Origin of the sequence: Maribacter sp. MMG018, assembly GCF_018100785.1 — a bacterium.
Classification (GTDB): domain Bacteria; phylum Bacteroidota; class Bacteroidia; order Flavobacteriales; family Flavobacteriaceae; genus Maribacter.
Genome location: NZ_JAGJEC010000001.1, coordinates 288,358 through 403,700 on the forward strand (window position 1 = coordinate 288,358; position 115,343 = coordinate 403,700).

Annotated in this window: 104 protein-coding genes (2 of these 104 only partly in view); 43 read left to right on the forward strand and 61 right to left on the reverse strand. The window is 38.2% G+C overall.

Going from position 1 to position 115,343, the window contains the following annotated elements; all coding sequences use genetic code 11:
- Positions 1–441, forward strand: partial view of an NAD-dependent epimerase/dehydratase family protein gene (locus J8L85_RS01255; protein WP_211013890.1) — the end only. 576 nt of this gene lie to the left of the window's left edge; only the last 441 of its 1,017 coding nucleotides appear in the window; its start codon lies off the left edge, out of view; its stop codon occupies positions 439–441.
- On the opposite strand, the gene J8L85_RS01260 is transcribed toward J8L85_RS01255, so the two are convergent.
- The 3 genes from J8L85_RS01260 to J8L85_RS01270 are packed head-to-tail and all read right to left on the reverse strand — an operon-like array spanning position 413 to position 2,918.
- Positions 413–856 carry a DUF4296 domain-containing protein gene (locus J8L85_RS01260; protein ID WP_211013891.1) on the reverse strand — a complete coding sequence of 148 codons (444 nt, stop codon included), beginning with the start codon at positions 854–856 and terminating at the stop codon, positions 413–415. The two genes, J8L85_RS01255 and J8L85_RS01260, sit on opposite strands and share 29 nt — an antisense overlap.
- Entirely contained in the window at positions 853–2,187 is a 1,335-nt protein-coding gene (locus J8L85_RS01265) for a dihydroorotase (RefSeq protein ID WP_211013892.1), read from the reverse strand. The genes J8L85_RS01260 and J8L85_RS01265 overlap by 4 nt, the downstream gene beginning before the upstream one ends.
- 2 nt (positions 2,188–2,189) lie before the next feature.
- Positions 2,190–2,918, reverse strand: a complete 729-nt coding sequence (locus tag J8L85_RS01270) for a polyprenol monophosphomannose synthase (protein ID WP_211013893.1) — start codon at positions 2,916–2,918, stop codon at positions 2,190–2,192.
- Positions 2,919–3,049: 131 nt separating this feature from the next.
- Here J8L85_RS01270 and J8L85_RS01275 point away from each other — a divergent pair, with 131 nt between their 5' ends.
- From J8L85_RS01275 to J8L85_RS01285, 3 genes are read left to right on the forward strand one after another with little or no spacing between them, the layout of a single operon-like run.
- Positions 3,050–4,720 carry a glycosyltransferase family 39 protein gene (locus J8L85_RS01275; RefSeq protein ID WP_211013894.1) on the forward strand — a complete coding sequence of 557 codons (1,671 nt, stop codon included), beginning with the start codon at positions 3,050–3,052 and terminating at the stop codon, positions 4,718–4,720.
- The gene (locus J8L85_RS01280; protein ID WP_211013895.1) at positions 4,720–5,373 is read left to right on the forward strand and encodes a DUF4271 domain-containing protein; all 654 of its coding nucleotides are present in this window, start codon (positions 4,720–4,722) and stop codon (positions 5,371–5,373) included. Before J8L85_RS01275 ends, J8L85_RS01280 begins: the two co-directional genes overlap by 1 nt.
- 8 nt (positions 5,374–5,381) lie before the next feature.
- Positions 5,382–6,128 carry a uroporphyrinogen-III synthase gene (locus J8L85_RS01285; RefSeq protein WP_211013896.1) on the forward strand — a complete coding sequence of 249 codons (747 nt, stop codon included), beginning with the start codon at positions 5,382–5,384 and terminating at the stop codon, positions 6,126–6,128.
- 54 nt (positions 6,129–6,182) lie between these two features.
- Here the strand turns inward: J8L85_RS01285 and pckA are convergent, their stop codons facing one another.
- The 3 genes from pckA to J8L85_RS01300 form a co-directional block, all read right to left on the reverse strand.
- On the reverse strand, positions 6,183–7,799 hold the full coding sequence (gene pckA / locus J8L85_RS01290; protein ID WP_211013897.1) for a phosphoenolpyruvate carboxykinase (ATP): 1,617 nt from the start codon (positions 7,797–7,799) through the stop codon (positions 6,183–6,185).
- A 395-nt stretch (positions 7,800–8,194) separates the two neighbouring features.
- A complete protein-coding gene (locus tag J8L85_RS01295) occupies positions 8,195–9,664 on the reverse strand; it encodes an SLC13 family permease (protein WP_211013898.1) in 1,470 nt (489 codons plus the stop codon).
- Between the two features lie 3 nt (positions 9,665–9,667).
- Positions 9,668–10,051: a DUF423 domain-containing protein gene (locus tag J8L85_RS01300; RefSeq protein ID WP_211013899.1), complete on the reverse strand. Its 384-nt coding sequence runs from the start codon at positions 10,049–10,051 to the stop codon at positions 9,668–9,670.
- 81 nt (positions 10,052–10,132) lie between these two features.
- On the opposite strand from J8L85_RS01300, the gene J8L85_RS01305 reads away from it, so the two are divergent.
- Positions 10,133–11,506 (forward strand): saccharopine dehydrogenase family protein, encoded by a 1,374-nt coding sequence (locus J8L85_RS01305; RefSeq protein ID WP_211013900.1) that lies wholly within the window; start codon positions 10,133–10,135, stop codon positions 11,504–11,506.
- Between the two features lie 54 nt (positions 11,507–11,560).
- Complete coding sequence (locus J8L85_RS01310; protein ID WP_211013901.1) at positions 11,561–12,031, forward strand: Lrp/AsnC ligand binding domain-containing protein; 471 nt, start codon at positions 11,561–11,563, stop codon at positions 12,029–12,031.
- A gap of 54 nt (positions 12,032–12,085) precedes the next feature.
- Here the strand turns inward: J8L85_RS01310 and J8L85_RS01315 are convergent, their stop codons facing one another.
- The 3 genes from J8L85_RS01315 to J8L85_RS01325 form a co-directional block, all read right to left on the reverse strand.
- Positions 12,086–12,781 (reverse strand): zinc metallopeptidase, encoded by a 696-nt coding sequence (locus J8L85_RS01315; protein WP_211013902.1) that lies wholly within the window; start codon positions 12,779–12,781, stop codon positions 12,086–12,088.
- 133 nt (positions 12,782–12,914) lie between these two features.
- On the reverse strand, positions 12,915–14,015 hold the full coding sequence (gene ald / locus J8L85_RS01320; RefSeq protein ID WP_211013903.1) for an alanine dehydrogenase: 1,101 nt from the start codon (positions 14,013–14,015) through the stop codon (positions 12,915–12,917).
- A gap of 163 nt (positions 14,016–14,178) precedes the next feature.
- A complete protein-coding gene (locus tag J8L85_RS01325; RefSeq protein WP_211013904.1) occupies positions 14,179–17,139 on the reverse strand; it encodes a class I tRNA ligase family protein in 2,961 nt (986 codons plus the stop codon).
- Positions 17,140–17,404: 265 nt separating this feature from the next.
- On the opposite strand from J8L85_RS01325, the gene J8L85_RS01330 reads away from it, so the two are divergent.
- The 5 genes from J8L85_RS01330 (at position 17,405) to J8L85_RS01350 (ending at position 20,889) form a co-directional block, all read left to right on the forward strand.
- Positions 17,405–18,283 carry a permease-like cell division protein FtsX gene (locus J8L85_RS01330; RefSeq protein ID WP_211013905.1) on the forward strand — a complete coding sequence of 293 codons (879 nt, stop codon included), beginning with the start codon at positions 17,405–17,407 and terminating at the stop codon, positions 18,281–18,283.
- Positions 18,284–18,293: 10 nt separating this feature from the next.
- Positions 18,294–18,554: a DUF3098 domain-containing protein gene (locus tag J8L85_RS01335; RefSeq protein ID WP_211013906.1), complete on the forward strand. Its 261-nt coding sequence runs from the start codon at positions 18,294–18,296 to the stop codon at positions 18,552–18,554.
- Positions 18,555–19,352, forward strand: a complete 798-nt coding sequence (locus tag J8L85_RS01340; RefSeq protein WP_211013907.1) for an undecaprenyl-diphosphate phosphatase — start codon at positions 18,555–18,557, stop codon at positions 19,350–19,352.
- Positions 19,353–19,378: 26 nt separating this feature from the next.
- Positions 19,379–20,080 carry a tRNA pseudouridine(55) synthase TruB gene (truB, locus tag J8L85_RS01345; RefSeq protein WP_211013908.1) on the forward strand — a complete coding sequence of 234 codons (702 nt, stop codon included), beginning with the start codon at positions 19,379–19,381 and terminating at the stop codon, positions 20,078–20,080.
- Positions 20,081–20,157: 77 nt separating this feature from the next.
- Entirely contained in the window at positions 20,158–20,889 is a 732-nt protein-coding gene (locus tag J8L85_RS01350) for a hypothetical protein (protein ID WP_211013909.1), read from the forward strand.
- Here J8L85_RS01350 and J8L85_RS01355 read toward each other — a convergent pair.
- Positions 20,872–21,492 carry a thioredoxin family protein gene (locus J8L85_RS01355; RefSeq protein ID WP_211013910.1) on the reverse strand — a complete coding sequence of 207 codons (621 nt, stop codon included), beginning with the start codon at positions 21,490–21,492 and terminating at the stop codon, positions 20,872–20,874. The two genes, J8L85_RS01350 and J8L85_RS01355, sit on opposite strands and share 18 nt — an antisense overlap.
- Positions 21,493–21,693: 201 nt before the next feature.
- On the opposite strand from J8L85_RS01355, the gene J8L85_RS01360 reads away from it, so the two are divergent.
- Entirely contained in the window at positions 21,694–22,257 is a 564-nt protein-coding gene (locus J8L85_RS01360; RefSeq protein ID WP_211013911.1) for a DNA-3-methyladenine glycosylase I, read from the forward strand.
- Positions 22,244–22,828, forward strand: coding sequence for a hypothetical protein (locus tag J8L85_RS01365; protein ID WP_247656527.1), 585 nt, complete (start codon positions 22,244–22,246; stop codon positions 22,826–22,828). The genes J8L85_RS01360 and J8L85_RS01365 overlap by 14 nt, the downstream gene beginning before the upstream one ends.
- A 72-nt stretch (positions 22,829–22,900) precedes the next feature.
- Here the strand turns inward: J8L85_RS01365 and aat are convergent, their stop codons facing one another.
- Both aat and J8L85_RS01375 read right to left on the reverse strand, forming a co-directional pair.
- Positions 22,901–23,578 (reverse strand): leucyl/phenylalanyl-tRNA--protein transferase, encoded by a 678-nt coding sequence (gene aat, locus J8L85_RS01370; protein ID WP_247656528.1) that lies wholly within the window; start codon positions 23,576–23,578, stop codon positions 22,901–22,903.
- 121 nt (positions 23,579–23,699) lie between these two features.
- Positions 23,700–24,077, reverse strand: coding sequence for a DUF3127 domain-containing protein (locus J8L85_RS01375; RefSeq protein WP_047247169.1), 378 nt, complete (start codon positions 24,075–24,077; stop codon positions 23,700–23,702).
- 127 nt (positions 24,078–24,204) lie between these two features.
- On the opposite strand from J8L85_RS01375, the gene J8L85_RS01380 reads away from it, so the two are divergent.
- On the forward strand, positions 24,205–25,353 hold the full coding sequence (locus tag J8L85_RS01380; RefSeq protein WP_211013912.1) for a HAMP domain-containing sensor histidine kinase: 1,149 nt from the start codon (positions 24,205–24,207) through the stop codon (positions 25,351–25,353).
- A 2-nt stretch (positions 25,354–25,355) separates the two neighbouring features.
- Entirely contained in the window at positions 25,356–25,712 is a 357-nt protein-coding gene (locus J8L85_RS01385) for a hypothetical protein (RefSeq protein ID WP_211013913.1), read from the forward strand.
- Here J8L85_RS01385 and J8L85_RS01390 read toward each other — a convergent pair.
- Together J8L85_RS01390 and greA are read right to left on the reverse strand one after the other, a co-directional pair.
- Positions 25,702–26,091, reverse strand: a complete 390-nt coding sequence (locus tag J8L85_RS01390; RefSeq protein ID WP_211013914.1) for an HIT family protein — start codon at positions 26,089–26,091, stop codon at positions 25,702–25,704. The genes J8L85_RS01385 and J8L85_RS01390 overlap by 11 nt on opposite strands.
- Positions 26,092–26,165: 74 nt before the next feature.
- Positions 26,166–26,642 carry a transcription elongation factor GreA gene (gene greA / locus J8L85_RS01395; protein WP_047247165.1) on the reverse strand — a complete coding sequence of 159 codons (477 nt, stop codon included), beginning with the start codon at positions 26,640–26,642 and terminating at the stop codon, positions 26,166–26,168.
- Between the two features lie 135 nt (positions 26,643–26,777).
- Here greA and J8L85_RS01400 point away from each other — a divergent pair, with 135 nt between their 5' ends.
- On the forward strand, positions 26,778–27,221 hold the full coding sequence (locus tag J8L85_RS01400) for a hypothetical protein (RefSeq protein ID WP_211013915.1): 444 nt from the start codon (positions 26,778–26,780) through the stop codon (positions 27,219–27,221).
- A gap of 160 nt (positions 27,222–27,381) precedes the next feature.
- On the opposite strand, the gene J8L85_RS01405 is transcribed toward J8L85_RS01400, so the two are convergent.
- On the reverse strand, positions 27,382–29,592 hold the full coding sequence (locus J8L85_RS01405; protein WP_211013916.1) for a TonB-dependent receptor: 2,211 nt from the start codon (positions 29,590–29,592) through the stop codon (positions 27,382–27,384).
- A 311-nt stretch (positions 29,593–29,903) separates the two neighbouring features.
- Between J8L85_RS01405 and J8L85_RS01410 the strand changes: the two genes are divergently transcribed.
- A complete protein-coding gene (locus J8L85_RS01410; protein WP_211013917.1) occupies positions 29,904–32,360 on the forward strand; it encodes an ATP-binding protein in 2,457 nt (818 codons plus the stop codon).
- Here the strand turns inward: J8L85_RS01410 and J8L85_RS01415 are convergent.
- From J8L85_RS01415 to J8L85_RS01450, 8 genes are all read right to left on the reverse strand, one after another.
- Positions 32,357–33,712 (reverse strand): sigma-54 dependent transcriptional regulator, encoded by a 1,356-nt coding sequence (locus J8L85_RS01415; protein ID WP_211013918.1) that lies wholly within the window; start codon positions 33,710–33,712, stop codon positions 32,357–32,359. The two genes, J8L85_RS01410 and J8L85_RS01415, sit on opposite strands and share 4 nt — an antisense overlap.
- Before the next feature lie 180 nt (positions 33,713–33,892).
- Positions 33,893–34,192, reverse strand: a complete 300-nt coding sequence (locus J8L85_RS01420) for a hypothetical protein (RefSeq protein WP_211013919.1) — start codon at positions 34,190–34,192, stop codon at positions 33,893–33,895.
- Between the two features lie 693 nt (positions 34,193–34,885).
- Positions 34,886–35,188 (reverse strand): hypothetical protein, encoded by a 303-nt coding sequence (locus tag J8L85_RS01425; RefSeq protein WP_211013920.1) that lies wholly within the window; start codon positions 35,186–35,188, stop codon positions 34,886–34,888.
- 158 nt (positions 35,189–35,346) lie between these two features.
- The gene (locus J8L85_RS01430) at positions 35,347–35,649 is read right to left on the reverse strand and encodes a hypothetical protein (RefSeq protein WP_211013921.1); all 303 of its coding nucleotides are present in this window, start codon (positions 35,647–35,649) and stop codon (positions 35,347–35,349) included.
- 207 nt (positions 35,650–35,856) lie between these two features.
- On the reverse strand, positions 35,857–37,395 hold the full coding sequence (locus J8L85_RS01435; protein ID WP_211013922.1) for a DUF4301 family protein: 1,539 nt from the start codon (positions 37,393–37,395) through the stop codon (positions 35,857–35,859).
- Positions 37,392–37,955, reverse strand: a complete 564-nt coding sequence (locus tag J8L85_RS01440) for an ATP-binding protein (protein WP_211013923.1) — start codon at positions 37,953–37,955, stop codon at positions 37,392–37,394. Before J8L85_RS01440 ends, J8L85_RS01435 begins: the two co-directional genes overlap by 4 nt.
- Entirely contained in the window at positions 37,916–38,548 is a 633-nt protein-coding gene (gene pnuC, locus J8L85_RS01445) for a nicotinamide riboside transporter PnuC (protein WP_211013924.1), read from the reverse strand. The genes J8L85_RS01440 and pnuC overlap by 40 nt, the downstream gene beginning before the upstream one ends.
- A gap of 244 nt (positions 38,549–38,792) precedes the next feature.
- The gene (locus J8L85_RS01450) at positions 38,793–39,434 is read right to left on the reverse strand and encodes a 4'-phosphopantetheinyl transferase superfamily protein (RefSeq protein WP_211013925.1); all 642 of its coding nucleotides are present in this window, start codon (positions 39,432–39,434) and stop codon (positions 38,793–38,795) included.
- Positions 39,435–39,515: 81 nt separating this feature from the next.
- Here J8L85_RS01450 and ahcY point away from each other — a divergent pair, with 81 nt between their 5' ends.
- The 3 genes from ahcY (at position 39,516) to J8L85_RS01465 (ending at position 42,985) form a co-directional block, all read left to right on the forward strand.
- On the forward strand, positions 39,516–40,832 hold the full coding sequence (gene ahcY, locus J8L85_RS01455; protein ID WP_211013926.1) for an adenosylhomocysteinase: 1,317 nt from the start codon (positions 39,516–39,518) through the stop codon (positions 40,830–40,832).
- Between the two features lie 164 nt (positions 40,833–40,996).
- Complete coding sequence (locus tag J8L85_RS01460; RefSeq protein ID WP_211013927.1) at positions 40,997–42,295, forward strand: M20/M25/M40 family metallo-hydrolase; 1,299 nt, start codon at positions 40,997–40,999, stop codon at positions 42,293–42,295.
- Between the two features lie 168 nt (positions 42,296–42,463).
- A complete protein-coding gene (locus tag J8L85_RS01465) occupies positions 42,464–42,985 on the forward strand; it encodes a 5'(3')-deoxyribonucleotidase (protein ID WP_211013928.1) in 522 nt (173 codons plus the stop codon).
- On the opposite strand, the gene J8L85_RS01470 is transcribed toward J8L85_RS01465, so the two are convergent.
- The 5 genes from J8L85_RS01470 to J8L85_RS01490 all read right to left on the reverse strand — a co-directional run bounded on the left by J8L85_RS01470 (position 42,977) and on the right by J8L85_RS01490 (position 48,648).
- Complete coding sequence (locus J8L85_RS01470; protein WP_211013929.1) at positions 42,977–43,990, reverse strand: phytase; 1,014 nt, start codon at positions 43,988–43,990, stop codon at positions 42,977–42,979. The two genes, J8L85_RS01465 and J8L85_RS01470, sit on opposite strands and share 9 nt — an antisense overlap.
- Positions 43,991–44,058: 68 nt before the next feature.
- A complete protein-coding gene (locus tag J8L85_RS01475; RefSeq protein WP_211013930.1) occupies positions 44,059–46,941 on the reverse strand; it encodes a TonB-dependent receptor in 2,883 nt (960 codons plus the stop codon).
- A gap of 192 nt (positions 46,942–47,133) precedes the next feature.
- On the reverse strand, positions 47,134–47,394 hold the full coding sequence (gene rpmA / locus J8L85_RS01480; protein WP_211013931.1) for a 50S ribosomal protein L27: 261 nt from the start codon (positions 47,392–47,394) through the stop codon (positions 47,134–47,136).
- Positions 47,395–47,436: 42 nt separating this feature from the next.
- Positions 47,437–48,096, reverse strand: coding sequence for a 50S ribosomal protein L21 (gene rplU, locus J8L85_RS01485; protein WP_211013932.1), 660 nt, complete (start codon positions 48,094–48,096; stop codon positions 47,437–47,439).
- Between the two features lie 99 nt (positions 48,097–48,195).
- Positions 48,196–48,648, reverse strand: coding sequence for a DUF4199 domain-containing protein (locus J8L85_RS01490; protein ID WP_211013933.1), 453 nt, complete (start codon positions 48,646–48,648; stop codon positions 48,196–48,198).
- 170 nt (positions 48,649–48,818) lie between these two features.
- Between J8L85_RS01490 and J8L85_RS01495 the strand changes: the two genes are divergently transcribed.
- The 3 genes from J8L85_RS01495 to J8L85_RS01505 all read left to right on the forward strand — a co-directional run bounded on the left by J8L85_RS01495 (position 48,819) and on the right by J8L85_RS01505 (position 52,861).
- The gene (locus J8L85_RS01495) at positions 48,819–50,141 is read left to right on the forward strand and encodes a pitrilysin family protein (RefSeq protein ID WP_211013934.1); all 1,323 of its coding nucleotides are present in this window, start codon (positions 48,819–48,821) and stop codon (positions 50,139–50,141) included.
- Positions 50,142–50,149: 8 nt separating this feature from the next.
- Positions 50,150–52,222, forward strand: coding sequence for a pitrilysin family protein (locus J8L85_RS01500; RefSeq protein ID WP_211013935.1), 2,073 nt, complete (start codon positions 50,150–50,152; stop codon positions 52,220–52,222).
- 198 nt (positions 52,223–52,420) lie between these two features.
- Complete coding sequence (locus J8L85_RS01505) at positions 52,421–52,861, forward strand: hypothetical protein (RefSeq protein WP_211013936.1); 441 nt, start codon at positions 52,421–52,423, stop codon at positions 52,859–52,861.
- Here the strand turns inward: J8L85_RS01505 and J8L85_RS01510 are convergent.
- Genes J8L85_RS01510 through mutY form a run of 6 tightly spaced genes read right to left on the reverse strand, consistent with a single transcriptional unit; the run spans position 52,854 to position 58,381 of the window.
- A complete protein-coding gene (locus tag J8L85_RS01510) occupies positions 52,854–53,993 on the reverse strand; it encodes an MBL fold metallo-hydrolase (RefSeq protein ID WP_211013937.1) in 1,140 nt (379 codons plus the stop codon). The two genes, J8L85_RS01505 and J8L85_RS01510, sit on opposite strands and share 8 nt — an antisense overlap.
- Positions 53,994–54,941, reverse strand: coding sequence for a pyridoxal-phosphate dependent enzyme (locus J8L85_RS01515; RefSeq protein ID WP_211013938.1), 948 nt, complete (start codon positions 54,939–54,941; stop codon positions 53,994–53,996).
- A gap of 13 nt (positions 54,942–54,954) precedes the next feature.
- On the reverse strand, positions 54,955–55,509 hold the full coding sequence (gldD, locus tag J8L85_RS01520) for a gliding motility lipoprotein GldD (RefSeq protein WP_211013939.1): 555 nt from the start codon (positions 55,507–55,509) through the stop codon (positions 54,955–54,957).
- Positions 55,499–56,791, reverse strand: coding sequence for a gliding motility-associated protein GldE (locus J8L85_RS01525; protein ID WP_211016246.1), 1,293 nt, complete (start codon positions 56,789–56,791; stop codon positions 55,499–55,501). The genes gldD and J8L85_RS01525 overlap by 11 nt, the downstream gene beginning before the upstream one ends.
- 56 nt (positions 56,792–56,847) lie before the next feature.
- Positions 56,848–57,306, reverse strand: a complete 459-nt coding sequence (gene ssb, locus J8L85_RS01530) for a single-stranded DNA-binding protein (protein ID WP_211013940.1) — start codon at positions 57,304–57,306, stop codon at positions 56,848–56,850.
- Between the two features lie 25 nt (positions 57,307–57,331).
- Positions 57,332–58,381, reverse strand: coding sequence for an A/G-specific adenine glycosylase (mutY, locus tag J8L85_RS01535; RefSeq protein ID WP_211013941.1), 1,050 nt, complete (start codon positions 58,379–58,381; stop codon positions 57,332–57,334).
- Between the two features lie 126 nt (positions 58,382–58,507).
- Here mutY and J8L85_RS01540 point away from each other — a divergent pair, with 126 nt between their 5' ends.
- From J8L85_RS01540 to J8L85_RS01555, 4 genes are all read left to right on the forward strand, one after another.
- Positions 58,508–58,798, forward strand: coding sequence for an HU family DNA-binding protein (locus tag J8L85_RS01540; RefSeq protein ID WP_013306152.1), 291 nt, complete (start codon positions 58,508–58,510; stop codon positions 58,796–58,798).
- Positions 58,799–59,057: 259 nt separating this feature from the next.
- On the forward strand, positions 59,058–60,605 hold the full coding sequence (locus J8L85_RS01545) for an Rne/Rng family ribonuclease (RefSeq protein WP_211013942.1): 1,548 nt from the start codon (positions 59,058–59,060) through the stop codon (positions 60,603–60,605).
- A 170-nt stretch (positions 60,606–60,775) separates the two neighbouring features.
- A complete protein-coding gene (locus tag J8L85_RS01550) occupies positions 60,776–61,387 on the forward strand; it encodes a PepSY-associated TM helix domain-containing protein (protein ID WP_348771738.1) in 612 nt (203 codons plus the stop codon).
- A complete protein-coding gene (locus J8L85_RS01555; protein WP_211013944.1) occupies positions 61,384–61,860 on the forward strand; it encodes a regulatory protein RecX in 477 nt (158 codons plus the stop codon). The genes J8L85_RS01550 and J8L85_RS01555 overlap by 4 nt, the downstream gene beginning before the upstream one ends.
- Before the next feature lie 14 nt (positions 61,861–61,874).
- On the opposite strand, the gene J8L85_RS01560 is transcribed toward J8L85_RS01555, so the two are convergent.
- The 4 genes from J8L85_RS01560 to bioA all read right to left on the reverse strand — a co-directional run bounded on the left by J8L85_RS01560 (position 61,875) and on the right by bioA (position 66,508).
- On the reverse strand, positions 61,875–62,732 hold the full coding sequence (locus J8L85_RS01560) for a cupin-like domain-containing protein (protein ID WP_211013945.1): 858 nt from the start codon (positions 62,730–62,732) through the stop codon (positions 61,875–61,877).
- Positions 62,733–62,809: 77 nt separating this feature from the next.
- Positions 62,810–63,904, reverse strand: a complete 1,095-nt coding sequence (gene bioB / locus J8L85_RS01565; protein WP_211013946.1) for a biotin synthase BioB — start codon at positions 63,902–63,904, stop codon at positions 62,810–62,812.
- Between the two features lie 145 nt (positions 63,905–64,049).
- Positions 64,050–65,225 (reverse strand): beta-ketoacyl synthase N-terminal-like domain-containing protein, encoded by a 1,176-nt coding sequence (locus tag J8L85_RS01570; RefSeq protein ID WP_211016248.1) that lies wholly within the window; start codon positions 65,223–65,225, stop codon positions 64,050–64,052.
- Positions 65,226–65,233: 8 nt separating this feature from the next.
- Positions 65,234–66,508: an adenosylmethionine--8-amino-7-oxononanoate transaminase gene (bioA, locus tag J8L85_RS01575; RefSeq protein ID WP_211013947.1), complete on the reverse strand. Its 1,275-nt coding sequence runs from the start codon at positions 66,506–66,508 to the stop codon at positions 65,234–65,236.
- A 62-nt stretch (positions 66,509–66,570) separates the two neighbouring features.
- Here bioA and J8L85_RS01580 point away from each other — a divergent pair, with 62 nt between their 5' ends.
- The gene (locus J8L85_RS01580; RefSeq protein WP_211013948.1) at positions 66,571–68,052 is read left to right on the forward strand and encodes a glycosyltransferase family 39 protein; all 1,482 of its coding nucleotides are present in this window, start codon (positions 66,571–66,573) and stop codon (positions 68,050–68,052) included.
- Here J8L85_RS01580 and bioD read toward each other — a convergent pair.
- The 3 genes from bioD to J8L85_RS01595 are packed head-to-tail and all read right to left on the reverse strand — an operon-like array spanning position 68,047 to position 70,215.
- The gene (gene bioD, locus J8L85_RS01585; RefSeq protein WP_211013949.1) at positions 68,047–68,664 is read right to left on the reverse strand and encodes a dethiobiotin synthase; all 618 of its coding nucleotides are present in this window, start codon (positions 68,662–68,664) and stop codon (positions 68,047–68,049) included. The two genes, J8L85_RS01580 and bioD, sit on opposite strands and share 6 nt — an antisense overlap.
- Entirely contained in the window at positions 68,664–69,050 is a 387-nt protein-coding gene (locus J8L85_RS01590) for a DUF2007 domain-containing protein (protein WP_211013950.1), read from the reverse strand. The genes bioD and J8L85_RS01590 overlap by 1 nt, the downstream gene beginning before the upstream one ends.
- Positions 69,051–69,054: 4 nt before the next feature.
- The gene (locus J8L85_RS01595) at positions 69,055–70,215 is read right to left on the reverse strand and encodes an aminotransferase class I/II-fold pyridoxal phosphate-dependent enzyme (RefSeq protein ID WP_211013951.1); all 1,161 of its coding nucleotides are present in this window, start codon (positions 70,213–70,215) and stop codon (positions 69,055–69,057) included.
- A gap of 194 nt (positions 70,216–70,409) precedes the next feature.
- On the opposite strand from J8L85_RS01595, the gene J8L85_RS01600 reads away from it, so the two are divergent.
- A complete protein-coding gene (locus J8L85_RS01600; protein WP_211013952.1) occupies positions 70,410–72,209 on the forward strand; it encodes a PDZ domain-containing protein in 1,800 nt (599 codons plus the stop codon).
- A gap of 14 nt (positions 72,210–72,223) precedes the next feature.
- Here J8L85_RS01600 and J8L85_RS01605 read toward each other — a convergent pair whose 3' ends face one another.
- The 8 genes from J8L85_RS01605 to J8L85_RS01640 all read right to left on the reverse strand — a co-directional run bounded on the left by J8L85_RS01605 (position 72,224) and on the right by J8L85_RS01640 (position 84,539).
- A complete protein-coding gene (locus J8L85_RS01605; RefSeq protein ID WP_211013953.1) occupies positions 72,224–72,919 on the reverse strand; it encodes a hypothetical protein in 696 nt (231 codons plus the stop codon).
- A gap of 264 nt (positions 72,920–73,183) precedes the next feature.
- Positions 73,184–73,462, reverse strand: coding sequence for a F0F1 ATP synthase subunit epsilon (locus J8L85_RS01610; protein ID WP_047247129.1), 279 nt, complete (start codon positions 73,460–73,462; stop codon positions 73,184–73,186).
- A gap of 51 nt (positions 73,463–73,513) precedes the next feature.
- Positions 73,514–75,022, reverse strand: coding sequence for a F0F1 ATP synthase subunit beta (atpD, locus tag J8L85_RS01615; RefSeq protein WP_211013954.1), 1,509 nt, complete (start codon positions 75,020–75,022; stop codon positions 73,514–73,516).
- 168 nt (positions 75,023–75,190) lie between these two features.
- A complete protein-coding gene (locus J8L85_RS01620; protein ID WP_211013955.1) occupies positions 75,191–76,831 on the reverse strand; it encodes an SGNH/GDSL hydrolase family protein in 1,641 nt (546 codons plus the stop codon).
- 24 nt (positions 76,832–76,855) lie between these two features.
- On the reverse strand, positions 76,856–79,639 hold the full coding sequence (locus J8L85_RS01625) for a TonB-dependent receptor (RefSeq protein WP_211013956.1): 2,784 nt from the start codon (positions 79,637–79,639) through the stop codon (positions 76,856–76,858).
- A gap of 202 nt (positions 79,640–79,841) precedes the next feature.
- On the reverse strand, positions 79,842–81,686 hold the full coding sequence (glmS, locus tag J8L85_RS01630) for a glutamine--fructose-6-phosphate transaminase (isomerizing) (RefSeq protein ID WP_211013957.1): 1,845 nt from the start codon (positions 81,684–81,686) through the stop codon (positions 79,842–79,844).
- A gap of 148 nt (positions 81,687–81,834) precedes the next feature.
- Positions 81,835–83,724 (reverse strand): DUF4270 family protein, encoded by a 1,890-nt coding sequence (locus J8L85_RS01635; RefSeq protein WP_211013958.1) that lies wholly within the window; start codon positions 83,722–83,724, stop codon positions 81,835–81,837.
- A gap of 5 nt (positions 83,725–83,729) precedes the next feature.
- Positions 83,730–84,539 (reverse strand): glycogen/starch synthase, encoded by an 810-nt coding sequence (locus tag J8L85_RS01640; RefSeq protein ID WP_211013959.1) that lies wholly within the window; start codon positions 84,537–84,539, stop codon positions 83,730–83,732.
- 103 nt (positions 84,540–84,642) lie between these two features.
- On the opposite strand from J8L85_RS01640, the gene panC reads away from it, so the two are divergent.
- The 6 genes from panC to radA all read left to right on the forward strand — a co-directional run bounded on the left by panC (position 84,643) and on the right by radA (position 89,728).
- Positions 84,643–85,488 carry a pantoate--beta-alanine ligase gene (panC, locus tag J8L85_RS01645; RefSeq protein ID WP_211013960.1) on the forward strand — a complete coding sequence of 282 codons (846 nt, stop codon included), beginning with the start codon at positions 84,643–84,645 and terminating at the stop codon, positions 85,486–85,488.
- A gap of 13 nt (positions 85,489–85,501) precedes the next feature.
- The gene (gene panD, locus J8L85_RS01650; protein WP_047247121.1) at positions 85,502–85,852 is read left to right on the forward strand and encodes an aspartate 1-decarboxylase; all 351 of its coding nucleotides are present in this window, start codon (positions 85,502–85,504) and stop codon (positions 85,850–85,852) included.
- A gap of 90 nt (positions 85,853–85,942) precedes the next feature.
- Positions 85,943–86,908, forward strand: coding sequence for a lysylphosphatidylglycerol synthase transmembrane domain-containing protein (locus J8L85_RS01655; RefSeq protein ID WP_211013961.1), 966 nt, complete (start codon positions 85,943–85,945; stop codon positions 86,906–86,908).
- A 26-nt stretch (positions 86,909–86,934) separates the two neighbouring features.
- Positions 86,935–88,077: an alpha/beta hydrolase-fold protein gene (locus J8L85_RS01660; RefSeq protein ID WP_211013962.1), complete on the forward strand. Its 1,143-nt coding sequence runs from the start codon at positions 86,935–86,937 to the stop codon at positions 88,075–88,077.
- A 50-nt stretch (positions 88,078–88,127) separates the two neighbouring features.
- Positions 88,128–88,292 carry a hypothetical protein gene (locus J8L85_RS01665; protein WP_211013963.1) on the forward strand — a complete coding sequence of 55 codons (165 nt, stop codon included), beginning with the start codon at positions 88,128–88,130 and terminating at the stop codon, positions 88,290–88,292.
- Between the two features lie 74 nt (positions 88,293–88,366).
- Positions 88,367–89,728, forward strand: a complete 1,362-nt coding sequence (gene radA / locus J8L85_RS01670) for a DNA repair protein RadA (RefSeq protein ID WP_211013964.1) — start codon at positions 88,367–88,369, stop codon at positions 89,726–89,728.
- 106 nt (positions 89,729–89,834) lie between these two features.
- Here radA and J8L85_RS01675 read toward each other — a convergent pair whose 3' ends face one another.
- Together J8L85_RS01675 and J8L85_RS01680 are read right to left on the reverse strand one after the other, a co-directional pair.
- Positions 89,835–90,875 (reverse strand): NADP(H)-dependent aldo-keto reductase, encoded by a 1,041-nt coding sequence (locus J8L85_RS01675; protein WP_211013965.1) that lies wholly within the window; start codon positions 90,873–90,875, stop codon positions 89,835–89,837.
- 57 nt (positions 90,876–90,932) lie between these two features.
- Positions 90,933–91,697 (reverse strand): exodeoxyribonuclease III, encoded by a 765-nt coding sequence (locus J8L85_RS01680; RefSeq protein WP_211013966.1) that lies wholly within the window; start codon positions 91,695–91,697, stop codon positions 90,933–90,935.
- A gap of 127 nt (positions 91,698–91,824) precedes the next feature.
- On the opposite strand from J8L85_RS01680, the gene J8L85_RS01685 reads away from it, so the two are divergent.
- Both J8L85_RS01685 and J8L85_RS01690 read left to right on the forward strand, forming a co-directional pair.
- Positions 91,825–92,346, forward strand: coding sequence for a hypothetical protein (locus J8L85_RS01685; RefSeq protein WP_211013967.1), 522 nt, complete (start codon positions 91,825–91,827; stop codon positions 92,344–92,346).
- A 30-nt stretch (positions 92,347–92,376) separates the two neighbouring features.
- Positions 92,377–94,455, forward strand: a complete 2,079-nt coding sequence (locus tag J8L85_RS01690) for a TonB-dependent receptor (protein ID WP_211013968.1) — start codon at positions 92,377–92,379, stop codon at positions 94,453–94,455.
- 10 nt (positions 94,456–94,465) lie between these two features.
- Here J8L85_RS01690 and J8L85_RS01695 read toward each other — a convergent pair whose 3' ends face one another.
- Complete coding sequence (locus tag J8L85_RS01695) at positions 94,466–96,007, reverse strand: glycine--tRNA ligase (RefSeq protein ID WP_211013969.1); 1,542 nt, start codon at positions 96,005–96,007, stop codon at positions 94,466–94,468.
- Between the two features lie 37 nt (positions 96,008–96,044).
- Entirely contained in the window at positions 96,045–96,941 is an 897-nt protein-coding gene (locus tag J8L85_RS01700; protein ID WP_211013970.1) for a hypothetical protein, read from the reverse strand.
- A gap of 173 nt (positions 96,942–97,114) precedes the next feature.
- On the opposite strand from J8L85_RS01700, the gene J8L85_RS01705 reads away from it, so the two are divergent.
- Together J8L85_RS01705 and J8L85_RS01710 are read left to right on the forward strand one after the other, a co-directional pair.
- Entirely contained in the window at positions 97,115–97,699 is a 585-nt protein-coding gene (locus J8L85_RS01705; protein WP_247656531.1) for a phosphoribosyltransferase family protein, read from the forward strand.
- A gap of 34 nt (positions 97,700–97,733) precedes the next feature.
- Positions 97,734–99,350 carry an Ig-like domain-containing protein gene (locus tag J8L85_RS01710; RefSeq protein WP_211013972.1) on the forward strand — a complete coding sequence of 539 codons (1,617 nt, stop codon included), beginning with the start codon at positions 97,734–97,736 and terminating at the stop codon, positions 99,348–99,350.
- Here J8L85_RS01710 and J8L85_RS01715 read toward each other — a convergent pair.
- Both J8L85_RS01715 and J8L85_RS01720 read right to left on the reverse strand, forming a co-directional pair.
- Complete coding sequence (locus tag J8L85_RS01715) at positions 99,334–100,110, reverse strand: amidohydrolase (RefSeq protein ID WP_211013973.1); 777 nt, start codon at positions 100,108–100,110, stop codon at positions 99,334–99,336. The genes J8L85_RS01710 and J8L85_RS01715 overlap by 17 nt on opposite strands.
- A 35-nt stretch (positions 100,111–100,145) precedes the next feature.
- Positions 100,146–100,613 (reverse strand): ankyrin repeat domain-containing protein, encoded by a 468-nt coding sequence (locus J8L85_RS01720; RefSeq protein ID WP_211013974.1) that lies wholly within the window; start codon positions 100,611–100,613, stop codon positions 100,146–100,148.
- Positions 100,614–100,745: 132 nt separating this feature from the next.
- On the opposite strand from J8L85_RS01720, the gene J8L85_RS01725 reads away from it, so the two are divergent.
- From J8L85_RS01725 to J8L85_RS01735, 3 genes are all read left to right on the forward strand, one after another.
- Entirely contained in the window at positions 100,746–103,688 is a 2,943-nt protein-coding gene (locus J8L85_RS01725; protein WP_211013975.1) for a PAS domain S-box protein, read from the forward strand.
- 2 nt (positions 103,689–103,690) lie between these two features.
- Entirely contained in the window at positions 103,691–104,101 is a 411-nt protein-coding gene (locus J8L85_RS01730) for a response regulator (protein ID WP_211013976.1), read from the forward strand.
- A 225-nt stretch (positions 104,102–104,326) separates the two neighbouring features.
- Positions 104,327–104,734 (forward strand): response regulator, encoded by a 408-nt coding sequence (locus J8L85_RS01735; protein ID WP_211013977.1) that lies wholly within the window; start codon positions 104,327–104,329, stop codon positions 104,732–104,734.
- Positions 104,735–104,737: 3 nt separating this feature from the next.
- On the opposite strand, the gene J8L85_RS01740 is transcribed toward J8L85_RS01735, so the two are convergent.
- Both J8L85_RS01740 and J8L85_RS01745 read right to left on the reverse strand, forming a co-directional pair.
- Complete coding sequence (locus J8L85_RS01740; protein WP_211013978.1) at positions 104,738–106,114, reverse strand: DUF5689 domain-containing protein; 1,377 nt, start codon at positions 106,112–106,114, stop codon at positions 104,738–104,740.
- 12 nt (positions 106,115–106,126) lie between these two features.
- A complete protein-coding gene (locus J8L85_RS01745; protein ID WP_211013979.1) occupies positions 106,127–108,868 on the reverse strand; it encodes a carboxypeptidase-like regulatory domain-containing protein in 2,742 nt (913 codons plus the stop codon).
- A gap of 95 nt (positions 108,869–108,963) precedes the next feature.
- On the opposite strand from J8L85_RS01745, the gene J8L85_RS01750 reads away from it, so the two are divergent.
- Positions 108,964–110,007 (forward strand): endonuclease/exonuclease/phosphatase family protein, encoded by a 1,044-nt coding sequence (locus tag J8L85_RS01750; protein ID WP_211013980.1) that lies wholly within the window; start codon positions 108,964–108,966, stop codon positions 110,005–110,007.
- A gap of 9 nt (positions 110,008–110,016) precedes the next feature.
- Here J8L85_RS01750 and J8L85_RS01755 read toward each other — a convergent pair whose 3' ends face one another.
- The 4 genes from J8L85_RS01755 to pgi all read right to left on the reverse strand — a co-directional run.
- Entirely contained in the window at positions 110,017–110,643 is a 627-nt protein-coding gene (locus J8L85_RS01755) for a DUF1080 domain-containing protein (protein ID WP_348771717.1), read from the reverse strand.
- Positions 110,625–111,062, reverse strand: a complete 438-nt coding sequence (locus J8L85_RS01760; RefSeq protein WP_211013981.1) for a hypothetical protein — start codon at positions 111,060–111,062, stop codon at positions 110,625–110,627. The genes J8L85_RS01755 and J8L85_RS01760 overlap by 19 nt, the downstream gene beginning before the upstream one ends.
- A gap of 96 nt (positions 111,063–111,158) precedes the next feature.
- The gene (locus tag J8L85_RS01765; protein WP_211013982.1) at positions 111,159–113,756 is read right to left on the reverse strand and encodes a TonB-dependent receptor; all 2,598 of its coding nucleotides are present in this window, start codon (positions 113,754–113,756) and stop codon (positions 111,159–111,161) included.
- A gap of 172 nt (positions 113,757–113,928) precedes the next feature.
- Positions 113,929–115,343, reverse strand: the 3' portion of a protein-coding gene (gene pgi, locus J8L85_RS01770; protein ID WP_211013983.1) for a glucose-6-phosphate isomerase. Its footprint extends 223 nt past the window's final position; the window shows 1,415 of its 1,638 coding nt (coding positions 224–1,638); its start codon lies off the right edge, out of view; the stop codon is at positions 113,929–113,931.

The following is a 115,343-nucleotide window of genomic DNA, read 5'->3' on the forward strand; positions in this document are numbered from 1 at the left end:
AAACTTTTTGGTACGGCAAACAAAGGCTACTCTTTTTACCCTCCGGGCGGTACCGGTTTTGTGGCCGTAGCGGATGTGGTGAACATTATGATAAAACTGATGGAATCTACGGTAACCAACGAACGATTTATCTTAGTGGCAGAAAATCTTACCTACCAACAGATTTTAGAAAAAATAGCACACCATATAGGAAAAAAACCTCCTACCAAAGAACTTAAAATATGGCAATTGCACATAGGAAGGTACTTCGATTTTATTAAAAGTTTATTTACGGGCAATCCACGAACGATTACAAAAAACGCTATTTACTCTCTTCAACACCCAGAAATTTATAATAGCGATAAAATAAAGAACACCTTACATTTTGAGTTTGAACCACTTCAAAATATAATAAAGTTCAGTTCTGAAAAATTTATTGACGAGTGTCTTTCTTCAAATTAGGGGAAGATTTTATACTATCGTTCTTTGGAAGATTGTTCTTTTTCCCTACCAGATCCAAACTATCCTTTATTTTTTTCTTTTCTTCCATTATGGTTTTCTGCTCATCTAAAAGAGATTCGACCTCAGTGTATATAGACTCATACTCCACCGGCAAGGAAGCATAATAACGGTCACTTTCTACAAATTGGATACTGTCTATTTTGTATTTTTCAAAAATATAGGCGGTCGGTTCTATTTCGTGATCCTTTAAAATACCCATATTGGTGCTTTTTGCGGCATTTAGAATGGCCATATCCTTTAAAATAAGCACCATTTCATTTTTAGGAATCAGATTTTCAGGTTTGTCCATCAATTTTTCTCCGCAAGAATAGAAGACAACCAATAGTACCGATAACAAGGTTACGAACTTTTTCATCTATTAAAAGTTAGTCTTTTTGCATTTTTCTTTTCTGAATAAGTTCCATTTTCATACGCCAAGTGCCCATTTACAAAAGTATGGCTTACGCCTGCCCTAAAACGAGTGCCCTCAAACGGCGACCAGCCACATTTATATGCGATATTATCTTTAGAAACTTTCCAAGAGGCCTCTAGGTCCACTACCGTCAAATCTGCAAAATACCCCTCTCTTATATAGCCTCGTTTTTCAATTTGAAACAATATGGCCGGGTTATGGCACATCTTTTCAACTATCTTCTCCAGACTTAGTACACCTTCCAAATGTTTTTCCAACATTGCGGGCAAGGCATGTTGCACCAAGGGCCCACCACTAGGTGCCTTGGTATATACATTTTCTTTCTCTGATAGCAAATGTGGGGCGTGATCGGTAGCTATTACATCTATTCTATCATCTAACAACGCCTGCCAAAGAGTTTCTCTGTCATTAGATGTTTTAACCGCCGGGTTCCATTTTATCAAAGTACCCTTCTCTTTATAATCGGCATCGGAAAACCATAAATGATGAATACAGGCCTCTGCCGTTATTTTCTTTTCCTTCAACGGAATATCGTTCCTGAACAAACTGGTTTCCTTTCCGGTAGAAAGATGAAACACATGTAACCTGGCACCTGTCTTTTTAGCCAACTCAATAGCCCTGGACGAGGACAGGTAACATGCTTCTTCGCTCCTGATCAACGGGTGATACTCCACAGGAATATCTTCGCCATATTTTGATCTATATTCTTCTAGGTTCTCGCGAATCGTGGTCTCGTCCTCACAATGCGCCGAAATCACCATTTCGGTACTCTTAAAAATATTTTCTATAACGACCTCGTCGTCCACCAACATATTTCCGGTCGACGACCCTAAAAAGAGTTTTATTCCCGAACAAGCATTCTTGTCCAAACGCTTTAATTCTTCCAGATTATCATTGGTACCACCAAACAAGAAAGAATAATTGGCAAAAGACGATTCTTTGGCAATTGAAAATTTCGCTTCCAATTTTTCGATGGTCGTAGTTTGCGGATTGGTATTGGGCTGTTCCATAAACGTGGTTATGCCACCGGCCACTGCCGCCCTACTCTCAGATGCAATATTGCCCTTATGTGTTAAACCTGGTTCCCTAAAATGAACCTGATCGTCGATTACACCGGGTAAAATATATTTTCCTTCGATATCTATGACCGTCGCCGAAGCATCGGAAATATCTTTATCGATCTTTAAAATATGATCGCCCTCTAAAAGAATATCGGTCTCTACAATAGTTCCTTCGTTGACAGCTTTTCCGTTTTTTAGTAGAATTCTACCCATGGCTAAAATTTGTTTTTTTGAAAAAGACTGCGCAGCTTCATTGCCAAGACACCCCAAATGGCCTCACTGATAATGCTGGAACTCATTTTTGATTTACCCTTGACCCTATCTCTAAATATAATGGAGACTTCTTCTATTTTATATTTTTTTAAATACGCCCTAAATTTCATTTCTATTTGAAACGCATAACCAACAAAGCGTACCGAATCTAAATTTATATTCTCTAGAACATGCCTTCTATAGCACACAAAACCGGCCGTAGGATCATGAACACGCATACCGGTAATCATTTTTACGTAAAAAGACGCCCCGTATGACAACAACACCCTATGCAATGGCCAGTCTACAACATTCACTCCCTTTTTATATCTGGACCCTACTGAAACATCCGCTCCGTTCTCACAGGCTTTCAACAACCTCAGAAGGTCGGTTGGGTTATGGGAAAAATCCGCATCCATTTCAAAAATATAATCATATTTTTTATCAATGGCCCATTTAAATCCATGAATATAAGCGGTTCCCAGTCCCGATTTCTCTTTCCTTACTTCTAAAAAAAGTTGTCCGGGGAATTCTTCTTGTAATTTCTTTACAATGTCACCGGTACCATCCGGAGAATTGTCATCTACGACCAATATGTGAAAACTCTTTGGTAATTGAAAAACTGCTCTAATAATCGAATCAATATTCTCAATTTCATTGTAAGTAGGAATAATCACAACACTGTTGGACATAGAAGAAAGCTAAATTTCCACAAAAGTAATGTTTTAAAAATGGTGAAAAAACTGTCGTTACAGGCTTTATGATTTTTTTTAAAAATAGATAATGCCTATAATTCGTAATTTTGCCCGAATAAATAACAAGAATGTTTAAAAAATTTCCCAAGCAATTTTATTATTTTCTTGCTGCTTTTTTTATTCTAAACCTAATTCAGTCTTCGTTTACGGAGCTAATTTTTGACGAAGCCTACTATTGGTACTATAGCCAGAACATGGCTTGGGGTTATTTTGACCATCCCCCAATGGTTGCATTGCTCATAAAGATCAGCAGTTTATTTTTTAATGGGGAATTGGGCGTACGGTTTATGAGCTGTGTACTTTCTTCAGCCAACCTAATTGTACTATGGTCGCTAATAGACAACCCTAAAAAGAACCAGTACATACCTCATTTTTTCTTATTGGTGTTTTCCATGACATTGTTAAATGCCTATGGTTTTTTTACTTTGCCCGACACTCCTTTGTTATTCTTCACTTCTTGTTTTTTGTTGGCCTACAAGCGTTTTTTGAAAAAATCGGATTGGAGTACCACTATTGTCTTGGGAGTTTTAATGGCCTGTTTAATGTACAGTAAATACCATGCCGTATTGGTAATTTTATTTGTTCTACTCTCCAATTTAAAGCTAGTTAAGAACAAATATGCATGGGCATCGGTACTAATTGCACTGTTATGCTACGCTCCTCATTTTTATTGGTTGTACGCAAACGATTACGTAAGTATAAAATACCACCTGTACGAACGCCCCAACGATGCATATCAATTTGAAAAATATACGTTAGGGTTCTTCGTAAACCTTATATCAATTTTCGGATTTACCTTTCCGTTTATATACTATGCCCTGTTTAAGACCAGGTCTACCGACCTTTTTAAAAGAGCTCTTTTGTTCTTAACGTACGGCGTTATCATATTCTTTTTCATTTCTAGTTTCAACAGAAGGGTACAGACTCAATGGATCATTATTATATGCATTCCGTTGGTAGTAATCGTCTACAACTTTATGTTGCAGAACAAAAAGACCTTAAAATGGATTATAAGACTTGGGCTTGTAAATGCCGTTTTAATACTCTATTTACGAGCCGGACTCGTGTACCAACCTTTACTTTTCAATTTTTATTACGAAAGTCATGGAAATAAAGAATGGGTAAATAAAATTCGCGAAGAAGTGGGTGACATTCCCGTTGTGTTTGAAAACTCATATCGTAACGCGCCCATGTACGCATTTTATTCCAACGGCATCCCTACATTTTCCTTGAACAACATAATGTACCGGAAAAATCAATATTCCATTGATGATTCAGAAGAACGGATGAGAGGCAAAAAGGTAGCTTACATATCTAAATATACTAATAAAGGAACTTTTTCTTTTACGAAAGCCAATGGCCAAGCCTATAAGGGCAAGTATATTTCAAATTTTAATTCGTATCGAAAACTAGAGTGTGTTCTTGATGTAGACAAAATTTCATCGAACAAAGAAGACTATTCGCTAAAGGTCATAAACCCATATGATTTTGATATTGAACTATCTAGACTAAAGTTCTCTGTTGCCTATTTGGACCATTATAAGAACACCATGAATCTAAAACCGGTACAACCCCTCACCTCTGAACCAAATGTAACCGTGCTCAAGGCAAAGGACACTACGAAATTTAACATAAAAGTACCTATGCCAAAAAATGAGAATGTTGGCTACATCAGGATTGTAATCTCTGAAAATAATCTATATTCCGGACTCAATGGAAAACCCATACCAGTAGAATAATGGAACCTATTACCAGAATAACGGAAAACGCCGATTGGATTACCCTGATAATTTTTGGTAGCCTATTACTACTTATCGCCGCTAAAACCCTATTCTATTCGCGTTTTTTGAACTTTATGATCTTACCTTTCAACAACAAGTACATTCTCATGTACAACAAAAAAGAAAAGTTGTTCAACTGGTTTCATATTCTTCTAACGATATTTCAAATAATAAATACTTCTATGTTCATCTTTCTTTCGTGGAAGGCATACATAAAACCAGAAACGAAAGACCCTGAATTTATATTTCTGATTATACTGGCGGCAATTTTTCTTTTTTTGGTTTTAAAGATTTCGCTACAGTTAATAAATGGCTTTATTTTTGACGCCTATAACCTGACCAACGAGTTTGTTTTTAAAAAAATTTCGTACCTAAACTACGGTAGCCTAGTACTGTTTATCGCCAATATTTTATTGAGTTTTGTTTTTAAAGATTCCCTCATATTGGTCTATATAGCCGCAACTCTATTTTTAATTATAAACATTATTGGCTGGATCACAGTTATTAAAGTTCACCAAAAATTCATAGCCTCTTACTTTTTCTATTTTATTTTGTACCTTTGCACTCTCGAAATTGCACCCCTTATTATAATGGGAAGCTTTCTAAAATAGAGTACCATATGAAAGTAAAAACTATTTTGGTCTCTCAACCTGAGCCAAAAATGGAAAATTCTCCCTATTCCAGGCTTATTGACAAAGAAAAAGTAAAGGTTGATTTTAGACCTTTTATTCATGTTGAAGGCGTTGATGCGAAAAGTGTTCGCCAACAAAAGATCGATTTAAAAGAACACACTGCAATTATCCTCACAAGTCGTAATGCAGTTGACCATTTTTTCAGACTGGCCGAAGAAATGCGATTTAAGGTTCCGGACAGCATGAAGTATTTTTGCCAGTCAGAGGCAGTTGCATACTATCTTCAGAAATATGTAGTTTATAGAAAACGTAAAATCTACGTTGGCAAAAGACTCTTTTCTGATTTAGTTCCGTTGATCAAGAAATATAAGGACGAAAAGTTTCTACTTCCTTCTTCAGATGTTTTAAAACCAGAAGTTCCTAAAACTTTGGACGAATTGGACATTAACTGGAAACGAGGTATTTTCTACAAAACCGTAATCAGCGACCTGTCGGATTTACGCGATGTTTATTACGACATACTTGTGTTTTTTAGTCCATCGGGCATAGAATCGCTACTGCACAATTTTCCTGATTTCGAACAAAATGACACTAGGATAGCTGTTTTCGGAAATTCAACGGTCAAAGCCGCTACGGGAGCAGGCCTAAGAATAGACATTAAGGCCCCAACACCAGAAACGCCATCTATGACAATGGCATTGCAAAAGTATATTACCAGTGTAAACAAACAATAACATCTGGTTGTAAAACAAAAAAAGGCCTTGCTTGCAGCAAGGCCTTTTTATTATCTAAAATCCATATCGCTGTGGTCCTCCACGCCTTATCTCCTCATTTGCATAACTTTCGAACTGCTTAAAGTTCTCACGGAAGGCATTTGCCAATTTAAAGGCTGTTGTATAGTAGTTTTCATCATTGTTCCAAGTAGCTCTCGGACTTAATACACTAGTGGGCACACCAGGACATTCCCTTGGTTGCGCCACTCCAAAAACGGAGTGTATATGGTAATTATCGTAAGAATATAACCCTAGATCCCCTCTTAATGCGGCATTGATCATAGCTCTGGTATACTTAAGTTTCATTCTAGTACCAACACCGTAAGGACCTCCTGTCCAACCGGTATTAACCAACCATACATTTACCCCGGCCTCCTTCATTTTCTTACTTAACATATCGGCATATTTAGTAGGGTGCAACGGCATAAAAGGCGCCCCAAAACAAGCAGAAAAAGAAGGTTGTGGCTCTACAACCCCTGCTTCGGTACCCGCGACTTTTGCCGTGTAACCCGATATAAAGTGATATGCCGCTTGGCTAGGTGTTAATTTCGATATTGGAGGCAACACCCCAAAGGCATCCGCCGTTAAAAAGAATATATTCTTTACGTTTTTACCAATCGATGGTTGCTGAATATTCTCTATGTGGTATATAGGATAACTAACCCTGGTATTCTGCGTTATGGAAGTATCGGAATAATCTACGTTGCCATCTTTGTCCAATACCACGTTTTCTAATATCGCCCCTGGCTTTATAGCTCCATAAATTTCTGGTTCCTGCTCCTCTGAAAGATTGATCACCTTGGCATAACATCCTCCTTCAAAATTAAAAACGGTGTTTCGGCTCGTCCATCCATGCTCATCATCTCCTATCAATTTTCTATTCGGGTCTGTTGACAAGGTTGTTTTTCCGGTTCCCGAAAGCCCAAAGAAAATAGCGGTATCTCCTTCTTTACCAACATTGGCGGAACAATGCATAGGTAAAGTTTCTTTATATACGGGTAAAATAAAGTTCAACGCAGAAAATATTCCTTTCTTTATCTCTCCGGTATAACCTGTACCGCCGATCAAGACCACTTTTTCGGTAAAATTAAGAATGGCAAAATTATGCTGTCTGGTACCATCTGCCTTGGCATCTGCCATAAAACCAGGAGCATTGACAACCGTCCATTCCGGAGTAAAATCGGCCAACTCTTCCTCCGTAGGTCTTAAGAACATATTGTAAGCAAACATATTGGACCAAGGATATTCTGTAATAACCCTTAAATTAAGTTTATATTCCGGGTCGGCACAAGCATAACTATCACGTACATAAATTTCCTTTTTGTTAAGATAGGCAATCACCTTGTCGTACAGTGCCTTAAATTTATCCTGCTCAAAAGGAATATTAACAGGACCCCACCAAACTTTATCCTTGGTTATTTCATCTTTTACAATAAACCGGTCCAAAGGTGATCTACCGGTAAACTCTCCAGTATTGACCGCAATGGTACCATTACTTGTTTCTACACCCATCCCTAAATCTAGAGTGGCCTTTTGAAGTTCTTCCGGACTCTCTTGATAATGAAAATTATCATGATCAATACCGTAATTTTTTAATGAAATCATTTTTTCTTTTGAAGATGAATTATTCATAAGACTAATTATTTGTACTCCAAAGCTATAAAAATTACGGCTCAAGCCCTGAAAATCAACACTTAATTAAGCTTTCTACCTGCAGAAATATCAAATTGACGAAATAATATCCATATTACAGAAGATATGAAACGTACCAAGGTCTATTTATTAGTCAATATTTACTATATTAACTATATAAATAAATTATTGATAATTTTATATCGTTTTTTTATCAAATTGACAAAAATCATACCTGCTTACACATTAAATTCACTAATTTTGTAGTCTTTGTTATAATGTAGCGAAGCATTTTTTATACAACCCGATGGCATATATACCTACTCGTTAAAAAGCATATCTACCTCTTTTTAAATCACTTTCGGCTCTATAGAACTTATAGAAATAGTTACGCCCTACTTTTTTAGATTTTCGGGAAATCCATTAATTACAATACCCCATAATTCTGGCAGAACAAAATACACAAATAAGGTAAGCACCAGAATAGATACTACATTCATTAACAATCCTTTTTTTACCATATCCGGTATTCGAAGATAACCAGAACCGAACACCACCGCATTGGGCGGGGTCGCGACCGGAAGCATAAATGCACAAGATGCGGCCACGGCTGCACCGACCATTAATACGAACGGATGCACATCTATAGACAAAGCCATTGGGGCCAATACCGGCAATAGCATAGCAGTAGTCGCTAAGTTTGACGTGATCTCGGTTAAAAAATTTACCGAAGCTATCAATATCAGCACTAAAAAAAGAATTGGCAATCCGGAAAGGGAAGTCATTTGACTACCGACCCAAACCGCAAGACCGCTCACATCAAACCCTTTTGCCAGGGCCATACCACCACCAAAAAGCAAAATAATGCCCCATGGTAGTTTTACCGCCTCATTCCATTTCAATAATGGCTCTCTTTTATTTTTCGAGGGAATTAAAAACATCAAAATGGCAAAAAATATGGCAATAATGGTATCATCCAGACCAGGTAATATTTTTTGCAACAAAAAAGACCTAGTAATCCAGCAAAAGGCAGTAGCCCCGAACACCACTCCTATTAACTTTTCTTCATATGAAATTTTACCCAATTGATTCTTTAACCTTGATATTTCCGCTTTACCTCCCGGAAACTCCGCCTGCTTAAAAGTGAAGGCATATCGGGTCAAATATTTCCAACAAATAAAAATAAGGATTATAGATATGGGCAACCCGAACATAAACCATTGCATAAAGGTGATCTCATAACCATAGGTATCTAAGATCACCCCGGCCAAAACCAAGTTCGGAGGGGTACCTATAAGGGTCGCCATACCACCGATAGACGCACTATAAGCAATTGAAAGCATTAAAGATTTTCCAAAAAGAAGATTCTCGTCCGCTATGGTTTCAGGGTTGTCCTTTAACTGTTTAACAATCGCCAAACCTATTGGCAACATCATTACAGAAGTTGCGGTATTTGAAATCCACATAGACAAGAAAGCGGTAGCGACCATAAAGCCCAAAATAATTTTGCGAATATCAGCCCCTATAAAGTGAATAATATTCAAGGCGATCCTTTTGTGTAAATTCCATTTTTCTATAGTGATGGCAATAATAAAACCACCCATATACAAGAAGACGTATTTATGGCCAAAAGAGCTAGAGGTCGTCGAAAGATCCAATCCTCCAGATAACGGAAAAAGTACCAATGGCAAAAGCGCGGTAACGGCAATGGGTATAGCCTCTGTAATCCACCAAATGGCAATCCAAACAGTGGATGCCAATACAGCGTTCGCCTCTTTTGACAAACCTTCGGGGTGAAAAAAAAGAAGTATCAAAATAAATGAAAAAGGCCCTAAAAACAACCCCAACCGCTTTGTTTTGCTCATAGTCTATATCTCCTTAAACACTCGATAGCCCAAATACCCCCAAGACATCAATAAAAAGACACCTCCTATAGGGGTAATTATTCCAATGGTCCTAAAATCGAATGTAGTAATATCGTTTAGAGCCAAAAGATAAATAGAAAATGAGAACAAGACTATTCCTATAACTACCAAGGTATATACAATTTGTCTCGTTTTTTTAGAAAGACCCGGCAATAACCCAACTACAAACAGAAAAAACGCGTGATACATTTGGTAACGTACACCCGTTTCAAAGGTAGCAACAGCGTCTGTGTTCACCATTTTTTCCAATCCGTGAGCGCCGAACGCCCCCAGCATTACCGCCAACAGCCCAAAGACACTAGCCGTGACAAAAATTGTTTTTTTCATAACTTTATGACCTTATATTTTTATAAATGTAACAATTTGATACCTTAGTACTCCGTTATCTAACAAAAGTAAGTAATAAGCATGGTGCGAAAAATTTTGGTTGTAGGCGCTGGTAAATCTACCGCATATTTATTGGATTATTTATTGGAAAAGTCTTCAAAAGAAAGGCTACATATCACCATAGGAGATGTAAATACGGCCGCCGTCGCCGACCACATTAAAAGTCACGAAAATTGCACCGTTGTTACACTCGATATTTTTAAGGACAACCAAAGAAAAAAAGCCGTTGAAGCCTCTGACCTAGTTATTTCTATGTTACCTGCACGGTTTCACATAAAAATAGCAGAAGATTGCCTTGCCTATAAAAAACATCTGGTTACGGCTTCCTATGTCAGTTCTGAAATTAAGGCTTTAAACGATGAAGTAAAGAAAAATAATCTCATATTCATGAACGAGATCGGTCTAGACCCAGGTATAGACCATATGAGCGCCATGCAGGTCATAGATAGAATACGGGACCAAGGAGGCAAAATATTGCTGTTCGAGTCGTTTTGCGGAGGCTTGGTAGCACCAGAACACGACAACAATCTATGGAATTACAAGTTTACCTGGAACCCCAGAAACGTAGTACTTGCCGGACAAGGAGGAACCGCAAAATTTATACAGGAAGGAACCTACAAATATATTCCATACCATAGGCTATTTAGACGTACCGAATTTTTCGAAGTTGAAGGGTACGGTAAATTTGAAGGATATGCCAATAGGGATTCGTTAAATTATAGAGATGCTTACGGTCTACAAGATGCCCTAACCATATACCGGGGAACCATGAGACGTGTCGGGTTTTCAAAAGCTTGGAACATTTTCGTACAACTGGGGGCCACCGATGACACCTATACCATAGAAAACTCCGAAGATATGAGTTATAGAGAATTCATCAATCTTTTTCTCCCCTATTCACCTACCGATTCCGTAGAACTAAAACTACGCCATTACCTAAAAATAGACCAAGACGACAACGTATGGGAAAAACTATTGGAACTGAACCTATTCGACGATTCTAAATACATCGGTATCCCGAACGCCACTCCGGCCCAAGCATTGCAGAAAATATTGGAAGACAAATGGACCCTGGGGACGAATGAAAAAGACATGATAGTCATGTACCATAAATTTGGTTATGAACTTAACGGACAAAAGAAGCAAACAGACTCTAAACTGGTGGTAATCGGTGAAAACCGCACACATACTGCAATGTCTAAAACCGTTGGACTACCTGTCGCCATAGCGGCCCTTCAAATTTTAAATAACAAAATATCGACACCTGGCGTACAGATTCCGATTTCAAAAGAAGTCTATGAACCTATTTTGACCGAACTACAAACATTGCGCATTAATTTTAAGGAATATGAGGTGCCATATGTGGGTTACAATGAAAATTCCACCACAAGCTAAATCTCCATTTGCAAACAAAATTGTTATTTTTACTTTCATATTGAAACATTAAATATGAAATCGGATAACAATAATATCAAAATTGACGGCATTGATAAGAAAATTCTAAGATTCTTAATGGAAGATGCTCGAAAACCAGTACTGGAAATTGCCAGAAGCATAGGTATATCGGGTGCTGCCATACATCAACGTTTACGAAAACTAGAAGCTTCGGGCCTATTGGCAGGCTCTAAATTCATTATAAACCCACGGGCCATGGGCTACACGACCATGGCCTACATCGGTATTTATCTAGACAAGGCAATGAGCAATCCAAAAGCGGTAAAGCAACTGGAAAAAATTCCCGAAGTATTGGAATGCCACTACACCACCGGAAACTGGAGCATCTTGATCAAGATTTTATGTAAGGACAACGAACATTTAATGCATGTTCTAAATAAAGAAATACAACAAATAGAAGGCGTTTCCAGAACGGAGACCTTCATTTCACTGGCCCAACAGATAGACAGGCAGATTACCATATAAAAAAAGCCTTCCCGTTTACAGGAAGGCTTTGAACACTAATATTTTTCAAAGAAACTAATCTCTACTTCCAAGAACTTGAAGTCCCCAATAAACCAAGGTTGCCAAAGAACCTATGGCCGCGACCAAATAAGTTCTTGCCGCCCATTTCAAAGCATCTTCAGAACCTTTATATTCGGCTTGTGTAACCACATTTTTAGCCTTTAACCAAGCCAATGCCCTATTACTGGCATCGTACTCTACAGGCAATGTAATAAAACTGAACAAAGTTGCCATACCCATCATTATCAATCCGGCGACAGCAACCCAATAGCCGAAACCGACACCTGCAGCGGCACCCAAGGCCAAGCCCCCGAATACCACCCATGTAGACATACTTGAGGTTACGCTTACTATAGGCACCAATTTAGAACGCATGGTCAGCCATTGATAAGCCTGTGCATGCTGTACGGCATGCCCACATTCGTGAGCCGCGACTGCCGCCGCCGCCGCATTTCTTTGACTATATACACCCTCACTTAGATTTACCGTTTTATTTGCCGGGTTGTAATGATCGGTAAGCATACCAGGAGTAGAAACCACTTTTACATCACGGATACCATGATCCGCCAACATCTTTTCCGCAATTTCGGCACCGCTCATTCCATTTTGCAAATGTACTTTTGAGTAATGCTTAAACTTACTTTTTAACCTGCTACTAACCAACCAACTTACCAAGGCAATAGCACCGATCAATATATAATATCCCATCATAACTTTTCAATTTTTAAATTCAATAAATATAGTAAAGATTCTATTTGTTACCAGAACCATTAATTGAAAAGCAAAAACCCCGCCAAATTCCTTTCGGACATGACGAGGTCTATACTACTGACAAATTGTACTTTTAAGCGAAGGCTTCTTCCCAGCCAAAGGCTTCTATTATTTCATTGTAAACCACTTTTCCGGATACGATATTCAGTCCCTTTTCAAGTGCGGCATCTTTTTTACAAGCGTCTTCCCAACCCAAATTTGCCAACTTAAGAACATAGGGCAATGTAACATTGGTAAGCGCCATAGTAGAGGTATAAGGCACGGCACCTGGCATATTGGCCACAGAATAATGCACCACATCATCTATAATATATATGGGGTCTTCATGCGTGGTAGGCCTGGTCGTTTCTACACATCCGCCTTGATCTACCGCTACATCCACTATCACCGTTCCCGGTCTCATTTCTTTCAACATATCCCTTGTAATAAGGTTCGGCGCCTTGGCACCTTTTAAAAGAACTCCCCCAATAATTAGGTCATGGGTCTTTATATGTTTTCTAATATTAAATTCATTGGAAAATTCCGTAACCACATGCGGGGGCATTACATCGTTTACATATCTCAAACGTTTCATGTTTATGTCCAGTATGGTTACATGCGCACCTAAGCCTGCTGCCATTTTTGCAGCCTGAATACCCACTACACCGGCCCCTAAGACCAATACCCTACCCGGGGCCACACCAGGAACACCCCCTAAAAGTACCCCACGGCCTTTTACAGGTTTCTCTAAATATTTAGCTCCTTGTTGAATGGCCATTCTACCGGCGACCTCAGACATTGGGGTCAATAATGGCAATGTGCCTTCTTCATCTTCTACCGTCTCATAAGCAATACAAATCGCCTTTTTCTTGATCATGGCCTTTGTCAGCTCTTCACTGGAAGCAAAATGAAAATAGGTGAACAAAATTTGTCCCTCTTGTATCAGCTCATATTCTTCCTCAATAGGTTCCTTCACCTTAACGATCATTTGGCTCATGGAATATACCTGCCCAATGGTATCTAAAATTATGGCTCCCGCCTGTTGATAATCACCATTATAAAAACCGCTCCCTTCACCTGCTCCAGACTGCACGTATACGGTATGGTTGTTCTTTACCAATTCAAAAACTCCGGCTGGCGTCATACCAACCCGACTTTCGTTGTTCTTAATTTCTGTGGGAATACCAACAATCATGATTATTTATTTAAAATTATGCCGCTAAGTTCCGACAATTTATACTTTAAATAAACAAATAATCGATAAAATGAGGGGTTAATCACTCTAAAAAGTGATTTTTAAAATATATACCCCCTATTTTTTAGGGGGTGTATATGATTTTTTTTATCAAAATAAATTTTTACCCTACAACATTCACAATCTTACCAGGCACCACGATTACCTTTTTAGGGGTTCTACCCTGTAATTGTTGTTGGGTCTTTTCATGGGCCATTACCGCCGCCTCTATCTCTTCTTTACTAAGATCTAAGGGAAGCTCTAGCTTAAAGCGCATTTTACCATTAAAGGATATAGGGTATTCCTTAGCACTTTCCACCAGATACTTTTCTTCGAATTCTGGAAAAGGTGCCGCAGCGATAGACTCTGAATGACCTAGTTTTTCCCATAGCTCTTCGGCAATATGTGGCGCATAAGGAGACACCAAAATAGCCAACGGCTCTAACACGGCCCTACTGTTACATTTTTGCGAGCTTAGCTCGTTTACACAGATCATAAAAGTGGAAACAGATGTATTAAAACTAAAGTTCTCTATATCTTCCGCCACCTTTTTAATGGTTTTGTGCAGGGTCTTCCAAGAATCTTTGGACGGCTCGTCCTCCGAAACTTCAAAAGTTCCATTGGCACCGGAATGGTACAAACGCCACATTTTTTTCAAAAAACCATGCGCCCCGGTAATACCTGCGGTATTCCAAGGTTTGGATTGCTCTAAGGGCCCCAAGAACATTTCGTACAAACGCAAACTATCTGCCCCGTACTCTTCGCAAATAGCATCGGGATTTACCACATTGTATTTGGACTTGGACATTTTTTCAACTTCGCGGCCTACTTTAAACGTTCCATCTTCTTCGGTTATAAATACCGCCTCAGCGTATTCCGACCTCCATTCTTTAAAACCCTCAACATCCAATTCATCAGAAGCATTTACAAGAGAGACATCAACATGAATCGGATTAAAATGTTCCCAAGATGTTTCGCCTTGCGTCACACCCTCTCCCTTCGACCTTAAATCGGAAAACATAGAATCCAATTCTTTAGAATAATCAAAAAGAAATCCATTATTCGATATGGCCTTTTCTATTATTGATTTAGAAACAACAACCGGTTTATCCTGATATTTTTGTGACCATACATAAACAAAAGCACTCGTCCCGGTAATCATCCCTTGGTTGATCAGCTTCTTCGCAAACTCATCTTTGGGCACCAAGCCTTTATCGAACATAAACTTCTGCCAAAAACGACTGTACAGCAAATGCCCGGTAGCATGTTCGCTACCACCAATATATAGGTCCACATCTTGCCAATAGTTGATGGCCTCTTGCGAGAATATCTCATCCTCGTTGTGCGGATCCATATAGCGATTAAAGTACTGCGAGCTTCCTGCCCAACCCGGCATGGTATTCAATTCTAACGGAAAAACCGTAGTGTTGTTTATTTTATCATTGGCCACAACCTCGTTCTTTTCGGTATCCCAAGCCCATACAGTGGCATTGCCCAAAGGCGGCTCACCGGTTTCTGTAGGCAAGTACTTATCTACCTCCGGTAGTTTTATCGGCAAATGTTCTTCCGATATCATCTGTGGCATTCCGTCCGCATCATAATACACAGGAAAAGGTTCGCCCCAGTAACGCTGTCTGCTAAAAACGGCATCCCGTAAACGATAATTTACTTTTCCTTCTCCCTGTCCTAGCTTTTCCAATTCAAAAATGGCACGCTTTACGGCCTTTTTATAAGGTAGCCCGTTCAAGAAATCAGAATTGGCTATTATTGTTTTCTCCTTATCGGCAAAAGCTTCTTCTGTAATATCCACTCCCTCGAAAATATTAGGAATAGGAATATTGAAATGTTTCGCAAAATCGTAATCGCGCTGATCACCACATGGTACGGACATGACCGCTCCGGTTCCATAACCGGCCAGCACATAATCGCCGATCCAGATCGGAACGGGTTCTTTGGTAAACGGATGCTCTGCATACGCCCCCGTAAAGGCTCCCGAAATAGTTTTTACATCAGCCATTCTATCCCTCTCCGACCGTTTTGCCGTAGCCTCTATATAGGCTTCTACCGTCGCCTTTTGTTCTGGCGTGGTAATTTTTGAAACCAGTTCGTGCTCGGGTGCCAAAGTCATAAAACTGACACCGAAAATAGTATCGGGGCGTGTGGTAAAGACCTCTATCGGATATGTTTTTTCGCCCGGTGCTGAGGGTACCGTATAAAACGTTACCGCAGCTCCCTCTGACCTACCGATCCAGTTGGTCTGCGAATCTTTAAGGGGTTGTGGCCAATCTACCTTTTCAAGACCATCCAACAAACGCTGGGCATATGCGGTAATTCGCATGCTCCATTGCGTCATCTTTTTTCGGATAACAGGATGCCCTCCACGTTCAGATACTCCGTTTACAATCTCATCATTCGCCAAAACGGTTCCCAATGCCGGACACCAGTTAACCTCGCTCTCGGCCAAATAGGTCAACCTATATTTTAATAATATCTCTTGTTGCTCTTTGTTGCTGTACGCTTTCCATTCTTCCGCAGAAAAAACGGCTATATCATCATCACAAACAGCATCTACCCCCGCATTGCCCTCTTTTTCGAATACGGATATCAGACTTTTAATGTCTTCTGCCTTATCGGTAGTTTTATTGTACCACGAATTGAACAGCTGAATAAATATCCACTGTGTCCATTTGTAATATTTAGGATCGGATGTACGTACCTCTCTACTCCAATCAAAAGAAAAGCCCAATTGATCGAGCTGCCTTCTATAGGTCTTAATATTCTCTTCTGTAGTAATGGCCGGATGTTGCCCGGTCTGTATTGCATATTGCTCCGCAGGTAACCCAAAAGAATCGTATCCCTGTGGATGCAACACATTATATCCTTTGTGCCGTTTGTAACGGGCATAAATATCGCTGGCAATATACCCTAACGGATGCCCCACATGGAGACCTGCCCCCGAAGGATAAGGAAACATATCCAACACATAAAATTTTTCTTTGTCACTATTGTTCTCGGCCTTGAAAGTCTGTTTGTCCGCCCAATATTTTTGCCACTTGGCTTCAATTTCGTTGAAATTGTATTGCATGATATTTGCTTCTTTGCTGTAAGCGACAAAAATAGGTCGAATCGATGAAAGTTAAAAAGATATTGACGATTAACGGTTCTTGATCGGGTCGACCCTAAAAATGATACACTTCGGCCTAAAAATTCATACAGGTACAGAAAACTTCAAAAAATCACTTTCAATACATTTCCCCAACCTTTTTTACACCTAAAAATAGGCGGCGTTTTATTTTTTTTAAGATTCATTTCACATTACTTTCCTATTTTTACAATTACTATATATTTATATGAGTAACTCTTTTGAAAATTATCAAAGACGGAAACTGATTTCCTCCTATTTTTCCGTAGTACTGAGCATTGCCTTGGTACTATTTCTATTGGGTATTCTAGGACTTTTGGTATTGAATACCAAGAAGATGGCGGATCGCTCTAAAGAGCAGATCACCATTTCTATCTTTTTAAAGGAAAATGCAAAAGAGATAGAAGTAGAGCAGTTACAAAAAACCTTGGCCATGTCGGAGTACACCAAATCTGCCACTTATGTATCAAAAGAGGAGGCGGCGGAACAGCACAGCAAGGAAATCGGGGAAGACTTTGTAGATTACTTAGGATATAATCCTTTAAAAAATTCGATTGACGTAAAACTCAATGCCGATTTTGTAACAGCGGAAAAAGTAGGTGAGATCGCAGCCGATCTAGAAGAAAGAAGTTTTGTGGACGAGGTTAGCTACGACAAGGTATTGGTAAGCATGGTGGCCAAAAGTGTAGAAAAAATCGGTTTCTGGATTTTAGTGGCCAGTGCCATTTTCACCTTTATAGCGGTACTTTTGATCAACAGTTCGATCAGACTGTCCATTTACTCGAAAAGATTCATCATAAAGACCATGCAAATGGTGGGTGCCACCAAGACTTTTATACGCAAGCCTTTTATTTGGCAGAACATAAAATTGGGTATGCTAGGGGCGTTATTGGCCCTTGCGGCCATTGCCGGTGTAATCTATTATGTAAACACCAATTTTCAGGATCTGGGGTTATTAGAAGAACCGTCCATAATTATCATCCTATTCGTAGGCGTGTTTCTTTTGGGCATCCTGATCTCTTTTTTAAGCACTTACTTTGCCACACAACGTTTCCTTAACTTAAGAACAGACGAATTATATTATTAAATTTGCCCCTATGAGCAAAAAAACTAAAGTGGAACAATCTCCAAAACAGGAGTTCATTTTTCAAAAGAAAAATTACCTATTCATGTTCATAGGGTTGGCTTTTATTGCCTTGGGCTTTATTTTGATGAGCGGTGGCGGTAGTGATGACCCTAACGTTTTTAATCCTGAAATCTACAATTTCAGAAGAATACGATTGGCTCCTACCTTGGTTCTTATAGGACTCGGAATAGAGGTCTACGCTATTTTATTAAACCCACACAAAAAGAAATAATTGGAGACTATAGACGCTATTATACTCGGCATTATTCAAGGATTAACCGAGTTTCTTCCCGTTTCTTCCAGTGGCCATCTGGAATTGGGAAAGGCAATTTTAGGAGACCACTCCGTTCCCGAAGAAAGCTTACTATTTACCGTAGTCTTGCACTTTGCTACGGCCCTAAGTACCATTGTTGTTTTCAGAAAAGATATTTGGGAAATTATAAGCGGGCTGTTACAATTTAAATGGAACGAAGAAAGTCAGTTTTCGCTAAAGATTATTATATCAATGTTGCCCGCCGTATTCATAGGGCTTTTCTTTGAAGAACAGTTAGAAGCATTTTTTGGTGGCAACATAAGATTCGTTGGCTTCATGTTATTGATTACTGCCGTACTTCTATATTTCGCCGACAAGGCAAAAGACACGGATAAAAAGGTAAGTTTTGGAAGTGCTTTTATTGTGGGAATCTCACAAGCTATCGCTATGCTACCGGGTATTTCCCGCAGTGGGGCCACTATTTCTACCTCTGTACTTTTAGGAGTGGACAAATCGAAAGCCGCAAGATTCTCTTTTTTAATGGTAGTCCCCTTAATTTTCGGCAAAATAGCCAAAGACCTTATGAGTGGCGAATTAAGTTTTAACGGAGAGAACAATTTTGCCATGGCAGCAGGATTTATCGCTGCTTTTGTTGCCGGTTTGGCAGCCTGTACATGGATGATCCAATTGGTACGAAAGAGCAAACTTTCCTATTTTGCCATATATTGTCTTATTGTAGGGCTCATCGCCATCATTTATGGGTTTACAAACCCTTAGAACGCCCTTAACGCAACCCAAAATCTATGGAAAATTTGACCAAAGATGATTTTTTGAACGGTCAGTTATTATTGATCGACAAACCATTGGGGTGGTCATCTTTTCAGGCAGTGAACAAACTTAAATGGGCCATTCGAAAAAAATTCGACCTTAAAAAAATAAAAATAGGACATGCCGGTACACTTGACCCTTTGGCAACCGGACTTCTTATTATCTGTACAGGAAAGTTCACCAAGAAAATTCCAGAATATCAAGGACAAGCCAAAGAATATACGGGCACCATCACTTTGGGCAGCACTACCCCTTCGTACGACCTGGAGACCGAGATAGACCAAACCTTTTCAACGGCACACATAACCGATGAGCTTATTTATGAAACTACGTCGCAGTTTATTGGTGAAATACAACAGGCACCCCCTGTTTTTTCGGCCTTAAAAAAAGACGGAAAGCGTTTATATGAATATGCAAGGGAAGGAAAGGACGTTGAAATAAAAAAGCGCAATGTTCATATTTTAGAATTTGAAATCACCAAAATAACAATGCCCGAGGTGGCGTTTAGAATCAAATGTAGCAAAGGAACCTACATACGTTCCATCGCCCATGATTTCGGAAAGACATTGGGCTCTGGAGGGCACTTGACGAGCCTTAGAAGAACCAAAATAGGTAAATTTAACGTAGATAATGCCATAGACCCATTGGTCTTTACCGAAGGGTTATTGCAGAAATAATTACACCGAATCGCATTTATTATGATTCCATTTGTCGATTTACTGTAATATTTTCTAAAAATAAATGTTATATATCAATGAACCTGAACAGACAGCAACTATCTCTGATAATCACCATTTTTTCAATGGCGATCGTTGTCTTGGTTCTATATAACATTCAATTAGGTGCGCAGACCGAAGATGAAGAGGACTATGTAGTTGAAATGGTACTGGAAGACGAACCAGAAGAAGAACTTACTCAAGAAGAGGAAGAACTGCTCGAAAAACTCTCAAAATCCGACCCCGTTAAAAGCCATATGGCCTATAACGAAACGGCAAAACCCAGTTTTGGCAATCCAGAACCCCTAAAAACACTGGAAGAAATTATGGAAGAAAAAGCCGCTATGACCGGTGAAGAAACTTCCGATAATCTTATCGCCGATTCCGAATATGCCGCACGTGTAAAGGAACTTGCCAAAAAACGTGAGCAAATGAAGCAAATGCTTGGTGAAAAAGAAGCTCAAAAAGAAGAGTTCACCAACCATCTTGCCGCAAAAAGAACATCCATCTCCTACTCATTGGTAAACCGTAATAGTTACCATTTACCCCCACCAATATACACCTGTATAGAGGGCGGAAAAGTAGTGATCAACATAGAGGTAGACGAAACAGGAAATGTTATCGAAGCCAACTTTAACGAAAAAAGTTCAGGTACCTCTAACGGGTGCTTAGTGGACAACGCTATTGCGTATGCCTACAAAGCAAGGTTCAGCAGTTCGGACAAAGCGCTCCAAAAAGGAACAATTACCTACTTATTTCAAGGAAAGTAACCCTAGTAAATCCTCTACGATACTTTGCCCTTTATCTTTATTGTACCAAACCTGTAGGTCTTGTTTAAATTCTTTGCTCAACGAACCATGCGCCGCTTTATAACTATCCACCAAGTCGGTAGCATTTTTTGATCTTGGGCCCCAATCCCCAATTACCTCATTGTTTTGGGCATCTATCATTATAAGTTTGGGTATAGACATACTGCCACGGGTCAAAAATTGGTTCATCAGCTCCAAGTTCTCGTCCCTTAAAACAATTTTGAGCGTAATGTTCGCATTCAGCTCACTTATTTTGTTCATGACGGGCAATGCAGGTGAGGCATCGCCACACCAACTCTCTGTAAGTACCAGCCAAACTATTTTCTTGTCTACCGACCCTATTTTTTCAATTACCGTTTCGTTAAATTTCAACGTTTTGTCCCAACGTTTCATTCTTCGATCGTTCAATTGGGTATAATCAGCAAGTGCATCGGTCTGTTCCGGACCGGTAGATTTACCCTCAACAGCCAACTTTTGTACCAGATCACGATACTCTTGGTACGACATAGCCTTGTCTAAACTTTGTTTTATCAAACTATCGGAATGTGTTTCTTGTAAACTCATCGTTCTGCATTAGTATTAATATATTTCCACTTAGTTGAGCTCTTGTTAAAAACCTTACAGACGCTCCACAACCACAACGTTTATAAATCATATTTAGCCTAATGCAACCTCATTTACTACATCGAACGGCATTGATATAATACCGAACAATTAACTCTACAAATCATATTCCCGATCTGCATTAGTTCTTTATATTTGATTATGGAAAAACATAGATGTGGTTGGTGCAAGGGCGATGCGCTTTACGAAAAGTATCATGATGAGGAATGGGGCGTTCCGGTAAAGGACGATAAAACCTTATTCGAATTCTTGACCTTGGAAACCTTTCAAGCAGGCCTTAGTTGGATTACCATTCTACGCAAACGTGAAAATTTCAGAAAGGCATTTGATAATTTTGACTATCAAAAAATAGCTCTTTACAATCAAGAGAAAATAGATGCTTTACTGCAGGATCCGGGTATCATTAGAAATAAACTAAAAATCAACTCTACGGTTTCCAATGCCGTTTCCTTTATGAAAATCCAAGAGGAATTCGGTAGTTTTAGCAACTATATATGGAAATTTGTAGACCATAAGCCTATCAAAAATTCAATCACCGATTACAAGAAAGCACCGGGCAACACCACCCTTTCAGACAAAATCAGCAAAGACCTAAAAAAGAGAGGTTTTAAATTTGTGGGCAGTACGGTCGTATATGCACATATGCAGGCCACAGGCATGGTAAATGATCACGAGGTAAATTGTTTCAGATATGATGAAGTATAAAATTGTTTTAGTCTCCCTATTGTTTTTTGGAGGGTTCGCCAATGCTCAATACAAATATGAACGCGAACATAGAATTAAAAAAAGTCAATTTCCCCCAGCAGCATTGCAGTTTATAAATAAAGACCTAACAGATGTAAAACGTCTTAAATACTATAAAGAAACGGACAGCACCAAGATCAGCTATGAAGCCAAACTAAAGAAGGATAAGTTGTGGTATGGCATGGGGTTCGACGAAAATGGTGTTCTAAACGATATTAAAATCGTAATTAAACCGGTAGATATACCCTCTGAGACCCTAGAACGTATAAATGCCTATTTAGAAAAATCTTTTTCTAAGTACAAGATCAAAAAATTGCAGCAACAATACCCGTCTTCTGACAGCGAAACACTCGAAACAACCATAAGAAATGCTTTTCAAAACTTATTGTTGCCTTCGATCAATTACGAATATACCGTTAAGGGCAAAAAAGAAAAAGGGTATTTGGATTACGAAATATTATTTGACGCCAAAGGCAACTTTATAAACCTTAGAAAAACGCCTCCCCCAAATTACGACCATGTTCTTTACTAACAGAATGCGGTTACACAAGCCAAGAGCATTGAACATGCTCACAGCTTTCTTTAAAACCACTGTTTACAACCCTTACAAACCGCTCTGCCCTTTTAATTTAGATATAAATTCTTGTCTTGCTATTTCTTCGGCACCGAGGCTGGCCAAATGATCGGTATACATTTGACAATCTATGAACAGATAGTTTTTTTGCTGTAGCTCTTTCGCTAATTCTATAAATGCAAATTTTGATGCGTTCGACCTAAGGCTAAACATACTTTCGCCACAAAAGACATGGCCCAGATCCACACCGTACAATCCTCCGACCAATTCGTCACCTTCCCATACCTCATATGACTTTGCATACCCTTTTTTATGAAGATCAAGATATGCCCATTGCATGGCCTCTGTGATCCATGTACCCTCTTGTCCCTCGCGTTTTACCGTTGAACAATGTTCAACAACCTTCTGAAAACACTGATTTTTGGTTAGCCTAAATTTCTTGTCCCTTATAACCTTACGCATACTCTTCGATATTTTTATCTTCTCTGGATACAAGATCATGCGAGGATCGGGACTCCACCATAAAATAATGGAATCATCATCGTTATACCACGGAAAAATACCGTTTCTATAGGCAAGTAAAAGTCTTTCGGCCGACAAATCGCCCCCCACCGCCAAAAGGCCCTCTGAAGTAGCGTTTTCTACCGGAGGAAAGTAAAGTTCGTCGGTAAGAAAATAAATAGGGGTTCGCTGATTTGACTCTTTCAATACTTTTTGTTTTTAAGTTAACCAAATACACCTAAAACAAAAAACTTGTTCAACACTATGGTCGAACAAGTTTTTTACCTCTTCTAAAAGAAGATATTATGTTACTACTTGATTATAAGTATTAAAACGGAAGATCGTCATGATCTTCTTCGTTTAAATTGTCCGCTGGCTCAAAAGCCTCCATTGGAGGTACTGGCGGCATACCTTCGGGCTGGGCCGCTGGTTGCAAATTCTCTATACGCCACCCTTGGATAGAGTTAAAGTATTTAACCTCACCTTGTGGGTTTGTCCATTCCCTTCCTCTTAGGTTAATACTTATTTTTACATCTTGACCCACATTATAACTGTTCAACAAATCACATTTATCTTGAACAAATTCTACCATTATGGTCTGTGGATATTGCTCGTCTGTGGTAATAACAACTTCTCTTTTACGAAATCCGTTATTGCCAAATGTCTTTGTTTCACCTATTAATTTTATTTTCCCTTCTATTTCCATCTTGTGTTCGCTTTTACTTCAAAAATCAAAAATACACAAAATGAATGGGGTATAAAATAATGAGTAGCGATTATAGCACAACAATTATTTACATTTAGGGTTATATTTATTAGTACAAAACCACTGGATGAACTTTAGTCCTAAAAACAAAACTACCAATATATTCCTCGTAATCGGGGCGTTCATAGTCGTGAGCCTGATTCTATGGAATACGAATAGTTTTTTTAAAAAGTTTAAAGAAGAAGAACGCCTTAAAATGGAAATTTGGGCAACGGCCCAATCAGAGTTTTTACAATCTTCGGAAGAAGTAGATTTGGGAAATCTACATTTAAAAGTGTTTCAGAACAACACCTCTACCCCTATGATCCTGATAAACAAGGACAGCTCTATAAGGGTAAACAACATTCCGGCAGAAATGGCTTCCGATTCGGTTTACATTGCAAAAAAACTGCGCCAGTTTCAAGATGAGAACACCCCTATTTCCATAGATCAACAAGGCGAGCATTTGGCTACACTGTACTACGGAAACTCGGAAGTTTTGAATAAATTAAAATTCTATCCGATAGCCCTTTTATTGATTATATTTCTTTTCGGAGCCGTAATCTTCTTTTTGTTCAGGACCAATAAAGCTGCGGAGCAAAATAAGCTATGGGCCGGTATGGCCAAAGAAACCGCCCACCAAATAGGTACACCGCTATCTTCTCTTTTAGGATGGAACGAATTATTGAAGACCGAAAACATAAATCCGGATATTACCAAAGAAATTGAAAAAGATATAGATAGGTTAAAGACGATTACAGAACGATTTTCGAAAATTGGCTCATTGCCCAAATTAAACGAAGCCGATATTGTGGCCGAGACCAAAGATGCCTTCGATTATTTAAAAAGAAGAAGCTCTAAGCTTATTCACTTTTCTTTTAAGTCGAATATAGAATCCGCCCCCGTTTTATTGAACAGCTCCCTGTACAACTGGACCATTGAAAACTTGGTTAAAAACGGCATAGACGCCATGAAAGGAAAAGGAACCATTGCCATTGAAATAGTTCCCCAAGGGAAATTCGTTACCATTTTAATTGCAGATACGGGGCACGGTATCCCTAAAAGTAATTTTAATACTATTTTTGCTCCTGGAGTTACCTCCAAAAAAAGAGGATGGGGCCTAGGGCTATCTCTGGTAAAAAGAATAATAGAAGAATACCACAATGGTAAAATAAAAGTACTTTCCTCTGGTAAAGAAGGTACTATAATGCAAATTTCCCTTAAAGTACACCAATAGTTATGGCAAAGGAAAAACTGGTTACAATCAAAGAAGCGGAACTAAAGAACAATTGTCCCGAATGCTTTAATCAAGACCTAAAGCTTACCTTTTATCAAAAACACACCTATGGAGCTTTTTTCCATAAAACCACCAATGACATAACCAACCAGATCGTTTGCAGAAAATGTAATTCTATGATCTACCCGGTAAAATGGACGGATGATATAGAACGAATGTTCGATTACTACCAAAAAACCGTTGTGCCCGAGAAAAAATCTACGCGCCCTACTTTTTTGTTCTATATACTATTACTGATCGTTATAGCCCTGATCGCTACCGGTGTATATTTTTACTTGGGGGGCACTATTAAAGTTTAGCACTAATTTTCGCGGCTATCTCTTTAAACTCGGCTTCGGACAGCTGTACCTTTGACTGGAAAGTGGCGTCTTTCATATCGTTCAACGGAATCAGATGAACATGTACATGCGGCACTTCTAACCCAATTACGGCCATACCTACCCTATTACATTCTATAGTTTTTTCTATAGCCTTCCCCACTTTTCTAGAAAAGCTCATTAAACCATTATAGGTATCCTCATCTAAATCTAAGAGTTTATCGACTTCTTTTTTTGGAATACACAGCGTATGCCCTTTGGCATTTGGATTAATATCAAGAAATGCTAAATAATTATCGTCTTCCGCTACTTTATAACAAGGTATTTCCCCTTCGATTATTTTGGTAAAAATGGTTGCCATAGTCTTCTATATTTAAAAAAAGTCCCATCAAAACAAATTAATGATGGGACTAAAATTAGTTAATTAATGAATAGCTATTCTCTGGTAATTTCTAGAATTTCAAATTTTAAAGTACCATTTGGCACCTTAATTTCAGCCACATCGCCCACACTCTTACCAAGCAATCCTTTTCCTATCGGAGAGCTAACGGATATTTTACCCGATTTTAGGTCCGCTTCGCTTTCTGCCACCAAGGTATATTTCATTTCCATTCCATTGTTCTGGTTCTTTAGCCTTACCGTAGACAGAACAAGAACCTTTGAGGTATCTAATTGAGACTCATCTATTAAACGGGCATTGGCCAAAGTTTCTTCCATTTTAGAGATTTTCATTTCCAACAAACCTTGGGCTTCTTTGGCCGCATCGTATTCGGCATTTTCAGACAAATCCCCTTTATCACGTGCTTCCGCTATGGCCTGTGAAGCCTTTGGACGCTCAACATCCCTTAAATAATTTAATTCTTCTTTCAGTTTTTTTAAACCCTCTGCTGTATAATATGATACGTTACTCATAGTGTCATCGTTTTATAAATAGCAAAATCCTCTTAAATAGCCATCTTTACATGACTTTTTTTAGAGAGGATTTAACACAAATATATATAATTTTACGCACATTTGTCTATCAAAAAAAACAATCGATAATTGATTATGAGACGTATATATGCTATTTTGCTTTTATTGACTATAAGTGCCTGCAGCAACGATAGCACCAATAGAAACCCTTACCTACAAGAAATAAATTTTCGTTTTGAGGCCAACCTCAACCTACCCACTTATAGCCCTTTAAGCAATACGGGCAGCGCCATTTGGGTTCCTACAGAGGGCGTTGGTATACGTGGTGTGTTTATAATCAATGTCGGGTTTGATCAATTTAGGGCCTTTGAGGCAAGTTGCCCCAATCATGTACCAAACGATTGTTCTACGATGATCTTAGACGGCCAATTGGCAACATGCCCATGCGACGATTATGAATATAGCCTTTTTACGGGCCAACAGTTAAATAGGCCCGATGATGATGACGACACACGTTATTATGATATGTTAGAGTACAGGGCAAGCTTTAACGGCAGCAGTGTAACAATATCCAATTAAACCAAGGTTTCCTCCTATACTATTCCCTTTTCTTGGTATGGCTATCTCGGATCGAACTTCTGAAACGGTTTAAAGAAACTACAAAAAACCGTAAATAAAAAAAGCAAGAACCTATAATTTACGCAACTATAGATTCTTGCTCGGCACATAAAGTCTTTATTTAAAAGTTTACGGTTGCCCCCAAAAGAAAGTTGATACCCGCCTGCGGGTAATACCCTGCACCCTCTATAGTGGTAATTACCCCAGGATTCGAATAATCATCGTCATAGGTGTAAAAATACCCATTGGATTCAAATTTGGCATCGAACACATTGTTCAACAAGGCCGAAAACACAATGCTCTTCAAAAATCCGCTGCATGTCATTTCGTACTGTAGGTTAAGGTCGGTTTGCGAATATGCATCCAAAACGGAAGCTTCTGAATCTATATTCCCCATATATTGTTTGCCCACGTATTTAGACAATAAGGAAATCTGGAGGTTTTGCATAGGGTTATAGGTAACAATATTTCCAATGATTACTTCTGGTGAAAAGGAAATATTGGTCTCCCCTAAATCTTCTAGCACACCATCTCTTTGAAAAACAAAATCTTTGTTCTTATTGGTACTCAACGCCACATTTGGACGCCACAAAAATTTATCGCCCAACGCTACTTGTGCGTCTACCTCTAATCCTAATCTATAACTATCGCCAACATTGGCCCTTAAAGGAGACCCTACATCATTTAACTCTCCTGTTAAAACCAACTGGTCTTTATACTTCATATAATACACATTGGTGTTCACTTGAACATCTGCAGAAACATATCTCCAGCCCAACTCCCAGTCGTTAAGCTTTTCGGGCTTTGGGTTCCCGTTTTCATAATCGTTTCTATTTGGCTCCCTATTGGCAATGGCAAATGACAGATAAAGGTTATTATTGGTATTTAGGTCATAGGTTATACCCGCCTTTGGATTAAAGAAATTAAAAGAATCATCGACCAGCCCGGTATCTTCACCATTAGCTTTATAACCAATGCCCCTATACTGTAGGTCTCCATAAAGAGACCATTTATTATTTAGACTATAATTGGCCTTGGCATATACATTAAAATCGGTTTTTGTAGAGGTATCATCATAATAACGGTCTCTGTATTCGCTGTTACTGGCCAAACGTGCCCAGATTACCTCACCAAAATGATCCCCTTCATATTTATTATAACCTCCTCCAAAAATAAGATCCAGTTTATCTTTTCTATAATTGGCAGAAAATACCGTTCCATAAAAATCGTTGACCAACCATCGTCTACGTATCAAATCGGTAGTATTTACTTCTTCACCATCCACCATTAAAGGTTCAAAATTGTAAGTACTAAAATCGTCATCTTCCCTATACTGCTCAAAAAACCCGCTCCCATGGGTATAATGCAGGGCTATATTGGTACTCCAATTATCTGAAATCTCCTCGTTCCAAAGTAATTGAGCATGATTTTGTTTATAATCGTCCACTTCGTTATCATAGGTATAATAGTTGTAGCGCCTATCTGAATTACGAAGATTCTCTGCCTCCGATTCAGAAAGGTAATTATCGGCTATAAACTTCTCTATACCTGCCTCATCATTGTTAATTCTTGCCAATGGGGTTCCGTACCAGGCCTGATACGTTACCTCATGCCCACCAAAAACCAATGCTTTAATAAGTGTGTTGTCATCTTTATAAGCTCCTTGTAAAAAATAGGAATCCAAATCTGACGAGGCCCTGTCTATATAACCATCGGACGTTATTCTTGAAAGTCTTCCAGAAATTTCCACATGATCGTTCAACAGTCCCGTACTAAATTTAAAGTTGTTCTTGAACGTATTAAAACTTCCTATAGAAGAGGAAATCTGTGCATAGGGATCTTCAGAAAAACCATCTGTCAGCAAGTTAAGACTGGCACCGAAAGCCCCGGCACCATTAGTAGAAGTACCCACACCTCTTTGTAGTTGCAAGCTCTCGGTAGAGGAAGCAAAATCTGGCATATTCACCCAAAAGGTACCTTGCGATTCGGCGTCGTTGTAAGGTATACCGTTAATGGTAACGTTAATTCTGGTAGCATCGCTACCACGAACCCTTATACTGGTATAACCCACACCTGCACCCGCATCTGTTGTAGATACCACAGAGGGCATAAAACTCATCAAAACAGGAATATCCTGTCCTAAATTTCTTGTTTTGATCTCTTTCTTGGAAAGATTTGAAAAGGTTACGGGCGACTCTTTGGTTACACGTACTGCAGATACAAAGACTTCGTCCAATACTACTTTTTTTCCTTCTAAAGAATCTGTTGGTTGTTGAGCCCGTAGGCCCATTGTTACCAGAAAGGCAACAGCAATTGTGAAAATAGTTTTCATTCGTAATAAATGTTACGAATAAAAGGGGCTATTATTCTAAGTTAAAAATTGATTTTTGCCCATTTAAGGACGTAGAAATTCCAAATTATGGCTTTCGCCTTCCCTTGGCAGCATTACCCGCCCAGGTTCATTGGGTATAATCTCAGCTTTTTCTCGACAATTCAAGAATCGGCACCCCTTTGAGATGGCGCAAATGTAAGACACGAAAATTTATCCCACAATAGAAAAATGAAAAAGTAACCACCTCTGCCAAACAAAACATTTAACACGTATTAAAACTATAGACACCTTATAATACGTACATATTACCAATGGAAAAACCCAAAAACAAGTTTACCCTCAAAATCATTATCAGCTACCTACTACTTCTCGTATTGGCAGGTATCGCCATTTTTTATATCTATTCGGAAATAGGTAGATATCTCACAAAGGACCTTATTGGTGAAAACGATTCGAAATTATTAAAGACCGGTTCACTATTGACCCAATTGTACGAAGCTGAAGGACTGTCAAAACATGCCCTACAATCAAAAAAAAGAAAGGACTTTGACAGTTATGTTACAAAAATAGATTCCATTTATGAGGATATTAAACAACTTAAGGCCACTACCAAAAACGAATACCAAAAGAACCTTTTAGATAGTCTAAAAATACTGCTCAAGAAAAAGGTAAACAACAATAGCGCACTCAGAAAATTAAAGACCCAAGACCAAACCAGTGCCGCCATTGACCATGCCCTAAGTAAGTTTGACACGCTAGAAAAATCTTTAGGAGTAATTACCCCGGAAGGTATATCGCCCAATTTCGATGATCTTTCGCCCAAGGCGCAGGACGTAATAAAGAAACTGGCACAGTACCTAAACGAAAACATACCACCCGAAGAATCTGATGAAAAAAATGCGGTCAAGGCAGATAGTGTTCTAAAGGCTTCAAAAGCCCTGCTTAAAGAAGTACAAAAAGAAAATGTCTTAAAAGTGAACTCCTTGGCGGCCAGAGAAATCGCCATTAACAAAACAGACATGGAGCTATCACAGCAATTAAGAAGTATTCTGTCTTCGTTTGAGCAAGAAATTATAATGAACACCATAAACGAAAACATAAAAAGAGAGAACTCCCTAAAGAGAAGTATCCGATTGGCGATCATAGCTGCCATATTAGGTTTTTTGGTCGTGGGCATTTTTATTTTTATCCTAAACCGTGATTTTTGGAAAGCAAACCTATTTCGACAAAAGCTCGAAAAAGAAAAAAAATATTCTGAAACATTATTAAAAAGCAGAGAACAACTGATCGGTACGGTAAGCCATGACCTACGAACTCCTTTAAACGCCATAACAGGATATACCGACCTGTTAGAAAACACAAAGATCACCCCCAAGCAAGCAAAGCATCTTTCTCACATAAAATCGGCTACCGATTATATGAACAATCTAGTAAACGATCTTTTAGATTTTTCGCAATTGGAAGCAGGAAAAATGGTACCCGAAAAAACCCCTTTTTCATTATTCAATCTATTACACGAAACAGTCAAAGATTTTGAAACTACACGAAACAACAACAAGGTAACTACCAATACATATATTGACGATACTTTAAAAAAACCAATAATCAACGATCCGTTGCGCATACGGCAAATTGTATCGAACCTGTTGGGAAATGCCTATAAATTCACAAAAGAGGGGAGTGTAATTTTAAAAGCTTCATTAGTATCGAAAGGTCTGCACACGACCAAAGTTAAAATTACGGTATCGGATACCGGTATCGGTATTTCACCAGAAGAGCAGCAGTTTATATTTAACGAGTTTACCCAAGCAAAAGACCAAGACATTAAGCGATATGGCGGATATGGCCTAGGACTGACCATATCAAAAAAACTGACAGAACTTTTGGGCGGTAGCATAACCCTAAAAAGCGAAGTAGGCAAAGGAAGTTCTTTTACTTTAGAACTCCCTATATTGTTTTCTGCCGAATCAGTTTCGCCAAAAAAGAAACCTATTGTAAACCTACCAACCCAACCCTTAAAAATATTAGTTATAGATGACGACCCCACTTTTTTGCACATGCTACAAGAAATGATGAAAACAGCGGATATCGATACCTTTTTGTTTTCAGATTTTGAAAAAATAGAGAAAGATGCCCCGTTAAACTACAACATTGTCTTAACCGATATAGAAATGCCAAATGCGTCTGGTTTCGATGTTGTGAAAAGTTTATTGAACGACAACCATGACCATTATCTACAACAGCCCATTATCGCCATGACAGGCAGAAGAGACTATACAAAAGATTATTTTATTTCATTAGGATTTTCGGGGGTAATAAGAAAACCATTTTCTAAACAAGAAATCTTAAACCTCATCTTTTCATTTTTTAAGGAATACAATGTTAAAAACGAAAACATTACCGAATGTAGTCTTCTTAGAGAAAAGGAAACAAGCCTATACAACCTTTCTCAAATAAAATTATTCTTGGGTGAAGACGAAAAAGCGATCAAAGAATTGCTCGACACTTTTTATAAAGACACCATAGAAAACAAAGAGAACCTAGAAAGATCCGTACAATCAAAAAACATCAAAGACCTAAATAGCGCCGCCCATAAAATGCTCCCCATGTTTAGGCAAATGGCGATAGAAAGTTGCGTTCCCCTCTTGGCAAAATTCGAACTTGCCACATTAGAAAAAATTTCATGGCCCGAAATCGAATCCGATTTTTTAACCTTGAGCAAAGAACTAGAGAAATTGCTCTGTGCATTAGGTCAAAAAAATATTTAAACATCAAGGTTATAATAACCAATTCTGTTGTACAACGTTTTTCTGGTAATCTGTAATAGTTTGGCCGCTTTCGATTTATTGTAATTGGTACGTTTTAGGGCTTTTAGTATCTGATCTTTTTCAAACTCATCTTTTGTCATGCCAACAGACCTTGTCTTCGCCGATGGTTCTAAAATATCGGAAGGTAGGGCGCTAGGCTGTATTTCTCCTTCTTCGGACAGTAACACCGCCCTTTGAATAATATTTTGCAGCTGTCGTATATTTCCGGGCCAACCATAAGACTTGAATATATCCCATACCTCATTGGAAAAACCAGAAACCGCCTTTCCCAATTTCTGATTGGAAACCTTTAAAAAATAATCTGCGAATATGGGCAAATCTTGGGGTCTATCTACTAATGAAGGTATCTTTAATGAAAACTCGTTTAACCTATGGTACAGATCTTCCCTGAAATCTCCTCGCTCTACGGCCAACTTTAAATCCTCGTTGGTCGCAGAAATTATACGCACATCAACTTCAATTTCAGTATTGCTGCCTATACGTTTTATTTTTCGCTCTTGTAGGGCCCTTAAAAGTTGTATCTGGTTTTCATAAGAAAGGTTGCCCACCTCATCTAAAAACAAAGTACCTCCATTGGCCGCTTCAAAACTGCCTATCTTATCAGAAATGGCACCGGTAAAACTGCCCTTTAAATGTCCAAAAAACTCACTTGCGGCCAGTTCTTTTGGAATTGCCCCACAGTCGAGGGCTACAAAAGCCTTCTCTTTTCTCTTGCTTTTGTTATGGATAGATTTTGCGGTAACTTCTTTGCCCGTACCACTTTCTCCCGTGATCAAGACCGACATATCTGTTGGCGCCACCAAAGAAATATACTGTTTCAATGTATCTGAAGCCTTACTAATAAACTGTAATTCTTCTTTGTCATCAACCTCGCGGGCCTCTACAGATAAAGACGATGACCGATTATCACGTACTTTATCTTTTTTTTCTGTTATCCCTTCTTTTTTATCGAGGGCACTATTGATTATGTCTAAAATTTGATCAGGGGCAAAAGGTTTTGAAATATAATCGTACGCTCCCTTTTTCATAGCCAGTACGGCCGTAGGAACTTCGGCATAACTCGTCATTACAATTATAGGAACCTTATGATTCGATTGTGACACTAATTTGATACCGTCATAATCTGGAAGTCGTAAATCGGTAATGATAAGATCAAAGATAGATTCCTTAATTTTTCTTTCGCCGTCCGCTCCTGTAGGACTATGTGTTACCTCATACCCATTCTTATCCAAAAATTTGGACAGCATTTGGGCAAAAGAGGTATCATCTTCAACTATAAGGATTTTAGCCATAAAAGTCCTACGGATTCTTTAAGATTTTATACCTGTAAAAATAGCACAAGACAACTATTTAAGTTCTAAAATTATCATAAAGATAGTTCTTAAAACAATTCATATATAAATAGAAAGAGGTAGCAATATGCTACCTCTTCCTGACCAAACCAACTTGTGATACAAACAAGTTATCTTTTTCTACATATCCAACCAATTACCTTCTTCATCGGCATACAAGGTACCTTGTGTACCGTCTTCCAAGGATACTTCCAACTTATATTGTTTTTCTTGGTTCACGTATGCCTTGTTAATAGTGGCGGTCGGATAACTAGTTGCTACCGCATTTGTAACCGCCTCGGGAAGATCTGAAGTTGCTATTTCCGTAAATTCGTTTACGGTCGCAACAACCGTCTCATCCACTTGTACCTTATCTGCCCCGTGGGCCATTGCAGATAAACTTCCTATTGCCAATGCTCCTAATAAAAATAACTTTTTCATGTCTTCTGAATTTTGCAGTTAATAATTAATGTTTAAAATCATTTTACATAGTAGCAAAACAGTGCCAATCTATACATTAACTACAAAATATTGACTATTAGTCGTTTACATAATTTTAATCATCCACAATAGTGGGTAAATGTGTATACTTAACCGCAAACCGAGTAAGAATTACACAAAAAAAGGAGCCACCGAAGCAACTCCCTTCCCAACCAACCAAAAAAAACGTTTTGTTATACTTATTAATCAAACATGAACGTAACAACTAAATAAACCATGTTCAATTTCAATTTTCGGGGAATCAAGGTATAACTAATGTTCTCGATTATTCGGCTGTTCCTTCATAGTCAATGGTTAGTGTTTCCACGAAGGTCTTATTATTATTCTTTATACTTCTCATCTCGACATCGCTCACATCATCATTCTTAGTTTCCATCTTCGATTCATTAATTATTACTGATGCAAATACCCAAGTACCTACGGTTATAATCCCCAACAGTAATGATTTATTGAAATGTGTCATATTCGTTTTCAAAATAAGAGTAGTAATCATAAACTAAGTGTTATAAAAACCACCTGTACATTTAAAAATTTTTGCTTTACACTTATTAAGACACACCTTTTTTCGATAGGTCACTCTTCGACATAAAAAAAAACCGCAAAAGCAGCTTTTTTTTGAAAGCGATCCCGAAACTACTTCCTATTCAACCAATTACCATAAGAATCTATGTAAACAATTCTTCTGCTACCACTTTTAAGCACCATTATTAATTTAAATTCGCCTTTAGAATTTTTATAGGCAGCTCCTAATTTTGATGTTGGATATTGTTTTAACAATTCTTCTACTACCGGAGGTGTCAGTTCGCTCGAGGAGATTCTTTTGAACTCATCGGTAACAATTACCATCTCTTCCGTATCTATCTGTGAACGATCCATTGCCTCGGCACCAATTACCACGCCCAGTGTAATCACAGCAAATATCAAGTACTTTTTCATGCTTAAATTTTAATGATTGTTAAATATCCTTTCCTACATATGTACGAAGACAAATAGAACATGGATGTTTTCTTGTAAGATTTTCTTAAAATTTCCTACAAACGACAAAAGCTGCCAAAGCAGCTTTTGTTATCAAACCAACAAACTATAAAAACGTTTTATATTTCGATCCAATTTCCTTCGGCATCGGCGTATAGCTCCAAATTACTGCCTTCTGCAGTGGAAACTTCCAATTTGTATTGTCCCTCTGCGTTTACATAGGCTTTGTTAAGAGTAGCACCAGAATAATCCGTTTCCAATGCCGTAACCACGGTCGAGGGAACATCGGATACGGCAATTTCTTTAAAATCTTGAACGATCAACTCTTCCATAATACCATCATGGAATATAATAGGGGTTGCCGCGGTTCCCAATGTTAATCCTCCTATTGCTAAAGCTGTGGCAAAAACTAATTTTTTCATCTTACGTCTATTTTAATTAAACATTCTTGACTTAAGTATTGAAAAAATGATACCACAGGTGTCTTTTTACTTAAATTCTACCTAAAAAATTGATAACCACTAAATTAAATGCAATCAACAAACTAAGTGCTCTGTGTATTTATGTTCACAAACAAAAAAAGGTGTGTAATAAATACACACCTTTTCTTATTGGTCAGATATTATGTTTTACACCTGATGCGAATCTTTTAAAAGATCTGTCACCGTTTTTACAGGGTTGAACGTTACCAATGGCACTTCTACAAATATGGTATTCCAATGGGCCATTGCCCCGTTCCAAAGTCCTGGCAATTCCAAGGCTTTTAATTCTTTACCGTCTTTGGTCTTATCGGTTATAAACCCTTGTTTGGGGTCTACAAACTTCATAAGGTCATATTTATGGCCCTTGTAGTCTCTAATTCCACATACCAAATCTACCGGGTTAAAATGTGTAGCATTCTTTAAAATCTCTACCTGTGCCGCATTGTTCATATCGATCTGGGCAGATTCTACTATTTGCAACGAAACTTCCCCTTCAGAATTTTTTATCCAAAAAGGACCTCCGCCCGGTTCTCCTTCATTTTTTACCATTCCGCAAACTCGAATGGGCCGGTTAATCTTATCCTTCAAGAAAGCTACTTTTTCTTTCTTTGTCAATTCATTAAAACGGTCATTGAACTTCACGTTCAATTTAGTTTCCAAAAACGAGGCTATGGCAGTTATTTCTTCTTCGGACAAATCTTCTTTATCCAATTTTTCGGCATAAGAAAATGCTTGCTCTTGAACTTTTAGCAATATGCCAGCTAGCACCTTTTTACTATCGGCAACGGCCTGGGCATCGTTCATTACCGCAACGTTATCAATATTTTTTATAAAAATAATATCGGCGTCTTGTTCGTTCAGGTTTTCAATGAGCGCCCCATGCCCTCCAGGGCGAAACAATACCGTACCATCTTGATTGCGAAAAGGTTTATTCTCCATATCCACAGCTATGGTATCGGTAGATGGTTTTTGAAAACTATAACCAACAGTATAAGTAACTCCCGTATCGTTAGAAACCCTTTCCCCTACTTTCTCCAACTCCGATTTGAACATGTCTTCATGCTGTTCAGAAATCGTAAAATGAAGCTTTGCCTTATTGGATGAGCTCGCATACGAAGCACTCTCTTTTAAATGCTCTTCAAAGGGCGTTGCCGTATGCTCGCCATATTTATGAAACGGCAATAGGCCTTTGGGATAAAAACCATAGTTCATGGCATCGGCCCCCAACAATTCGGCAACGAACCTATAGACCTTTTCTCCCTCGTTTTTAAAGTCTTTTGGCAATCTTTTCATGACACTCTCATAAAAAGGCATATGCTCCAGACCATCGGACAGTTTCTGAATATCCTTGTTACCTGTACGCCCTAGGTACGATTCCAAAGTTTCTTTCTCAGGGTCATAAGAATCCAAAAAAGCAAACAGGGCCTTGAACATACGGGATGCCGCACCAGATGCCGGCACAAATTTAAGAACCTCTAGATTCTTTAATCTCGTTTCGTACAACTTGATCAATTCCTCTTCCTCATCTTTTGTAAAACGATAAATACCATTGCCCACTACGGCGGCATTTTGTAGGTCCACAAACGGAATACCTTCTTTAAACGTATTGATCTGATCTAAAACCTTTTCCTTGGCAATTCCTTTATTTGCCATTTGCTCTAGATCTTGACTTGTAAAATCTATCATTTTTTCAGCAATTTATCTATATGTTCTATTGCGCAATTAAGTCGCTCTTTCTTATTTCCTTTTAAGGTAATAAAATTGCGCCCATATTTTTCCAAAGTTTCTTTAAAATACCTAAACATTTCTTCTCTTTCGTTCGGCTTGTCCCTAAGATCGTCCGCCTCCCAAGGTATATCTATATACGTGAGCAAATAAAGATCATATGTGTTGGCAAGTGCATATTTTTCTAAAATAGGATCACAATCTCCTACATAGTATGCTTCAGAATATACTTTGGTCTCCAAAAGATCCGTATCGCAGATTAGAATATCGGTAGCTTTTTTTGCAAGCTCGTTCTCTAATTTCATTTGACCGGCCGCAATTGGTAATAAATCTTTCGGCTCGCAAGTCTTACGCTCGTTGTTCCACTTGTTTTGCAGATACTCACGTGCATATTCTGGTACCCAAACAGTATTATAATACCTTGCCAATTGTTCTGACAGTGTGGTCTTTCCGGTAGATTCCGGTCCAAAAAGAACAACCTTTATGACATCTGAAGGTTGTTGTTTATATTTTTCTTCCATGCATTATAGCCGTAAACGGCCAGTATTGTAAAAATGAGATATTGAAAACTTGTAAATGTAAATCCTTTGTAAAAATAGAGCGGTACAGAGATAATATCCCCGATGATCCAATATACCCAATTTTCTACTTTGCGTTTGGCCATAAGCCACATACCCACAAAAAAAACGGCGGTTGTTACAGTATCAACATATGCCGTCCAACTATTCCATTTATCAAAAACTTGATAAACCACAAAAACAAAAACTATCGTCGCAAAAAAAATGATAGCCGAAATCTTATGTTCTTTTTGGGTAACCCGGGTAATGGGCGTTACATTATCTTCATCCACTTTTCTTGTCCATACATACCACCCATAAACACTCATTAGAAAATAATAGATATTTATAAGCATATCGCCGATCAATCCCCACTTGAACAATAGATATACAAAAATTGAAGTACTGATCATTCCGGTAGGATATACCCAGATATTGTTCTGTTTGGAAAACCAAACCGACAGCAACCCAAAAAATACCGCAATGATCTCTAGCACCGTATCTATGGTATCATAGTCGCTATACTGACCAAAAAGATAGTCAAAAACTTGGCTCATAATCACTTCTGTCAGATTTCACTAACTTCATATACATTGACTTCTTCCGACCTTTTCAAAGAAGTGTAAACCTTTGTAGCTAACGGGTTTTCCAAAACTTTTATATTCGATTTTTCATTGTCTTTTTTAAAACTTACCATAAGTTCTAGAATCTGTTCTGGAAAGAAAAAAATGTATGTCCTATCAAAATTTCCATTGTCAGATGGTTATGAACCGTAAAGATATTTGTTCCAATTATCAAAAACTATTTACCAGCGATCTTAATGGCATAGACGCAGGTAAAATGTTCAAATTCCATAAAATTTACATCATAATTGGTATGATCTCCCTTATAAAGAATCTCTGCAGTGGTCTTTTCGTCGGCAAATAGGAAATCGGCAACAATAATGTGGTGCAAAAAACTAATACCCTGTTGACCATAGATCTTATAAAGAGATTCTTTTGCCCCCCAAACAATAGTAAGCTTGCGAATGACGGCCTCTACATTGGCCAAACTTTTATATTCTTCAAAAGGGGTAAACTTATGGGCAATTCGCAGAATTTTTTCTCTTTGCTTCTCGATATCAATACCCACTTCTTCTCTTTTACTGATAATGATCGCGGTAAAATTGTGTGAATGGGTAATAGATATAAAATTTCCATCCTTTAAATGAGGTTTGCCCACCTCATCATAATACAGGTCATGGTCTACGTAGCCATATAATGCCAATAAATGCCGAATGCTCAAAAATGCCCTACGGTGCATTTCTGACTTCATACCATTAAAACGTGTTTGACATTTTTCAGATAGCCGAACACCCTTTGACAAAAATTCCTCCGTCTCCTCTACCTTCCAAATTGCAATGGAGGTATCCTTATTTACTGTTATAGTTTTATAAACCGGCATGATTACTTGTGTATTTTGTACCTTTGCAGCACAATAAAAAAAGCTAAACGCTTATAAACGAAAGTAAAAAGAAAAAAAGATATGAGCACCACGACCATACCATTTGTACCTTATAAAGTAAAGGATATTAGCTTAGCGGCATGGGGTAGAAAAGAAATAGAACTGGCAGAGGCAGAAATGCCGGGCCTAATGTCCCTAAGGGAAGAATACAAAGAAGAGCAACCTCTAAAAGGTGCCCGCATTGCCGGTTGTTTGCACATGACCATACAAACAGCCGTCTTAATAGAAACTTTGGTTGCCCTAGGAGCAGAAGTAACTTGGAGTTCTTGCAATATATTCTCTACCCAAGACCAAGCGGCGGCTGCCATTGCCGCAGCAGGTATTCCCGTTTATGCATGGAAAGGTATGAATGAAGAGGAGTTTGATTGGTGTATTGAGCAAACCTTGTTCTTTGGTGAAGAAAGAAAACCTTTGAACATGATCTTGGATGATGGTGGCGACCTGACCAATATGGTCTTGGACAAATACCCCGAATTGGCGGCAGGTGTAAAAGGACTTTCAGAAGAGACCACTACAGGAGTACATAGATTATATGAGCGTGTTAAGAACGGTACATTGCCCATGCCGGCCATTAACGTAAACGACTCTGTAACCAAATCAAAGTTCGACAACAAATATGGCTGTAGGGAAAGTGCCGTAGATGCCATTAGAAGGGCTACCGATACCATGCTTGCCGGTAAACGAGTGGTCGTAGCAGGTTATGGCGATGTTGGTAAAGGAACTGCCGCTTCTTTTAAAGGGGCCGGTTCTATAGTAACGGTTACCGAAATTGACCCTATATGTGCCCTACAAGCCTGTATGGACGGTTTTGAGGTGAAAAGATTGGAAACGGTTATCGGAAACGCCGACATCGTAATTACGACTACCGGAAATAAAGATATTATTAGAGCCGAACATTTTGAAGCCTTAAAAGACAAAGCCATTGTTTGTAACATTGGCCATTTCGACAATGAAATTGACATGGCATGGTTAAATAAAAACCATGGCCATACAAAGGACGAAATAAAGCCTCAAGTTGACAAATACACCATAAACGGTAAGGATATAATTATTTTGGCCGAAGGCCGATTGGTAAACCTAGGTTGTGCTACCGGTCACCCAAGTTTTGTAATGAGTAACTCTTTCACCAACCAAACACTGGCCCAAATCGAGTTATGGAACCATAGTGACAAGTATAAAAATGAAGTTTACATGTTACCAAAACATTTAGACGAAAAGGTTGCCAAATTACATTTATCACGTTTAGGTGCCGAGCTTACAGAACTTAACCCAGAACAAGCGGCTTACATAGGGGTTACGGTCGAAGGACCTTTTAAACCCGATTATTACAGATATTAAAACTATTCTTATTATAAAAAACCCTTACAATTCGTAAGGGTTTTTTATTTTTATATGCATCCATAAAACAAATAACTCGACCAACACTTTATATAAACCGGTTTTATCTTACCACACTACTTATTTTTTCTGTGGATAATTGTAAACACCAATAAATAATGAACATGAAAAAAATAACACTAGCTCTTATTTCCATATTTGGATTATTATCAAACATTTCCATAGCACAAGAAAACGCTGTAATCGACAAAAAATATAGTAAAGAAATAGTCCGTTTGGCAAAAGCAAAAAAAGTTGAGGCCGCCTTCGCATACATTGAAGAACTAAAAGACCAGACTACGAAAGACCACATAGTATTGACAGAGGTGTTGGCTCCCCCGTTCAAAGAAGATGAAAAAGGAGTGGTTTTTATGAATATGCTCAAGAAAGCAGGGGTCGATAGTATCTGGACAGATAAAGTCGGGAACGTTATAGGGTTAAAAAAAGGTACTTCTGGCACATCGGGCTATGTAGGTATCGACGCCCATTTAGATGTAGTTTTCCCAGAAGGAACCGATGTAACGGTAAAAAAAGTGGGAGACACGCTAAAGGCTCCAGGTATTGGAGACGACACACGCGCACTGGCCAATCTCATATCTATGGTAAAGGCCATGAACAAGGCCGATATTAAAACCGAAAAAGACCTACTGATCGTGGGTACCGTAGGGGAAGAAGGACTAGGTGACCTACGTGGAATGAAATACATATTCAACGAGTCGGGGTTGGATATAGATTCTTGGATCGCCATTGACGGGGGCAGTATGGGTAGAATAAGCAATGCAGGACTGGGCTCTAAACGTTATAAAGTACTTGTAAAAGGAAAAGGGGGCCATTCTTGGGGCGCTTTTGGACTTGCAAACCCTCATCATGCCCTAGGCAAGGTAATTGATGAATTTTCAAAAGCGGCATGGACATATACCTCAGGTGACATTCCAAAAACCAGCTTTAACGTAGGTCGCATAGGCGGTGGTACTTCCGTAAATTCTATTCCGTTCGAATCTTGGATGGAAGTGGATATGCGTGCCATTAGCCCCAAAAACTTGGATGAGATCGAGGAAATCTTAAAAACATCGGTAAAAAAAGCCATTGCGGAATACAATGCCAGTGGCGTAAAAGACGAAGTTACCTATGAACTAATCAAGATCGGCGATCGCCCGTCAGGCGAGCTCTCCCATACAATTCCGTTAGTACAGAGAAGTATGGCCGCTACCGAATACTTTGGTGCAACACCATCATTGGGCAGGGGCTCTACAAATATAAATATTCCCGTTTCCAAAGGTATTCCGGCCGTATGCATCGGTCGGGGAGGTAGTGGTGGCGGTGCGCACTCACTGCATGAATGGTATGTAAACGATGAGCCTGGGGACGAATCCGTTAAACTGGCACTTTTGATAACCTTGGCGCAAGCAGGATTAGCAAAATAAACAAGTATAACCATAATACTTAAAACATACCAAAGTCGATTTTTTTTGCTTCCGACCGCGAAAAAAAAACTAATATATTTACTGAAAAAATTACCGAATGTTCGTTTCCACCAAAAGATTCTTGATCTTTGCCCCAGAGAACGGAACAATTAGACCAATAGACAACATATGATTATTTACGTAGATATGGACGAGGTTATCGCAGATACCTATGGCGCCCATATAGAGATATACAACCAAGAATTCAATGCCAACCTTACCAAGGAGACCTGTATGGGTTCGGAAGTATGGAAAATGGTTCCGGAAGCACATCAAGAAAGTGTACGCAAACATGCTACCAGAAGAGGCTTTTTCAGAAACCTGAAGCCCATTGAGCACAGTATTGAAGTTCTTTCGAAAATAAATGAAGTACACGAACTTTACATCGCCTCGGCGGCCATGCAGTTTCCCAATTCCTTAGAAGAAAAAAGTGACTGGTTAGACGAATATTTTCCATTTATACCTTGGCAAAACAGAATTTTATGCGGTCATAAGCACATCTTAAAAGGAGATGTGCTTATTGATGACAGAAATTATAATCTAGAGAGATTTGACGGTCGCAGTTTACAATTCACTTCGCCCCATAACATAAACACCAACGGGTTTGAACGTGTGAATACTTGGCTAGAGGTTGCCGAAAAACTACTGTAGCCCTAAACGTTCTAAATCATAGAAATAAAAGTTCTTTTCATCGTTCATGGCCACGAAAAGACCACTTTTAAAAGTACTGTTCAAAGGTACCGTAACCACCTCACAACCATCGGTTTCCAATGTACTTAGGTTTATAGCCTTTATAAAAGTGTTGTCCTTTCTCGAAAAAATGTTGAATTCCCCTTTTTGTTGATTCGAGACTATTATAGCACCCTCACCATTCTCATAGGTCGCAATGGCTATACCTTCTATATCCTCTAAAAAATAGGCTCCTCCGAAACAAGACAATTCTTCATTGCCCATAGCGGGCTCCGCATAATATTTTTTTATACAGACCCCTTCATCCGAATAGTACACATAACCGGCCTCATCATCTACCGCAATGGCCTCTATTTCTTTTTCACCGCTAAAAGAACCAAACATACGTACCAAGTCGGCCTTTACGCCTCCACTATCCGCATACAACGAATATTGGTATAAATACCCATTACTAGGTCCTGTTTTTCTTCCTACAATGGCATAGATAGACGAATCTTTGGGTGATTTGTACAGACTTACCCCCATTGGCAATCTATTCTCCAATTGTTCCTCATCTTCAAAAACCGGAAAACCTCCACCATCCAATGGTTTCATTTCGGGCACCGAGAACATTCGTATTTGTTGTTTCTCTCTTTCGGTAAATACCAAAATATCGGTAGTTGTGGAGTCGTTTAACCGAAACCCATACTCTACATCCACATTGTTGGGCCGTTGTATATTTTTAATTGTCTTATCCTCGATAATCTTCCCCTCCAGATCAAAAGCATATATGGCGCCATTGGTGTCCTTATCGGTACCGAACACAATACTTTTAGAAGCATCCTCCGGATGAATCCAGATTGCCGGATCATCGGTATCATTAAGGGTAAACTCGGTAATGACATCGGGGGCTATTGTCGGTAATTTACTATTGTTGCAAGAACACAAGACTACCAGTAAACTGTATATATAAATATTATTTTTCATTGTCGTTATATTTAAACAAACCATCTTTATACTACCCATAGAGGGGTGTTACATTTTATGGTTTTTAATTATTTTTTAAACAGATCGTACTTTAATCCAAAGGTTAGGCGTTGACCATAAAATTCTATTTGTTGGGTACGCTCTTTAACGCCTTGAAAGTATCTTAAAGGCTGATTCGTTATATTATTCAAATCTGCGTATATACTAATGTTTTTGCTTAATTGGTATGTTGCATTAAAATCTAAAAATAATTGGGTATCATAGTATCTATCTTCAAAATCGTTTCCTCCGATCTCATCGATATAGCTATCAGAAAAATTTGCGGACAATCTGGCACTAAACTTTTTATCCGCGTAACCTAAAGATCCATTGAACATATTTGGCGCCGTATTGGGCAGGTCAAGATCATCTCGTTGATCACCATCCTCATTGCGAATACCCTCTGCAGAAGAGGTAAGATAGGTATAGTTTAGGTATAGACTAAAGTTTCTCGCAAAGCCAGGAAGAAAATCCAATTGACGTTGAAAGGCCAATTCCACACCAAAAATAGAGGCACTATCTCCATTTAATGGCTGAAAAACATCGTAACCTTGTGTTTCCGAACCGAAAGAATCATCGGGGGCCTCGTAGATAAACGTGTAGATAAAGTCTTTAATGTCCTTATAAAAAAGACCTCCAGATATAATTCCCACATTTTGAAAGTAATGCTCGGCCATGACATCAAAACCCATAGAGAGTGTAGGGTCCAAATCGGCATTGCCCAGTACAATCTCACTGTCCTCGTTCACTATCTCGGCCCTTGGTATAATATCTACATAATTGGGTCTTGCCAAAGTATTTGTCCACGCAAATCTAAGAATGGTGTTATACGATACATCATACTTAAGATGAAGACCCGGCAATATATTGGTATATGAGTTTTTCCCGTTTACCTCTTCTACAATAATTTCTTCGTCTATTCCCGCATCCTCGTCCTCCTCTATAAAAGTAACCCTATTGCCCTTAGAGTTAAGTTTGGTGTTCTCTAACCTTAAGCCCGCCAGTACACTAAACTTATCCGATAATTTTTGATTTATCATAAAATACCCTGCCAATACATCTTCATTTACATCAAAATTACCAGGGGCAAATTCATCAATTACCAACTCTCCGTTGTCACTGTTTAAATCTAGGCTCCCTAACCATTCTTTAGTTGCAAAAGAACCTATCAAATATTGGCTTCCTGCCATAAAATCGGGATCATCATAGTCTTTTACCGGTACACCGGCCAATGTAGGATATTCATCTTCTAGGTCATGCTCATAGAAATCATTGTCCCTTAATTTGGATTTAAATCTGCCCCGTGCCCCAAATTTGATGGTTCCATCCCCTTTTCCGAAAATGTCTGCCGGAATTTCAAAATTCAAAAACACATTTACATCCTCTTCTTCGGTATATTGGTTTTCTTCGGTGATCTCCCCATATTCAAAATTCTCAAAAGCGGCATCATTTACATCGGCAACGGAAAACCGTGGGTATCTAGTATTAAAAACATCATTATTGATTATATATTCAGATTCGAATTCTGCATACCGCTCATTAAGACGTTCTTCAGAAGCTTTGGCATAAGAGGTCATCCAATCTACCTTTAAGCTGCCCCATAAGTGATTTCCACCCAAACTATAGTTCTGCATGCGTTGGTCCTCTAATCGTCGGTTTTTGCTCCTATTATTATCAATTCCTCCTTTTGACTGTCTTTTTACCTCTACGGGAAATCTTGTCGGAACACCATTACTTATCGTAAAATCTCCTATTTCTATATCTTCCGCATCTAAAATCTCATGTTCTAAACGAAATCTATTCTCCCTATCATCTCGCCAGTTATACATGGTCTTAAGAAAAATAGTATTGTTCACATTAAACTTATAGTCCAAATTGGCGGAAAAACTTCTTCTTACACGTTGTACCAAATATTCTCTTTGTTCGAAAACATTGGCATACGGATCTACGTCCACTTCTTCCAAAATTGGTTCACCTTCTTCATCTTCTAGCCCCGTATTGTACTCGAACTCGTCCGTCCATTCTGCCTCAATATTGTCCGATCCAAAATCATTATCGTTTATAGATGCTGAGACCATCCATCCAAACTTATCGTTCTTGCTACGGTCCCCTATTAAAAAAGAGCCGTTTAAAATGGGTTTGTCGGTTATAAAATTAATTCCGGAACCAAGGGTCGCCGAAATTCTAAATCCTTGTGGTGATGTTCTGGTAATCAGGTTTACAGATCCCCCTAATGCATCTGCATCCATATCGGGTGTTACCGCTTTACTAACTTCAATGGATTGTATCATATCTGCCGGAATCAAATCCATCTGAACATTTCTATTATCACTTTCTGCAGAAGGAACCCTACTACCATTTAAAGTAACCGAATTTAACTGTGGAGACAACCCCCTAACAATAATATTTCTTGCTTCGCCCTGATCCACCTGCATGGTAATGCCGGGTATTCTTTTTACCGCATCACCGATGTTAACATCCGGAAATTTTCCTATTTGATCTGTAGATACAACATTGGTAATGTTCAAATTTGTTTTTTGCGTATTCAAAGCCTTTGATTGTCCGCTTAGGCCATAGGCCGAAACCTCAACACCATCCAACTCCATACTTTTGGGCTCTATGGAAATAGCCACACTTGCGGTCTTACCCGCCTCAATGGTCACCTTTTGTGATAAATCTGCATATCCTAAATAAGAGATTTCTAAAGAATAGGTACCGGCCGGTACCTCTACAATGGTAAACTTACCGTCAAAATCGGTAATGGCCCCTTTTGTCAATGAGCCGATAATTACATTTGCACCTGGAAGATACAGACCATTTTCATCGGTTACGGTTCCTTGTATATTTCCTGTTTGTGCGCGAGAGAAAAATAGGCCCATGAACAGGGTCATAATTGGCAATAACAATTTCATCTTCTAGTTAGTTTGGTTTAGGGCACAAAGAAATTGGTTACCTAACTAAAAGGTGTTATCTAAAATTAAAGGCTATATGATGTTTTACCCGTTTTAAGATGGTTTTTATATCCTCTTTACCATTAATTAACTTTTTGGAAACAAAAAAGCCTTTGCGACATGCAAAGGCTTTTAAAAAAAATAATTTTTATACTAAGCTTCAAAAGGCTCTATGGAAACATAAGATTTTCCACCAGCTTTCTTTTCAAACTTTACAAGACCGTCTACACGGGCATGTAATGTATGGTCTTTTCCTGCGTATACATTCTCACCAGGATTATGTTTTGTTCCACGCTGTCTTACAATAATGTTACCAGCGATTGCAGCCTGACCACCATAAATCTTAACGCCTAAACGTTTCGATTCTGACTCTCTACCGTTTTTCGAACTACCTACACCTTTTTTGTGTGCCATTTTTTTCCGGTTTTATTTTGTTATACTTAGATGGTATTGCAATTAAGCTTTACCACCGTCTAATTCGTCTTGCCATTTTTTAAGCTCGTCCCATTTACCCTCGGCAGCCAATTTAGCTTGTGCTGGCCAAGTGTCGGTAACATGATTACCACGAACGTCTGCAATAATTTCAGAGATTTTCTCTGATTTGGTCTTCGCTAGGTCGGCATAGGTTGCAATACCTGCCGCAACAAGCGTTTCTGCAATTTTAGGCCCAATACCTTCGATCTTTTTAAGATCATCGGCTTTTGCTGCTTTAGGGGCTGCCTTTTTCGTAGCTGTTTTTGCAGGTGCTGCTTTTTTAGCTTCTGGCTTTGCCTCTTTTTTTGCCGGTGCAGCTTTCTTAGCACCTTTAGCAACAATAGACTCAATTACAATCTCGGTCAACGACTGGCGATGTCCGTTTTTCTTTCTGTAACCTTTACGTCTTTTCTTGTGAAAGACGATTACCTTATCACCTCTTAGGTGCTTAATGACTTTAGCCTCTACTGCGGCTCCATCTATAGCCGGGGCGCCAACAGTAACGTTCTTACCATCATCTAAAAGAAGTACATTGTCAAAAGTTACCTTTTTTCCTTCTTCTACCTGTAAACGGTGAACGTACACTTTTTGGTCTTTCGCAACTTTAAATTGCTGCCCTGCCATCTCTACAATTGCGTACATATCGTTAAAAATGTATTATTAAAACCTGTTGGATTTTTTCCAAAGGCGGGTGCAAATATACTGCTTATTAGCTAATCTACAAGGGTTTTTGAAGAAATTTCACCTGCTTTCCCTTAAATTATTCGAAGTTTTAAAAAGTTGCATAAAAGAAAGCGTCAACACCAAGCTGGTAGTAAACCCCATGGTTGCCACGATCAAAAAAACAATGGCCTCAAAGTTAGCAAATTCATTGGCCCACTGTACCGAAAGCTTTTCTAAAAAACCAGGGTTCAACTCTGTAGAATACAACGCAAAAAATATGGTAAAAATCAAAGTGGCCACGCCTCCTGTAACAAGACCGGCAACAAACCCCGTACTGTACCCAAAAGTATCTGCCTTCTTTATCTTAAAATATTTTATCGCCTCATATATTCCAAAACCGGTAATTACCCCATTAAAAAGGCTATAAAAAATATTGGTATGAAGACCTAAAAGCGATAAAATCAAAAAATAGGCAATCAAACATCCACTAGTTGCTATTCCGAATCGAATGGGTAATGCATAATTTTTCATAATCACCTTTTTTTCAGACATTTAAGTTAATGAATATTTAATAATAATGGAATTTTTGAACCACAAAACCAATGCATTTTTTAAGATTACACTTACAAAACCTTAAATTCGTGTAACAATTATGACAAATACGATACTATTCTTTTAATGAACACTAAACACTATTTGAAATGAAGAAAAAATTATTAACGGGCACGGCTCTGCTTTTTTCTTGCCTTATCATGACTGCGCAAGAAGTAAAGTACGAAGAATATGACCTTGAAAATGGTCTACATGTGATCCTTCACCAAGATAACAGCGCCCCTTTGGTGACCACATCGGTAATGTACCATGTTGGAGGAAAGGACAGATCCGAAGGCAGAACCGGTTTTGCGCATTTCTTCGAACATTTATTGTTCGAGGGAACCAAAAATATCGAAAGAGGAAAATGGTTTGAAATCGTATCCTCCAACGGAGGCAAAAACAACGCCAACACATCACAGGACAGAACTTATTATTACGAGGTTTTCCCTTCCAACAACTTAAAACTTGGCCTTTGGATGGAATCTGAGCGTATGCTACACCCGGTTATCAATCAAGACGGTGTTGACACGCAAAACGAAGTAGTAAAAGAGGAAAAGAGGTTACGTTACGATAATTCACCTTACGGAAAAATCCTATTTACCGTTGGTGAAAATCTATTTGAAAAGCACCCTTACAAAGACCCTAACATTGGTTACATGAAGGATCTTGATGCTGCTTCGCTAGAAGAGTTCATTGCCTATAAAAACAAATATTACGTACCTAACAATGCCGTACTAGTGGTGGCCGGTGATTTTGATACCGACCAGACAAAAAAATGGATCTCAGACTATTTCAAAGACATTCCGAGAGGAGCGGATGTAACAAGAAACTATCCAAAAGAAGACCCGATAACCACAGAAAGAAAAGCGAAGACATACGACCCCAACATTCAAATACCAGCGACCATAATCGCATACAGAACTCCTGGTTTTGCAGATAGGGACGCCTATGTTCTGGATATGTTATCTACTTATTTAAGCGATGGACCAACATCCAAGCTTTATAAAAAAATGGTGGACGACAAAAAAGAGGCACTTCAGGTCGGTGCTTTTAATATAGGCCAGGAAGACTACGGAATGTATTTGGTATTTGCCCTTCCAGTAGGTGAAACTTCTTTAGAGACCTTGAACAAATCTGTTGAGGAAGAAATCGAAAAAGTAAGAACTACCCTTATTTCCGAAAAAGATTATCAAAAGCTACAAAACAAGTTTGAAAACAGGTATGTGAATTCCAATTCCAGCATAGAAGGTATCGCTGGATCTTTGGCGACCAATTATATGCTATATGGCGATACTTCATTGATCAATAAGGAAATAGAAATCTATCGCTCCATAACCAGAGAAGAAATCATGGAAATAGCGAATAAATATTTGAAACCCAATCAACGTGTACAAATAGATTACCTACCTGAAGAAAAACCAGCAAATTAAGAAACACTATGAAAAATTTATATATATTATTTTTTGTTGTCTTTGCCACTTTTACGGCACAGGCACAAGTAGATAGGTCGGTTATGCCAAAACCTGGACCTGCCCCGGAAATTAATTTAAAAGAACCCCAAAGTTTCCACCTTAACAATGGTTTAAAAGTTTTGGTAGTAGAAAACCACAAATTACCGAGAGTCTCTATTCAATTGACCATAGACAATCCTCCTATTTTAGAAGGTAAAAAAGCAGGCGTATCAAGTTTGACCGGTGCGCTATTGGGCAAAGGAACCAAAAACATTGACAAAGACGAGTTTAACGAAGAAATAGACTTTTTAGGTGCAAGAATGAGTTTTGGCCCCCAAAGCGCCTATGCAAGTTCCCTTTCTAAGTATTTTCCGAGAATAATGGAATTGCTGGCAGATGCGGCGATCAACCCTAATTTTTCGCAAGAGGAATTTGAAAAAGAAAAGGAAAAATTGATTACAGGCCTCAAGACCGAAGAAAAAGATGTTCCTGCCATAGCCGGCAGGGTACAACGAGCACTGGCCTATGGCAAAAACCATCCCTATGGGGAGTTTACAACCATAGAAACCGTAAACAACGTTGGACTAAGTGATGTAGAAGCGTTTTACAGAGATTATTTTGTACCTGCAAATGCCTATTTGGTCGTAATCGGAGATGTAGATGTTGATACCGTAAAAGAATTAACGGAGAAATACTTTACCTCTTGGACCAAAGCGGTACCTCCGACATTCACGTATTCAACCCCACAAAACGTATACAATACCCAGATAAATTTTGTAGACATGCCAAATGCGGTACAGTCAGAAATCGCTGTACAAAACATAGTCACGCTTAAAATGAAGGATGAGGACTATTTACCCACCTTGATCGCCAATCAAATTTTAGGCGGTGGAGGCGAAGGACGTCTTTTCTTGAACCTAAGAGAAGACAAAGCATACACATACGGTTCTTATTCTTCTATTGGAAACGACAAATATGAAGCTTCTAGATTTGTGGCCACTGCCAGTGTCAGAAATGCGGTAACCGATAGCTCTGTAGTTGAAATACTGAATGAAATAGATCGCATTATTGCACAACCCGTTTCCGAAAAGGAATTAAAGAATACAAAAGCAAAGTATGCCGGTAGGTTTGTAATGGCTCTGGAGCAACCACAAACCATTGCCAATTATGCTTTGAATATCGAAAAAGAAGGTTTGCCAAAAGATTTCTACAAGACCTATCTGGAACGTCTTGAAAAAATCACTATCGAAGATGTGCAGAATGCCGCAAAAAAATACTTTAGCTCTTCCAATGCCCGTGTAGTTGTTGTAGGAAAAGGAAGTGAGGTTTTAGAAAATCTGGAAAACATACAGTTTAAAGGAAAAACGCTTCCAGTTCACTATTATACCAAAACAGCGGATAAAACCGAAAAACCAAATTACAAGTCAGAAATTCCGGCCGGAGTTACCGCTAAAAGCATTATTGAAAAATATATAGAAGCTATTGGCGGAAAAACCAAATTGAAAAGTATAGAATCGTTTGCAATGGATGCCAGTGCAGAAATGCAAGGAATGCAATTAGAGCTGCAATTGAAAAAAACAGCTAAGAACCAGCTTATGCAAGACATAAAAATGATGGGCAATTCTATGACGAAACAGGTTCTCAACAATGACAAAGGTTATGTGGTTATGCAAGGTCAGCGCAAAGACCTATCAGAAGAAGAAATACAAAAAATAAAAGAAGAAGCTGCTCTTTTTCCAGAACTGAACTTCTTGTCATCCGATAATATCTCTTTAGAGGGCTCTGAAATGGTAGGCGACAAAAAGGCCTATAAAATAAAGGCTACGGACAGTAAAACTATCTTTTACGATGCGGACACAGGCCTTAAACTAAAAGAAGTAAACGTTGCAGAAATGCAAGGTCAGCAAATGCAACAAACATTGATCTTCGATGATTACAAAGAAGTATCGGGTGTACTTTTCCCATTTAAGCTTTCTCAAAGTATGGGACCCCAAAACATCGATTTTACGGTTACAGAGATAAAAATAAACAGTGGTGTTTCTGCTGCAGATTTTGAATAATCTTTATACAAATGACGAAAAAAGTCCACTTAAAAAGTGGACTTTTTTATTTAACAGTAATAGTTCTTCTGGTTTGATATTAAAATTTAAGCAGTTAAAAGCCTTCATAATTTTTATGCCCGATTCTTTAGGGCATTTTTTATATTTGGTATCTTTACCAATGAAACAATTTTTCGTTCTCACATTAAAAACAAGAAAATGACACCAAAAAATAAAATAGCTTCCTTCTTCCTCATTTTAGCGGTTTTACTCACTTCATGTAAGGAACAAAAAGAAGAAAAACAAACCGAAGGCCCTACTCAAATGGAACAAGTAATGGCCATTCACGACGAAGTTATGCCCAAGATGGGGCAATTAGGAAAATTAGTAGGCCAATTAAAGCCATCTGCAGATTCTTTAGGTCCTGAATCACCAGAGGCCAAAGCAGTAAGAGATTTACAGGATGCCAATAAATCTATGATGGATTGGATGCAGTCTTTCGGAGACCGTTTTGATTCAGAAGAGATTTTAGAAGGTAAAGCCCTTAGCGACGAAAAACAGGCTTGGTTAAACGAAGAGGAAGCAAAAGTAAAAGAGGTTAAAGAAAAAATAAATTCGAGCATCAAAAACGCTGAAGCTATTCTTTCAAAATCTAATTAAAATCTTTCCACCATTCTTCATTGGATGTAGGGGTGCCGTTCAAATAAAAGGTTTCCCCTATTCTAGGGGTGGTCACGGGCACACCTAATTCTTTTGCCCTTTTAGATATTCTTTGCACAGGCTCAGTCCACGGGTGCATTGCCAATTTAAAAGCGCCCCAATGAATGGGCATAATTTTCTTCGCCTTTACATCTAACCCTGCTTGGGCCGTTTCCTCGGGCATCATATGTATTTCTTTCCAGAGTTCATTGTATTGCCCGCACTCTAGCATAGCAAAATCGAACGGACCATATTTTTCTCCAATCTCTTTAAAATGGCTTCCATAACCACTATCACCGCTGAAGAAAATATTTGAGCTATCGGACTGTACGACCCAACCGCTCCAAAGGGTCTTACCTCTATCGGCCAATCCTCGACCAGAAAAATGTTGTGCAGGCGTACATTTTAAGTGTAGATCCTCGAACTGTGTTTCTTCCCACCAGTCGAGTTCAACAATACGTTTTTCTTCCACTCCCCATTCCATTAAATGCGCCCCAACGCCCAATGGGGCATAAAACATTTTCACCCTGTCCTTTAAAAGCTGTACAGAGCCATAATCAAGGTGATCATAATGGTCATGAGAAAAAATAACCGCATCAATTTCTGGCAAACGCTCAATATCTATAGGCAGGTTTTTACTGAACCTTTTACCTCCCAACATGGGGTTCGGAGCCGGAACAGGACCCAGCATTGGATCTAACAGCAAGTTTTTACCCTCTATTTGCAAAAGAAACGTAGAGTGCCCAAACCAGACCAATCTAGTTGGTCCGTTATACCTTGCCACCTCTAAGGAATCAATTTTTAAAACAGAAATATTTTTAGCGGGAACTGCATTGGGCTGTGGCGAAAAATACCCCCGAAGCCCCTTTAAATAGTCAGCGAACCCCATTTTCATCTTAACATCACCAAGGTTAACGAACACCCCGCCCTTAAAATTATCGGACTTCTTAAATCTTTCTTTTTGGGCCTTGGTAGGCGAACCACCAAATTCTGGGCTCAGATTTACGAACAGTACACCTATTAACACTAAAACCACCAAAATAGCAACTACCATCAGCACCATCTTCTTTAAAATATGTTTGATTTTTTTCATCTAAAAAGGTAATCGACCAAGATCAACATTACCCCCAGAAATTATTACCCCTATTTTTTTTCCTTTATAGGTATCGGGATGCGTTTTTGATTCGTTGATCAATGCCGCAACAGCAACAGCACTTGAGGGTTCTATAACTATCTTCATACGCTCCCAGACCAATTTCATGGCCGCTATGATCTCGTCTTCCTTAACCCTCACAATCTTTGAAACAAGCTCTTTGATAATAGGAAAGTTTTTATCCCCCAAATTCGTTTTTAAACCATCGGCAATGGTGGCCACGGTTTCGTTACCTTCAATTTTTCCACTTAACATAGACCTGTAGGCATCGTCCGCCTCAAAAGGCTCACCGGCAACTACTTTACAATTATCACCAAAATATTTTGCGGCCAAAGCAGATCCGGCTATGAGCCCTCCTCCACCAATAGGACAAAAAAGAAAGTTCAAATCCGGCTGTTCGAACAAAAGCTCTATAGTAGCGGTACCCTGCCCTACAATCACATCAATATCATTGGAAGGATGCAAAAAAATAGCACCTGTTTCTTTAGCTATACGATCTGCAGTAGCCTGCCTAGCTTCTAGGGTCGACTCACATTCATGAATAATACCGCCATACTCCAAAACTCCGTTCTTTTTTACCTGTGGAGCAGATTCTGGCATAACTATGTGGGCAGTTACCCCTAAGCTTTTGGCCGCCAAAGAAACAGCCTGTGCAAAATTTCCCGAAGAATGTGTAACTACACCTTTTGCCCTTTGCTCATCGGACAGCTGCAATATGGCATTGGTGGCACCTCTAATCTTAAAGGCACCGGCCCGTTGAAAATTTTCAGTTTTAAAATAAATTTCGGCCCCTACTATCTTATTGATCAACCTAGAGGTTAAAACCGGTGTGTTATGTACGTATGGCCTTATTCTTTCATGACAATCCAACAATACGCTCTTATCCATAATCAACACTTTACTATTTCCACTCCAACGTCTCTATAATCCTACGCATATCATTTTGAAGGTATGCGGCGGCCGGTAAAATTGAATCATAATTGGGCTTGGCATAAAAATAGACAGACCCCGTTAAAAAATGCTCAGTACTATCGGTAACAAAAAATTGTGATTGTGAAGCTGCGTTGCCCTGAACCTCGAACAAAGCCCCATATACCTTTTTATCCGGATTTATATAAGGTTGTTCTACAATATTATCCGCCTTTATCGCATGCTCATAACTAAGTTTTTTAGCATCTATGATCAATTTATCGATATTTCCTTCTACTTTCTTATAGCTTAAGAAAATAGCCCCTTTCATTTCAGGATATTCTAAGGTAAAAGCATTGTTTTTATTGATATCTGGCCTAGCAAACTCGTTGTACTCAAACTTAAAATCATCAGTTTCCAACGGTACATTCTTCCCTTCCGGATATTCTAACCGTATTTGCGCCTTGGGTTTAGGGATAGCTTCTTCTTTACAACTGCAAACAATAGTTAAAAGGCACACAAATAGTATAACTGGTCTAAGCTTCATGTGGTAATGTTACTTTAATTTGTTTTAGTCTTTTCTTATCAAAACTTTCCACTACAAATCTATAATTCTCAAACGTGATTTCTTCTCCTCTTTTAGGAAAACTACCTGCCATTTCAAGTACAAAACCTGCAATGGTCTCCGACTCCCCTTTATTGTTTTCAAAAATATCCTCGTCTTCGAGTTTTATGACCCTATAAAAGTCCTTTAAAGTGGTCTTACCTTCGAACACATAATTATAATCGTCCAACTTAGAGAAAATCAAATCTTCATCATCGAACTCATCGCTGATATCCCCAACGATTTCCTCTATAATATCCTCTAGGGTAACAATTCCCGAAGTACCCCCATATTCGTCCACAACAATTGCCAAATGGTTCTTTTTGGCCTGAAAATCGGCCAATAGATCATCTAGCTTTTTGTTCTCGGGAACAAAATAAGGCTCCCTTATCAATGTTAGCCAATTAAAGGATTTACGGTCTAGATATGGCAAAAGGTCCTTTACATAGAGAACACCCAGCACGTTGTCTATATTCTCTGAAAACACAGGAATTCTAGAGTAACCGTGTTTCTTAATCTCTTCTAGCACCTCTAGAAACTTCATTTGATCATTGAGAGAAAAAATATCGATACGCGGACACATTACCTGCTTGGTATCGGTATTTCCGAAAGATACGATACCTTCAAGAATCTTTTGTTCTTCCTTGGTCGTATCGCCATCGGAAGTAAGCTCTAAAGCCTGCGACAATTGGTCTACACTTAAACTGGATTTTTCTTTACCTAACTTTTTGTACAAAAAAATAGTACCCGAACGCATGGGCAGACTTAACGGCGAGAACAAAAAGTCCAATACTTTTATGGGGTAGGCCATAAAGTAAGAAAAACTCAATCTATTTCTATTAGCGTACACTTTTGGAAGAATCTCACCGAACATTAATATTAAAAAGGTAGCGACTACAACCTCCAGTAAAAATCGAACGGATACAACATTGAACAGCACCTTGTCTATATCTGAGAACAGTGTATCGCCAATAAGGTTAAAAAGCAATACGACTCCTATATTTATAGCATTGTTAGCTATTAAAATGGTCGCCAACAATTTTTTGGGGCGTTCTAGCAGTTTAATTAAAATACCACTTTTGTCCGTCTTTTCTTCCCGAATCTTATTTATTTCTGTAACAGAGAGACCAAAAAGAGCCACTTCAGCACCAGAAATAAGGGCAGAACATATTAGTAGAACTATAAGCATGGCAATGTTGAGCGCAAAAGCTCCGTCCATCACCATAAAATTTAAAACCAAACTAAAAGGGCCAGGGTCCAATTATTCTTTTTTATAAAATGTTAGAACGGTAAGTCATCATCTTCCGGCTGATTTGACGGCGGGGTAGTTTTTGCAGGAGTCCTTTCTACACCGGCACTTTGCGGTTGAGATGGCTGTGCCCCACTATTGGGCATACTCTCCTTTTTTGTGCTTAAAAAGGTGAAATCCTGTACATGAACCTCTGTCGTATATCTTGTGTTGCCGTCTTCACCCTGCCATTGCCTGTTCTTAAGCCTTCCTTCTACATATACCTTATCTCCCTTGCTCAAATATTTTTCACATATTTCGGCAGCCTTGTTCCTCACTACGATGTTATGCCAATCTGTATTGGTAACACGCTCTCCGGTCTGCTTATTCGTATAGGTTTCGTTGGTAGCCAAAGGAAACCGACCAATACTGCCGCCACCTTCAAAATAATGCATCTTGACCTCATCTCCCAGATGCCCAATTAGCATCACTTTATTTAATGTACCGCTCATAATTTTTATCTAATGTTCAAAAGTACTAAAATTTAAATGTTTTCATAAAATCCGCAAGTAAAACAGGTACCGCATAATTATCAAGTTTTGAAACATTTATTCCTTCCTTAAGCCTATCTGTGCCTTCTAAAATCCAAAATTTCGTATATAAATGCTGATGCGATAATTTATGTACGATAAAACTATCGTTGTACAATGTTATTTTATCCGCCCTGGAAGTTTCTAGAACGTCCTTGTATTTTTCTTCTATATTCTCCAATCCTATTTCCCTATCGGATTCTAACAATGGAAACTCCCACAAATTTTGCCATATACCTTTACCTCTTCGCTGCCTAAGCAAGGTATATCTTTCATTTTCTCCATCCTTATATATAGGTATTAAATAATTAAAGTATCTCTTCCGTATTTTTGTCTTTTTAATTTTTACGGGCAATTCTTTTACCTTTTCTTCTTTTAAAGCAATACAGCCATCGTTTAAGGGGCAAGACGAGCACGCCGGACTTTGGGGTGTACATTGAATGGCCCCAAACTCCATAATACCCTGGTTATAGTCCCTTATTTCGGTCGCATGAAGCAACTCTTGCGCCAATTCTTTAAAATACTTCATCCCCGAAGTACTGTTTATAGGCGTTTCTACACCAAAGTATCGTGATAGCACCCTATATACATTACCATCTACAACCGCGTGTGGAGCATTATAACAAATAGATGCTATAGCGCTTGCCGTATAATCACCAACCCCCTTTAGCGTCAAAAGCTCTTTATAAGACCTAGGAAAAACACCATTATATTCTTCAACGACCATTTTAGCCGCCGCATGCAAATTTCTGGCACGGGAATAGTAGCCCAGACCCTGCCATAATTTTAAAACTTGTTCTTCTTTTGCGTTCGACAAATCATACACCGTAGGAAATACATCTATAAACTTGTTGTAATACGGTATTCCCTGTGCGACCCGAGTTTGCTGGAGCATAATTTCCGACAACCATATATTATAAGGATCTATAGTGTTTCGCCAAGGTAATTCTCTTTTATTTTGGCGATACCAAGCCAAGATTTTCTCTGAAAAAGACATCTACTTTAATACTAAGTGATAAATGTAGCAGTTTATATACTTAAAATTAGTCCTTTAGAAAGAAAGATTGAATTTAATTTATATATTTGCAACCCGAAAAAAATACAGAAAACCTAATATTGTAAGATGACGAAAGCGGAAATTGTATCGAAGATCTCAGACAAACTGGGAATTGAAAAAGGAGATGTACAGGCGACAGTAGAATCCTTTATGGAAGAAGTTAAAACTTCTTTGGAGAGTGGAGATAATGTATATTTAAGAGGTTTTGGCAGTTTTATCATTAAGACCAGAGCAGAAAAAACTGGCAGGAACATCTCTAAGAATACTACGATTAAGATCCCCGCACACAACATTCCTGCATTTAAACCTGCCAAGGTTTTTGTTGAAGGAGTAAAGAGTAATGTACAAGTTAAGTAATAATTTAAAAAAAGAACTTTATGCCGAGCGGTAAGAAAAGAAAAAGACATAAGGTAGCTACACACAAGCGTAAGAAACGCAGAAGAGCTAACCGACACAAGAAAAAGTAGTTTTAAAAACTACTTTTTCTCTTTAATACGTTCATTGACATAGAGATCTCTAAGACAGATCTCGGCAGATTTGTACAAATCTGTTTCTAGCATTGTTTAATCAATTTATCCGCTTTATTCTAAAGCCGGATAGATATAAATACATTCAGGTGAATAGAGAATTAATCGTAAGATCTAGTTCCGATGCCGTTGATTTTGCTTTATTAAAAGACGGAAAACTCACTGAACTGCATAAAGAAGAGGATAATAACAATTTTTCTGTTGGCGATATATTTTTGGCCAAAATAAGGAAGCCCGTTACCGGTCTGAACGCCGCATTTGTAAATGTTGGGTATGAAAAAGATGCTTTCTTGCATTATCATGACCTAGGGCCCCAGTTATCCTCAATGTTAAAGTTCGTAAAACAAGTGAGCTCAGGAAAACTAAAGGATTATTCCTTAAAGAACTTTCCGTTTGAAAAAGATATTGATAAGAATGGAGTTATAACAGATGTTATAAAGGCCAATCAATCACTTTTGGTTCAAATAGTAAAAGAACCCATTTCCACCAAAGGACCAAGAATAAGCTCAGAGCTTTCGATAGCGGGGCGTTATTTGGTTATGGTCCCTTTTTCCGATCGTGTTTCGGTATCTCAAAAGATAGCCAGCAAAGAAGAAAAAGATAGGTTAAAAAGACTCGTAAAAAGTATTAAACCTAAAGGATTCGGGGTAATTATCAGAACGGTAGCAGAAGGCAAAAAAGTAGCGGAGCTTGACAAAGATCTAGAAAACTTGCTGAACAAATGGTCAGCAATGTGTAAAAAATTATATCGTGCACAAACACCGTCTAAAGTACTAGTGGAGCTTAACAGGGCATCTTCTATACTAAGAGATGTTTTTAACGATAGTTTTACCGGAATTTATGTTGACGACGCCAACCTGTTTACGGAAATAAAGGACTACGTAGCTGAGATAGCTCCAAGCAAAGAGTCTATTGTAAAACATTATACGACCAATGTTCCGATTTTTGAAAAATTCGGAATCGACCGACAAATAAAAACGTCGTTCGGTCGCACGGCAACAATGAGCAAAGGTGCCTATCTAATTATTGAGCACACCGAAGCTCTACATGTTGTAGACGTAAACAGTGGTAACCGATCAAACAAGGCAAAAAATCAAGAAGACACGGCCCTTGAAGTAAATTTATTGGCCGCTTCAGAAATTGCCAGACAATTACGCCTCAGAGATATGGGGGGTATTATCGTCGTTGATTTTATTGATATGGTGAAATCACAACATAGAAAAAAGCTCTTCGAACATCTCAGGGACGAGATGAAGGACGACCGAGCAAAACACAAAATTTTACCTCCAAGTAAATTTGGTCTAATACAGATTACAAGACAACGTGTTAGACCCGAAATGAATATCAAAACAACTGAAAAAAATCCAAATAACGCTGGACAGGAGGTAGAAGCTCCTATAGTTTTGATAGACAAAATAAATGTAGACCTAGAACGTCTCTTGAAAGGACCTGCCAAAGACAATAGTATAACACTAAATTTACATCCTTTCATTGCAGCCTACATTACCAAAGGATTCCCTTCTATTCGTTTCAAGTGGTTCTTGGAACACAAAAGATGGATCAGAATTCAACCAAGAGATGCGTATACGTATCTAGAATACCGTTTTAAGAATAAAGACGGCAAAACAATATATTAACGAAAAAGCGACTTCTTATAAAGAGTCGCTTTTTTTGTTTTATATAACCAAACATAAAAATAACGACAAAGTTACCATCAAAATGCCCAAAAACCAGTAAAAAGTACACTTTAACAATGCTATTTTCTTAAAAATATGCAAAGCTATTTTCCTAAATCTACACTTCTATTATCTTTACTGGACTGTCATATTTATGTGATTTAATGGGAAAAACCAAAAAAAGAAAACAACAAGCCAAAATTCTACGAAATTTTAGAAAAGTACATCGTTTGACAGGTGCATGGTTATTTATTTTTTTCATGTTTATCTCTGTTACAGGACTACTTCTTGGGTGGAAAAAAAATAGTAACGGACTAATTCTAGCAGATACAGAAAAGGGAACTACCTCTGAAATAGCTGAATGGCTTCCTTTGGACGACCTACGCCAAAATGCACAACAGATATTCGAAGATTCTATCTCAACAAAACTTTCATCGGAAATAGACCGTATAGACGTAAGGCCCGATAAAGGTATTTTGAAGTTTAAATTCAAGGATAATTTTTATGGAATTCAACTTGACGGTGCCACTGGAGAACTTTTGAAAATCGAAAGAAGAAGATCCGACATTATAGAACAGATACACGATGGCTCTATTTTAGACAGATACCTAGGCACTTCAAATGCCCCCATAAAACTTGTTTATACTACAATAACCGGCCTTGCATTACTCATATTTACCATTACCGGATTTTGGCTATGGTATGGACCTAAACAAATGAAAAAGACCTCAAAAAGCACATGAATATGCATCGTGCGAACTATACCTTAACAGAGGCAAAAAAGAAATTGGAAAGCTATTGTGCCTACCAAGACCGATGCCATAAAGAGGTTGTTAATAAACTAAAGCAAATGGGAATGATCCCCATGGCCATAGACACCATAGTTTCAGACCTGATCAAAGAAAACTATTTAAACGAGGAACGATTTGCCAAAAGTTTTGCCAGAGGTAAGTTCAACATAAAAAAATGGGGCAAGAACAGAATCGTAAACGAGCTAAAACAGCGCGAAATATCAAGATACAACATTAATACCGCACTCAAAGAGATAGACGAAAACGACTATTTGAATACCCTTGACAAGTTAGCCAAGAAAAGACTATCACAGATTACCGAGACCAACAAACAAAAAAGAAAGAAGAAATTAGCCGACTATCTTCTGTATAGAGGATGGGAAAGTCATTTAGTATACCAAAAGTTAAACGAGCTTATAAAATAGCCCTATAAAAACGATTACCCGTTAAATCTATTTGTACGAAGGATCGCTTTTCTGTTTTTTTCATCGATCCACTTCTGACCTTTTATTTTACGCATAAACACATCAAAATACCTCATAAAAAGTATGTTATAAAATGCCTTTGCCAAATTCTTAGGGTTTCTTGGGATGGCCCTTAAGCTCATAGAAAAGCCGGGCGTTACATATTTCATATAATGCCAATACCCTTCTGGCATATATAAGACATCGCCGTGCGACAAACTGGCCCTATACCCTTCCGCTTTCTTTAAGGCCGGCCACTTTTCATAATCGGGATCAGAAAAATCGATTTCTTCATGGGTTATTAATGAATACGGAACCTTGTATAGATATTTAGTCTCCGATTGCGGAAAAAGAATACATTCCTTTTCTCCTTCAAAATGAAAATGGAATATATTTCCCAGATCAATATCATAATGCATAAAAGTGTAGGAATCTCTACCCCCAAAAAATAACATAGGTAGCTTTTTCATAAGTTTTATTCCAAAATCCGGATAGGTATAGTCTTTTTGAAGCTCTGGCACCTCCTTTAATACATTCCAAAGAAAAATTCGAAATCTGGTTGGCTCTCTTTTTAGCAAATCGATATACTCCCGCATTTTCATCTTTGCATGGGGTTCGTTAAAACCATCTTCATGCTGAACAGGTCTATCATCGTACAGGGGAACTATCTTATCTCCGGCTACGGCTTTCATATAATCCAAGTTCCACTTGGCAAAAGCAGGCCAATCTTCAATAGCCCCACTTACAACCACAGGTTTTTGGGGCTTAAAATAATGCGCTATAAAATCTTCCTTGGTAATCTTATCTACCTTAGGAACTTCTGTCAACTTCAATGGTACGCTCGTTTTTTGGAGCCCCAAAGTTAATTAACGTAACTAAAACATTATACTAAAATGTTGACAATGTAGGACTAGTCTGTCAATTTAGCCTTTTGTTTGGCCAGCTCATTACGTTCTATCTTATGCTCTGGTCTAGACCATTTTGGCTTTTCGTTCAAAGACCTATATTCCGACTCTGAAGCTTCTACCGTTTTAGGCTGCGATACCTTGGTAAATGGTTTTTGAGGAATTAGCCCCAAAGTTTTGAACATTTCCATATCCTCGTTTACGTCAGGGTTCGGTGTAGTCAATAACTTATCGCCGGCAAAAATTGAGTTGGCCCCGGCAAAAAAGCACATCGCCTGCCCCTCTCTACTCATTTGCGTACGGCCTGCCGATAAACGCACTTGGGTTTCTGGCATTACAATTCTGGTGGTGGCCACCATACGTATCATATCCCAAATAGGAATAGGCTCTATATCTTCCATAGGCGTACCCTCTACGGCCACCAACGCATTGATCGGTACAGATTCTGGCTGTGGGTTCAAAGAAGCCAAGGCAACCAACATACCTGCCCTATCTTCCAACTTTTCCCCCATACCTATAATACCGCCACTACAAACGGTTACATTACTTTTTCTAACATTGTCAATGGTCTCCAACCTATCTTCAAAAGCACGTGTAGAGATAACATCCTTATAATAATCCTCAGAAGTATCCAAGTTATGGTTGTATGCGTACAGACCGGCCTCGGCCAATCTTTTGGCCTGATTCTCGGTCAGCATACCAAGAGTGCAACAAACCTCCATATCCAGTTTGTTAATGGTACGAACCATTTCCAACACTTGATCAAATTCAGGTCCGTCCTTTACATTTCTCCACGCAGCACCCATACACACTCTAGAGCTGCCAGATGCCTTAGCCCTCAATGCTTGAGCCTTAACATGGGAAACGGTCATTAAATCATTTCCTTCAATATCGGTATGATAACGAGCCGCTTGTGGACAATAACCACAATCTTCAGGGCAACCTCCAGTTTTAATGGAAAGTAACGTAGATACCTGAACTGTATTTGGGTCGTGATGTTTGCGATGGATCGTTGCCGCCTCGTACAGAAGCTCCATCATGGGTTTATTATAAATATCTAAAATTTCTTCCTTAGTCCAATCGTGTCTTGCTTCGCTCATAAATCTCAGGTTATTACCAGTTGTCAAAAATAGCTGAATTCAATTAAAAAACGGGCTTAATAGATTTATAAATCCTGATACAGATATCGCCTGTTATAAACCGACTTATAAAAAATCACTATATCATGGTCTTACAATACAAAAATTAATCTCCTGACCTAGAAAGTAAAATACTAACGGCATTGCCCCCAAAACCAACGGCGTTCACCATTACTTTATTTATACTCTTTGGAATAGCGTCATATTCAAGATAGGGAACCTTTATTACTTTTTGGTAGCTTAACATCAAAACCGCCATTTCTATACTCAACATTCCAGAAGCACCAAACGTATGGCCAACCTTCCATTTATTGGTCGTCAAAAAAGGGACTTCTTCTCCAAAAACCTTTTTAACGGCATTAAATTCTGTTTGATCTCCTTTAATGGTGCCTGGCGCATGCATTACGATTACGTCTATTTCGGAAGGCGCCATATCTCCCAGAGCCATTTTCATAGACTGCTGAAAACACTCGGCATCGGCAGAAATAGAAACATTATGTTTTAAAGGCTCCGTAGCATAACCGACCCCTACTATAACCGCCAAAGACTTTTCACCAACCCCCATTTCTAAGCAGGCCATGGAAGCCGCTTCACCAAGAACCATCGTGTTTTGTGTTTTTTTTAAATTCAAGGCCATGGACGGATAACGAGATTTCTCTTTACTATAAATCTTTAAAGCCTTCATCTGTGCGATGGTAAACGCTGTCAAGGGCGCCTCGCTGCCACCCACCAAAAACTTATTTGCCATTCCACTTTTTAACCATGCAATACCGTTTAACATGGCATGCAATGCAGTAGAACAAGTAATGGAATGCGAAAACGCAGGACCCTCTGTTTGCAGGTCATGGGCTACCCAAGAGGCTATATTGCCCAATGTGGTCGTAGGGGAAGCCAATGAAGCGGTCTTCTTCTTCTCTAAAAACTCTGTATGGTACTTTTCAAATAATTCGGTTGCACCACGGGAGGATCCGATATTTATCCCAAAGTTATCTTTTCTATAAGTACCATGGTTCCAACCGGCCATTCTAACGGCGTTCCGCGAAGCGAACAAAGCATAGATTACCGAATTGTCCAATTTTTTATATTTAACATCCGACTCTCTAAGTTCTTCTATATTCTTTATTGAACTACTCTTAAGCCTTCCGACCCAAGTTTTCTCATTATTAAAATCCTCTTCTCTTAAGAAATGATCTTCATTTTGATAGCTATTCCATGATTCTTCCAATGATTCCCCCAACGGCGAAATTGATGAGATAGCGGTAATGGAAATTTTTTCTTTTATCATCTTACCTATATACTTTCCAAAAGTTCTCTTATTACGTCGTATATTTTCTGTAGCTCTTCATCTTTGATAACATACGGAGGTAAAACATATACGGTATTCCCTAACGGACGTAACATCACTCCTCTTTTCAAGAAAAAATTATACAGCCGATTCCGTAAATTTCCATAACGCTCCATTTCTATTTGCAAATCAATGGCCAAGATTACTCCTTTGGTTCGAACTTCCTTTACCTTGGAATGATTTTTTATAGCGTTCTTGAAATTTTCATGGGCAGAAGCGATATACTTTCTTCTTTCTATAATCTCATCGGAATTTAGCAACTGTAAGCCTGCCAAAGCTGCCGCACACCCCAAGGGATGTGCACTATATGTATGCGAATGAAAAAAACCTTTTGAAACATCATCGCTTAAAAAGGCATCGTACACTTTTTGCGAGCAACTGGTAACGCTTAACGGAAACATACCTGCCGTTAGGGCCTTACTAAGGCATATAATATCTGGTTTGTTCTCTAAATGATCGGATGCGAAATTTTTTCCCGTTTTACCAAAACCGGTCATGACCTCATCGGCAATACAAAGAATATTTGCTTCTTGACATTTTTTAATAAGAGCATCCAACCCTTTGGCCGAATGAAATTTCATACCAGCGGCACCTTGTACCAAAGGCTCAAAAACGAAAGCCGCACATTTATTATTATCAATAATCGTATTCAATTGTGCTAGCACTTCATCTAGGTTATCTTCTTGTGGTGTGGGAATTCTTTCTACTTTGAGCAAAAAATCTTCAAAAGGACCATTGTAAGAAGAAAGTCCGGAAGCACTCATAGCCCCGAAAGTATCACCATGAAACCCTCCTTCAAAGGCAATTAATGTATCTCTTTCTTCTTTGTTATTATGATAAAATTGCAGTGCAATTTTTATTGCCGCTTCAACCGCCGTGGACCCATTGTCGTTAAAGAATATTTTAGCTTGGTTGTCGGGCAAAACATGCATGAGTTCTTCAGACAACTTAACGGCGGGCTCATGGGTGAATCCACTGAATATCACAAAATCCAATTGCTCCATTTGAGCTGTCATGGCCGATTTTATCCGTTTATTACCATGACCGTACATTGCTGTGTACCAAGATGCTATTCCGTCTATATATGAATTACCCTCTTCATCCCAGAACAAGGCTCCCTCAGCTTTCGATATTCCTATACGTGACGCAGCCGTTTTGTGCTGTGTTAAAGGATGCCATAGGTGCTTTTTATCCCTATCCGCTAGATTTTTCTCTTTCATAGAATTTATAACTCCTCAATTTATCTATCTTGCAAAGATGGGGAATAAAGTTAAACTTACGGATGAATCATAGGGACGGAAAAAAACCATCATTAAACTATGCCCATCTAAAAAACACTAGTGTGTTTTTAGTTCTGTCCTTAGTTACTTTATTCATCCGCCTTCCCTTCTTTTTCAGGGATTATATAGATAGAGACGAGAGCACCTTTATACTGCTTGGACAATCTTGGGTAGACGGCAACCTACCGTACAGCGTACTTTGGGACCTAAAACCACCTCTAACATTCGCTTTCTTTGCCCTAATTATTTCTATTTTCGGAAAAAGCTTCATTGCTATTCGCCTTTTCGGAACCATAGTAGTGATTGTCATCGCCTTCTTTACCTATAAACTCAGCTTACAGGTTACTACAAAAAAAGTATCTCTATGGGCCGCTCTATTATGTGTCGGCCTGTTAAGTTTGTTCGGCAGCGTACAAGGGGTAATGTCAGAACATATTTGTATGGCTTTCTTTATTCCTGCACTTTATTTAATCGCAACAAAAAAAAGCCCTTATTGGTTTTTTTTAATAGGGGGCTTAATGGGTATATGCCTCATGACAAAACTGAATATGGCCTACCCTGGCCTTATTTTAGGTTTATATCTATGTTTCGAATTTTTAAAAAGCAGAACGAGAACATCTCTTTGGAAAGCTTTAATTTATCTATTCGGCATACTTACCATTATCTTCCTTACAGTTCTTCCATACTATTTAAAAGGGGAATCTTTGTTATGGTGGAATTCTGTTATACGGGCCCCTCTTGAATATATAGGAGCAAGAAGATATTCGATCATAAAACTCGCTCCCGCCTTTATTTTAATCGGTGGCCTTCTATTTTTTGTTTGGAAAAAAGGAATTATTTCATTTAAAAACAAAACCATATTAATATTAGTGTTGGCCATCATTGGTGTAATGACCTCTTTTTTAAAAGGAGGTAGGATCAATGGACATTATCTAATACAGGTATACCCAATGCTGACCATTATTTTAGCCCTACTTGTAAACGATTACATTACCAAATACAAGCCAAAGATCCATAAAGTATTCATTCTTTTACTATTACTGGTGCCAGTAGAAAGTTACTTAGAGTATATTAATGTTATAAAAAACAAAGTAACCCAAGGCACTTTTTATAATGGCGAAGGGTTTAGTGTTCCTAGATATATTATAGAAAATAACCTGGAGACTAAAAATATATTTTTTCTAGGATACCATATTGGATATTGGTCCCTTGACCAACTACCCCCCTCTAAAGCAGCAACCCACCCCAGCAATATATATAGAGACGAACTATATCCTTTTTATAACACTTCTCGTAAAAATTCGATGGAAGAACTTCGTTATATCATGGAAGAGCTAAAACCTAAAACGATAGTGGTCAGAAAGAATAGACGTGTTTTCGACAAAAAGGAAATAGAAGAAAACGAATATATAGACGCTTACTTAAAAAAACACTACAAGATCGAAGCTACCGTAGAAAATGCCGAGATATTGCAGCGCTTATAAGGTCTCTAGTATATGTTTAAATTTACCGGCATACTTTGCTACCACTTCTTTATCTACTCTTGACTCATCATCGATCCTACCTATAAGTGACACTCCTGTTTTATGAAGTATAATGTTTTCTGTATGTCTATTTTCATTTCCATTAAACAAAACAGAAACATCATATCCTTTTTTTTGAAGCCATCCAATGGTTAACAATGTATGATTTATACTCCCTAAATAATGTTTTGACACCACCACTACCTTGTAATCGGGCATAATTATATCGAACATGGTATCTTCTTCGTTCAAAGGCACCAAGAGGCCTCCGGCCCCTTCGATTACCAAATGGTTTTCCGTAGCCGGTTCATTTATATGAAAACGATCTATGCGCACACCATCTATATCTGCAGCGGCATGGGGACTCATCGCGGCATTCAACTCATAACTACTCGGATGAATTACCGTTCTATCGTTAGATATAAGATTTCTTACCGTATCACTATCGGTATTATCCAAATCCCCCGATTGTATCGGTTTCCAATAATCAGCTTTTAAAGCCTCTGTTATTATGGCAGAAACCAATGTTTTGCCTACACCCGTTGAGATACCGGTAACGAAAATCTTTTGCATTATATACTTGATTTAGTGATTATTCCACAATTTAAACACTTATATTTTCTTTTTTCAAAGAAAGGAAAAAGTTTATAGAATATTCCTTTTCCATTATAATATACTTCAGATTTCGCAGCTTTACAATTAGGGCAGATTACAGGGTTGTTATCTTTATCCAAAGCATAGGCCCGTACTTCATTATAAATTTCAAGAGCCCTTTCCTTATCTTTTGAATATACTTGTAGTTTTACACCACCTATAGCATTACTGATCAACGGGTCAGAGTTCAGCGTATTTTCGTCCCTAAGAAAAACCTGAATACCCTCAGATTCTAATTTACCCTTTATAATCTGTACATCAGCAACATATTCAAAGGAAGCCAGAAGATAAAATTTTTCAGCCATATGCTTAAATATAAGTAGATAATAGTTGTAAAACGAGCCCTAATTCTTCTTTAGAATTATAACTATGTATACAGAACCTTAACCGTTCTGTTCCCTGTGGCACCGTAGGGGACAGTATAGCCTTTACATCAAAACCTTTTATGGCCAATTTATCCGATACCGATTTTACCATATCGTTACTTGGAAGAATACAAGATTGTATGGCCGAATCACTTTCAATAAAATGACTGTTCAGCTTTTTCTTTTTTACCTCTTCTTTAAAGAACCTTATATTCTCTTTTAATTGTTGTCGTTCACTATTTCCCTCATTTACCAAGAAATCATAGGCCGATACAATACTAACGGTACTATAAGGAGCAAGTGCTGTTGAATAAATAAAACTTCGGGCAAAATTAACCAAGTACTCTTTTAACCGATTTTCTCCTAAAATTGCGGCTCCGTGAACCCCCATGGCCTTACCGAACGTAACAAGTCTTGCAAAAACATGGTTCTGTAAGCCTAACTCTTGAACCAATCCTTGCCCCGTGTCCCCGAATACCCCAACGGCATGGGCCTCATCTATCACCAAACGGTATGCATTGGTTTTACAAAAGCGGACCAATTCTTTTAAGTCTGGAGAATCCCCATCCATTGAAAATACAGATTCTGTAACTACGTATATTTCAGAATCTACATGGTCGGTTTTTGATTGTAAGATGGTTGTTATTTTCTTTTTTAGATCAGTAAGATCATTATGCGAAAATTTATAACTTTTCGCATGGGTCATAAGCAGCCCATCTCTAATACTGGCGTGAATCCATTCATCATAAAAAACAAAATCTCCACGTTGGGGTACAGCTCCAAAAAAACCAATATTGGCGTCATACCCAGAATTGAAGACCAAAGCATTTTCTACATTGTGAAATTCGGCCAACATCTTTTCCAATTCGGAAAACAACGGATAATTACCTGATAAAAGACGTGATCCCGTGGCACCGTTTTGGGCTATATTTTTATTTAACAAAAGCTGAAAGGTCTTTGAAAATAGCTCCTCATTGTTTGCAAAACCCAAATAATCATTAGAAGAAAAATCGACCAATGAGGACGATTCCCCCAATTGGCGAATCGAATTTTCGTTGTACCTTTTATCCAGCTTTCGCTGTAATTTATTGGGAAAATCAGACATACTCCCAAATTTAGTTTCTATTGATCCATAAATCCAATGTATTCCTGAAATTTTCTATAAAATCTCTGTTGAAAGATGTCCGATCGTGAAATTCTAAAAAGAATTTATTATAAATAGCATTTAATATTCTAGTCTTAGAAAATATCTTTGTTTGAAATCCATATATTTAATTCCTAATTAAATAATCTTTTCGCATGAAGGCTTTCCAATATATAATAGTCCTATTTTTTTGTTCTTTTATTTCAAAGGCACAGACCAACTCATATGTTATTTCGTTTGAGAACGCTGTTCATCATGAAGCAAACATTAAAGCAAGCTTTCCGAATGTAATGTCAGATACGTTGTCTGTTCGCATGAGCAGAACCTCTCCCGGAAGGTACGCCTTGCACGAATTTGCGAAAAATGTCTACGGATTAACAGCAACGGACAGTAAAGGCAACAGACTAGAAGTATTGCGCCCAGACCCCTATCAGTGGCAGGTAACCGGCCATGACGGAACTATTAATATCGAATACACCTTGTTTGCCAACCGTGGTGGAGGCACTTACTCACAAATAGATGAAACTCATGCGCATTTAAACATTCCTGCAACTTTTTTATACGCTCCTTCCTTAAGCGATAGAAAAATCGTGATTGATTTTAAGGTCCGAAAAGATTTAAACTGGAAGGTAGCTACACAATTACCCCTGGTTTCGGGTACCACATACACCGCGCCGAACCTGTATTATTTTATGGACAGCCCGGTAGAAATAAGTGCTTTTAAGCTACGAGAATTTGAGGTAGACGGACAAACCATTCAGTTAGCCTTGCATGATCCAGGTACCGAAGAGGAGGCGGACACTTATTTCGAAAAGGTAAAAAAGGTAGTTCTGGCCGAGAAAGAGGTTTATGGAGAACTACCTAAGTTCGATTATAACAAATACATCTTTTTGGCATGTTACATGCCCAACGCATCGGGCGATGGCATGGAACATAGAAATTCTACCGTTCTGACAAGTACACGCAGTCTGGCAAAAGGAGGAATGAAACGCAACATAGGTACCGTATCGCATGAGTTTTTTCATGCTTGGAACGTAGAGCGTATACGGCCAAAATCATTGGAACCCTTCAATTTTGAAAAAGCAAACATGAGCGGTGCCCTGTGGTTCGCAGAGGGTTTCACCAGTTACTATACAAACTTGATTCTATGTAGGGCCGGTTTAATTTCACCAGAAGAATATATCGAAGGACTCACCGGTACGTTCAATTATGTTTGGAACTCCCCTGCCCGAGAATTTTTTAATCCTATAGAAATGAGCTACCAAGCTCCCTTTGTTGATGCGGCCACCTCAGTAGACCCTGTGAATAGGGAAAATACATTTATTTCCTATTATTCCTATGGTAGTGTACTAGGGTTGGCCTTGGACCTATCCCTAAGAAAAAAAGACCTTAACCTAGATGACTATATGAAGTTGGTCTGGAAAAAATATGGTAAAACCGAAAAACCTTACATCATAGAAAATCTTCAGCAAACACTATCCGAATATGCGGGCGATGACTTTTCCAATACTTTTTTCAATAACTATATTTACAAAAGTGAAATGCCCAACTACAATGAATTGTTAAATTCTGTGGGGGTCACGTTGAAACAAAATTTAGAAGCTCCTTATTTTGGAGTAAGCGTGTCTTTGGACGGTGATGGTTACGGAAAAATTAAATCGAACCCAAAAATAGGCACTCCCGCTTATATCACCGGACTTGATAAAGGAGATGTCATTACCTCCATAAACGGACAGGACTTTCCTAAGGATATCCAATTCGACGAATTTATAGCACGATTTAAACCAAATGATGTTCTTTCAATTAATTTTGAACGCTTCGGAAACGCAAAGACCACTAAAGTTAAGCTACTGTCCGATCCAAATTACACAATAGGTCTACAGGAAAAATATGGTGACACACCCTCCAAAAAACAACTTAACGATAGAAAAGATTGGTTAAAATACAAACTATAAAGACTATGTCTTAACTAGCTGTAAAGTGTATTTATATATGTAATGACCTTTTTTATATCCGACTCGTTGGACAAATTAATTTTATGATCACTAAGATATTTTTTAACAGCACCTTCGTTTTCTTTAAATAGTTTTATGAAAGATTTTTTTCTTTTAGGAAGTTCCTGAATCTTCCCATTTGGTTCAAGCTGGACAAAGAAAATATTTTCAGGGTCCGTAAAATAAGGAGGTTTTTCCACTCCATAATTTTCGGACGCATCTTTACCTTCAACAAATTTCTTTACTTGTTTCTTATACACGGATACGTTTTTTCCATTTACCACTTCTATAAAATACCCTGCCATTTTAACCCCTTCCGAATACAAGGTCTGATATACAGTTCCTGTTTCTTTCATAACAACCCCATAATCTCTTTTCTGGTTGTCCAAGGATAAAAACTTCCCTTCTTTTAATTGAACTTCTATCCGGTCATCTTTTGCGTTATACCTAACCAAAAAAGGCTTATTATCCGGATAGATTATTGCAGGTTTAAATTTATCGTTTATATAAGGGGACCCTTCCGCCTCAAGGTAAAAAGGATTTGTTTCTGGAGAGTTATCAATAAATTGCAAATTATTCTCATAGCTTCTAAAGAGATCAGGAGCATCTCTCTGAGCCATTACCATAAATGAATAACCTAAAATAAAAACTAAAAAAACAACCTTCTTCATATCAAAATAATTAAATGCATCCTAAATTAAATAGAAACACTTTAACCTCAAAATAATATCTTTAGCCTGTTTCTTTCTCTTGGCCAGGTTCTTAATATTAAATTTAAATACATTGCTTTCTATACTACTCTTTTCAAACTTAACCTATAAAATACTTTATTAATATAATACATGCATTCAAATCAAAGAAGACAAAAGATAAATTTTAATAATAAAAAAGCCGCACTGTAAAAATGCGGCTTTTTCTAATATTTCTAATATTGACTAATCTGCCAATACGATTACTTTGTTATCCTTAAGTTCTACCGTACCACTAGAAATCTCCAATACGGTGTTTCCACTTTGATCTTTAGTGAATTTAGAAGCATAATCCTCATCTATTGCAATATTGCCTTCCACCTTCACCTTGCCCTCTTGCAGCAAAGAAACAATAGGTGCGTGATTATGTAACATTTGAAACTCACCATTGATACCAGGTACAGTGACTGATGTTACTTCTCCAGAAAATAAAGTAGCCTCAGGCGATACAATTTCTAAATACATTTTTTTAGTATTAAGTAGTTAGTATAAAGTTTATAGCACTTTGCACTAAAATTATGCTTCAGCCAACATTTTCTCTCCAGCCTCGATAGCTTCTTCGATAGTACCTTTAAGGTTAAAAGCAGATTCTGGCAAGTGATCTAACTCACCATCCATAATCATATTGAATCCTTTAATAGTTTCCTTAATATCTACCAATACACCGGGAATACCAGTAAATTGCTCTGCAACGTGGAAAGGCTGTGACAAGAAACGTTGTACACGTCTTGCTCTACCAACCGCCAATTTATCTTCTTCGGACAATTCTTCCATACCTAAGATGGCAATAATATCCTGTAATTCCTTATAACGTTGTAACAACTCTTTTACTCGCTGTGCACAAGCATAATGATCAGCCCCTAAAATTTCAGGGGTCAAGATCCTAGACGTAGAATCTAATGGGTCAACCGCTGGATAAATACCTAACTCAGCGATTTTACGAGAAAGTACGGTAGTTGCATCCAAGTGGGCAAATGTTGTCGCTGGTGCTGGATCCGTTAAATCATCCGCAGGTACATATACTGCCTGTACTGAAGTAATAGAACCTCTTTTTGTAGATGTAATACGTTCTTGCATAGCACCCATCTCTGTAGCCAAGGTAGGTTGGTAACCAACCGCAGAAGGCATACGACCTAACAATGCGGACACCTCTGAACCTGCTTGTGTAAAACGGAATATATTATCTACGAAAAATAGTACGTCTTTACCTTGCCCTTCACCAGCACCGTCACGGAAGTATTCCGCAATGGTCAACCCAGAAAGCGCCACACGCGCACGTGCCCCAGGTGGTTCGTTCATTTGTCCAAAAACGAAGGTCGCTTTTGAATCTTTCATGGCTTTTTTATCCACTTTAGACAAATCCCATCCGCCTTCTTCCATAGAATGGATGAAATCGTCACCATATTTAATAATGCCAGATTCCAACATTTCGCGAAGCAAATCGTTTCCTTCACGTGTTCTTTCACCTACACCTGCAAATACCGAAAGACCACCGTGACCTTTGGCTATGTTATTGATCAACTCTTGTATCAATACGGTTTTACCAACACCGGCACCACCAAATAATCCAATCTTACCTCCTTTTGCATAAGGCTCTATCAAATCTATAACCTTAATACCTGTAAAAAGTACTTCGGTAGAAGTGGATAAATCTTCGAATTTTGGAGCTTCTCTGTGAATAGGCAAACCATCTTTACCTGCCTTTGGCAAATTACCAAGACCATCGATAGCATCCCCGATTACGTTAAAAAGACGACCATACACATCATCACCTACAGGCATTTGTATTGCGGCACCGGTAGCAACTACTTCGGTACCCCTGCTCAATCCATCGGTCGAATCCATAGAAATGGTTCGAACAGTGTTTTCACCAACATGTGATTGTACTTCCAAAACCAATTTTGATTGATCCTTATTGGTTATTTCCAATGAGTCATAGATTTTTGGAAGACTATCTCCTGACTGAAATTCTACATCAACCACTGGTCCAATGATTTGCGAAACTTTACCTGTAACTTTTGACATTACTATTTTGTTTATATATTACTTTTAAAATATCTTAAAAAATGCTCTGATTTTCAGGCTGCAAAGATATACCTTTCCGTTTTAAACAAAAATTGTTTTTTAGGGTTTTTTAAAAAACAAAAAAGATGCACAGAATGCACCTTTTTTGTTTTTTCCATATTATGGTTTTTATTGTAATGTCGGAGAATAGTTTGTAGGATAGTCCCCTACATTTACAAAATTCCCAGACGCCTCAAAATTAGATCCATAGGTAGCATCTATTGCCTTCATAAATTCGTTCGCAATAAGAGCGTATCCTCTTGCGGTCGGGTGAACGCCATCCAAAGAAAAAGCACTTCCAGTAACAAGATTGGCGGTCAATGTAAATTCACCACTTGTTATACCCCCATTGGCTAATTGATCCATTAATGCATTGGCATCAACTAAGGCCAAGCCAGCTTGACTGGCGGTAGAGGCTATAATTGAATTAAAGCTGGCCGTTGCATTGGCTATTTCTTCTTGCTCACTCGGTATAAGCACCCATTTATCGGCCAAGGGCAAGGTAATGCCTTCCACAGAAAACTGCCCTGCCAATTCTTGCGAGAGTCCTTGTCCCATTAAAGCAGCTACAGATTCAGTATTTACAGTACCTATTATGGACGAACTGGACAATACAAACAAATCATCTTCTGTTGCCTCTCTCGTTTGTCCGTATGTATTACCTAATAAAGTTGCTACTAATGGAGCTGCTTCGGCAGGCAACCCAAAAGTTTGTACAAACGCGGGAAAAGTAGGGCTAGCATTTAACACTCCCGTTATTTGAGCGGATAAATCCGTTAAAGTTTCATCCCTTATAACAACCTCACTGGCCGCAGTCTCTGAAAATTCTATTTTCCGTTCAGGAGCCCCCAAAAAGTCGTATACCTGATTTAATTGTCCAAAAATTCCGTTTAATGTGGGAATTAATGAACCAAAAGATTCATTTGTAGGATCTAATGGATTATGAGGAACTGTAGTAAAATGTGGAATACTTGTCACATTCGGAATATTGGCGACCACCCCTTTTGCCCCTCCACTAGTGAGTGTTGCGATCAATGCTCCATACGTACCATCGAACCCAACACCTGGAGCACCCGAAACCGGGGTGATAGGGTCAGAACCATCTCCTCCAGATAATGCATACCCCAAAACATCATTATTACCGATCCACAAAGAAAAGAATGTCGGAGACTGCGCCATGGCCGATTCCAAAACACTTATATCGGGTGTTGTACCGGTCATTCTAACGAAATACGGATTTGCAAGTCCTAAACTTAGGTTTGCAAGATTTCCATATCCCGGAGCCAACAAATGAAAACTTTTTGCCCCAGGTACCCCAAGGTTATTAAAAGGCCCTGTGGGATTATTCAAAGCAATATCGGTAGTTACCGTAACAGGCCCTATAACAGTTTCTAAAGGTACCGGACCAGCTCCTCCAAACACAAGCCTTGGGTCAAAACCAGGTATTCTATCGCCCGCAACCGCAAGCCCACCAAAATTATCGTTCATTAGTGGTTGTGTAAAATTACCTCCCCCTGCCAATGCAAATTTTTGCGATAGTAGGTTGGGCAATGAATTTATTTGACCGGCTTGAAACAATGCTCCATCGGTATAACCAGCGGTCAATGAATTTCCTATGGAAACATATGTGGAAAAGTCAGCGGAACCCGTTGTTAGCTCTGGAAGCTCTTCCACTATAACTTCTTCGACAAGATCTACATCCTCTTCATCGTTACAGGCAAAAAAACAGAAAGCAGCGAAAAAGAGAACTATATATTTTATTTTTTTCATTTTAAAGCTAGATTAAATTTTCAATTAGTTATTTATGGTCCATGATAAATAGTACATTGACCCAATAAATCCAGTACCGAATGCGGTATAGTACTCATCTCCCAATAAATTACTACCTCCTAGTTTAAAGGTAGATTTGATACTTGGTACAGAATAATTAATTTGGGCGTCAACAACGTGAAACTCAGGAATTACCCCGTTACCAAAAGTAGCCTCCCAATAATAATCATCACTAAACCTATAATTTATATTGAAACCGAAATTTTTGAAAAGTTCCTCATTTCCAAAAGATGCTTTGAACTGATGTTCTGGAGTATTGAACTGTACCTGAAAATCTGGATTCGCAGCTCTGTCAAAATCCAATTTTGTAAACGTATAGCTACCTCCTAAATCAAAATTGCCCAACACTTTAGCCCTTAACCCAATAGAAGCTCCATAAGAATTTATGTCCGCATCAGAATTTGTATAGGCCTGATAGACTTTATAATCACCATTGGCTATTGCCGCCAATGAAAGAGATCCGTCACCTACTGTTCCATATAAGGGCGCCACCACATTTTCAGGTGACTGAAAACCATCATACATATTATAATATGTACTAAAATCTATTATCAACTTATCTACCTTACCACGATATCCTATTTCAAAAGAAGTAACCTGTTCAGGCTCTACTAAGCCTGGGTTTCCTATCTCTAGATCTGCAGGATTTTCTGTTTCGGCAAAACGTTGTACTGATTCTGCTGAATATGAATTTGTGTAAGCCGCTCTACCTGTTTGCGTAATACTTTCTGGTTGCCCCAATAACTGACCGCCACCACTCACATTATACTCTCTGGAGTAACGATCTAAATTATCTGGTGCGGCACCTACCAAAATAGCACTACCGGCATCCAATCCAATAAATAAATCTTGAGTGGTAGGGTTTCTAAAACCTGTTTGTACGGAAGCCCTTATGTTATGATCTCTGTTAATGGTATAACCTGCGGATACTCTTGGAGAAAAGAAACCATCAAAAAAATCTTGCTTATCATAACGTATAGACCCCGTAAGCTTGATATTTTGATCTCCTTTAAGGTCTATCTTCTTTTGCACTTGTGTGTACAAGCCATATTCAGAGTAATCGATAGCACTATCAAAATCGGTATATATAGTACCAAAAGAATTTAACTTATATTGTCTATAAGAACCTCCTACCTGTATTTCTGCCCAATCTATCAGTTTACTAAAATTATAGTTGGCATCTGCATGATAATATTTGGAAGCATCTCTAAATTGAGACCCTTCAGAAAGGTCAGGATTCTTAATTACACGCTCGAAAGCAGATTTAAACTCTGGCGAACCCGGCTCATACCTACCAGATTCTGCCTGTGCCCTTGCGGCAGCATGCGCCTCCTCATCTGTAGCACCAGCCAGTGTGGCCTGTACATATGTTCCAGTATACTCACCGAACCAAGTACTATCATCTTTCCAGCTCCTATTGATATTAATTCCGGTAAATACCATATCATATGAATCACCCGCCTTATCGGCAACCAAATATCCTCTTACAAAAAAGTTGTCATCCCTAATCTCCAACTTATGCTGTTCTTGAAAGAAGTTGGCTATATTATATCTGTTGGTTCCTTGATAAATAGTATTTCCGGTACCTATCTTACCTACATAAGAAAACTCTAGGTTACTACCCTCTATAGGCCTATAATAAAGGCCCCAATCAGATTTAATACTTCTTGCCGTATAGTTGGTAAGATCCCTTTCGTTATACCCTGTTCTACTAACATTAACAGATGGCACCAAAGCATTCGCACCTGCAGGCAATATGCCCATACCTTCTAGAGTAAGGGCTACATCTTTGATATTTGTAACCACTTCGTCTCCATATACATTAATACCGTTATAGTCTAAATCTGCCCTAGTTTTAGTTGGATCAAATTTATCCACCTCACTGGTAGCCGCCCAATCGGTACCATCTAAATAACCAAAGTTCCATTTTATAGCAAATTTATCACTAAACTTATGAGCTGTTCTTATACCGATATCCGTATAAGAATTGGTTCCTGCAGCTTCTTGAGAAGTAACTCCTTGCTTTACCGAAACACTTATACCTTGATAGTCAAACGGGCTTTTACTTCGCATAAATAAAATACCATTAAAGGCATTTGCGCCGTAAAGGGCCGAAGATGCCCCCGGTAATAATTCTACACTGAGCACATCTGGCTCCACCAGACCTACCAAATTACCTATTGGAAAGTTCAATGCAGGAGTGGAATTATCCATTCCGTCCACCAATTGCATGAACCTAGTATTCGCGAACGTCGCAAAACCTCTGGTGTTTACCGATTTAAAAGTTAAACTGTTGGTATTTACGTCTACTCCTTTTAAATTTTCCAGTCCACCATAAAAATCGGCAGAAGCCGTGTTTTTTATGTCTGAAAGACCTACTCTTTCCACTGTTACCGGTGATTCAAAAATTCTTTCGGGTGTTCTCGAAGCTGATATTACAACTTCATCTAGAAAGGTCTCGGACTCTGCCAGCACTACCGTAATGGTCTGATTATTGGAAGTGATGTTTTCTATACCATCTGTATAACCAATACTGGTAATACTCAACTGAAAAGGGGGCTCTTCAGATGTTTGCAACACAAAATTACCATCAAAATCTGTAGTTGTGCCTATTGCCTTGCCTACAATTACAATATTCGCTCCGGGAATGGGTTCGTTGTTTTGGTCAACAACATGTCCATTAATCGTAGTTTGAGAAAAACCTGCGGTCCCGAACAAAATCAATGTTATTAATAATAATGTTCTCATTCTAAGTTTAAGTTAAAGTTTGTCTGGTCTCAAGTTACAGATAATTTTTATTCAAAAATAGTAATTTGAAAAAAATTATGCATGCATAGTATTATTATGACAATAATAAAGAAAAAAATCAACTATATCCTCAAAAGACATCAATAAAAAAAGGGAGTACCTTTTAAAGTACCCCCTTTCTACATATACATTGAATTTCTCTTTATTCTACCGTAACCGATTTTGCAAGGTTTCTTGGCTGATCTACATTACAACCTCTCATTACGGCAATATGATACGATAACAACTGTAGGGGAATTGTAGTCAACAAAGGTGTTAAACTCTCTAAGGTTTCAGGAACCTCTATTACATGATCCGCCAATTCGGTCACTTGTTCGTCACCCTCTGTTACAATAGCGATAATCTTCCCTTTTCTAGATTTTATCTCTTGTATGTTACTGACTACCTTTTCATAATGTCCTTTTTTTGTAGCTATTACAAAGACGGGCATCTGATCGTCGATCAAGGCAATCGGGCCATGCTTCATCTCAGCCGCAGGATAACCCTCGGCATGTATATAACTGATCTCTTTTAACTTTAAAGCCCCTTCCAATGCAACAGGAAAGTTATACCCTCTACCTAAATACAAACAATTTGTAGATTCTTTATAAACATCGGAAATGATCTCAATTAACGGATTAGACTCCAAAGCTTTCTCTACTTTATTGGGTATAGTCTCTAATTCCGTTAAAAACTCATGGAACTGTGTTTGCGAAAAAGTACCTTTTTCTTTGGCCAGTTTCAATGCCAACAACGTTAAAACGGTAATTTGGGTTGTAAAGGCCTTGGTAGATGCTACCCCAATTTCCGGACCGGCATGCGTATACGCACCCGCATCCGACTCTCTTGCTATTGAAGAACCTACTACATTGCAAACCCCAAAAACAAAAGCTCCTTTCTCTTTGGCAAGTTTAATGGCCGCTAAAGTATCGGCCGTTTCCCCCGATTGAGAAATTGCTATTAAAACATCCTTATCCGTTATTACCGGATTTCTATATCTAAACTCAGAAGCATATTCGACCTCTACAGGTATTCTGGCTAAATCTTCGAATATATATTCCGCCACAAGACCTGCATGCCAAGAGGTTCCACAGGCAACTATGATAATTCTATTGGCATTCATGAATTTTTCCAAATTCTGATCAATACCAGCCATTCGAATCAATCCTTGTTCAGCCAAAAGTCTTCCTCTGTAGGTATCTTTTATTGCCCTGGGTTGTTCATATATCTCCTTTAACATAAAGTGGTCATACCCCCCTTTTTCTATCTCCTCAAGATTCATTTGCAATTCCATAATTCTTGGATATGCAACGGCATCATTCTTTATTTTTCTAAGTTTTATCTCTTTTCCAAGTCGAACAATGGCCATTTCCTCATCTTCAAGATATACGGCATTGTTGGTGAATTCTATAAAAGGTGATGCATCGGAGGCAATAAAAAATTCATCCTCTCCTATTCCGATCGCCAACGGACTACCTAATTTGGCAACAACTATCTCGTCTGGCTTATTTCTATCGAAAACTGCTATCGCATATGCACCTACTACCTGATTCAAAGCTATTTGAACCGCCTGTCCCAACTTTACATCTTCGGTCTTTTTAACCTCTTCTATAAGGTTCACCAATACCTCGGTATCGGTATCGGAGGTAAACGTATACCCCCTTTTTATCAATTCTTTCTTGATGGACTCATAATTTTCTATGATTCCATTATGGATAATCACTAAATCTCCGGAGTTAGAATAATGCGGATGAGAATTTACATCATTAGGTATACCATGCGTGGCCCATCTTGTGTGCCCTATTCCGATTTTACCTTCCTGAGATATACTTTTGGACTTATTTTTTAAATCTTCTACCTTACCCTTTGTCTTGGCCAGATTAATATCAGTTCCATCAAACAAAGCAATACCGGCACTATCGTATCCACGATACTCCAGTCGTTGTAATCCTTTTATTATAATAGGAAAAGCGTCTCTATGACCGATGTAACCTACAATTCCACACATATTATATTGTTATTTAGGGTATTATATTAATAATTAAAGTGTAAAAATAGACTAATATCCAATAACTATACACTTCTTTGGATGTAGAACGTATAAAATCCTTGAATTGTATAAACAATAAGAAAAATGATATTACAATCTGATATAATTAGTCGGTTTTGGTATAACTGATTTCCAATCTTAACCTTTTGTCATAATTGGGATCGCCCTCAGGAATATTACTACCATACAAAACAGTGCCAAGAGGAGTAATGGTAGAAGCTGTAGGAATATCTTTTTCCCCTTCGGTCAACATGGCATTTGCAACACTTATATTTTGAATGTCAGAAGTCAATGTCAATCCTAATGTGCTATTGATAGAATCTCTAACGATCATATTATTTATATGTTCCGTAACTCTAACAGTATACTTAACGCCCCTGTCCGATTCTTTTTCTATAACGCCTCCATAATTCAAGAACAACCCATATAGAGTATCGTCAGAGCTCTGCTCCGTATCTACATTGAACAATTGTTCATTTGTTTCGGCATTATATAAATATAGCCTAGGCGGCTCAGCAACACCTTCAGACATACCTGGATAATCACGATCAATGTAAAACACCAATTCGGCTTCATTGATAATCCAGTTTTCAGCCCTTATTTGTTCTATTATATCTTCTCCGTTATCAGTTTCGAAAAGATTTATATTCGCGGTAATACCAGCTCCTCCTTTTAAATAAATTCTAGAAGCATTCTCGTCGCTGTCCAAAGATTGTGCAACATCTACGGGATAAGCTTCGTTAATAAACGTATTCACCGCATTTCCGGTATAACCCGTTGTACTCGAACCTGTCAACAAGTTCAAAACAAATCCCCCTTCTTCCTCCTCTACCACACTATCGGTACTATTATAGGATTGATAGGTATATGAAATTGTAATATTTGCCCGTGTCAAATCTAAAAGAAGCATTAAATCCTCACTGCTTACCGACTCCAATGATAAATGGATACCCCGCATAAATTCGGTAAAATTGGCATTACTTAAAAGTTCGGAACTACCTTCTTTGTCCAAAATATTTTCTTGAAAAAATGCTGCATCCAAAGGAACCCTTATGCCCGGCGCCAACTTACTAAAAGTTAAAGATTCATCTATATCCTCAGTTGTATCGTCATCTTCGTTCGGAATCAATATTTCTTTATTATCAATGGTGACATTTCCATCTACGTCAGAATCGAACAAGACATCCGAAACAAATGACGGGGAAAATTCTTGTGAAGAAAAATACTGTTGTGCTTCTTGAAAATTGGTATTTGGATCTAAATCCCTAAGATAATAGGTGGAACGTTCTACTTTAAGTTTAAAAGCAGTAGCTTCTCCATTTAGCTCATCGTAATTTTTACCATTTACATAAATACTGTCCAAATCTACCTGATTGGCATAGTTATTCTGAACAATGGTAGCATCATTGGCATCGTTTACCCCGTCACCATCTGCATCTACACTATTGGAATCCAATGGGTCGGTACCTGCCGCGGCTTCCAGATAATTCGCAACACCATCATTATCACTATCATTTGTAGGGTCTTCTGGAGCTGAGTCGAACTTATCTTCGACACCATCCGCATCTGTATCCCTAGTTCCACTTTTTAACAAATAGGGGATATAAAGATAAACCTCTTTTACGGTTTCGTTTTCGTTTATGGTACTCTCACTATCATCGGTACCGGCACCGTCTTCCACACTTTGTTTTAACTTCCCAAAAGTAGGGTTGGCGGTAGACAATCTTACCTGCGAGGTAATTGAAGCTTCTGTTTTTCCGTACACTGGATCATTAAAGGTACCCAACTGATAAACTGGGAGCTTATTGGTTCTAACAGCCTCAACGTTCTTGTTATAAGCATACACGTCGTATACTTTTTTTCCGGTACTGAAAGTGTTTCCTTTTACAACACCAGAACCAACAGTGGTCAGATCCTCTTCACAAGAAGAAAAAAAAACAAACATAAAAACTAAACCCAGTATAGTGGGAAAAGTGCCTCTTTTAAAAATACTCATTCAGTTTATTTTAAAACTTCTGTGTTATAAAAATTAGCATATGCTTCTTCGAATTCTTGTACGGGAACATATGGTAACACTGGTTTTTGAAGGTTGGAAATATGGGTCGTAATTTCTTCCGGAATTTCTTCCGAAGCTAAAATAATGGCATCCGAATAATCCACAGCTACTTTTAACAAATTATTATAGGTAGGATGTGCCAACGATGCTATTTCTTCTTCGGGTATTCCATCAAAAGCTATTCTTTTGATCATATCCTTGTCCAACTCACCGTCAAAAGTTTTTCCATAAACGGATAAAACAATTTTACTATCGGCAAAAAGAGGTTCGTCCGCAAAATATTTTTTCAAATACAAGGGCAATAAACTGGCCATCCACCCATGAACATGGATTATATCTGGCGACCAATTCAATTTTTTCACTGTCTCCATAACTCCTTTCGCAAAGAATATGGCCCTTTGATCGTTATCTGGAAACAACTCACCGTTTTTATCGGTAAAAGTTGCCTTTCTCTTAAAATATTCTTCGTTGTCAATAAAATACACCTGTATACGCTCCCTCGGAATAGAGGCTACCTTTATAATCAAGGGCATATCCATATCGTTGATTACAAGGTTCATGCCCGATAACCTAATTACTTCATGCAATTGATGCCTTCTTTCATTAATGTTACCATAACGAGGCATAAAAATCCTGATTTGCCCTCCATTGCTATTAACCATTCTAGGGGCTTCATAGGACATATGTGAAACTTCATTTTCGGGGAGGTATGGAACTAATTCAGAAGATACAAACAATACCTTTTTACCATTCATAAAAGCTGTTTTTTATTTTTCGCAGAAACGCAGGTGCAAAATTACAAAAAATATAGAGATTACCAGTATTTATAGTAAGTTTGCTCGCTAATTACAATTATACATGCACGCAATTAACACCAAAAAGGAGCTTACTGAAAGGTTAAGGGACATAAGGTCCACTAATAGCTTAGGACTTGTTCCTACAATGGGTGCCCTGCATAAGGGACATATGGAATTAATAAAAAAAGCGGCTTCAGAAAACAAATATATAGTTGTAAGTATTTTTGTCAACCCTACCCAGTTCAACAACATAGACGACCTAAACAAATACCCAAAAACCCTGACAAAAGATTTAGAGCTTATCAATACTCTAGACAAGGATATTTTTGTTTTTGCCCCTTCAGTGGAAGAAATTTATGATGATTCGGTAAAGGCCAAAAACTATGATTTTAGCGGTTTGGACAAAGTTATGGAAGGCAAGTTCAGAGAAGATCATTTTAACGGGGTAGGAACTATTGTAGAACAATTATTTTCTATAGTAAAACCAAATCGTGCCTATTTTGGCGAAAAAGATTTTCAACAATTGCGAATTATCGAAAAATTAGTTGAGACCCAAGGCATACCGGTTAAAATTGTACCATGCCCCATAGTACGTGAAGACCACGGATTGGCAATGAGCTCCAGAAATGAAAGGTTGAACAAAGAAACAAGACTAAAGGCAGGGTTTATCTATAAAACTTTACAAACTGCCAAAGAACAATTTGGCACGAAAAGTGCATTGGATATTAAAGAATGGGTAGAAAACCAGTTTCTAGAAAACGATGATTTTGAATTGGAATATTTTGAAATTATGGACGTTGAAACGTTAACACCCATAAAAAGTAAAACAACAAATGCAAAATATAGAGCATTTGTAGCCGTTTATGCCAACGAGGTAAGACTTATTGACAATATAGCACTCAATTGATTAATTTTGTCCCATGCAAGTACAAGTAGTAAAATCGAAGATTCATAGAGTAAAAGTAACGGGAGCAGACCTAAATTATATAGGTAGCATCACCATAGATGAAGATTTAATGGATGCCGCCAATATTGTACAGGGCGAAAAAGTGCAGATCGTGAACAATAACAATGGCGAAAGGCTAGAAACCTACGCCATACCCGGACCAAGAAAAAGTGGCGAAATTACTTTAAACGGTGCTGCGGCCAGAAAGGTGGCCGTCGGTGATGTATTAATTTTGATCACCTATGCATGGATGCCTATAGAAGACGCTAAAAAATTCAACCCTGCCTTGGTTTTCCCCAATGAGGAAAACAACTTATTAAATTAAGACCTAACCATATCTTCGAAATTATTTTCCCATAGCACTAATATTGACAATAACTTGATTAATTTCGGTGTCAAACATAGTTAGTTTATCGTGACCTATTCATTCAAAAAGACACTCAAATTAATTTTACCCATTGCCATCGGGGTCTTTTTGGTTTTTTACTGGTACCACAAAACTTCCCCTGCAGACAGAGAGGATATCATTTTCTACATAAAAGAAGCCAATCTTTTTTGGATAACGTTATCCCTATTACTAGGTATTATAGGACATGTTTCAAGAGCTATTCGTTGGAATTATTTATTGGAACCGCTCGGGTACAAGCCAAAATTAACGAACAACATATTCATGATCTTTATGGCTTATTTAGCCAATTTGGGCGTTCCCCGCACAGGCGAGATCTTAAGGGCTACCGCATTGACCACCTACGAAGGGGTTCCATTTGAAAAAGGGTTCGGAACCATTGTCACAGAAAGGGTGGTAGATGTATTTATGCTATTGGTAGTAGTCATTATAACGCTACTATTACAAACCGAAATTATCCTTTCTTTTTTTGAGCAAAGAGGATTCGACCTAAACGGAATTCTACTTCTATTGGCCGTGGGCCTCGTTGCCATACTGATCTTCTTCCTTTTTATAAAAAAATCGAGCTCGGCCATTGCCGTAAAAATCAAGCATTTTATAAAGGGCCTCATGGACGGTGTTTTTAGCATTTTTAAAATGAAAAGAAAATGGGCCTTTGTCTTCCATACCTTACTTATCTGGGTATGCTATATCGGAATGATGTGGGTCATAAAGTTTACCGTTCCCGAAACGGCGAACCTCTCTCTCAACGAAATCATGGTAGCCTTTGTATTTGGGGCCTTTGCCATGGCAACAACCAATGGCGGCGTAGGCCTGTTCCCGATTCTGGTAAGCAAGGCCTTGGTACTTTTCGGAATCAGTTCTGTTTCCGGAGATGCCTTTGGTTGGATTATGTGGATCGCACAAACCTTGATGAACGTAGTTTTTGGTGCAATATCTTTTCTCCTATTACCGTTATTGAACAGATACAAGTAGTACATCTACTATTTAAATTCAAATTTATGCGCCATTTTCTTTTTCCATTGACCCTGTTCATGGTGTTCGCTATCAAAGCACAAACTACCCAAGAAATCTTCGAATCTTTTAAATTACAGGAACGTAGAGATGTTCAGTACTACTTTCCGCCCGAACTGGACGAATCAAAAAAATATCCTTTGATCGTTGTATTGGATGCGAATTATCTTTTTGACCAAGTGGTGGCTACTTCTATATACTACAGCCGTTTTCACGGAATGCCCGAAAGTATCATCGTAGGCGTAAACCAAAGCGAAAACAGTATAAGATATGAGGATTGCGCCTTCGACCCAAATAGTGGACTCCCCAGTGAAAAAGGTAAAAAATTCTATGAGTTTATTGGTATGGAGCTTATACCTTACCTCGACCTAAATTATAGTACGGCCCCTTTTAGAATGATATTAGGATACGATATCACTGCAAATTTTCAGAATTACTGGCTCTTCAAAGACAACTCGATCTTTGACGCCTATGTAAGTATTTCGCCGACCCTGGCCCCAGAAATGGAGAGTAGGGTTCCTATGAGGCTCAACACCTTTGACAAACAAATGTTCTATCAGTTAATTGTGGAAGGAGAGCAAACCAACGACACCAAAAAAATTGCAGCTCTTGATCAAGGCATTAAGGCACTGGACAAAGAGACACTTCATTATTTTTACGATGTGTATCAAAAAGCGGATCATATTTCTGTAGCTACTTACGGAATAGGAAAAGCATTTGACAACGTTTTCGGTATATTTAAACCTATAAGCCCCAAAGAGTACAGAACACAGATATTAACTTCCGAAGAGCCCGTTTATCAATATCTAGAGAACAAATACCAAGGAATTGTAGATCTTTTCGGATTTAGCAAACCTGTAGCACTAAATGACATTATGGCCATTTATGCAGCTTCTAGAAAAAAAGAGGATTTCGAATCATTGAAACCCCTATCCGATTTATGTAAAAAAGAATACCCCGAGACGATGCTCGGTTTCTACTTCGAAGGCGAATATTACGAGCAACTCGGAGAACCCAAAAAAGCCTTAAAAACTTTTGAAAAAGCTTTTCAGATGGAAGAGATAGATTTCTTGACAAAGGAAATGGCATTGGAAAAAATAGATGCCCTAAAAGCCGATTTCGGATTTTAAAGGACCCCAAATCCCTTGATTCCCAAAATCTTAACCTAACCTACATTATCATGATCAAAGGTATTTTTAAATATTACGTTTGCGCCGGTATCTATTTTACTTATTACGGTTTAAAAGGTGACCTGGTACTGGCCCTCAGTGCTCTTTCTTTATTCTTGGCATGGGCCTCTTTTTTTCTTGCCATTATTGAGTATAAAAAGAAAAAATCGGAATAGGTATATCGATACAATCGTTAGCTTTAATTTTTGAAACTTCTTATTACCTTTAGCACAAATCTGAAAAGCTAAAGATGGCCAAAACAAAAACCGCTTTTTTTTGTCAAAATTGCGGAACGCAATATGCTAAATGGGTCGGACAATGTACTGCCTGTAAAGAATGGAATACCGTTGTTGAAGAAGTTGTACAGAAAGAAGAAAAATCGAGCTGGAAACCTGCTTCAAAAAAAACAAAAAGGATTTCAAAACCTCTATTGGTCCATGAGATAAGTACCGAGAAAGAAATTAGGATCAACACCTTTGATTTAGAGTTCAACCGGGTCTTGGGCGGTGGTTTGGTTCCAGGGGCATTAGTTCTTTTAGGAGGCGAACCAGGTGTTGGAAAAAGTACATTACTATTACAGATTGCCCTAAAACTACCCTACAGAACCTTATATGTTTCAGGAGAAGAAAGTCAGAAACAGATTAAAATGAGGGCCGATCGCATTCACCCGAACAGCGAGACCTGTTTTATACTTACAGAGACAAAGACCCAAAACATATTTAAACAGATAGAGGCCACAGAACCGGACATTGTTGTCATAGATTCTATACAGACACTACATTCCGATTATATCGAATCGGCAGCAGGAAGCATCTCACAAATAAGAGAATGCACCGCAGAACTCATAAAATTTGCCAAAGAGACCCATACGCCCGTTATACTTATTGGCCATATTACAAAAGACGGTTCTATTGCCGGCCCTAAGATCTTAGAACATATGGTAGACACCGTTTTACAGTTCGAAGGCGACCGCAACTACGTATATAGAATATTAAGATCTTTAAAAAACAGATTTGGCTCCACTGCCGAATTGGGCATTTATGAAATGCAGGGTAGCGGACTTAGGCAAGTGAACAATCCATCGGAAGTACTTATCAGCAAAAACGATGAAGGTTTGAGCGGCACGGCAATTGCTTCTACTGTAGAAGGCATGCGCCCATTACTTATAGAAATACAGGCCCTGGTAAGTACCGCGGTTTATGGCACACCCCAAAGATCAACCACTGGTTACAACGCAAAGCGTTTGAACATGCTTTTGGCGGTTTTAGAAAAAAGGGCAGGGTTTAAATTAGGGGCCAAAGACGTATTCTTAAATATTACGGGCGGCATATCTGTCGACGACCCGGCAATCGACCTTGCCGTTATAGCCGCCATACTTTCCAGTAACGAAGATATTCCCATTGAAAAAGGAATCTGTTTTGCCGCTGAAGTTGGTTTAGCTGGAGAAATAAGACCTGTGCAACGAGTAGAACAACGTATTGTCGAAGCGGAAAAATTGGGCTATACCACAATAATCGTATCCAAAAACAACAAAATCGGACTAAAAAACACCAAAATCAATATTCAATTGGCATCAAAAATAGAAGATGTGGTCTCTAGCCTATTCGGTTAGCGCCTGTCTCTCATGATCCTGGCAAAGACCAATATGATCACTATGACCAATATGATCAATACCATTTGCCAAAAACCCACTTTAAGAAAAATCAACGGTATTATGTTCATGGTGCCGGATTTGGATGTTGGTTATGTATTTCTTCTATGCCCTTTAAAACCTCATCGGACAATGTTACATCTATACTTTCTATATTTTCCTTTAACTGCTTTATACTAGTGGCCCCAATAATATTACTGGTCAAAAAGGGCCTTGAATTTACAAATGCCAGGGCCATCTGAGCCAAAGAAAGATCATTGGCCATTGCCAACTCATAATATTTCTGCGTGGCCTCAATAGCCGTTTTGGAGCTATATCTTTTATAATTGGGAAACAAAGTAATCCTAGAACCCTCGGGAGACCTGCCTCCTAAATATTTACCGCTCAGCACCCCAAAACCCAGGGGAGAATATGCCAAAAGCCCTATCTGTTCCCTCATCGATATTTCAGAAAGTCCCACTTCGAACAACCGATTGAGCAAATTATAGGGGTTTTGAATCGTAATGGCACGTGGCAAAGTGGCATGTACCTTACTCTCTTCTAAAAATCGCATTGTGCCCCAAGGTGTTTCGTTTGAAATACCTACGTGCCTAATTTTTCCTTCCCGTATCAAATCGCGCAAGGTTTCCAATACTTGATGTATGTTGTCTTCCCAATGATCGGAAATATCGTGTGCGTACCCTCTTTTTCCAAAATAATTAGTGTTACGCTCTGGCCAATGCAACTGATAAACGTCGATATAATCTGTATTCAGCCTTTTTAAACTACCCTCTACCGCCTCGATAATGGATTCTCTACTAAAACCGGTAGTTCTAATGAATTTGGACATTTCTGCCCTTCCTACAATTTTGGAAGCCAGTACAATCTTATCCCTATTTCCATTTTTTTTGAACCAAGTACCAATAATTTTCTCTGTAAGCGAATGGCGATCCGGATGCGCAGGTATGGGATATAATTCTGCCGTATCAAAAAAATTAATCCCCTGATCAACGGCATAGTCCATTTGCTCATGCCCTTCTTCCTCTGTGTTTTGATTTCCCCAGGTCATCGTGCCAAGGCATATTTTACTTACTTCTATATCGGTGTGCGGAAGATGGGTATATTTCATTTAGCAATAGGTTTAAAAAAAGGCGAAATTACAAAAATAAAGGTGTTTCTATTTTGTCTAATCTTTAAGTTCTAGTAAAATCGGACAATGATCGCTATGCTTTGCCTCGGACAAGATTACCGAACGCTGTAAACGGTCTTCCAAAGATTCGGCCACCATACCATAATCCAATCTCCAACCCTTATTGTTATTTCTGGCATTTGCCCGATAGCTCCACCATGTATAATTATCGGGCTCTTTATTAAAATGACGAAAACTATCTATAAATCCGCTCTTTATAAAATTTCCTATCCATTCTCTTTCTACCGGCAAAAAACCTGATACGTTCTTTAAACCCACCGGATTATGAATATCTATCGCTTGGTGACAAACATTATAATCTCCCAAAACAATAAGGTTGGGGTTCGTTTTTCTAAGTTCATCGGTATATTTTTGAAAGTCAGACATATAGGTTAGTTTATGCTCTAACCTCGCCAAATTAGTGCCGGAAGGCAGATACATACTCATAATCGAAACATCGCCAAAATCAGCCCTAATGTTCCTTCCTTCAAAATCCATATATTCAAAACCTGTTCCATAAATAATATTATCAGGCTTTCTCTTGGCCAATATTGCCACTCCACTATAACCTTTTTTCTGGGCACTGTACCAGTAATTATAAGGATACCCAGCCTCCTCAAAAAGTGAAAGCTCTAATTGACTCTCATTGGCTTTTATTTCCTGAAGGCATACCACATCAGGGTCAACCGCCTTCAACCATTCCAACAAACCTTTTTTTATAGCGGCTCTAACACCGTTAACATTATAGGATACTATCTTCATTGGGGCTATGTTTGACCCAAAAATAGAAAAGGACTTTCTAAAACTAGGCCAAGTTGACTATTAATATCCTAATTTTGTGCACTTGGAACAACCTTTGTATTGGTTTATCAATCATCAATAACACAAAATGAAGAACCTTTTTACCTTACTATTTATTATCGCCACATCTTTTAAATTAATCGGGCAGGCCTATCCAAGATTGGAAAACAATCATGAAATAAAATTCAATATTGGGCAGTTTCTGATTACCTCTTCCGTAGAAGCGTCCTATGAATATTATATCAACGAAGATACCAGTATTGGAGGAACCATTTATGCGGACAATGACGCTACGGACTATAACGGCAATTTTGGAATTGGGCCAAACATCCGGGCATATTTTGGATACGCCCCGCGAAGTGGTTTTTTTGCGGAAGCATTTGGCCTTTACTATACTGGGGAAGACGAATTTGACTCTGATGACCTAAGAACCAGAAACAATGATTACAATACTATTGCACTTGGTTTGGGCGCAGGTGGTAAATGGGCAACAAGAAGCGAGCGTTTTACCTTAGAACTACACGGTGGCCTTGGTAGAAATGTGAATCCGAAAGATTTTCAAGACACGTTTATGTATAGGGCAGGACTCTCCATTGGGTTTAGATTTTAAACCTTAAATTTGGTATACCAACCCTCTTCAATGAAATATATCCGGATATTATTTTTCGTCACCTGCCTACATTCTTTCTCTCAAAATACAACCGAGAAAGACAGTATAACACAACTGGAAGAGGTTATTTTAATTGATGCTCTTAAAAGCAAAACGGCGACCGGAATTACCCCTTCAGACGTTATTTCTGCAAAGACATTTCAAAATTACAGCCCTGTGGACATGGTCTCTTCCATTAACCAGATTCCTGGGGTATATATTCTATCGGGCGCCTTAAATACAAACAGAATTACCATACGGGGCATTGGGGCCAGAACACTTTACGGCACCGATAAATTACGAATGTATTACAATAATATTCCCGTAACCAATGGTACCGGATCATCTACCATAGAGTCATTCGATTTGGAGAACCTTGCCCAAATAGAGGTAATAAAAGGCCCCAAAGGCACCTCGTACGGGGCAAATTTGGGCGGGGCGATTATTTTATCGGCCAAAGAGGCTATAGGAAAATCCACTAACTTCTCTAATAACCTTACCATAGGCTCTTACAATTTGATCAAGAATAATTTTTCTTTTAATCATAATGATGGAAAGCTTAAAATGAACCTTCAATATGGCCATACAGAGACCGATGGTTACCGTGAGAACAATAATTTCGAAAGAGATGGTTTTTTATTGAACACCTCTTACCGAATAGATAGAAAAAACAAAATAGCCCTTTTATTAAACCATATAGACTACACGGCACAAATACCAAGCTCTTTGGGAATATCGGACTTTACAGAAAACCCTGAACAAGCCGCCTTTACTTGGGGAGCGTCTCGTGGCTTTGAAACAAACAACCAAACCCTTTTGGGTGTTTCGTTAGAACACCGATTCAATGCAAACCTTAAAAACGCTACTAGTATTTTTTACAATTACTTGGATAAGTATGAAGCCCGTCCTTTTGGTATTTTAGAGGAAATCACCAAGGGTTATGGCTTTAGAACCAATTTTGAGGGCGCGCTACATATTGCAAACAAAGATGCTGCATACACCTTTGGCGTAGAATTATATAAAGACGAATACGATTGGGATGAATTTGAAAACCTATACGAAGAAAATAATGGCAACGGTAGTTTAAAGGGAGGTCAATTTGCTAAAAACAAAGAGTTCCGTAGCCAATGGAACGTATTTACCACTTTTCTCTATCCGGTTACGACAGATTTTTCTGCACAACTCGGTCTCAATATCAATAAAACCAGGTTTGACCTACAGGACCGGTTTAACCAAGGTGAGCTGAACAAAAGCGGTAGTAGGGATTTTAACGCCATACTTTTGCCCAGTTTAGAATTAAACTATAGAGTTAGTGGCGATCAAGAAATTTTTGCCAACATCAGTAGAGGGTTTACCAACCCTAGCCTTGAGAGAACCTTGACCCCAGAAGGCATCATCAACCCCGATATCAAACAAGAAACAGGAACTAATTACGAAATTGGCACCCAACTATTTTTAATGGACGATAATTTAAAAGTAGACATCACTGCTTACCAGATGGACATTAAAAACCTTTTGATCAGGGAACAGGTGGGAGATGACCAATTTATTGAAAAGAATGCAGGAAAATCAAAACATCAAGGTTTAGAAATTGCAATGGACTACAAGATCTTACCTACTTCATCCAATTTTCAAATAAACCCGTTCATAAACTACAATCTTAACCACCATAAATTTGTTGATTTTGTGGACAACGGTAACGACTATTCAGGAAATGAACTGACCGGTGTACCAAAACATAAAATTACGGCAGGGCTACAAAATCGCCTTTTCTCGAACTATTATATAAATGTGGTGTACCAATACCTAGAACAAATTCCCTTAACAGATTCAAATGACCTTTACAGCGATTCCTTTAATCTGGTCAACTTAAGGGCAGGCTACCGCAAAAAATTATCCGATAAATTTACACTTGGTTTTGATTTTGGCGTAAACAATCTATTCGATATACTATATGCACGATCTGTTCTTATAAATGCCACAGGTTTTGGAGGCTCGGAACCACGTTATTATTATCCCGGAAACGGTATAAATTACTTTGGAAGCTTTAATATCGCCTATGCACTCTAGACTGTTGAGCTTAAATCTTCTTTAACCAATTTCTCATATCAACGGCATCAGAAATAATACCTCTTAAATCAGATATGGAAACACGTTCCTGTTCCATAGAATCTCTGTGACGAATGGTAACCGTTTGGTCTTCTTTTGTCTGATGATCTACCGTTATACAAAATGGCGTTCCGTTCGCATCTTGCCTACGGTACCTTCTTCCCACGGCATCTTTCTCATCATATGTAACGTTGAAATCCCATTTTAAATCCTCTATAATCTCTTTGGCTATCTCTGGCAAACCATCTTTTTTGACCAAAGGCAAAATAGCTGCTTTTGTCGGGGATAGTACAGCAGGTAATTTTAAAACCGTTCTTATAGTCCCATTTTCCAATTCTTCCTCTTTTAAAGAATTAGAAAAAACGGCCAAGAACATACGATCAAGACCTATGGAAGTTTCCAACACATATGGTACATAGTTTCTATTGGTCTCGTGATCGAAATATTGTAATTTCTTTCCTGAAAATTTTTCGTGGCTGCTTAAATCAAAGTCGGTTCTAGAGTGTATCCCTTCCAATTCTTTAAAGCCAAATGGAAAACGGAATTCTATATCTGCCGCAGCATCCGCATAATGAGCCAGCTTCTCGTGATCATGAAATCTATAATTGTCCTCTCCCATACCTAAAGAAAGGTGCCATCGCATTCTATTTTCTTTCCAATGCTCATACCACTCTTTCTGTGTACCTGGCTGAATAAAAAACTGCATTTCCATTTGTTCGAACTCCCGCATTCTAAAAATGAACTGTCTTGCCACAATTTCGTTTCTAAAAGCCTTTCCTGTTTGAGCTATACCAAACGGAATTTTCATTCTCCCGGATTTTTGTACGTTCAAGAAGTTTACGAATATCCCTTGTGCCGTCTCTGGTCGTAAGTATAGGTCCATCGCATTTTCGGCACTAGCCCCTAACTTGGTCCCGAACATTAAATTAAATTGCTTAACGTCTGTCCAGTTTTTTGAACCCGACATGGGGCATGCAATATCCAATTCTTCTATCAATGCCTTAACATCCGCTAAATCCTCTTTCTCTAAGGATCTTGCCATACGGCTTAATATAGACTTACCTTGTTCTTGATAATCCACAACCCTTTGATTGGTCTCCAAAAACTTTTGTTTATTGAAAGAATCGCCAAAACGTTTTTCGGCCTTTTTAACCTCTTTTTCGATTTTAGCATCGATCTTAGCAACGTAGTCCTCTATTAAAACATCTGCCCTATATCTCTTTTTAGAATCTTTATTGTCTATCAAGGGATCGTTGAAAGCATCTATATGCCCTGAGGCCTTCCAAGTAGTTGGATGCATAAAAATTGCGGCATCGATACCGACAATGTTATCGTTGAGCTGCACCATGGCCTTCCACCAATAGTCACGAATATTTTTCTTAAGCTCTACCCCGTTCTGACCATAGTCATAAACGGCACTTAAACCATCATAAATTTCACTTGATTGAAATACATATCCGTATTCCTTTGCGTGGGATATAACCTTCTTAAAATTGTCTTCTTGATTCGCCATGGGGCAAAAATAGAATTTTACCCTAAAAGATCAGTAATTATTTTAATTGAAATTCTGAAGATGTGATAAGGCGTTCGTCTTCAAAAACATTTAAGGTATACGTACCTTCTTTCAGCGAACCTTCTGGCACAGTAACCACCTCACAAACCGATGTCTCTACTCCTGTATACTCAAACTCAACCCTTTTACTATAGACATTACCGTTTACCGTAATGGTATTGGCATTGTCCTCTACAATTTGCTTGTCGGGATCCAAAAATTGAAGGTAGATAACCTTTTGGGATTCTGTAACATCCGGGTCTGCCAAAACGGTAACACAACCTCGTAGTTTTTCTATGGTCGAAGCTTTATTTGTGCTAACAGGGCGGGTACCCCTTAACCTAAAACCTCTACCTTCCGAAAAATCCAGTTTTAAATAATTCTTGGTTTTAAGACGTTGGTTCAGCTCAAGAATCTTCTTTCGCTGTAAGGCTTCTGCTTCAGCCAACGAATTTCTATTGGCCCTAAGTTCTTCTATCTGTTTACGTGCCTCGTCATATTTATCGGTAAGCAACATGTTGTTATAACGAAGAAAATTGTTCTTTAACTTAAGACTATCGTTTTTGGCCTCCAACCTTCTTAACTCGGTCTTAAACTCCCTTAACCTAGCCACAGTGAAATTTAACCTCCCCACCGAATCTTTTAATTGTTGTACTTCGAACTTTGCGTCTTGAAGTTCAATATCGTTCATTTCGTTCAATGCAGACAAGCGATCCAATTCTGCTTTCATGATGGTAAGGTCCTTTACTAAAACCTCTTTTTGCTGTTCCAAAAAGTTAATCTCGGTCTTAGACTGGGCATAACTATAATAAAAGGCAATAAGAAGCCCTATTATAACAGCGGCCAAAGCAGCAAGTATAATTTTATAATTGAATTTAGTATCTTGACTCTCCATCCAAAGAATTGGCCATTTAGTAGGTTAATATAATAAGTACAACATTGTTACTCACTAAGCTTTCAAATATAGCAAACGATATAAACACCCTCCTATTGCCCAGGGCATGTTTTGGATGTAATGCTAAAATTAATAGAGGAGAGAAGCTTTTATGTACCGTTTGTCGACATCAATTGCCACTCACCGAATATAACTTTAACGTAGAAAACAGTGTTGACCGTATCTTTTATGGCAGAATTAACATAAAAAAAGCAAGTTCGTTCCTATATTTTGCTGAACAAGGAATCGTAAAAAACCTAATTCACAATCTTAAATACAAGAATCAAGAGCAAATTGGAGCTTTTTTGGGAGATTGGTACGGCCAACAGATAAAAGAGAACAACCACCTACCTCCCATAGACTATATTATTCCTGTGCCATTACACAAAAAGAAACTAAAGAAAAGAGGGTACAACCAAAACACACTCTTTGCAAAAAAATTGGCCCATCATTTAAAAAGCGAGTATTTAGAAGATATTCTTGTTAAAACGGCAAATACCAGAACCCAAACTAAAAAGACAAGACTTGGCCGGTGGTACGACAACAGGTCTTTATATGAGGTCAACAATGGAGAAACACTCAGAAACAAAACTATTTTGTTGGTAGACGATGTTATTACAACAGGGGCTACCATAGAAATCTGCGCTCAAGCATTAAAAAATATCAAGGGTACGGAGATATATGTTGTAAGCATGGCCGTAGTTGCCAAAATTCTATAAAATATGTCGTTTCTTTGTGATAGATTTTTAAACCATGTTGCGTAGATTTCTAGCTTATATTTTTGTTGTTGTAATTATTTTCTCATTTTTTCAATGTGCCAGAAAAGGGAGTCCTACTGGCGGCCCTAAAGATGTTACACCTCCTGTATTGACAAAGGCGGAACCAGAGAACATGTCCATCAATTTCAAAGAAAAAAAAATTAGACTGTATTTTGATGAGCTAGTGAAATTAAAAGATGTTCAAGAGCAACTCATCGTATCTCCCCCTTTAAAATACCAACCCACACTAGCACCACAGGGAAGTGCAAGCAAGTATATAGAAATTACCCTAAAAGACACCCTGTTGGAAAACACCACTTACACCTTAAATTTTGGTCAAAGTATAGTGGATAACAACGAAGGAAACCCCAACAGCTTTTTCACCTATGTATTTTCTACTGGTAGTTATATAGATTCTCTTGAATTAAAAGGAGTGGTTAAAGATGCCTTTAATAAAAAAGCGGACGATTTTATCAGTGTTATGCTATACAGCATAGATTCTACCTATACCGATTCTACAGTTTACACAAGGCCTCCCAATTATATCACCAACACCTTGGACAGTACTATTATCTTTAATTTAAAGAATTTAAAAGAAGGTAAATATGCCTTATTTGGCCTAAAAGATGCTTCTAAAAACAATGTTTTCGATCAAAAGACCGATAAAATAGCTTTTATAAGAGATACCGTTAACCTTCCTACAGACTCCATATATCTTCTTACCCTGTTTAAAGAAGTACCTGATTATGGTGTTACCGTACCCTCTTTGGTCTCCAAAAACAAAATCAGTTTTGGGTATTATGGAAAAGGAGAGGACATCAAGATAACCCCTATTTCTAAAATTCCGGATACGGTAAAAACAACCATTCTTAAAGAGCGAGACAAAGACACGTTAAATTTTTGGTTCACACCTTATGAAATGGACTCTTTGGTTTTTACGGTTACCAATGAAAATTTAAAGGTCATAGACACTTTTACCATAAAAAATAGAAAAGCGGGCATAGATTCGCTTAAACTTAGTCCTACCCAAAAAAGCACCTTACACTTTGAGGACAAGGTGTCCATTTTAGCAAACACCCCGTTGGTTTCCATTGATAGTTCTAAGATAGGCATCATGGACAAAGACTCGCTTATGCTCGATTACAGTGTTTCTTTGGATTCTACAAAAAATCAATTGGATTTCGATTTCAAGATAGAGCCCAACCAAGTATACCAAATGCAACTTTTACCGGGTGCGGTACTCGATTTTTTCGATACCACCAACGACACCATCAATTATTCATTGGCAACCAAGAGTTACGCCGATTATGGTGATTTGACGGTAAATTTAAGCGGAAACAATATAGAATATCCTCTTATTGTTCAATTGACAAATGACAAAGAAGAGCTTCAAAGAGAAATATTCGCCGATGAGCCCCAATTATTTGAGTTTAATAATTTGCCTCCGGGAAATTATATGATCAGGGTCATTTTTGACCAAAATAAAAATCTAAAATGGGATACCGGTAATTATCTAAAAAAGATACAGCCAGAAAAAGTATCGTATTATCCGAACATTATAGAAATGAGGGCTAACTGGATAGAAAACGTGACTTTTAATATTTTAGATTAAAATCGTCCCTATCTTCTAAAAATCTTAATTTAGACCGAACTTCATCGACATACGCTTTGCTGATCGTAGTTTCAATGATTTCCTCTTTATCTGAAAAGGCCTGTTTTTCTCCCAAGGGATCATAAACCGCCGAGTGACCGTCATATTCAAGTCCTTTTTCGTCTTTTCCTATCCTATTTACCCCAACACAATAAGCCATGTTTTCAATAGCCCTTGCTTTTAGCAAGGCATCCCATGCCGTAATTCTTGGTTTGGGCCAATTGGCCACATAAACAAGAATATCGTAATCATCGGTGTTTCTGCTCCAAACAGGAAAACGCAGATCATAACAGATCAACGGATTTATCTTAAACCCTTTATATTCGATAATTTCTATACTTTTTCCTGACGTATATTTTTTATGTTCCCCTGCCAACGTAAATGTGTGTCTTTTGTTATAACTGGACACTTCGCCGTTGGGTTTCACAAAAAGTAACCTATTGTAATATTTGTCATTTTCGTAAAAAACAACACTTCCGACCAAAGCCATATTCCTGTTAATGGCTTCGTTCACCATCCAATCCACCGTCTTTTCGGATTCGCCCTTCCCTAAATTTTCTGGCGACATTGTAAAACCAGAGGTAAACATTTCGGGCAATATAGCCAAATCGGTATCATTGGACACCAAGTTCAACTTCTTTGAAAACTGCCTCCTGTTTGTTTCAGGATCTTCCCAAACCAGCGATGACTGTAATAACGCTATATTAAGTTTATCATTCATTTTCAAGAATAAATTGTTCTATTGGTTCCCTCTCTCTAGTCATTCATAAACAATTCGACCAATTCGGGATCTTCTTTTAGTCTTGCATGATCAAGGGCCGTACTGCCCCTGGCATCTTTAATGGATTTATCAGCACCATTATTTAAAAGTAAACGGGCAATGTCGTTCTTACCGAACATGGCAGCGTATATAAGTGCCGTAGCACCCATGGTATTTCTCTCGTTAAGATCGGCCCCTTTTTTAATCAACATTTCCGCCAATTCTGTATACCCTTTAAAGCAACCCCCCATTAAAGGTGTATTACCAGAACCATCTTTCTGGTTTATATCTGCCCCTTGGTTTAACAAAAAAGTTGTTATTTCTACTTGGTTATAATAAGTGGCCAAAATAAGAGGAGAAGACCCTCTACTATCTTTTACATTGATCCAATTGGGTTTTTTGCCCAATAGCGTCTCAACTTGTTCTAGATTACCGTTTCTTATGTATTGGAATAAGCTATCCATAATTTGTCAAATTAACGAAAATATACTCTTTCACTCATTAATTTTCAAAATTATACAATGATTCTTTGGCAACAGGACTTTTCTTCCCATAAAGTACTATCTTTATTACAAACACTATACCATTTGAAAACCATGTATTTAGAATCTTTAATACAAGATTCGACCCACGCTATAGCCATTTTAGACCTAGACCTGAAAGTCATAGGCAGCTCTAAAAAATTACGATCAAACTACACTATACCTAAGAAAGAAATACTAGGTGAGAAATTTTCGGATGTTCTAAGCGATATTCCCTCACAACTAAAACAAGACCTTCTTCTCTGTATAAAAAAACAGGGAATCGATAATCCAGGGGTTAAATATTTTCTTAAAAACAACCAGCCAAAATGGTTAAAATGGAGCCTCGCCCCTTGCAGAAACGACGATGGTATCATTATTGGGGTTTTGGTTCATATAGAAGATATTACAGATCAAAAAAGAGAGCAAGAGCTTTTGCTAAAAGCAGAAGAAGTATCTAAAACAGGAAGTTGGGAGCTAGACCTGTTGACCAATGAAATCTATTGGAGTCCCATGACAAAAAAAATACACGGTGTCTCCATGGATTATTCGCCCGTACTTGAAAAAGCAATAAATTTTTATAAAGAAGGTGAATGTAGAGATAAGGTAACCAATGCCATCAACCATACCATGGCCACTGGCAATCCTTGGGACCTAGAACTAATAATTATAACAAATGATGACCAAGAACTTTGGGTAAGGGCCATGGGGCAAGCAGAAATGATCGATGGATCATGCAAGCGCCTATTTGGTACTTTTCAAGATATTAACAGTAAAAAGAAAGCCGAATTAAAATATAGGGAAACTTCCGAACGTCTTAAGATCGCTACAAAAATTGCAAAAATCGGTGTCTTCCAATACAACATTCTAGAAGAAACCCTTATTTGGGACAAAAGCATGTATGATCTACACGAGATGCAAGAGGGCGATTTTGAGGTCAATTACGACCTATGGGCCTCTATGGTGCACCCAGAAGACAAAGGTTACATGGACCAAGAAGTAAATCTCGCTCTTATGGGTCAAAAAGAACTAGATGTTGAGTTTAGAATAATATGTCCCAACGGAGTTAACAAACATATAAAAGGCTATGCCCTAAGTAAAAAAAACGAAAAGGGAGAAACAGTACAACTAGTAGGCACGAACTGGGATATTACAGAGTTAAAGACAACAAAGATAAACCTGAACCAAAGCGAGGTATCGTTAAAAGCCTCGTTCGACAATTCTATTACGGGAATGGCGATAGTAGGTTCTGACCTACGTTGGAAAAAGGTAAATAAAAGTCTTTGTGATTTATTGGGATATACGGAAAAAGAGTTGTTACAACTGTCCATTAAAGATATTACCCACCCCGACGATATAGATAGCTTAGAATTGTTAAACAAGGCTTCTAAAAGTAAAAAGGCCAGTATTCAAACAGAAAAAAAATACATTCATAAACAGGGAAAAACGATACACGCCATATTGACCATCACCATCGTTAAAGACATAAATGGTCTTGTTTCCCATTTCATGGCACAAATACTTGATATTACCCCAAGAATAGAAACCGAGCATAAATTAAAAGAAGCTTCTCACCGTTTAAATGTTGCGACCAGGGTTGCCAATGTAGGTGTATGGGACCTAAAAGTACCAGAGAACATTGTATTGGTCAATGACAACATGTACACCATGCACAACATACCAAAAGAATCATCTAACTTATTGGAAGATTGGTTGTTAAGAATGCACCAAGACGACCGAGAGGAATTAGCCGAAAAATTAGATGCCATCGTTAAAAACGGAGATTCTTTTTCTACACAATTTAGAGGATACAAACCCAATGGGGACATTATTCACTTGCTCTCCTTTGCAGAAGCCCAAAAAGACCAGAACGGGCGGGTAACCAACATAATCGGGGCAAACTTTGACATTACAGAATTAAGGCATGCTAAGCTTAAACTGGAAATAAGCAAGGAATCGTTCTCTGAAACCTTTGAAAATTCAGCGATTGGCATGGCCTTGGTAGGCTTAGATTACCGCTGGAAAAAGGTTAATAAAAGTTTATGTAACAGTTTAGGGTATACAGAGGCCGAGTTATTAAAAATACCCATTAAAGATATTACACACCCAGACGACACCGAGAGCCTTTCTCTATTGGAAAAGGCTAGGGAAAACAATCAGGACAGTTATCAAATAGAAAAAAGATACATTCATAAAAGTGGCAAAATAGTATATGCTTTGATCGCCGTAACCATGGTCAGGGATATTGACGGGAATATTTCACATGCCATTACACAAATTTTGGACCTTACAGATCGCATAGAAGCTTCAAAAAAACTCAACACCTTGGTAGAGGTAACAAAAAAACAAAATGACAGTCTATTGAACTTCGCCCATATCGTATCGCACAACCTACGATCGCATTCTACCAACATGGCCATGCTGACCAACTTTTTAGCCACAGAAAAAGACGAAGAAGAACGAACCAACTTGGTAAAGATGCTAAGCAATGCATCAAACGGCCTTACCGATACCATACACCATCTTAATGAAGTTGTACAGGTAAAGACAGGGATACTTGATGAAATGCAAAGTGTCAGTATTCACAAAACTATCAAGAACACCCAAAAAAACATAAAAGGATTAATACGGGAAAAAGAGGCCATTTCTATAATAGATGTGCCCAAATCGCATTTTGTAACAGGAATACCTGCGTATATTGAAAGTATTTTCCTTAATTTGTATACGAATTCATTGAAATATTCTTCTCCGGAACGAAAACCCATCATTGAAATCTCTTCTAAGATAAAGAACGACACCGTTACAATATCTTTTAAGGATAACGGTCAGGGAATAGATTTGGAAAGACATGGTGATAAAATTTTTGGTATGTACAAAACCTTTCACAAACATAAGGATGCGAAAGGAATAGGATTGTTCATTACCAAAAACCAAATAGAGACGATGGGTGGAAGTATTTCTATAAAAAGTAAGATAAACAAAGGTGCCACCTTTTTTATAACCTTAAAAAAAGCTTAAAAATGGTCGAAAGAAAGATAGATAGTTGTTGTATTATAGACGATGATCCAATTTTTATATATGGCACAAAGCGTATAATGAAAGATGTTGATTTTTGTGACTCCATTATTGTTTACAACAATGGACAAGAAGCATACGATGGACTTCTAGAAATTTCGCAGCAAGGAAAAAAGGTGCCCCCAATTATATTTCTTGATTTGAATATGCCTATTATGAACGGATGGGAATTTTTAGAAATGTTCACCAAGATCCCTACGAACAACAGTGAAAATACAATTATCTATATTATTAGTTCGTCTGTGGACCCTAGAGATCTGGAACGGGTAAAAAATTATGAATCGGTCCATAACTATATATTAAAACCTATTACACCCAATGATCTAGAAAATGTGTTAAACGACATTGGCAATTAGTTATATACCAGTATGTTCAACAAATTCATCTATATCTATGCGTAAAAACGCCAAACAAAATGCTTTTATAAGATTTGATCTTTCTATATTTTTAATCCCCCGAACCTATTCCATTACTTCCCGACAAACAAAAAACAGTTAGTGTATTTTTATTTTTTTTCGCGATAATCAATCCTAATTGATGTTAATTGCGTATCTAAATATATAATCTGAATAATATTTTTCATGAATAAATTTGAGAGTTGCTGTATAATTGATGACGATGAGTTTTTTGCCTTTCACGCCAAGAAACTCATGAAAGAAACCAATTTTTGTGAAAATGTTCTATGGTATTCAGATGGGCAAGAAGCGATCGACAGTATTGTTGGCCTATTGATAGAAAACATAAAAATCCCTGAAATAATTCTTTTGGATCTAAATATGCCTGAAAAAGATGGTTGGGATTTTTTGGAGGAATTTGATAAAATTCCGAAAGATCAAAGATCTGATGTAAAAATATTTATCGTAAGTTCTTTTATAAGTCCCGAAAACATGACAAAGGCAAAATCTTTTAAAATGGTAGAACAATATTTGGTGAAACCATTGACCAAAGAATCGTTGGACCAAATTAAAGAAACAGTAAAAAATTATTGACCTTTACCGAACACCAGGTGTGTAGTCTGTCGGAGCCACTTGCGGAGCATTAATAGTACTGCCTGACCCCGTATCGTTATAAATGATCCATTCCGAAAAATCATATATGGCATTGGCGACGATAATCTCTGTTTTTCTCATTGCCCTACCGTCCTCAAATTCATGATCGGTACCCGAGCCCTTTTCCCCTATAACACCAAATGTGTCTATTACAGTACCAAAAGGATCTATCAGTTGTAAGTTGTCATCCCCGTTAGAGTCTGCAGGAGAGTTTGTACCCACTGTTATATCGGGCGTAAAACCATACACTAGCTTAAACTCTTCTTCGTTCGGAGAAATGACCAAGGTACTCTCGGCCCTGATAGTAGTACCCGTTAAGTCTATAGTGGAGCTTATTTCTAGACTAGCATTGGTATACCTTACCAATGTCCACCCCTTTAGGGAAAGCGGTTCTTTAGCAGCATTATAAAGCTCTACAAACCTTGCCCCAGTATTGTTCTCTGGATCGGCAAGTTCGGTTATGAATATAGCTTGTGACGTAAACTCATCTACAAAATCTTCGCATCGCTCGTTTTTAAACTGTATATCATTCAAATTACGTATTATCAGCTTATATCCTCCATCTTTGACCAAAATACCTGTAATACTTCCCCTCCCCTCGGGTAACAATTCTGACCAAAAATCCGCATAGCCACTATTCACCAATAAAAGTTCATTATCGTTACAATCCAACAAAGCCCGCTCCGTTTCCTCTTCTTTTTCGGCAAAAGACTGGCCTAAATTATCCAATGAAAATTCAACATCTTCAATTTTTACCAAGGTGTTTACCATTTCATCCTTAAGTTCAGTGATCGTTGTTATTGTTGGTGTTATCTTTTCATCGTTATCACATGAAACAAAAATATGCTCAAAAACAGTTTTCGACGGAATTCTTCCTACCGATAAATTTCCAAAAGAATTGAACACCCCTCCTAGTTTATATACGTCTTTTGTTTTTCCAACATATAAGCCTTTGAGGCTAATAAGCACTTTATCCCCAGCACTATAGAATAAATGAGAATCCCTCAAATCTATTTCGATTCTAAATCCGTCAGTAGGGTTTTCTAATGCATTTTGAAAGAAAAGCACCCCGAAAAAATTACCTTCTTCATCAGATGAACCAATATAGCCCTCTATAATTAAATCTTCCTGTATCTGAATAGTTCCGTTATCGTACAAACTCTTTATTTCTTCAAAAGTGGCATTTGCCTTTATTTCTTCTTCACATGCCATTTCGGGTATTTCAAAATTTTTATCCTTCACACAACCTTGCAACCACATTATGGCAATAAGAATCATTCTTAAAATAAACGGACTTGTTTTTACATGTGATGAAATCATTATCAAAATACTTTAAAAGCTAATGGCCACGTTCAAAAAATAAGTTCTGCCATAGCCATACCAATATTTTGGTGCAAATGATGGTGAACCGCTTAAATTATCCTGTTTTAATTGCCCATAATTTCCATTCCTACTTTGTTCGTAACCTCCTGTCCTAAAACGGGTGTCAAAAAGATTGTTTACACTGACAAAAACACCTATATATTTGCCCTTTTTTAACCAAGATTTACCTCCAATGGCATTAAGAAGGTAAAAATTGTCCAATCTTTCCTGCTTTAATATGTCGGCCACATTCTCAGGTGTGGCATCTAAAAATCTCTCACCGGTCTCAGGGTCCAACAAAAAACTACTTGTTCTGGTTATAGTAGATATGTTGGCATAGTTGTTCGCTAAATAATTGGCGGTCATACCTACCCACCAATATTTTGGGGCTCGGTATTCTATACCAAAAGCCATTGCCTTTTGTGGCCCTTGGGCAAGTTTGTAATCTTTGATCATGGCCGGACCCAATGCTTTAGCCCCGCTAACATCTATCAAATCCTCCTCTGCAGATGCGGTATCAAAATTTATGGTCACCAAAGGGTTACTGGCATATAGATGTTTTCCAATAGATGTAACGGCAGAAAGCTTGACGGATGCCGATAACTGATATTCTAACCCCAACTCTATACCCATGTGCAACTTATCTAAATCGGTCAACACTTCTTGTACAAAATCTGACCCTACACCCGCATCAACAAAGAAAAAATTAACATCTGTGGTGTTTTGAAATCTCGTATAAAAACCTGTTAAACGGCCGGTAAGTTTTGGCATTCTCAGAAAATAGTTTAAATCGACCGTGGAAATGGTCTCACTTTGTAAATCTGGCACAACGGTGTTGGACTCCCTTGGATTAACAAAGATATTTTGCAATACCGGAGGCCTTTTAATATAGCCCGTATGCGCCGTGACCCAATGCCTGCCCGTTACCTTGTATGTGAGCCCCGTCTTAAGACCGAAATCAGCAAACCTTATCTTATCTCCATTCCCATAAGAAATATCTGGAAAACGTTCATTCTTGAACAGACCGTTTCTCTGAAAAGAATTTGAACTATACTGCCCGGCTATAAAACCTTTCCATTTGTTCAGGTTTAAATTAAGTTGGGCAAACACCTTGTATTGTAGGGCACTAAACTCATAATTATAATTAAATATATCTCCTTGAGCCTTATTTATAGTACCGTTTAAATCATTTTCGGTATTTGAAAATGTATCCAAGTCTTCATGAAAATCAGCCCCTAACAGATCATCTATTTCCGCATAATTCTTAGATTTCAAATACCTGCCCATCAGCCCCAAGTCTATTTTTAAAATTTCAGAAAACTTCCAATTAGCCGTAATATTTCCAGTTATCTGGGTATCGGAAATAACATCATCATATAACAAATAGGCTGCCTTGCCATTTTGTGCGATGGCAGTATTAGCGGTGTATATTTTTTGCCAATCTAGTTGCGGATCGTTCAAAAAACTTGTCTTGGCTACATCGGCACTAACAAAATTCGCCCCTATGGGACTATTGATATGAAAACTTGGCAAGTACCTGTAATAGGTAGGATCCGGATTAGGGGCATTATAATATCCCAATCTACTTTTTGAGTATTTTCCCGTTTGGTAAACAACACCAACACCCATATTAAACCTTTCATTTTCATGAAGATAGTTCAACATTAACATCGGCTCGGCAATGGCACGCTCTCGCGAGTTTCTGATCTTACCTTCCTGTTTTCCCCAATAAGGGTTATATCTGTTCCCTATTAGGTTAAATACCTCTTGTGTAAGCGCTGAAGACCTTCCCCTTCTGTTAGATGCCAATATACCGGTCAAGAGAAAACTGTTTGTTTTGTCTATTTTATATTCTAAGGCCCCATAGAACGAATAGGCATCGTACAGGGTGCCATCGATATATCCTTCTTTTGCCCATCGCCTTGAGGTCGAGAACATATAGACCAGACCATTTTTTTGCACCCCTGAGTTATAGGTCCCCATTATTCTTCCCGTATAGGTTCTATTAGAAGCGGATGACGAAACCCGAAACCCCGGACGCAAACCAGAGGGCCTTAAATCAATATTGGTATTGCCCAGTATACCTCCGAATGTATAGTTGGATGAAGATAGCCCATTTGTAAATTGTTGATTTCTTACTACATCGTTTAAGCCGCCCCAATTGTTCCATTGTGGGCGGCCATCCAATATTTTGTTCATTAAAATTCCATTGATCAGTACCTCTCCGTTCTGGGCATCGTAGCCCCGTACCCTAAAAAATGCCTGGCCAAAATCAAAAGCGGCCCTATTTAGAAAAATATCCCTTGTGGATTGTAACAGACCTAAAGAATTGGCATTGGCCCCATCGTCTAAAAGTTCAGCCTCTGTTAACGTAATAAGATTGTCTTGTTTCTCTATAGAGATATCGGGTTGTAAATAAATTTCACCCAATTGCAGTGACATATCCGCTACAATTATAGGAATACGTTTAATGGTATAATCTTGAAATGAAACCCTTAAAATAAATTCATTTTTTAAGTTTACATTCAATATAAAATAGCCCGAATCATCAGTTTTAGTTTCAAGGTTTTCTCCCTCGATAGCAATGCTGGCCCCAGAAATAGGTGTTCTATCTATGGTATTTATAACAACTCCCGAAACGGAAACAATATCTTGGCCAAAAACTACTTTAAAACATAGAAAAACGAGTATAAATAGAATTTTTCTATGCATACTTATGGTTAGTGTTCTCTATTAATGGTGATGTAATATATTAAAAAACAATTACTTACGGTTATTTATAACTTAAAATATCATATATTTCCATCATGCTCAAAACCATAGTACCCTTCATAATTTTTCTAAGCCCCTTAATAATACAGGCACAAGAGAAAAATCAATATCAGGTACGTACGATAGCCTTTTATAATTTAGAGAACCTATTCGATACCAAAAACGACACTTTAATTTTTGATGACGACAGAACACCTGAGGGCAAGGATGCGTGGACACAAGAGCGGTATTTAAAAAAAATAGAAAATCTTTCGAAGGTCATAATACGTATAGGTGAGGCAAACACTAATGCCCCACCCGATATAATAGGTGTTTGTGAGGTCGAAAATAAAGATGTACTTATAGATCTAATAAACCACCCTAATTTAAAAGAGCGGAATTACGGCATTGTACATTTTGATTCTCCCGATGAAAGAGGAATAGATGTTGCACTATTATACTCCCCATCTGCCTTTATACCAACCTCTTTTGCCAGTCATAGACTCTTATTGTTCAAGGATGATGGTGAACGGGATTATACTAGGGACCAACTGGTGGTCGAAGGTATGTTGGACACCGAAAAAATATATTTCATAGTAAATCACTGGCCATCTAGAAGCGGAGGGGAGCTTCGAAGTAGACCTTTTAGGTTAGAGGCCGCCAAACTGAACAAAAGAATCATTGACTCATTAAGAAGATACGAGCCTAACGCAAAAATAATAGGCATGGGAGATTTTAACGATGACCCCGTAGATCCCAGCTTTAAAAAGATACTAAAAGTCAAGGGCAAAATAAAACAGTTAGATTCCACAAGTCTTTTTGGCCCTATGGAAAACATGTTCAAGAAAGGAATGGGATCGCTAGCATACCGAGATAAGTGGAATATCTTTGACCAAATCTATTTCACCTCCAACTTGGTAAAACCTTCTGAAGGTTCTTACAGTTATTGGAAGGCCGGTATATACACGCCCTCTTACATTATTGACCCCAAAGGAAAATACAAAGGATACCCTCTAAGAACATATGCCGGAGGCAATTATATTGGCGGATATAGCGACCACTTTCCCGTTTATATACATCTTATAAGAAAAGTCTACTAAAAAATATTGCTAATCTAAAGGTGTTAGCATTATATTTTTCCATTTTACCTTTATACCTCCACCATCGTGAATCTGAAGTAAGATAGACCCTTCTCCCTTACCGATTATCTTATCTTTTAGGGTAATCATTTGGGTGCCATTTAGCCAAGAAGTAACGTTATCGCCATCTACCTTTATTTTCATATGGTTCCAGTCCCCATATTTAAGTGCTTTGTCTTTTTCTGCTTCGGGTTTAATAAGCCAATTTCGCCCATAAGATTCATACACCCCACCGGTAAAATATCCTGGTGGTGCTACTTCTACCTGCCATCCACTTACGGTCGTACCTTCTACCGTTGACCTGATAAAAACACCACTATTTCCATCGGCCTCTTGTTTAAAATCCAGCTCAACGATAAAATTCTTATAATGATTATCTGTTGCTAAATATCCGTAACCGGCATCAGGTCCACTTTCACATATTAAAAGGCCGTCTTCTACATACCATTTCTCGGTTCCGTAGATTTTCCAGCCATCTAAATTTTCTCCATTAAACAATGCCTTGGTCTGGGCTTTTGCCCCCAGCATTAAAAACAAGACAAAAAGCAAGCTTATTTTATATTTCATCATCAACTTGTCTAAAACCATTGACTCCATGGTATTCTACTTAATATCAGCACCAAACCTACACCATAGAAAATAGCTATGCTCTTAAATTTTTTATCTCCTTCCACAAATTTCTTATGTCTGGACCAACCGATAGTTATGGAAGCGATCGCCAATATGTTTATAAATGGGTGTTCTACTGCCAACAATCTGGCTGCAGAGGTTAAACCTCCCATGCCAAATTCTTGTATGGCGCTTAACCCGCTTGGAGAAACAAAATATAAAATAAGACCGACCACCAATTGTATATGACAAAGAATTAAGGCGAAAAGACTAATTCTTAAATCTTTGTCCATGGTAAAGATTCTTTTGCTCACTAATCCTGAAACAGCGTTTATTACAGCTATTATCAGCATTGCCAATGCAACATAGGCCAAATAGGAATGTAGTACCTGAATTGTTTCGTACATAATATCGGTTTTAATTGGTTTTAAAAATAGTGATTTTTAAGCATAAAAAAGCCCTGATGTTTCCATCAGGGCTTAAATATTTAATTCTGTTCTTGATTAGAATTTGTAGCGTAAGCTAAAGTTCCATGTGCTTCCATTACCAAAGTATACATAGTTATTTGTATTTATACCTTTGTATGTAGCATCACCTGGAGCTGCTTCGATATTCGAAGTCATTTTAGAAATATACTCCTCATCAAGTACGTTGTTTACGTTAAATCTGAACAATAGAGATTTATCGTCATTTTTACCCAATAGCATTCTGTAGCTAACACCTGCATCCAACAAACCAAAGCTTGGCAATTCGATATTGCTCTTTACAGCACCTACATCAGCATAAAGTTTATCATAATATCTGTAGTTTGCGTCAAAAGACAATCTTTCTACAAACTCATAATCAACTCCTAATCCGAATGTTGTTTGGGCTGCACCACCTACTTCTCCACCATCTACATCTTCAATATCGGAAGAAAGAACATTTCTATCCTCATCTCGTGTAGTTGTAACGGCATCACCTACATATTTCCAATCACCTACAGACAAGAATCCTGTAAGTTTTAAGGTTGGCAAAGGTCTAGCATCCATTGACAATTCAACACCACTGTGCAATTGTTCTACTCCCTCATCGGTCTCAAAAGTAATTGCTCCAAAATCATCGGTATCAGAAGAACTCACAACCCTATCTTTCCATGAAGTTCTATAAACGTCTAACCTAGCACTAAAGTTTGATGTGCTAAAAGTATAACCCGCTTCTAGACCAAGAATTTTCTCGTTCTCTGTTAATGGGTTTACATCGTTAGTGTAGTTCAAATAAATGTTATCATGGTATGGCTGACGAGAATAGTAACCGGCATTAACATAAAATTTATTTTGATCGTTGATGGCATAGCTACCACCACCTTTTACATTAAAACCTGTATTGGTAACTTTTTCCGACTTTTCGTTAGCTTCGGTATACTGATATCTATCCCATCTTTGGTGACTTTGGCTAGATACCGAACCTTGCATAAAAAGAGATACCGCATTTTTAACATATTCTACCTGTCCAAAAACACCACCATAATTGATTGTCTCATCGTAATCATAATCTATTCTCTCATCTTCATCGGCATAATTGAACAAAGAAGCCCAACCACTAGGTTTAAATGTAGAACTAACAATATAACCATCAGGGTACTGCAGGCTTTCACTTTCATCAAAACCGTTCAATCCCAACAAGTTAACCAATTGTCTAAAGTGTTCTCCTTTATAGGTTCTTAAATCCGCACCAAGGTTAAATGTAAGATTCTCGTTTAATTCTTTACTATAGTTGGTTACCAAACCGTACCAGCTGTGATTATTGACAGAAGCTCTAATACCTGAACCATAATAAGAACCACCAACACCTATACCATCTGTAATACCACCATTATAATCAACTACAGCATTCCAATCAATTAATCCCCCATCTGTAATACTATTATCTATATAACCTGGACCATCACCGTAACTACCTGTTCCACCTCCACGGCCCCATGAAGCATAAAGCACGGTAGAAAGGTTAGATGTTTCATTTATTGTCCAGTCCCAGTTTAAGTTAGCAACTGGTTTGTGGTAGTAATTTGTTCTTTGGGAAAGATATTCTCCATTAAGAAAACCATAATTACCATTATAAAGCATTCCATATTCTAAATACTCAGAAATTTTTTCTGTGTAATGTTGATCGTGACTTTGTGGAGCACCAGTAACCAAAAAGTTAAAGTTATGGGCATCGTTAAGTTTGTACCCTAAAGAAATGAAATAAGTTTGACCTTCACCAAAAGTGCCATTGCTATACCCGTCACCTTGCCAGTGAGACAACATTACTGTTGCACCAAAACCTTTTTCACTAACTCCAGTACTATATCCAACTGCAGTTTTTAGGTAATTGTCATTTGCAATACCTGCAGAAACAAAACCACCTTCTCTCATATCAGTAGTTTTGGTAACAAAGTTAACCGTACCACCCACAGATGAAATAGCCAATTTAGAAGAACCTAGACCTCTCTGAATCTGGATACCGTTAGCTATATCAGAAATACCGGACCAGTTAGACCAGTACATTTTACCATCTTCCATACCGTTGATCGGTTGACCGTTTAAAAGGAAAGCCGTGTTATCTTGTTCAAAACCACGAACCCTTATCTCGGTATCACCAAAACCACCAGATTGACCGGCAACATATACAGAAGGCGTGTTTACCATAGTCATGGTAACATCCTGCGCCCCTACTTTTTCCTGTATTTCCGCTACCCCTATAGTTGATACCGCAATTGGTGTTTGCCTATCATCAGCAAGGTCGATGATACCAGAACCAACCACAATAACTTCATTTAGCTGTTCGGCATCCGGTTCTAAAGAAATAGCACCGATACTACCAGCACTTGTAAATGGTACAATTTTAGAAATGTACCCCATATAAGAAATAAGTAAGGTTCCAGAACCTTCTGTGACATTTAAAGAAAAATTACCATCAAAATCTGTTGTTGTACCTCTTGTTGTACCCTTAACAACAATACTGGCCCCAGGTAGCGGGTCTCCCGTTTCCCCGTCCTTGACCACACCGGTAATTGTTTCTTGTGAAAAAGCTGTTACGGTCATTAAAAATGCCGCAATTGCGAAATAAATGTTTTTCATTTTTTCAAGTATTTGTTAGTTTTTTAACCTCCTGCAAAAGTCTTTTATTTTTAGACCTTGAACGTTAAGGTAACGTTAAATCAGTACAGCAAAAATACCTGAATTTTTTTGAAAATGGAACTGAAAATGAATACGTTATGCTTCTTTTTCAGAAGTTTATAAATATTCTAAATTATTTCTTAAAATATTGAAGAAGTCGCAATGTAGAGCTATCATGATTTCCAATATTCTCACCTTCAATATCCTTCAATATAGCTCCCGCCAATTGTTTGCCCAGTTCTACACCCCATTGGTCGTAACTAAAGATGTTCCAAACTACACCTTGAACGAATATTTTATGTTCGTATAAGGCTATTAAAGCCCCTAAACTTTCTGGTGTCAATTTATCTATCAATAGGGTATTGGTAGGCTTGTTACCTTCAAACACTTTGTAAGGCGCAAGTTTTTCCATCTCTTCTTTAGACACTCCCTTTTCCTTCAGCTCCGCCTCTACTTCTTGCTGTGTCTTTCCGTTCATCAAAGCCTCGGTCTGCGCAAAAAAGTTGGCCATCAGTTTGTTATGATGATCTTGATCACCATGCAAAGAATGTTTAAACCCGATAAAATCGGTAGGAATCAACTTTGTGCCCTGATGTATGAGCTGAAAAAAAGCATGTTGCGAATTTGTACCCGGTTCGCCCCATATGATAGTACCCGTTTCGTAACCTACCCTATTACCGTTACGATCCACACTTTTACCGTTACTTTCCATTATGCCTTGCTGTAAATAGGCAGAGAACCTACTCAAGTATTGAGTGTATGGAATTATAGCTTCTGTTTCAGCACCATGAAAATTGTTATACCAGACACTTACCAAGGCCATTAATACCGGAAGGTTGTCCTTCAGCTCGGTGTCTTTAAAATGTTCGTCCATTTTATTGGCTCCTTGCAACATGGCGTCAAAATTCTCATATCCCACGGCAAGCGCAATGGAAAGTCCTACAGCACTCCACAAGGAAAATCTACCTCCTACCCAATCCCACATCGGAAATACATTTTCGGAAGCAATTCCGAACTCAGCTATTTTTTCAGTATTCGTAGATACCGCGGCAAAATGCTTGGCGATATCTTCTTGCGTTCCATAATTTAAAAACCATTTTTTTATGGTCGTTGCATTGCTCAATGTTTCTTGCGTAGTAAACGTTTTAGAAACTACCACAAACAAGGTGGTTTCAGGGTTTAATCCCTTTAATACCTCGTGCACATGGTCTCCATCTACATTACTTACAAAATGCACGTTAAGATGGTTCTTATAAAACTTTAGTGCCTCTGTTACCATGGCGGGCCCAAGATCTGAACCTCCGATACCTATATTTACAACATCTGTAAACGGCTTCCCCGTATACCCCTTACTTTCGCCTTTTATTATGGCTTCGGAAAATGCTTTTATATGTTTTTTTACCTCATAAACCTCTGCAACCACGTTCTTGCCATCAACAAAGACCTCATCGGTCTCTTTTGCTCTTAAAGCAGTGTGCAAGACGGCCCTACCCTCTGTCTGGTTTATTTTGTCTCCAGAAAAATACTTTTCTATGGCGTCTTTCAGGT

Excerpts from the sequence above, each read along its gene's own strand:
- J8L85_RS01390 (WP_211013914.1), bottom strand. The coding sequence starts at position 26,091 with ATGGCAACCATTTTTACCAAAATAATCGAAGGGGAAATACCTTGTTAT.
- J8L85_RS01700 (WP_211013970.1), bottom strand. The coding sequence starts at position 96,941 with ATGGAGAGTCAAGATACTAAATTCAATTATAAAATTATACTTGCTGCT.
- rplU (WP_211013932.1), bottom strand. The coding sequence starts at position 48,096 with ATGTACGCAATTGTAGAGATGGCAGGGCAGCAATTTAAAGTTGCGAAA.
- J8L85_RS01355 (WP_211013910.1), bottom strand. The coding sequence starts at position 21,492 with ATGAGTTTACAAGAAACACATTCCGATAGTTTGATAAAACAAAGTTTA.
- J8L85_RS01265 (WP_211013892.1), bottom strand. The coding sequence starts at position 2,187 with ATGGGTAGAATTCTACTAAAAAACGGAAAAGCTGTCAACGAAGGAACT.
- J8L85_RS01270 (WP_211013893.1), bottom strand. The coding sequence starts at position 2,918 with ATGTCCAACAGTGTTGTGATTATTCCTACTTACAATGAAATTGAGAAT.
- gldD (WP_211013939.1), bottom strand. The coding sequence starts at position 55,509 with ATGAAGCTTAGACCAGTTATACTATTTGTGTGCCTTTTAACTATTGTT.
- J8L85_RS01380 (WP_211013912.1), top strand. The coding sequence starts at position 24,205 with ATGAACTTTAGTCCTAAAAACAAAACTACCAATATATTCCTCGTAATC.
- panC (WP_211013960.1), top strand. The coding sequence starts at position 84,643 with ATGCACGCAATTAACACCAAAAAGGAGCTTACTGAAAGGTTAAGGGAC.
- J8L85_RS01400 (WP_211013915.1), top strand. The coding sequence starts at position 26,778 with ATGAGACGTATATATGCTATTTTGCTTTTATTGACTATAAGTGCCTGC.
- J8L85_RS01635 (WP_211013958.1), bottom strand. The coding sequence starts at position 83,724 with ATGAGTATTTTTAAAAGAGGCACTTTTCCCACTATACTGGGTTTAGTT.
- J8L85_RS01500 (WP_211013935.1), top strand. The coding sequence starts at position 50,150 with ATGAAAAATTTATATATATTATTTTTTGTTGTCTTTGCCACTTTTACG.
- J8L85_RS01730 (WP_211013976.1), top strand. The coding sequence starts at position 103,691 with ATGGTCGAAAGAAAGATAGATAGTTGTTGTATTATAGACGATGATCCA.
- J8L85_RS01405 (WP_211013916.1), bottom strand. The coding sequence starts at position 29,592 with ATGAAAACTATTTTCACAATTGCTGTTGCCTTTCTGGTAACAATGGGC.
- J8L85_RS01310 (WP_211013901.1), top strand. The coding sequence starts at position 11,561 with ATGAAATCGGATAACAATAATATCAAAATTGACGGCATTGATAAGAAA.
- J8L85_RS01600 (WP_211013952.1), top strand. The coding sequence starts at position 70,410 with ATGAAGGCTTTCCAATATATAATAGTCCTATTTTTTTGTTCTTTTATT.
- J8L85_RS01415 (WP_211013918.1), bottom strand. The coding sequence starts at position 33,712 with ATGGCTAAAATCCTTATAGTTGAAGATGATACCTCTTTTGCCCAAATG.
- pnuC (WP_211013924.1), bottom strand. The coding sequence starts at position 38,548 with ATGAGCCAAGTTTTTGACTATCTTTTTGGTCAGTATAGCGACTATGAT.
- J8L85_RS01765 (WP_211013982.1), bottom strand. The coding sequence starts at position 113,756 with ATGAAAAACATTTATTTCGCAATTGCGGCATTTTTAATGACCGTAACA.
- J8L85_RS01360 (WP_211013911.1), top strand. The coding sequence starts at position 21,694 with ATGGAAAAACATAGATGTGGTTGGTGCAAGGGCGATGCGCTTTACGAA.
- J8L85_RS01470 (WP_211013929.1), bottom strand. The coding sequence starts at position 43,990 with ATGAAAAATAATATTTATATATACAGTTTACTGGTAGTCTTGTGTTCT.
- J8L85_RS01580 (WP_211013948.1), top strand. The coding sequence starts at position 66,571 with ATGAATCATAGGGACGGAAAAAAACCATCATTAAACTATGCCCATCTA.
- J8L85_RS01385 (WP_211013913.1), top strand. The coding sequence starts at position 25,356 with ATGGCAAAGGAAAAACTGGTTACAATCAAAGAAGCGGAACTAAAGAAC.
- J8L85_RS01440 (WP_211013923.1), bottom strand. The coding sequence starts at position 37,955 with ATGGAAGAAAAATATAAACAACAACCTTCAGATGTCATAAAGGTTGTT.
- J8L85_RS01465 (WP_211013928.1), top strand. The coding sequence starts at position 42,464 with ATGATTATTTACGTAGATATGGACGAGGTTATCGCAGATACCTATGGC.
- J8L85_RS01540 (WP_013306152.1), top strand. The coding sequence starts at position 58,508 with ATGACGAAAGCGGAAATTGTATCGAAGATCTCAGACAAACTGGGAATT.
- J8L85_RS01300 (WP_211013899.1), bottom strand. The coding sequence starts at position 10,051 with ATGAAAAAAACAATTTTTGTCACGGCTAGTGTCTTTGGGCTGTTGGCG.
- J8L85_RS01760 (WP_211013981.1), bottom strand. The coding sequence starts at position 111,062 with ATGTACGAAACAATTCAGGTACTACATTCCTATTTGGCCTATGTTGCA.
- J8L85_RS01280 (WP_211013895.1), top strand. The coding sequence starts at position 4,720 with ATGGAACCTATTACCAGAATAACGGAAAACGCCGATTGGATTACCCTG.
- J8L85_RS01315 (WP_211013902.1), bottom strand. The coding sequence starts at position 12,781 with ATGATGGGATATTATATATTGATCGGTGCTATTGCCTTGGTAAGTTGG.
- J8L85_RS01595 (WP_211013951.1), bottom strand. The coding sequence starts at position 70,215 with ATGTCTGATTTTCCCAATAAATTACAGCGAAAGCTGGATAAAAGGTAC.
- J8L85_RS01745 (WP_211013979.1), bottom strand. The coding sequence starts at position 108,868 with ATGCATAGAAAAATTCTATTTATACTCGTTTTTCTATGTTTTAAAGTA.
- bioA (WP_211013947.1), bottom strand. The coding sequence starts at position 66,508 with ATGAAAGAGAAAAATCTAGCGGATAGGGATAAAAAGCACCTATGGCAT.
- J8L85_RS01735 (WP_211013977.1), top strand. The coding sequence starts at position 104,327 with ATGAATAAATTTGAGAGTTGCTGTATAATTGATGACGATGAGTTTTTT.
- J8L85_RS01680 (WP_211013966.1), bottom strand. The coding sequence starts at position 91,697 with ATGAAGATAGTATCCTATAATGTTAACGGTGTTAGAGCCGCTATAAAA.
- J8L85_RS01750 (WP_211013980.1), top strand. The coding sequence starts at position 108,964 with ATGCTCAAAACCATAGTACCCTTCATAATTTTTCTAAGCCCCTTAATA.
- J8L85_RS01335 (WP_211013906.1), top strand. The coding sequence starts at position 18,294 with ATGAGCAAAAAAACTAAAGTGGAACAATCTCCAAAACAGGAGTTCATT.
- J8L85_RS01590 (WP_211013950.1), bottom strand. The coding sequence starts at position 69,050 with ATGGCTGAAAAATTTTATCTTCTGGCTTCCTTTGAATATGTTGCTGAT.
- J8L85_RS01725 (WP_211013975.1), top strand. The coding sequence starts at position 100,746 with ATGTATTTAGAATCTTTAATACAAGATTCGACCCACGCTATAGCCATT.
- J8L85_RS01740 (WP_211013978.1), bottom strand. The coding sequence starts at position 106,114 with ATGATTTCATCACATGTAAAAACAAGTCCGTTTATTTTAAGAATGATT.
- J8L85_RS01490 (WP_211013933.1), bottom strand. The coding sequence starts at position 48,648 with ATGAAAAATTATGCATTACCCATTCGATTCGGAATAGCAACTAGTGGA.
- atpD (WP_211013954.1), bottom strand. The coding sequence starts at position 75,022 with ATGTCAAAAGTTACAGGTAAAGTTTCGCAAATCATTGGACCAGTGGTT.
- J8L85_RS01285 (WP_211013896.1), top strand. The coding sequence starts at position 5,382 with ATGAAAGTAAAAACTATTTTGGTCTCTCAACCTGAGCCAAAAATGGAA.
- greA (WP_047247165.1), bottom strand. The coding sequence starts at position 26,642 with ATGAGTAACGTATCATATTATACAGCAGAGGGTTTAAAAAAACTGAAA.
- J8L85_RS01505 (WP_211013936.1), top strand. The coding sequence starts at position 52,421 with ATGACACCAAAAAATAAAATAGCTTCCTTCTTCCTCATTTTAGCGGTT.
- ald (WP_211013903.1), bottom strand. The coding sequence starts at position 14,015 with ATGATTGTTGGTATTCCCACAGAAATTAAGAACAACGAAAGTCGGGTT.
- J8L85_RS01430 (WP_211013921.1), bottom strand. The coding sequence starts at position 35,649 with ATGAAAAAATTAGTTTTTGCCACAGCTTTAGCAATAGGAGGATTAACA.
- J8L85_RS01350 (WP_211013909.1), top strand. The coding sequence starts at position 20,158 with ATGAACCTGAACAGACAGCAACTATCTCTGATAATCACCATTTTTTCA.
- ahcY (WP_211013926.1), top strand. The coding sequence starts at position 39,516 with ATGAGCACCACGACCATACCATTTGTACCTTATAAAGTAAAGGATATT.
- pckA (WP_211013897.1), bottom strand. The coding sequence starts at position 7,799 with ATGAATAATTCATCTTCAAAAGAAAAAATGATTTCATTAAAAAATTAC.
- truB (WP_211013908.1), top strand. The coding sequence starts at position 19,379 with ATGGAAAATTTGACCAAAGATGATTTTTTGAACGGTCAGTTATTATTG.
- J8L85_RS01450 (WP_211013925.1), bottom strand. The coding sequence starts at position 39,434 with ATGCCGGTTTATAAAACTATAACAGTAAATAAGGATACCTCCATTGCA.
- J8L85_RS01305 (WP_211013900.1), top strand. The coding sequence starts at position 10,133 with ATGGTGCGAAAAATTTTGGTTGTAGGCGCTGGTAAATCTACCGCATAT.
- J8L85_RS01660 (WP_211013962.1), top strand. The coding sequence starts at position 86,935 with ATGCGCCATTTTCTTTTTCCATTGACCCTGTTCATGGTGTTCGCTATC.
- J8L85_RS01755 (WP_348771717.1), bottom strand. The coding sequence starts at position 110,643 with ATGGAGTCAATGGTTTTAGACAAGTTGATGATGAAATATAAAATAAGC.
- J8L85_RS01695 (WP_211013969.1), bottom strand. The coding sequence starts at position 96,007 with ATGGCGAATCAAGAAGACAATTTTAAGAAGGTTATATCCCACGCAAAG.
- J8L85_RS01715 (WP_211013973.1), bottom strand. The coding sequence starts at position 100,110 with ATGAATGATAAACTTAATATAGCGTTATTACAGTCATCGCTGGTTTGG.
- panD (WP_047247121.1), top strand. The coding sequence starts at position 85,502 with ATGCAAGTACAAGTAGTAAAATCGAAGATTCATAGAGTAAAAGTAACG.
- J8L85_RS01410 (WP_211013917.1), top strand. The coding sequence starts at position 29,904 with ATGGAAAAACCCAAAAACAAGTTTACCCTCAAAATCATTATCAGCTAC.
- J8L85_RS01685 (WP_211013967.1), top strand. The coding sequence starts at position 91,825 with ATGAAGAACCTTTTTACCTTACTATTTATTATCGCCACATCTTTTAAA.
- J8L85_RS01640 (WP_211013959.1), bottom strand. The coding sequence starts at position 84,539 with ATGAATGGTAAAAAGGTATTGTTTGTATCTTCTGAATTAGTTCCATAC.
- J8L85_RS01510 (WP_211013937.1), bottom strand. The coding sequence starts at position 53,993 with ATGAAAAAAATCAAACATATTTTAAAGAAGATGGTGCTGATGGTAGTT.
- rpmA (WP_211013931.1), bottom strand. The coding sequence starts at position 47,394 with ATGGCACACAAAAAAGGTGTAGGTAGTTCGAAAAACGGTAGAGAGTCA.
- J8L85_RS01375 (WP_047247169.1), bottom strand. The coding sequence starts at position 24,077 with ATGGAAATAGAAGGGAAAATAAAATTAATAGGTGAAACAAAGACATTT.
- J8L85_RS01675 (WP_211013965.1), bottom strand. The coding sequence starts at position 90,875 with ATGAAATATACCCATCTTCCGCACACCGATATAGAAGTAAGTAAAATA.
- J8L85_RS01610 (WP_047247129.1), bottom strand. The coding sequence starts at position 73,462 with ATGTATTTAGAAATTGTATCGCCTGAGGCTACTTTATTTTCTGGAGAA.
- radA (WP_211013964.1), top strand. The coding sequence starts at position 88,367 with ATGGCCAAAACAAAAACCGCTTTTTTTTGTCAAAATTGCGGAACGCAA.
- J8L85_RS01495 (WP_211013934.1), top strand. The coding sequence starts at position 48,819 with ATGAAGAAAAAATTATTAACGGGCACGGCTCTGCTTTTTTCTTGCCTT.
- J8L85_RS01525 (WP_211016246.1), bottom strand. The coding sequence starts at position 56,791 with ATGGTGATGGACGGAGCTTTTGCGCTCAACATTGCCATGCTTATAGTT.
- J8L85_RS01620 (WP_211013955.1), bottom strand. The coding sequence starts at position 76,831 with ATGAAAAAAATAAAATATATAGTTCTCTTTTTCGCTGCTTTCTGTTTT.
- J8L85_RS01555 (WP_211013944.1), top strand. The coding sequence starts at position 61,384 with ATGAATATGCATCGTGCGAACTATACCTTAACAGAGGCAAAAAAGAAA.
- bioB (WP_211013946.1), bottom strand. The coding sequence starts at position 63,904 with ATGAGCGAAGCAAGACACGATTGGACTAAGGAAGAAATTTTAGATATT.
- J8L85_RS01690 (WP_211013968.1), top strand. The coding sequence starts at position 92,377 with ATGAAATATATCCGGATATTATTTTTCGTCACCTGCCTACATTCTTTC.
- J8L85_RS01425 (WP_211013920.1), bottom strand. The coding sequence starts at position 35,188 with ATGAAAAAGTACTTGATATTTGCTGTGATTACACTGGGCGTGGTAATT.
- J8L85_RS01665 (WP_211013963.1), top strand. The coding sequence starts at position 88,128 with ATGATCAAAGGTATTTTTAAATATTACGTTTGCGCCGGTATCTATTTT.
- J8L85_RS01435 (WP_211013922.1), bottom strand. The coding sequence starts at position 37,395 with ATGATAGATTTTACAAGTCAAGATCTAGAGCAAATGGCAAATAAAGGA.
- J8L85_RS01275 (WP_211013894.1), top strand. The coding sequence starts at position 3,050 with ATGTTTAAAAAATTTCCCAAGCAATTTTATTATTTTCTTGCTGCTTTT.
- glmS (WP_211013957.1), bottom strand. The coding sequence starts at position 81,686 with ATGTGTGGAATTGTAGGTTACATCGGTCATAGAGACGCTTTTCCTATT.
- J8L85_RS01420 (WP_211013919.1), bottom strand. The coding sequence starts at position 34,192 with ATGAAAAAGTTATTTTTATTAGGAGCATTGGCAATAGGAAGTTTATCT.
- bioD (WP_211013949.1), bottom strand. The coding sequence starts at position 68,664 with ATGCAAAAGATTTTCGTTACCGGTATCTCAACGGGTGTAGGCAAAACA.
- ssb (WP_211013940.1), bottom strand. The coding sequence starts at position 57,306 with ATGAGCGGTACATTAAATAAAGTGATGCTAATTGGGCATCTGGGAGAT.
- J8L85_RS01720 (WP_211013974.1), bottom strand. The coding sequence starts at position 100,613 with ATGGATAGCTTATTCCAATACATAAGAAACGGTAATCTAGAACAAGTT.
- J8L85_RS01710 (WP_211013972.1), top strand. The coding sequence starts at position 97,734 with ATGTTGCGTAGATTTCTAGCTTATATTTTTGTTGTTGTAATTATTTTC.
- J8L85_RS01460 (WP_211013927.1), top strand. The coding sequence starts at position 40,997 with ATGAAAAAAATAACACTAGCTCTTATTTCCATATTTGGATTATTATCA.
- J8L85_RS01330 (WP_211013905.1), top strand. The coding sequence starts at position 17,405 with ATGAGTAACTCTTTTGAAAATTATCAAAGACGGAAACTGATTTCCTCC.
- J8L85_RS01515 (WP_211013938.1), bottom strand. The coding sequence starts at position 54,941 with ATGGATAAGAGCGTATTGTTGGATTGTCATGAAAGAATAAGGCCATAC.
- J8L85_RS01365 (WP_247656527.1), top strand. The coding sequence starts at position 22,244 with ATGATGAAGTATAAAATTGTTTTAGTCTCCCTATTGTTTTTTGGAGGG.
- J8L85_RS01605 (WP_211013953.1), bottom strand. The coding sequence starts at position 72,919 with ATGAAGAAGGTTGTTTTTTTAGTTTTTATTTTAGGTTATTCATTTATG.
- J8L85_RS01325 (WP_211013904.1), bottom strand. The coding sequence starts at position 17,139 with ATGCAATACAATTTCAACGAAATTGAAGCCAAGTGGCAAAAATATTGG.
- mutY (WP_211013941.1), bottom strand. The coding sequence starts at position 58,381 with ATGTCTTTTTCAGAGAAAATCTTGGCTTGGTATCGCCAAAATAAAAGA.
- J8L85_RS01625 (WP_211013956.1), bottom strand. The coding sequence starts at position 79,639 with ATGAGAACATTATTATTAATAACATTGATTTTGTTCGGGACCGCAGGT.
- J8L85_RS01295 (WP_211013898.1), bottom strand. The coding sequence starts at position 9,664 with ATGAGCAAAACAAAGCGGTTGGGGTTGTTTTTAGGGCCTTTTTCATTT.
- J8L85_RS01475 (WP_211013930.1), bottom strand. The coding sequence starts at position 46,941 with ATGAAATTGTTATTGCCAATTATGACCCTGTTCATGGGCCTATTTTTC.
- J8L85_RS01260 (WP_211013891.1), bottom strand. The coding sequence starts at position 856 with ATGAAAAAGTTCGTAACCTTGTTATCGGTACTATTGGTTGTCTTCTAT.